The 111,355-nt window shown below is 69.9% G+C and carries 121 protein-coding genes, 2 tRNA genes and 1 pseudogene (1 of these 124 cut by a window edge); 50 read left to right on the forward strand and 74 right to left on the reverse strand.

Going from position 1 to position 111,355, the window contains the following annotated elements; genetic code table 11:
- From glmU to HC028_RS03240, 5 genes are all read right to left on the reverse strand, one after another.
- A protein-coding gene (glmU, locus tag HC028_RS03220) for a bifunctional UDP-N-acetylglucosamine diphosphorylase/glucosamine-1-phosphate N-acetyltransferase GlmU (protein WP_308442007.1) crosses the window boundary here: on the reverse strand, positions 1-10 show its beginning. Its footprint begins 1,523 nt before the window's first position; the window shows 10 of its 1,533 coding nt (coding positions 1-10); it begins with the start codon at positions 8-10; its stop codon lies off the left edge, out of view.
- Positions 11-207: 197 nt separating this feature from the next.
- Positions 208-279, reverse strand: a tRNA-Gln gene (locus HC028_RS03225).
- Between the two features lie 106 nt (positions 280-385).
- The gene (locus HC028_RS03230; protein WP_168072565.1) at positions 386-1,324 is read right to left on the reverse strand and encodes a WxcM-like domain-containing protein; all 939 of its coding nucleotides are present in this window, start codon (positions 1,322-1,324) and stop codon (positions 386-388) included.
- Between the two features lie 2 nt (positions 1,325-1,326).
- Positions 1,327-2,283 carry a glycosyltransferase family 2 protein gene (locus HC028_RS03235; RefSeq protein WP_168072567.1) on the reverse strand — a complete coding sequence of 319 codons (957 nt, stop codon included), beginning with the start codon at positions 2,281-2,283 and terminating at the stop codon, positions 1,327-1,329.
- A 1-nt stretch (position 2,284) separates the two neighbouring features.
- On the reverse strand, positions 2,285-3,373 hold the full coding sequence (locus HC028_RS03240; RefSeq protein ID WP_203981149.1) for a DegT/DnrJ/EryC1/StrS family aminotransferase: 1,089 nt from the start codon (positions 3,371-3,373) through the stop codon (positions 2,285-2,287).
- A gap of 391 nt (positions 3,374-3,764) precedes the next feature.
- On the opposite strand from HC028_RS03240, the gene HC028_RS03245 reads away from it, so the two are divergent.
- Entirely contained in the window at positions 3,765-4,253 is a 489-nt protein-coding gene (locus tag HC028_RS03245) for a GtrA family protein (RefSeq protein ID WP_168072572.1), read from the forward strand.
- 10 nt (positions 4,254-4,263) lie between these two features.
- On the opposite strand, the gene HC028_RS03250 is transcribed toward HC028_RS03245, so the two are convergent.
- On the reverse strand, positions 4,264-5,586 hold the full coding sequence (locus tag HC028_RS03250) for a hypothetical protein (protein WP_168072575.1): 1,323 nt from the start codon (positions 5,584-5,586) through the stop codon (positions 4,264-4,266).
- A gap of 165 nt (positions 5,587-5,751) precedes the next feature.
- On the opposite strand from HC028_RS03250, the gene HC028_RS03255 reads away from it, so the two are divergent.
- Positions 5,752-6,555: a hypothetical protein gene (locus HC028_RS03255; RefSeq protein ID WP_168072577.1), complete on the forward strand. Its 804-nt coding sequence runs from the start codon at positions 5,752-5,754 to the stop codon at positions 6,553-6,555.
- Here HC028_RS03255 and HC028_RS03260 read toward each other — a convergent pair.
- The gene (locus HC028_RS03260) at positions 6,552-7,067 is read right to left on the reverse strand and encodes a VOC family protein (protein ID WP_168072579.1); all 516 of its coding nucleotides are present in this window, start codon (positions 7,065-7,067) and stop codon (positions 6,552-6,554) included. The two genes, HC028_RS03255 and HC028_RS03260, sit on opposite strands and share 4 nt — an antisense overlap.
- 122 nt (positions 7,068-7,189) lie before the next feature.
- Between HC028_RS03260 and HC028_RS03265 the strand changes: the two genes are divergently transcribed.
- From HC028_RS03265 to HC028_RS03280, 4 genes are all read left to right on the forward strand, one after another.
- Complete coding sequence (locus HC028_RS03265) at positions 7,190-8,950, forward strand: serine hydrolase domain-containing protein (RefSeq protein WP_168072582.1); 1,761 nt, start codon at positions 7,190-7,192, stop codon at positions 8,948-8,950.
- 39 nt (positions 8,951-8,989) lie between these two features.
- A complete protein-coding gene (locus HC028_RS03270) occupies positions 8,990-9,586 on the forward strand; it encodes a hypothetical protein (protein WP_168072584.1) in 597 nt (198 codons plus the stop codon).
- A gap of 133 nt (positions 9,587-9,719) precedes the next feature.
- Positions 9,720-10,703 carry an acyl-CoA desaturase gene (locus HC028_RS03275; RefSeq protein ID WP_168072586.1) on the forward strand — a complete coding sequence of 328 codons (984 nt, stop codon included), beginning with the start codon at positions 9,720-9,722 and terminating at the stop codon, positions 10,701-10,703.
- A gap of 101 nt (positions 10,704-10,804) precedes the next feature.
- The gene (locus HC028_RS03280; protein ID WP_205861043.1) at positions 10,805-11,401 is read left to right on the forward strand and encodes a TetR/AcrR family transcriptional regulator; all 597 of its coding nucleotides are present in this window, start codon (positions 10,805-10,807) and stop codon (positions 11,399-11,401) included.
- Here HC028_RS03280 and HC028_RS03285 read toward each other — a convergent pair whose 3' ends face one another.
- The 5 genes from HC028_RS03285 to HC028_RS03305 all read right to left on the reverse strand — a co-directional run bounded on the left by HC028_RS03285 (position 11,402) and on the right by HC028_RS03305 (position 16,524).
- Positions 11,402-11,869: a DUF4383 domain-containing protein gene (locus HC028_RS03285; RefSeq protein WP_168072590.1), complete on the reverse strand. Its 468-nt coding sequence runs from the start codon at positions 11,867-11,869 to the stop codon at positions 11,402-11,404.
- Positions 11,870-11,898: 29 nt separating this feature from the next.
- Complete coding sequence (locus tag HC028_RS03290) at positions 11,899-13,707, reverse strand: ABC-F family ATP-binding cassette domain-containing protein (RefSeq protein WP_168072592.1); 1,809 nt, start codon at positions 13,705-13,707, stop codon at positions 11,899-11,901.
- Positions 13,707-14,660, reverse strand: coding sequence for a 4-(cytidine 5'-diphospho)-2-C-methyl-D-erythritol kinase (locus HC028_RS03295; protein WP_168072594.1), 954 nt, complete (start codon positions 14,658-14,660; stop codon positions 13,707-13,709). The genes HC028_RS03290 and HC028_RS03295 overlap by 1 nt, the downstream gene beginning before the upstream one ends.
- Before the next feature lie 10 nt (positions 14,661-14,670).
- A complete protein-coding gene (gene rsmA, locus HC028_RS03300) occupies positions 14,671-15,555 on the reverse strand; it encodes a 16S rRNA (adenine(1518)-N(6)/adenine(1519)-N(6))-dimethyltransferase RsmA (protein ID WP_168072596.1) in 885 nt (294 codons plus the stop codon).
- Between the two features lie 87 nt (positions 15,556-15,642).
- Complete coding sequence (locus tag HC028_RS03305; RefSeq protein WP_168072598.1) at positions 15,643-16,524, reverse strand: TatD family hydrolase; 882 nt, start codon at positions 16,522-16,524, stop codon at positions 15,643-15,645.
- Between the two features lie 111 nt (positions 16,525-16,635).
- Between HC028_RS03305 and HC028_RS03310 the strand changes: the two genes are divergently transcribed.
- Positions 16,636-17,907, forward strand: a complete 1,272-nt coding sequence (locus HC028_RS03310) for a hypothetical protein (protein ID WP_239075285.1) — start codon at positions 16,636-16,638, stop codon at positions 17,905-17,907.
- A 3-nt stretch (positions 17,908-17,910) separates the two neighbouring features.
- On the opposite strand, the gene metG is transcribed toward HC028_RS03310, so the two are convergent.
- Complete coding sequence (gene metG / locus HC028_RS03315) at positions 17,911-19,689, reverse strand: methionine--tRNA ligase (protein WP_168072600.1); 1,779 nt, start codon at positions 19,687-19,689, stop codon at positions 17,911-17,913.
- A 104-nt stretch (positions 19,690-19,793) separates the two neighbouring features.
- On the opposite strand from metG, the gene HC028_RS03320 reads away from it, so the two are divergent.
- Complete coding sequence (locus HC028_RS03320) at positions 19,794-21,272, forward strand: hypothetical protein (RefSeq protein ID WP_168072603.1); 1,479 nt, start codon at positions 19,794-19,796, stop codon at positions 21,270-21,272.
- 3 nt (positions 21,273-21,275) lie between these two features.
- Here the strand turns inward: HC028_RS03320 and rsmI are convergent, their stop codons facing one another.
- Complete coding sequence (gene rsmI / locus HC028_RS03325) at positions 21,276-22,109, reverse strand: 16S rRNA (cytidine(1402)-2'-O)-methyltransferase (RefSeq protein WP_373313822.1); 834 nt, start codon at positions 22,107-22,109, stop codon at positions 21,276-21,278.
- 101 nt (positions 22,110-22,210) lie between these two features.
- On the opposite strand from rsmI, the gene HC028_RS03330 reads away from it, so the two are divergent.
- A complete protein-coding gene (locus HC028_RS03330; RefSeq protein ID WP_168073348.1) occupies positions 22,211-23,800 on the forward strand; it encodes a dolichyl-phosphate-mannose--protein mannosyltransferase in 1,590 nt (529 codons plus the stop codon).
- Positions 23,801-23,836: 36 nt separating this feature from the next.
- On the opposite strand, the gene HC028_RS03335 is transcribed toward HC028_RS03330, so the two are convergent.
- Complete coding sequence (locus tag HC028_RS03335) at positions 23,837-24,259, reverse strand: organic hydroperoxide resistance protein (protein ID WP_168072607.1); 423 nt, start codon at positions 24,257-24,259, stop codon at positions 23,837-23,839.
- A complete protein-coding gene (locus HC028_RS03340; RefSeq protein ID WP_239075286.1) occupies positions 24,259-25,179 on the reverse strand; it encodes a quinone oxidoreductase family protein in 921 nt (306 codons plus the stop codon). Before HC028_RS03340 ends, HC028_RS03335 begins: the two co-directional genes overlap by 1 nt.
- Positions 25,180-25,270: 91 nt before the next feature.
- On the opposite strand from HC028_RS03340, the gene HC028_RS03345 reads away from it, so the two are divergent.
- Together HC028_RS03345 and HC028_RS03350 are read left to right on the forward strand one after the other, a co-directional pair.
- On the forward strand, positions 25,271-25,942 hold the full coding sequence (locus HC028_RS03345; protein ID WP_168072612.1) for a TetR/AcrR family transcriptional regulator C-terminal domain-containing protein: 672 nt from the start codon (positions 25,271-25,273) through the stop codon (positions 25,940-25,942).
- Positions 25,943-25,949: 7 nt separating this feature from the next.
- Positions 25,950-26,708 carry an SDR family NAD(P)-dependent oxidoreductase gene (locus HC028_RS03350; RefSeq protein WP_168072614.1) on the forward strand — a complete coding sequence of 253 codons (759 nt, stop codon included), beginning with the start codon at positions 25,950-25,952 and terminating at the stop codon, positions 26,706-26,708.
- A 13-nt stretch (positions 26,709-26,721) separates the two neighbouring features.
- Here HC028_RS03350 and HC028_RS03355 read toward each other — a convergent pair whose 3' ends face one another.
- Positions 26,722-27,069, reverse strand: coding sequence for an STAS domain-containing protein (locus tag HC028_RS03355; RefSeq protein ID WP_168072617.1), 348 nt, complete (start codon positions 27,067-27,069; stop codon positions 26,722-26,724).
- A gap of 153 nt (positions 27,070-27,222) precedes the next feature.
- Between HC028_RS03355 and HC028_RS03360 the strand changes: the two genes are divergently transcribed.
- Positions 27,223-27,885, forward strand: coding sequence for a GOLPH3/VPS74 family protein (locus tag HC028_RS03360; RefSeq protein WP_239075287.1), 663 nt, complete (start codon positions 27,223-27,225; stop codon positions 27,883-27,885).
- Positions 27,886-27,912: 27 nt separating this feature from the next.
- On the opposite strand, the gene HC028_RS03365 is transcribed toward HC028_RS03360, so the two are convergent.
- Positions 27,913-28,293: an STAS domain-containing protein gene (locus tag HC028_RS03365; RefSeq protein WP_168072622.1), complete on the reverse strand. Its 381-nt coding sequence runs from the start codon at positions 28,291-28,293 to the stop codon at positions 27,913-27,915.
- 218 nt (positions 28,294-28,511) lie between these two features.
- On the opposite strand from HC028_RS03365, the gene HC028_RS03370 reads away from it, so the two are divergent.
- Positions 28,512-28,856 (forward strand): STAS domain-containing protein, encoded by a 345-nt coding sequence (locus tag HC028_RS03370; RefSeq protein ID WP_168072624.1) that lies wholly within the window; start codon positions 28,512-28,514, stop codon positions 28,854-28,856.
- A gap of 13 nt (positions 28,857-28,869) precedes the next feature.
- On the opposite strand, the gene HC028_RS03375 is transcribed toward HC028_RS03370, so the two are convergent.
- Positions 28,870-29,310: a response regulator gene (locus tag HC028_RS03375; protein ID WP_168072626.1), complete on the reverse strand. Its 441-nt coding sequence runs from the start codon at positions 29,308-29,310 to the stop codon at positions 28,870-28,872.
- 195 nt (positions 29,311-29,505) lie between these two features.
- Between HC028_RS03375 and HC028_RS03380 the strand changes: the two genes are divergently transcribed.
- From HC028_RS03380 to HC028_RS03395, 4 genes are all read left to right on the forward strand, one after another.
- The gene (locus HC028_RS03380; RefSeq protein WP_168072628.1) at positions 29,506-29,835 is read left to right on the forward strand and encodes a hypothetical protein; all 330 of its coding nucleotides are present in this window, start codon (positions 29,506-29,508) and stop codon (positions 29,833-29,835) included.
- Between the two features lie 21 nt (positions 29,836-29,856).
- Positions 29,857-30,948 (forward strand): WXG100 family type VII secretion target, encoded by a 1,092-nt coding sequence (locus HC028_RS03385; protein WP_168072631.1) that lies wholly within the window; start codon positions 29,857-29,859, stop codon positions 30,946-30,948.
- A gap of 15 nt (positions 30,949-30,963) precedes the next feature.
- On the forward strand, positions 30,964-31,269 hold the full coding sequence (locus tag HC028_RS03390) for a hypothetical protein (protein WP_168072633.1): 306 nt from the start codon (positions 30,964-30,966) through the stop codon (positions 31,267-31,269).
- Between the two features lie 2,476 nt (positions 31,270-33,745).
- Positions 33,746-34,945, forward strand: a complete 1,200-nt coding sequence (locus tag HC028_RS03395; RefSeq protein ID WP_168072636.1) for a PIN-like domain-containing protein — start codon at positions 33,746-33,748, stop codon at positions 34,943-34,945.
- Between the two features lie 100 nt (positions 34,946-35,045).
- On the opposite strand, the gene HC028_RS03400 is transcribed toward HC028_RS03395, so the two are convergent.
- The 4 genes from HC028_RS03400 to HC028_RS03415 all read right to left on the reverse strand — a co-directional run bounded on the left by HC028_RS03400 (position 35,046) and on the right by HC028_RS03415 (position 37,955).
- Positions 35,046-35,597 (reverse strand): HAD family hydrolase, encoded by a 552-nt coding sequence (locus HC028_RS03400; RefSeq protein WP_239075288.1) that lies wholly within the window; start codon positions 35,595-35,597, stop codon positions 35,046-35,048.
- Positions 35,598-35,752: 155 nt separating this feature from the next.
- On the reverse strand, positions 35,753-36,598 hold the full coding sequence (locus tag HC028_RS03405; protein WP_168073350.1) for a winged helix-turn-helix domain-containing protein: 846 nt from the start codon (positions 36,596-36,598) through the stop codon (positions 35,753-35,755).
- A 304-nt stretch (positions 36,599-36,902) separates the two neighbouring features.
- A complete protein-coding gene (locus HC028_RS03410; protein WP_168072640.1) occupies positions 36,903-37,154 on the reverse strand; it encodes a hypothetical protein in 252 nt (83 codons plus the stop codon).
- Between the two features lie 273 nt (positions 37,155-37,427).
- Positions 37,428-37,955, reverse strand: a complete 528-nt coding sequence (locus tag HC028_RS03415; RefSeq protein ID WP_239075309.1) for a GNAT family N-acetyltransferase — start codon at positions 37,953-37,955, stop codon at positions 37,428-37,430.
- On the opposite strand from HC028_RS03415, the gene HC028_RS28340 reads away from it, so the two are divergent.
- From HC028_RS28340 to HC028_RS03430, 4 genes are all read left to right on the forward strand, one after another.
- The gene (locus HC028_RS28340; protein ID WP_239075315.1) at positions 37,863-38,063 is read left to right on the forward strand and encodes a hypothetical protein; all 201 of its coding nucleotides are present in this window, start codon (positions 37,863-37,865) and stop codon (positions 38,061-38,063) included. The genes HC028_RS03415 and HC028_RS28340 overlap by 93 nt on opposite strands.
- Positions 38,064-38,149: 86 nt before the next feature.
- Positions 38,150-38,491 carry a hypothetical protein gene (locus HC028_RS03420; protein WP_168072645.1) on the forward strand — a complete coding sequence of 114 codons (342 nt, stop codon included), beginning with the start codon at positions 38,150-38,152 and terminating at the stop codon, positions 38,489-38,491.
- Positions 38,492-38,652: 161 nt separating this feature from the next.
- Positions 38,653-38,973 (forward strand): GYD domain-containing protein, encoded by a 321-nt coding sequence (locus tag HC028_RS03425; protein WP_168072648.1) that lies wholly within the window; start codon positions 38,653-38,655, stop codon positions 38,971-38,973.
- A 304-nt stretch (positions 38,974-39,277) separates the two neighbouring features.
- Positions 39,278-39,415 (forward strand): hypothetical protein, encoded by a 138-nt coding sequence (locus tag HC028_RS03430; protein ID WP_168072650.1) that lies wholly within the window; start codon positions 39,278-39,280, stop codon positions 39,413-39,415.
- 806 nt (positions 39,416-40,221) lie between these two features.
- On the opposite strand, the gene HC028_RS03435 is transcribed toward HC028_RS03430, so the two are convergent.
- Entirely contained in the window at positions 40,222-41,166 is a 945-nt protein-coding gene (locus HC028_RS03435) for an NAD(P)/FAD-dependent oxidoreductase (protein ID WP_168072652.1), read from the reverse strand.
- Between the two features lie 107 nt (positions 41,167-41,273).
- On the opposite strand from HC028_RS03435, the pseudogene HC028_RS03440 reads away from it, so the two are divergent.
- Positions 41,274-41,441, forward strand: a pseudogene (locus HC028_RS03440) (site-specific integrase); the annotation flags it as partial.
- A gap of 77 nt (positions 41,442-41,518) precedes the next feature.
- On the opposite strand, the gene HC028_RS03445 reads toward HC028_RS03440, so the two are convergent.
- The 6 genes from HC028_RS03445 to HC028_RS03470 all read right to left on the reverse strand — a co-directional run bounded on the left by HC028_RS03445 (position 41,519) and on the right by HC028_RS03470 (position 47,734).
- Positions 41,519-41,592, reverse strand: a tRNA-Ala gene (locus tag HC028_RS03445).
- Positions 41,593-41,697: 105 nt separating this feature from the next.
- Positions 41,698-42,447, reverse strand: a complete 750-nt coding sequence (gene sepX, locus HC028_RS03450) for a divisome protein SepX/GlpR (RefSeq protein ID WP_205861006.1) — start codon at positions 42,445-42,447, stop codon at positions 41,698-41,700.
- Between the two features lie 167 nt (positions 42,448-42,614).
- A complete protein-coding gene (locus tag HC028_RS03455; RefSeq protein ID WP_168073352.1) occupies positions 42,615-43,241 on the reverse strand; it encodes a GNAT family N-acetyltransferase in 627 nt (208 codons plus the stop codon).
- Positions 43,241-44,542 (reverse strand): molybdopterin molybdotransferase MoeA, encoded by a 1,302-nt coding sequence (locus tag HC028_RS03460; protein ID WP_168072655.1) that lies wholly within the window; start codon positions 44,540-44,542, stop codon positions 43,241-43,243. Before HC028_RS03460 ends, HC028_RS03455 begins: the two co-directional genes overlap by 1 nt.
- A 63-nt stretch (positions 44,543-44,605) precedes the next feature.
- Complete coding sequence (locus HC028_RS03465; protein ID WP_168072657.1) at positions 44,606-45,592, reverse strand: UTP--glucose-1-phosphate uridylyltransferase; 987 nt, start codon at positions 45,590-45,592, stop codon at positions 44,606-44,608.
- A 9-nt stretch (positions 45,593-45,601) separates the two neighbouring features.
- Complete coding sequence (locus HC028_RS03470; RefSeq protein ID WP_168072670.1) at positions 45,602-47,734, reverse strand: GGDEF domain-containing protein; 2,133 nt, start codon at positions 47,732-47,734, stop codon at positions 45,602-45,604.
- A 191-nt stretch (positions 47,735-47,925) separates the two neighbouring features.
- Between HC028_RS03470 and HC028_RS03475 the strand changes: the two genes are divergently transcribed.
- Entirely contained in the window at positions 47,926-48,477 is a 552-nt protein-coding gene (locus HC028_RS03475) for a 5-formyltetrahydrofolate cyclo-ligase (protein ID WP_168072681.1), read from the forward strand.
- A gap of 50 nt (positions 48,478-48,527) precedes the next feature.
- A complete protein-coding gene (locus tag HC028_RS03480; protein WP_168072683.1) occupies positions 48,528-48,857 on the forward strand; it encodes an FmdB family zinc ribbon protein in 330 nt (109 codons plus the stop codon).
- An 8-nt stretch (positions 48,858-48,865) separates the two neighbouring features.
- Here HC028_RS03480 and HC028_RS03485 read toward each other — a convergent pair whose 3' ends face one another.
- The gene (locus HC028_RS03485) at positions 48,866-49,054 is read right to left on the reverse strand and encodes a hypothetical protein (RefSeq protein ID WP_168072322.1); all 189 of its coding nucleotides are present in this window, start codon (positions 49,052-49,054) and stop codon (positions 48,866-48,868) included.
- Between the two features lie 41 nt (positions 49,055-49,095).
- On the opposite strand from HC028_RS03485, the gene HC028_RS03490 reads away from it, so the two are divergent.
- The 3 genes from HC028_RS03490 to HC028_RS03500 all read left to right on the forward strand — a co-directional run bounded on the left by HC028_RS03490 (position 49,096) and on the right by HC028_RS03500 (position 50,773).
- Positions 49,096-49,398: a translation initiation factor 2 gene (locus HC028_RS03490; protein ID WP_168072685.1), complete on the forward strand. Its 303-nt coding sequence runs from the start codon at positions 49,096-49,098 to the stop codon at positions 49,396-49,398.
- A 106-nt stretch (positions 49,399-49,504) separates the two neighbouring features.
- Positions 49,505-49,930 carry a Fur family transcriptional regulator gene (locus HC028_RS03495; RefSeq protein ID WP_168072688.1) on the forward strand — a complete coding sequence of 142 codons (426 nt, stop codon included), beginning with the start codon at positions 49,505-49,507 and terminating at the stop codon, positions 49,928-49,930.
- A gap of 18 nt (positions 49,931-49,948) precedes the next feature.
- Positions 49,949-50,773, forward strand: coding sequence for an oxygenase MpaB family protein (locus HC028_RS03500; RefSeq protein WP_168072689.1), 825 nt, complete (start codon positions 49,949-49,951; stop codon positions 50,771-50,773).
- Positions 50,774-50,777: 4 nt separating this feature from the next.
- Here the strand turns inward: HC028_RS03500 and HC028_RS03505 are convergent, their stop codons facing one another.
- Positions 50,778-51,683: a RecB family exonuclease gene (locus tag HC028_RS03505; RefSeq protein ID WP_168072690.1), complete on the reverse strand. Its 906-nt coding sequence runs from the start codon at positions 51,681-51,683 to the stop codon at positions 50,778-50,780.
- Between the two features lie 88 nt (positions 51,684-51,771).
- Between HC028_RS03505 and HC028_RS03510 the strand changes: the two genes are divergently transcribed.
- Positions 51,772-52,029: a DUF6191 domain-containing protein gene (locus tag HC028_RS03510; protein WP_168072691.1), complete on the forward strand. Its 258-nt coding sequence runs from the start codon at positions 51,772-51,774 to the stop codon at positions 52,027-52,029.
- Here the strand turns inward: HC028_RS03510 and HC028_RS03515 are convergent.
- The 10 genes from HC028_RS03515 to HC028_RS03560 form a co-directional block, all read right to left on the reverse strand.
- Positions 52,017-52,628: a MarC family protein gene (locus tag HC028_RS03515; RefSeq protein ID WP_168072692.1), complete on the reverse strand. Its 612-nt coding sequence runs from the start codon at positions 52,626-52,628 to the stop codon at positions 52,017-52,019. The genes HC028_RS03510 and HC028_RS03515 overlap by 13 nt on opposite strands.
- Positions 52,625-53,473 (reverse strand): PHP domain-containing protein, encoded by an 849-nt coding sequence (locus HC028_RS03520; RefSeq protein WP_168072693.1) that lies wholly within the window; start codon positions 53,471-53,473, stop codon positions 52,625-52,627. Before HC028_RS03520 ends, HC028_RS03515 begins: the two co-directional genes overlap by 4 nt.
- Positions 53,474-53,508: 35 nt before the next feature.
- A complete protein-coding gene (locus tag HC028_RS03525; protein ID WP_168072695.1) occupies positions 53,509-54,678 on the reverse strand; it encodes a hypothetical protein in 1,170 nt (389 codons plus the stop codon).
- Entirely contained in the window at positions 54,675-55,232 is a 558-nt protein-coding gene (locus tag HC028_RS03530) for a SigE family RNA polymerase sigma factor (RefSeq protein ID WP_168072697.1), read from the reverse strand. Before HC028_RS03530 ends, HC028_RS03525 begins: the two co-directional genes overlap by 4 nt.
- A 91-nt stretch (positions 55,233-55,323) precedes the next feature.
- On the reverse strand, positions 55,324-56,127 hold the full coding sequence (locus HC028_RS03535; RefSeq protein ID WP_168072699.1) for a PH domain-containing protein: 804 nt from the start codon (positions 56,125-56,127) through the stop codon (positions 55,324-55,326).
- A gap of 2 nt (positions 56,128-56,129) precedes the next feature.
- A complete protein-coding gene (locus HC028_RS03540) occupies positions 56,130-56,288 on the reverse strand; it encodes a hypothetical protein (RefSeq protein ID WP_168072702.1) in 159 nt (52 codons plus the stop codon).
- Positions 56,289-56,412: 124 nt separating this feature from the next.
- Positions 56,413-57,084 carry a DUF6758 family protein gene (locus HC028_RS03545; RefSeq protein ID WP_308442008.1) on the reverse strand — a complete coding sequence of 224 codons (672 nt, stop codon included), beginning with the start codon at positions 57,082-57,084 and terminating at the stop codon, positions 56,413-56,415.
- 120 nt (positions 57,085-57,204) lie between these two features.
- The gene (locus HC028_RS03550) at positions 57,205-57,846 is read right to left on the reverse strand and encodes a TrmH family RNA methyltransferase (protein ID WP_168072706.1); all 642 of its coding nucleotides are present in this window, start codon (positions 57,844-57,846) and stop codon (positions 57,205-57,207) included.
- Positions 57,847-57,889: 43 nt separating this feature from the next.
- Positions 57,890-58,336 carry a hypothetical protein gene (locus HC028_RS03555; protein WP_168072708.1) on the reverse strand — a complete coding sequence of 149 codons (447 nt, stop codon included), beginning with the start codon at positions 58,334-58,336 and terminating at the stop codon, positions 57,890-57,892.
- 153 nt (positions 58,337-58,489) lie between these two features.
- The gene (locus HC028_RS03560; protein WP_168072710.1) at positions 58,490-58,990 is read right to left on the reverse strand and encodes a MaoC family dehydratase; all 501 of its coding nucleotides are present in this window, start codon (positions 58,988-58,990) and stop codon (positions 58,490-58,492) included.
- A 266-nt stretch (positions 58,991-59,256) separates the two neighbouring features.
- On the opposite strand from HC028_RS03560, the gene HC028_RS03565 reads away from it, so the two are divergent.
- Together HC028_RS03565 and HC028_RS03570 are read left to right on the forward strand one after the other, a co-directional pair.
- Complete coding sequence (locus tag HC028_RS03565) at positions 59,257-59,709, forward strand: hypothetical protein (RefSeq protein WP_168072712.1); 453 nt, start codon at positions 59,257-59,259, stop codon at positions 59,707-59,709.
- Positions 59,697-60,596 carry an MFS transporter permease gene (locus HC028_RS03570; protein WP_203981150.1) on the forward strand — a complete coding sequence of 300 codons (900 nt, stop codon included), beginning with the start codon at positions 59,697-59,699 and terminating at the stop codon, positions 60,594-60,596. Before HC028_RS03565 ends, HC028_RS03570 begins: the two co-directional genes overlap by 13 nt.
- On the opposite strand, the gene HC028_RS03575 is transcribed toward HC028_RS03570, so the two are convergent.
- Positions 60,525-60,938: a thiol-disulfide oxidoreductase DCC family protein gene (locus HC028_RS03575; RefSeq protein WP_168072714.1), complete on the reverse strand. Its 414-nt coding sequence runs from the start codon at positions 60,936-60,938 to the stop codon at positions 60,525-60,527. The two genes, HC028_RS03570 and HC028_RS03575, sit on opposite strands and share 72 nt — an antisense overlap.
- 137 nt (positions 60,939-61,075) lie before the next feature.
- Here HC028_RS03575 and trxA point away from each other — a divergent pair, with 137 nt between their 5' ends.
- The 3 genes from trxA (at position 61,076) to HC028_RS03590 (ending at position 63,051) form a co-directional block, all read left to right on the forward strand.
- Positions 61,076-61,438, forward strand: coding sequence for a thioredoxin (gene trxA, locus HC028_RS03580; RefSeq protein WP_168072716.1), 363 nt, complete (start codon positions 61,076-61,078; stop codon positions 61,436-61,438).
- A 67-nt stretch (positions 61,439-61,505) separates the two neighbouring features.
- On the forward strand, positions 61,506-62,567 hold the full coding sequence (locus tag HC028_RS03585) for an Rv2578c family radical SAM protein (RefSeq protein ID WP_203981151.1): 1,062 nt from the start codon (positions 61,506-61,508) through the stop codon (positions 62,565-62,567).
- Positions 62,568-62,634: 67 nt separating this feature from the next.
- A complete protein-coding gene (locus tag HC028_RS03590; protein ID WP_168072718.1) occupies positions 62,635-63,051 on the forward strand; it encodes a CoA-binding protein in 417 nt (138 codons plus the stop codon).
- 4 nt (positions 63,052-63,055) lie between these two features.
- Here the strand turns inward: HC028_RS03590 and HC028_RS03595 are convergent, their stop codons facing one another.
- Both HC028_RS03595 and HC028_RS03600 read right to left on the reverse strand, forming a co-directional pair.
- A complete protein-coding gene (locus HC028_RS03595; RefSeq protein WP_168072721.1) occupies positions 63,056-64,258 on the reverse strand; it encodes an acyl-CoA dehydrogenase family protein in 1,203 nt (400 codons plus the stop codon).
- Positions 64,259-64,396: 138 nt separating this feature from the next.
- Entirely contained in the window at positions 64,397-65,314 is a 918-nt protein-coding gene (locus HC028_RS03600; RefSeq protein WP_168072723.1) for an SDR family NAD(P)-dependent oxidoreductase, read from the reverse strand.
- Between the two features lie 180 nt (positions 65,315-65,494).
- On the opposite strand from HC028_RS03600, the gene HC028_RS03605 reads away from it, so the two are divergent.
- Positions 65,495-66,049 (forward strand): DUF4190 domain-containing protein, encoded by a 555-nt coding sequence (locus tag HC028_RS03605; protein ID WP_168072725.1) that lies wholly within the window; start codon positions 65,495-65,497, stop codon positions 66,047-66,049.
- A 64-nt stretch (positions 66,050-66,113) separates the two neighbouring features.
- On the opposite strand, the gene HC028_RS03610 is transcribed toward HC028_RS03605, so the two are convergent.
- Positions 66,114-67,073 (reverse strand): HpcH/HpaI aldolase/citrate lyase family protein, encoded by a 960-nt coding sequence (locus tag HC028_RS03610; protein WP_168072727.1) that lies wholly within the window; start codon positions 67,071-67,073, stop codon positions 66,114-66,116.
- Positions 67,074-67,124: 51 nt separating this feature from the next.
- On the opposite strand from HC028_RS03610, the gene HC028_RS03615 reads away from it, so the two are divergent.
- A complete protein-coding gene (locus HC028_RS03615; RefSeq protein ID WP_373313825.1) occupies positions 67,125-67,961 on the forward strand; it encodes an SDR family NAD(P)-dependent oxidoreductase in 837 nt (278 codons plus the stop codon).
- Positions 67,962-67,978: 17 nt separating this feature from the next.
- On the opposite strand, the gene HC028_RS03620 is transcribed toward HC028_RS03615, so the two are convergent.
- Together HC028_RS03620 and HC028_RS03625 are read right to left on the reverse strand one after the other, a co-directional pair.
- On the reverse strand, positions 67,979-68,482 hold the full coding sequence (locus tag HC028_RS03620) for a hypothetical protein (protein WP_168072738.1): 504 nt from the start codon (positions 68,480-68,482) through the stop codon (positions 67,979-67,981).
- A gap of 7 nt (positions 68,483-68,489) precedes the next feature.
- Entirely contained in the window at positions 68,490-69,197 is a 708-nt protein-coding gene (locus HC028_RS03625) for an HAD family hydrolase (RefSeq protein WP_168072740.1), read from the reverse strand.
- 76 nt (positions 69,198-69,273) lie between these two features.
- On the opposite strand from HC028_RS03625, the gene HC028_RS03630 reads away from it, so the two are divergent.
- On the forward strand, positions 69,274-70,197 hold the full coding sequence (locus tag HC028_RS03630) for a DMT family transporter (RefSeq protein ID WP_168072742.1): 924 nt from the start codon (positions 69,274-69,276) through the stop codon (positions 70,195-70,197).
- Here the strand turns inward: HC028_RS03630 and HC028_RS03635 are convergent.
- Positions 70,136-71,008 carry a PhzF family phenazine biosynthesis protein gene (locus tag HC028_RS03635; RefSeq protein ID WP_168072744.1) on the reverse strand — a complete coding sequence of 291 codons (873 nt, stop codon included), beginning with the start codon at positions 71,006-71,008 and terminating at the stop codon, positions 70,136-70,138. The genes HC028_RS03630 and HC028_RS03635 overlap by 62 nt on opposite strands.
- 84 nt (positions 71,009-71,092) lie before the next feature.
- Between HC028_RS03635 and HC028_RS03640 the strand changes: the two genes are divergently transcribed.
- The 3 genes from HC028_RS03640 (at position 71,093) to HC028_RS03650 (ending at position 74,375) form a co-directional block, all read left to right on the forward strand.
- Positions 71,093-72,427 carry a magnesium transporter MgtE N-terminal domain-containing protein gene (locus HC028_RS03640; RefSeq protein ID WP_168072747.1) on the forward strand — a complete coding sequence of 445 codons (1,335 nt, stop codon included), beginning with the start codon at positions 71,093-71,095 and terminating at the stop codon, positions 72,425-72,427.
- Positions 72,420-73,076 (forward strand): DUF1003 domain-containing protein, encoded by a 657-nt coding sequence (locus tag HC028_RS03645; RefSeq protein ID WP_168072749.1) that lies wholly within the window; start codon positions 72,420-72,422, stop codon positions 73,074-73,076. Before HC028_RS03640 ends, HC028_RS03645 begins: the two co-directional genes overlap by 8 nt.
- 153 nt (positions 73,077-73,229) lie before the next feature.
- On the forward strand, positions 73,230-74,375 hold the full coding sequence (locus tag HC028_RS03650) for an Mrp/NBP35 family ATP-binding protein (protein ID WP_168072751.1): 1,146 nt from the start codon (positions 73,230-73,232) through the stop codon (positions 74,373-74,375).
- A 74-nt stretch (positions 74,376-74,449) separates the two neighbouring features.
- On the opposite strand, the gene tatB is transcribed toward HC028_RS03650, so the two are convergent.
- On the reverse strand, positions 74,450-74,866 hold the full coding sequence (gene tatB, locus HC028_RS03655) for a Sec-independent protein translocase protein TatB (protein WP_168072753.1): 417 nt from the start codon (positions 74,864-74,866) through the stop codon (positions 74,450-74,452).
- Between the two features lie 70 nt (positions 74,867-74,936).
- Complete coding sequence (locus HC028_RS03660) at positions 74,937-76,271, reverse strand: trypsin-like peptidase domain-containing protein (protein WP_373313826.1); 1,335 nt, start codon at positions 76,269-76,271, stop codon at positions 74,937-74,939.
- A 187-nt stretch (positions 76,272-76,458) separates the two neighbouring features.
- Between HC028_RS03660 and HC028_RS03665 the strand changes: the two genes are divergently transcribed.
- A complete protein-coding gene (locus tag HC028_RS03665; protein ID WP_168072758.1) occupies positions 76,459-77,049 on the forward strand; it encodes an O-methyltransferase in 591 nt (196 codons plus the stop codon).
- A gap of 90 nt (positions 77,050-77,139) precedes the next feature.
- Here HC028_RS03665 and HC028_RS03670 read toward each other — a convergent pair whose 3' ends face one another.
- Together HC028_RS03670 and HC028_RS03675 are read right to left on the reverse strand one after the other, a co-directional pair.
- Positions 77,140-78,720 carry a leucyl aminopeptidase gene (locus HC028_RS03670; protein ID WP_239075290.1) on the reverse strand — a complete coding sequence of 527 codons (1,581 nt, stop codon included), beginning with the start codon at positions 78,718-78,720 and terminating at the stop codon, positions 77,140-77,142.
- Positions 78,721-78,829: 109 nt separating this feature from the next.
- A complete protein-coding gene (locus HC028_RS03675) occupies positions 78,830-78,997 on the reverse strand; it encodes a DUF3117 domain-containing protein (RefSeq protein WP_167924232.1) in 168 nt (55 codons plus the stop codon).
- Between the two features lie 222 nt (positions 78,998-79,219).
- Here HC028_RS03675 and HC028_RS03680 point away from each other — a divergent pair, with 222 nt between their 5' ends.
- Both HC028_RS03680 and HC028_RS03685 read left to right on the forward strand, forming a co-directional pair.
- Complete coding sequence (locus HC028_RS03680; RefSeq protein ID WP_168072763.1) at positions 79,220-80,038, forward strand: PaaX family transcriptional regulator; 819 nt, start codon at positions 79,220-79,222, stop codon at positions 80,036-80,038.
- Between the two features lie 26 nt (positions 80,039-80,064).
- Positions 80,065-80,856: an enoyl-CoA hydratase-related protein gene (locus HC028_RS03685; RefSeq protein WP_168072765.1), complete on the forward strand. Its 792-nt coding sequence runs from the start codon at positions 80,065-80,067 to the stop codon at positions 80,854-80,856.
- Here the strand turns inward: HC028_RS03685 and HC028_RS03690 are convergent.
- The 5 genes from HC028_RS03690 to ndhC form a co-directional block, all read right to left on the reverse strand.
- Complete coding sequence (locus HC028_RS03690) at positions 80,853-81,449, reverse strand: hypothetical protein (RefSeq protein ID WP_168072768.1); 597 nt, start codon at positions 81,447-81,449, stop codon at positions 80,853-80,855. The two genes, HC028_RS03685 and HC028_RS03690, sit on opposite strands and share 4 nt — an antisense overlap.
- A 19-nt stretch (positions 81,450-81,468) precedes the next feature.
- Positions 81,469-82,050, reverse strand: a complete 582-nt coding sequence (locus HC028_RS03695; protein ID WP_168073356.1) for a DNA-3-methyladenine glycosylase I — start codon at positions 82,048-82,050, stop codon at positions 81,469-81,471.
- A 41-nt stretch (positions 82,051-82,091) separates the two neighbouring features.
- Positions 82,092-82,655, reverse strand: a complete 564-nt coding sequence (locus tag HC028_RS03700; protein ID WP_168073358.1) for an SRPBCC family protein — start codon at positions 82,653-82,655, stop codon at positions 82,092-82,094.
- A gap of 13 nt (positions 82,656-82,668) precedes the next feature.
- Positions 82,669-83,169 carry a DivIVA domain-containing protein gene (locus HC028_RS03705; protein WP_168072770.1) on the reverse strand — a complete coding sequence of 167 codons (501 nt, stop codon included), beginning with the start codon at positions 83,167-83,169 and terminating at the stop codon, positions 82,669-82,671.
- 69 nt (positions 83,170-83,238) lie between these two features.
- Positions 83,239-83,616: an NADH-quinone oxidoreductase subunit A gene (ndhC, locus tag HC028_RS03710; protein ID WP_168072772.1), complete on the reverse strand. Its 378-nt coding sequence runs from the start codon at positions 83,614-83,616 to the stop codon at positions 83,239-83,241.
- Between the two features lie 320 nt (positions 83,617-83,936).
- Here ndhC and HC028_RS03715 point away from each other — a divergent pair, with 320 nt between their 5' ends.
- Both HC028_RS03715 and HC028_RS03720 read left to right on the forward strand, forming a co-directional pair.
- Positions 83,937-85,781 carry a 2-oxoacid:acceptor oxidoreductase subunit alpha gene (locus tag HC028_RS03715; protein ID WP_168072774.1) on the forward strand — a complete coding sequence of 615 codons (1,845 nt, stop codon included), beginning with the start codon at positions 83,937-83,939 and terminating at the stop codon, positions 85,779-85,781.
- A complete protein-coding gene (locus HC028_RS03720; RefSeq protein WP_168072776.1) occupies positions 85,774-86,835 on the forward strand; it encodes a 2-oxoacid:ferredoxin oxidoreductase subunit beta in 1,062 nt (353 codons plus the stop codon). The genes HC028_RS03715 and HC028_RS03720 overlap by 8 nt, the downstream gene beginning before the upstream one ends.
- A gap of 59 nt (positions 86,836-86,894) precedes the next feature.
- On the opposite strand, the gene HC028_RS03725 is transcribed toward HC028_RS03720, so the two are convergent.
- Together HC028_RS03725 and HC028_RS03730 are read right to left on the reverse strand one after the other, a co-directional pair.
- Positions 86,895-89,555, reverse strand: a complete 2,661-nt coding sequence (locus tag HC028_RS03725) for an adenylate/guanylate cyclase domain-containing protein (RefSeq protein WP_168072778.1) — start codon at positions 89,553-89,555, stop codon at positions 86,895-86,897.
- Between the two features lie 190 nt (positions 89,556-89,745).
- A complete protein-coding gene (locus HC028_RS03730; RefSeq protein ID WP_168072780.1) occupies positions 89,746-89,946 on the reverse strand; it encodes an FmdB family zinc ribbon protein in 201 nt (66 codons plus the stop codon).
- A gap of 91 nt (positions 89,947-90,037) precedes the next feature.
- Here HC028_RS03730 and HC028_RS28345 point away from each other — a divergent pair, with 91 nt between their 5' ends.
- Both HC028_RS28345 and HC028_RS03740 read left to right on the forward strand, forming a co-directional pair.
- A complete protein-coding gene (locus HC028_RS28345) occupies positions 90,038-91,093 on the forward strand; it encodes a lytic transglycosylase domain-containing protein (RefSeq protein WP_168072782.1) in 1,056 nt (351 codons plus the stop codon).
- Between the two features lie 70 nt (positions 91,094-91,163).
- Entirely contained in the window at positions 91,164-92,171 is a 1,008-nt protein-coding gene (locus HC028_RS03740; protein WP_239075291.1) for a GNAT family N-acetyltransferase, read from the forward strand.
- Positions 92,172-92,177: 6 nt separating this feature from the next.
- On the opposite strand, the gene HC028_RS03745 is transcribed toward HC028_RS03740, so the two are convergent.
- The 9 genes from HC028_RS03745 to HC028_RS03785 form a co-directional block, all read right to left on the reverse strand.
- The gene (locus HC028_RS03745; protein ID WP_168072784.1) at positions 92,178-93,149 is read right to left on the reverse strand and encodes a TIGR03557 family F420-dependent LLM class oxidoreductase; all 972 of its coding nucleotides are present in this window, start codon (positions 93,147-93,149) and stop codon (positions 92,178-92,180) included.
- Between the two features lie 55 nt (positions 93,150-93,204).
- Positions 93,205-94,185: a porphobilinogen synthase gene (gene hemB / locus HC028_RS03750; protein WP_168072787.1), complete on the reverse strand. Its 981-nt coding sequence runs from the start codon at positions 94,183-94,185 to the stop codon at positions 93,205-93,207.
- A gap of 71 nt (positions 94,186-94,256) precedes the next feature.
- Positions 94,257-95,834 carry a bifunctional uroporphyrinogen-III C-methyltransferase/uroporphyrinogen-III synthase gene (locus HC028_RS03755; RefSeq protein ID WP_168072789.1) on the reverse strand — a complete coding sequence of 526 codons (1,578 nt, stop codon included), beginning with the start codon at positions 95,832-95,834 and terminating at the stop codon, positions 94,257-94,259.
- The gene (gene hemC, locus HC028_RS03760; RefSeq protein ID WP_168072791.1) at positions 95,831-96,805 is read right to left on the reverse strand and encodes a hydroxymethylbilane synthase; all 975 of its coding nucleotides are present in this window, start codon (positions 96,803-96,805) and stop codon (positions 95,831-95,833) included. The genes HC028_RS03755 and hemC overlap by 4 nt, the downstream gene beginning before the upstream one ends.
- The gene (locus tag HC028_RS03765) at positions 96,802-98,217 is read right to left on the reverse strand and encodes a glutamyl-tRNA reductase (RefSeq protein WP_168072793.1); all 1,416 of its coding nucleotides are present in this window, start codon (positions 98,215-98,217) and stop codon (positions 96,802-96,804) included. Before HC028_RS03765 ends, hemC begins: the two co-directional genes overlap by 4 nt.
- Positions 98,214-98,969, reverse strand: coding sequence for a redox-sensing transcriptional repressor Rex (locus tag HC028_RS03770; protein WP_168072795.1), 756 nt, complete (start codon positions 98,967-98,969; stop codon positions 98,214-98,216). Before HC028_RS03770 ends, HC028_RS03765 begins: the two co-directional genes overlap by 4 nt.
- Before the next feature lie 234 nt (positions 98,970-99,203).
- Positions 99,204-99,863, reverse strand: coding sequence for an HAD family hydrolase (locus tag HC028_RS03775; RefSeq protein WP_168072798.1), 660 nt, complete (start codon positions 99,861-99,863; stop codon positions 99,204-99,206).
- Positions 99,864-99,891: 28 nt separating this feature from the next.
- Positions 99,892-100,131 (reverse strand): glutaredoxin family protein, encoded by a 240-nt coding sequence (locus tag HC028_RS03780; RefSeq protein ID WP_168072800.1) that lies wholly within the window; start codon positions 100,129-100,131, stop codon positions 99,892-99,894.
- Positions 100,124-101,719 (reverse strand): AMP-binding protein, encoded by a 1,596-nt coding sequence (locus HC028_RS03785; protein ID WP_239075292.1) that lies wholly within the window; start codon positions 101,717-101,719, stop codon positions 100,124-100,126. Before HC028_RS03785 ends, HC028_RS03780 begins: the two co-directional genes overlap by 8 nt.
- Positions 101,720-102,241: 522 nt before the next feature.
- On the opposite strand from HC028_RS03785, the gene HC028_RS03790 reads away from it, so the two are divergent.
- The 4 genes from HC028_RS03790 (at position 102,242) to HC028_RS03805 (ending at position 106,595) form a co-directional block, all read left to right on the forward strand.
- Entirely contained in the window at positions 102,242-103,087 is an 846-nt protein-coding gene (locus HC028_RS03790; RefSeq protein WP_240939839.1) for an ECF subfamily RNA polymerase sigma factor, BldN family, read from the forward strand.
- 177 nt (positions 103,088-103,264) lie between these two features.
- On the forward strand, positions 103,265-104,377 hold the full coding sequence (locus HC028_RS28350) for a DUF5667 domain-containing protein (protein ID WP_338091264.1): 1,113 nt from the start codon (positions 103,265-103,267) through the stop codon (positions 104,375-104,377).
- A gap of 164 nt (positions 104,378-104,541) precedes the next feature.
- Complete coding sequence (locus HC028_RS03800) at positions 104,542-105,474, forward strand: HAD family hydrolase (protein WP_239075295.1); 933 nt, start codon at positions 104,542-104,544, stop codon at positions 105,472-105,474.
- Complete coding sequence (locus HC028_RS03805) at positions 105,471-106,595, forward strand: hypothetical protein (RefSeq protein ID WP_168072804.1); 1,125 nt, start codon at positions 105,471-105,473, stop codon at positions 106,593-106,595. Before HC028_RS03800 ends, HC028_RS03805 begins: the two co-directional genes overlap by 4 nt.
- 7 nt (positions 106,596-106,602) lie before the next feature.
- On the opposite strand, the gene HC028_RS03810 is transcribed toward HC028_RS03805, so the two are convergent.
- The 5 genes from HC028_RS03810 to HC028_RS03830 all read right to left on the reverse strand — a co-directional run bounded on the left by HC028_RS03810 (position 106,603) and on the right by HC028_RS03830 (position 111,244).
- Complete coding sequence (locus HC028_RS03810; protein WP_168072806.1) at positions 106,603-107,493, reverse strand: lysophospholipid acyltransferase family protein; 891 nt, start codon at positions 107,491-107,493, stop codon at positions 106,603-106,605.
- Positions 107,490-108,581, reverse strand: coding sequence for an NAD-dependent epimerase/dehydratase family protein (locus HC028_RS03815; RefSeq protein ID WP_239075296.1), 1,092 nt, complete (start codon positions 108,579-108,581; stop codon positions 107,490-107,492). The genes HC028_RS03810 and HC028_RS03815 overlap by 4 nt, the downstream gene beginning before the upstream one ends.
- Positions 108,582-108,690: 109 nt before the next feature.
- Complete coding sequence (locus HC028_RS03820) at positions 108,691-108,792, reverse strand: 30S ribosomal protein bS22 (protein WP_007465623.1); 102 nt, start codon at positions 108,790-108,792, stop codon at positions 108,691-108,693.
- A 133-nt stretch (positions 108,793-108,925) separates the two neighbouring features.
- A complete protein-coding gene (locus HC028_RS03825) occupies positions 108,926-110,260 on the reverse strand; it encodes a hypothetical protein (protein ID WP_168072808.1) in 1,335 nt (444 codons plus the stop codon).
- A 63-nt stretch (positions 110,261-110,323) separates the two neighbouring features.
- Positions 110,324-111,244: a proline dehydrogenase family protein gene (locus HC028_RS03830; RefSeq protein WP_168072811.1), complete on the reverse strand. Its 921-nt coding sequence runs from the start codon at positions 111,242-111,244 to the stop codon at positions 110,324-110,326.
- Positions 111,245-111,355: the final 111 nt, after the last annotated feature.

Consider the following 111,355-nt stretch of genomic DNA (forward strand, 5'->3'; position numbering starts at 1 on the left):
CGACGCCCACGAGCTGCTCCCTCGGCGGAGATCGGAGTCGGACATCTCATCGTAGTCAGCTGCACTGAGCCGGCCCTCGCCGCAGACCGGTCGGGGTAACGTGCCCCACCCCGTTGTACCGATCGGATGACGGCGGGTTTACCTGGCGTACGGGAGGCGGCTGCCCGACGGGAAGTGTCGGATCCACTAAACGGACTTAAAGGAAAGCTCGGCCGCCAGGGTTCGAACCTGGACAATCACATCCAAAGTGTGAGGTGCTGCCAATTACACTACGGCCGATCGTCGTACAGCAGCCTAACGAACATCGGGTTCTGAGGCGAAGCCATGGCCCACCGCCACGGCCGTGCACGACAGATCTGACCGCTCCCAGCGCCCGGTGATCCAGCTAATGGACCAGCGCGGTGAACTCGGCGTAGTCGCGGATGTAGTCGTCGGCGTCGTAGTAGTGCGACGCGAAGACCAGCAGTACGGCGTCGGCGGAGTACCGGTACTGCGTACCCCACGTCATCGGCGGCAGGTAGAGCCCCGTCTCCGGGCTGTCCAGCAGGAACTCCTGCCTCGACACCCCGTCGTCGGCGACGACGCTGCACCTCCCCTTGACGCACACCAGGAACTGGTGGCACTCCTTGTGCGCGTGCTGCCCGCGGACCTTCTCGTTGGGCACGCCGAGGACCACGAAGTACCGGTGGACGGGGAACGGGATGTCCCGCTCGAACTCGCCCACGGACAGGTCGCCGCGCAGATCCCGGACGAAGCCGAGCTTGTGCAGCGTGACGCCCTTGACTTTGGTACGGGTGACCCGCTCGCCCTCGGCGAGTTCGGTGACCGGCACGCCGGCGTCGAGCGGCGGCACCGGGCCGGAGTCGACGTAGCCGGTTAGCCGCGCCGGATTGCCGACGACGATCGCGTACGGCGGAACGGACCGGGTGACGACCGCCCCGGCGCCGACCATCGCGGACCGTCCGATGGTGATACCCGGCAGGATCGTCGCGTTGGCGCCGATCGACGCACCGGCTTCGACCCGGGTCCGCAGGAACTCTTCCGGGTACTGCCTGCTCCGCGGCATGCGGTCGTTGGTGAAGGTGACGTTCGGACCGACGAACACGTCGTCCTCGAGCGTCACGCCGTCCCAGAGCTGCACGCCGCACTTGACCGTGACCCGGTCACCGACCGTGACATCGTTCTCGATGAACACCCCGTCGCAGATGTTGCAGTCAGCGCCGACGCGGGCACCGGGCAGCACGTGGGCGAAGGCCCAGATGCGCGTGCCATCGCCGATGTCGGTGCTCTCACACAAGCCGTTGGGGTGCACGAAGAAGGACATGGTCAGGGCTTTCCGTGAGAAAGGACGTCTTGCGCGGGGAAGGACAGCTCACGCATCACAATGGCGAGCGGGCGGCGCTTGGTGTTCTCGTATGCACGCCAGGCGTAGGAGCCGACCACGCCGAGGCCGAGAGCGTTGATCCCGCCGAAGAACAGCACCACGAGGATCGTCGCGGCGTAACCGGGCACGTCGAACAGCCCGGCGAGCCGGGCGAGCAGAACCACCAAGCCGAGGATCACCGACACGGCCAGCCCGATCACGCCGAAGGTCATCAGTACCCGGACCGGCAGATCGGTGAAGGCGAAGATGCTGTCCATGAAGTAGGTGACCTTCTTCTTCAAGGTCCACCCGGAGGAGCCGTGCTCGCGGGGCCGGCGGGTGTAGGCCACCTGCTTGCGCCGGAACCCCAGCCAGAACAGCAGCGCGACCAGCGAGGTGTTGGCCTCCTCGCACGTCAATAGGGTGTCGCGGAAGGCCGCGTTGCAGCCGAAGATGTCGACGCCGCCGCGGGGCATGTCGGAGACGACGAACTTGCGGTACACGCCCCAGAACAGATTGGCGGACAGCCGGCTGGCGAGCGGGTCGGCCCGACCCTCGCGGGTGCCGACGACGACGTCGTACTCCCCCGCCTCGAGGGTGTGGAAGAACTCCAGCGCCAGCTCCGGCGGCTCCTGCAGGTCCGCGGCCATGACCGCGAAGTACCGCCCGGTCGCGTGCTGCAGACCTGCCCGGATGGCGGCGAACGAGCCGAAGTTGCGCGACAGCAGGATCAGCCGGGCGGCGAAGCGCTGCTGCGGCAGCAGGGAGGCGAGCAGCTCCGCCGACTTGTCGGGGCTGCCGTCGACCACGAACACGGCCTCCAGCTGCCCGCCGAGCTCGGTGTTCATGTTGTCGACGGTGGCCAGCAGGTCGTGGATCGAGTCCTCGTTGCGGTAGACCGGGACGATTAATGAATACATCTCAGGCACCCCAGCGGTTGACCGCCGCCGCGACGTGCTCGGCGTCGGCGTCCGACATCTCCGGGTAGCAGGGAAGCGTGAGCACCTCGGCGCACAGCTGCTCGGTCGTGGGCAGTGACACACCCGCGTACCGGTCGCCGGCGGCTGGCTGGCGATGGTCCGGGTACGGGTAGTGCACCTCGCACGGCACGCCCTCGGCGCGCAGGTGGGCGGCCAGGTCGTCACGATCGGTGGTACGCACCACGTACAGGTGCGCGACGTAGCTCGTCCCGTCGACGGCCGGCAGCGCCACCTTCGGGTGCGTGATCGCTTCCGCGTAGAAGGAGGCCAGGGCGATCCGCCGGGCGTTCCAGGCGTCCACATGCGGCAGCTTGACCGACAACACGGCGGCCTGGACCTCGTCCAGCCGGCTGTTGCGGGCCGGGGCCAACGTCATGTGGTACTTGCGGTCCCAGCCGTACTGCCGCAGTCGGCCGACTCGCTCCGCGATCGCCGCGTCGCCCGTGACAACGGCACCGGCGTCGCCGAGCGCGCCGAGGTTCTTCGTCGGGTAGAAGCTGAACGCGGCGACATGGCCGAAGGAGCCGGCCCGCCGGTTGTCGCGGGACGCGCCATGGGCCTGCGCACAGTCCTCGACCACCTTGACCCCGTGCCGGTCGGCGACCGCCATCAGCTCGGCCATGTCGGCGAGGCGCCCGTAGAGGTGGGTGACGATCACCGCGCGGATGTCGGCGCCGGCGAGCACCCGGTCGAGGGCGCTCGCGTCGATCAGCTGGGTATCGAGGTCGACGTCGACGTAGACACCGACCGCCCCGAGAGCGTTGACGGCGCTGGTGCCGTATCCACCGGCGTTGGCCACCAGCGCGACCCGGTCACCCCGGCCGACGCCGACACCGGCGAGCGCCAGTTCCAGCGCGTCGGTCCCGTTGGCCACGCCGATCGCGAACGGCACGCCGCAGTACGCCGCGAACGCCTCCTCGAAGGCCTTGACCTCACGGCCGAGGATGTACCAGCCGCTGTTGAGTACGCGCATCACTGCGTCTGAGAGCTCGTCCGCGAGGCTTGCGTTGTGCGCCACGAGGTCGTTCATCGCACGCAGGGGCATCGTGTCTGGCCTTTCGGTGGGGCAACTCGTGGAGGGCGTTCAAGCCGGGGTGTGGCGCGTCACCGCGACCGAGCCGGGGTTCGCCGGTAACGCATGGCCACCGGCTGTTGCACCCGTAGCGGTCACAAAGCAGCCTGCCCCTCTTCACCAACGACGCAGTGCGCATAGCGTCGTTGTCACCCAGACACTTTTCGTCCCAGAATTCGGCGCACGCATGGCGACCCAGGGCGCAGAGATGAACCTCCGGTGCGCACTTTGGGATAGTTTGTTCCCCGGTACGCGCCACTGTCAGCGAGCGCCGGAAGCTCGCCGAACGGCGATGTGACGATAAGATCACCGCTCGCATCACCACATGTCACGCGAAGGAGCCGTCGACTTGACCCGGACACGCAAGTTGGCGGCGGCACCGGAAAAGCCGGCGACCTTGAGCGTGGTACGGCGTCTGCTGCGTGACGAGCGCGTGCGGTACCTGATGACCGGCGGTATCGCGGCTGCGGTGTTCTACAGCATCTTCCTCGCCCTATGGCTGACGGTGGGTAACCGGGTGCCCTATGTGGCGCTGGTGCTGATCGCCAACTCGATGTGCGCGCTCATCACGTTCCGCATGTATCGCGACGGCGTGTTCCGGGCCGACACCGCGCTCATCCCCGGCTTCCTTCGGTTCTACGTGCTCGGGCTGACCAGCCTGGTCGGATCGGCGACGATCGTGCCGCTACTGGTGGAGGTCGCGAGGGTGCCGATCGCGGTCGCGCCGATCGTCTACATCGCGATGCAGCCCCTGATCTTCTACCCGATCAACAAGTTCTGGGTGTTCCGGTCAGGTAAGCGCCGGACCGGCGACGACGGCGGAACACCGACCGCGTGACAGGCACCGCCTACCGGACGGTTGCGCACTGTGCGGCCCCAGCCGGTCCTGGCGGCAGGGCGTCGGCGACGCCCCAGGCGGCGAACGCCAGGCCCAGCACCACGACCGCCGCGGCAGCCACCAGCAGCCGCGTCGACCGCAGCCGGGTCGCCGGCAGTCCGACGGTCACGGCGCAGCCGACGATGCCGAGCAGTACCAGTGGCAGGGCGAACCGGGTCTCGGTCGCCGATGTCATCAGCGACAGGCAGACCGCGAGCCCCGACCCGGCCAGCAGCAGACCCTCCCGCCGGCGCGCGGCCAAGACCAGGCCGAACGCCCCGATCACAGTGATCAGCACAATGGGCAACGCCAGGTCGTAGCGCTCCACAGCGGCTGCCGTGCTGTACGGCGTCGAGGAAGACCAGGCCAGCGCCGCGCCCACCTTCTTCAACATGAACGCCACCGACTCGGGAAGGTTCGTCAGCAGCGCCTTCGCCAATTGTCCCGTTGAGGTCACCGGATGACCCGCCACCGCATGGGCCATCGACGGGTCACAGTAGAACTGCTGCGGCGGCCCACTGGTATCGATGATCGTGTCGTAGCGGACGACGTACGAGGCGTAACTTGCCTGCAAGCTCATCAGCCCAGGCGTACCGGCCGGCATCAGCGACGGGGCCGCGCCGCGGGCGACATTGAAGACAACTTGTGGCAGCGAGCCGAGCACCGCACCGACCAGGAACAGCACCGCCCGCGAACGGTGCAGCACCACGACCCCGACGACGACTGCCCCGACCGGGATCAGGTACGCGGGACGCAGGTTGACCGTGACACCGGCTGCGACACCGGCAAGGACGAGTACCCCCCAGCGGGACCGGACGAGCGCCAGCCGCAGCACGGTCAGGAACAGCACGACGGCGGGGAGGTCCATCAGCGGGTACGGCGCGAAGCGGCCGAGTACCAGCCAGGACAGCCCGGCACAGAGCCAGGTGACCAACGGCCCCTGCGTCCTTGGCCCGCCGACCGTCCGGGCGATGCCAGGCAGGAGCACCACGCCGGCGACGGCGACGAGCAGCGCGTTCTCGACGAGCACAGCGGGCCCGCCGGCGCCCGCGAACAGCCGTTCGACGAGGGCTGCCGGCGCGTAGACGAACGGGGTGAGGAACCCGCGCAGCTCCAGCCAGCCCCGGTCGTACGTGGAGTCACCGGTGAACAGCGCGACCGAACCGCTCCAGTAGACGGCGGCGTCGTAGCGGAACGCGCTGGGCCACTGCTGCACAGCGCTGAGCAGGAACAGTGCCACGCCCGCCGACACGGTGAGCCATGGACGCGACCGGGTCGACCCAGACTCCGACATGTCGGAGTCGGACCCGCCGGTGGTTACGGAGGTGGCAGTAACGGACACGCCGCACAGGCTACTGGCCCGAATAAATATCCAAAACCGTTGCCACACCACGATCATTGTTTCTCCGGTGGCCAGCCGCCGATCGACGCACCAGCGTCTATGGGGCATTATCGGGCCGTGCGAGCTCTCCGCCTGGTGGTAGCAACCCTGTTAGTCACAGCCGGCATCGCTGTCGGCGCCCCGGCCGCGTACGCCGACAACGAGGCGAGGCTGGGCGTCAGCCCCGGCCACGGCGGCCCCGACGCCGAATTCACCGTGACGGCCCGCTGGCAGGCCGACGGGCACGGCCGGAACCGCCAGTGCCGGCCAGACCAGATCACCTTCCAGTGGGACAACTCGACGCTCGGCAGCGCCGCGGCCGTCCCCGCCGGTGACGCCTGCGTCGCGACCCTGCGCGCCACTCCACCCGCCGGCACCTACCAGGGCGTCAGTACCCACTTCATCAGCGCCAGCGGCGTACGGGGAGCCCGCGTCGCGTACCGGGTCGTCGCGGGCGCGGTCGCGACGCCCGCCAACCCGGAGCCGTCATCGGGCCCCACGGCGGAACCGACGCCGGAGAGCACGGAGACGGCGACGGCCGAGGCGCAGGCGGACAGCCCGACTGCTGCTGCGGCCGTACCCGGAAACTCCACGGCCCCGGCGGCCGCCCGGAACGCCGACAGCGGCCTGACCGGCCTGATCATCGGCCTCGGCGCGCTGCTGTTCCTCGCCGGCGCGGCCGCGCTGGGTGCGATGGTGTGGCGGTCCCGCCGCGGGAAGTCCGAGGCCGCCTCCGAGGCCGAGATGGTCTGGAGCCCTGAACCAGCCGTAGCCGCAACCCAGCCGCTGCTCACCCCCACGCAAGCGATACCGATCCCGCGCCAGGCCGGCAACCAGGAAGAACCGCAGACGGTTCAGCTGCCTCCGGTACCGGGCAACTAGAGCAGCGGCTCGCCTTCGAAGAGGCCCAGCTCCTCGCAGTACAGCTCGATGCCGATCCCGTTCGGGTCGCGGACGTAGAGGCTGTTCTCCACGCCCCGGTCCGGCCCGAGGTACGAAAGCCCCACCCGGTCGAAGGTCGCCTTCGCCGCGGCGAACCGCTCCGCGTCCACCGAGATGGCGATGTGCTGGACGCCACCGATGGTCTCGGTGAACGGCGGGTGGTCGTGTCCGGGAAAGTCGAAGAAGCCCAACAGGTTGCGGTTACCGATGTCGAAGAAGAAGTGGCTGGAACCGGCGTAGTCCCGGTTCTCCAGCAGTTCGACGAGCGGGAACCCGAGAACATCCTGGTAGAACCGGATCGTCTCCTCCACGTCGCGGCAGATGAGCGCCACGTGGTGCACGCCGCGGGCGGTGGTGGCCGGCCGGGTGGCGGACGGCTGAAGGTACTTGTCGCGAAGCGACGCCTGGCGTTCGCGGATCGCCTCCAGCGCACGGCCTTCTGGTTGTGGCATCCCGGCGGCTCCTCTCGATGTGACTACACAACTTCTACCCGACTCAGGACGTCGCGAAAACAGCCGTTCAGCTCGCCAAAAGGGGCGCCGAGGTAGGTTCTCCTTCGAGCGCGGAGGTACCAATGGCTGTTGATCCACCCACTGATGTCCAGATCGCGGCGGCGGCCGCTGTCGCGGAGTCCTTCCAGCACGCCGGCGGGCAGCCCGGCATCGCGTACGGGATCGTCGCGAACGGCGAGCTGGTTCACTCGGGCGGCATCGGTGAGCGGCGGCTCGGCGGCCCCGAGCCGGACGCTGACACGGTGTTCCGGATCGCGTCGATGACCAAGAGCTTCACCGCTTCGGCGGTGTTGCTGCTCCGCGACCGGGGCACGCTGCGCCTCGACGACACCGTGGAGTCGTACGTTCCGGAACTCGACGGCCTGAAAGGTCCAACGGCCGACTCCCCCACCCTGACCATCCGGCACCTGTTGACGATGGCGGGCGGGTTCCCCACCGACGACCCGTGGGGCGACCGGCAGCAGGGGTTGTCGCTGCCCGCGTTCTCGGACCTGCTGCGGGGCGGTTTGAGCTTCGCGTGGGCGCCGGGCACCCGGTTCGAGTACTCGAATCTCGGTTACGCCATCCTCGGCCGGGTGATCGCGGCGGCCGCGGGCTCGGAGTACCTGGACTTCATGACGAACGAGCTGATCAAGCCGGTCGGGCTGGAGCGCACCGTGTTCGACCCGGCCGGACTGCCCGAGACGGAGGTGGCCCGCGGCTACCGCAAGGTCGATGAGCGGTGGTCGGAGGTGCCGTTCGATCCGTACGGAGCGTTCGCGCCGATGGGTGGGCTGTTCAGCACGGTCCGGGACCTCGCGCGATGGGTCGCCGGCATGCTGGACGCGTTCCCGGCGCGCGACGACAGCGACGACGCGCACCCGCTGCGCCGGGCCAGCCGGCGGGAGCTTCAGCAGCCCCATCACGGCTTCTCGAGGCTGGCCGACGCGTCCGCCTTCGACGAGCTGTCGAAGCTGACGTGGCGCAGTTACGGGTACGGCCTGATGGTGGACGAAGACGCCCGGCACGGCCGCTTCGTCGGGCACAGCGGCGGCTACCCGGGCTTCGGCAGCCACATGCGCTGGCACCCGCAGAGCGGGATCGGCGTCGTCGCGCTGGGCAACAGCACGTACGCGGCGGCGCGCACCCTGGCCGCCGACATGCTGGACGCCCTGCTCGAGGGGCGTGCGGTAAGGCCATCCGGCCCGGCGCCGCACGGCCGGCCGGCGTCGGCCGCCACCCTGGAGGCGAAAGCGGACATCGAGCGCCTGCTGACGCGGTGGGACGACGACGTCGCTGCCCGCTGGTTCGCGGTGAACGTCGATCTCGACGAGCCGATCGCCCGGCGCCGGGCCGAGATCGAGCGCATCCGGGAGCAGCTCGGGGACCTGCGTCCGGCAGACGGGCCGGAGCCGGAGCACGACTCGCCTGCGCACTGTGCCTGGTGGCTACGCGGCCCGAACGGGAGGCTGCGGGTGGAGATCCGGCTGACGCCGGAGACGCCGCCGCGCGTCCAGACGCTCAACCTCACCGTGGCGATGCGGCCGAACGAGGGGCTGCGGGCGATCGTGGACAAGATCCTCGCGGCGCTCAACGATCCGTCGCCGGCGTTTCCGCCGTCGGTCGCGACCGCGCCATCGGCCGACCGCCACCGGCTCGACCGGATGATGCGGCTCGCCGGGGCGTGGGCCGGCACGTGCCGGCACGCGGAAGTCTGGGGCGGCGACGGCGAGACGGCCACCACGATCAGGATCACCGGCGAGTCCGGAGACCTCATGCTGACCCTGCAGACAGATCAGGAGAACGTCCTGGTCCAGAAGGTCGCCGTGGAGGTCGCGATCTAGCGGAGTTTTCATCGCCCGGCGCGGGGAAGTCAGCGCGCTGTGTCCGCCGAGGAAGAGCAGCCGGTAGCCGAGTTCGAGCTGGACCCGGAGCTTGTCGACGCCTTCGTCGAGGGAAAGCTGGACGCTGACGGAGAGGCGAAGCTCGCCGACCAGGTTGCCCGCCTCCTGCCGCTGCACTGGACGGTGCCTCCGGAGATCACCGGAGCGATGCAGCGGATCATCGACCGCCTCGGCGGCGACCGGGAACTGCTCGCCTGGCTGGAACGCCATCCCGGCCGTCCGCGCCTCGTCGCGCGGCTGTACGTCCTGATCGGGCTGCTCGACCAGATCAGCGACGAGGAATCGGTCGTCGACGCGCTGCGCGAGTTACGGGACAAGGTGCCGTACCCGCCGGGCCTCGAGGGGTACCTCCTGCCCGACACGACGCCCGAGACGCTCGCCGACCTGTCCGCGAAGATCGAGGGGCTGCTCGCCGACGACCGTACCGATCAAGCCTTCCGGTTGGCGGTCGCCGCGGTGGCGATGCTTCAGGAGATCGCTCCCCGCGCGGCGCGCGCGGACTCGGAACTCAGCGCGCTGGGGGACGTACTGGAACAGATCCGGCGGGACCTCATCGCCGCCGCAGCCGGCAAGTAGAAATAAACATCGATCGATCAAATCGTGCCCAGGTCAGTGATTTAAAGTCCGCCCCACTGCATTTCTACGCCACCGTAGGTTACGGTGACGTAAGCGTAGGACGCGATCGTTCCCCAACCCTCTGTGAGGTGCTATGTCCGCCCCTGTCCTCGACAAGATTCCCGAGCTGAACCCGAATCCAGCGGAACCCAAGCCACTGACCGAGGGCAAGCAGGGCCCGGGCATCCTCATCGCGCTCTGGGCGTTCGTGGTCCTGCCGTTCGCCGCTGTCGTCGCCGCGGTGCCGGTCGCCTGGGGATGGGGGCTTTCCTGGCTGGACGTGGCGATGGCCGTCACGCTGTACGTGATCACGGGCATGGGCATCGGCACCGGCTTCCACCGGTACCTCACGCACGGCTCATTCAAGGCCAACCGCCCGCTGCGCATCGCGCTGACCATCGCCGGCTCACTCGCGATCGAGGGCAACCCGACGCAGTGGGTGGCCGACCACCGCCGCCACCACGCGTTCTCCGACCGCGAGGGCGACCCGCACTCGCCATGGCGCTACGGCGAGAGCTTCTGGGGCCTGACCAAGGGCCTCCTGTACGCGCACATCGGCTGGATGTTCCACCGCGAGCTGTCCAACCGGGCCCGCTTCGCCCCGGACCTGCTCGCCGACAAAGACATCCGCCGCATCGACCGGGCGTTCCCCGCGGTGGTGGCGATCTCGATACTGCTGCCGGGTGTGATCGGCGGCCTGGTTACCTGGTCCTGGCAGGGCGCGCTGTCCGGGATCTTCTGGGCCGGTCTGGTCCGCATCGCCGTCCTGCACCACGTCACCTGGTCGATCAACTCGATCTGCCACGTGTACGGCGAGCGCCCGTTCGAGACCCGCGACGGCGACAAGGCCAGCAACTTCTGGCCGCTGGCGATCCTGTCGTTCGGTGAGAGCTGGCACAACCTGCACCACGCCGACCCCACCTGCGCCCGGCACGGTGTCGACAAGGGCCAGATCGACATGAACGCCCGCCTGATCTGGATTTTCGAGAAGCTGGGCTGGGCGACGAACGTCCGCTGGCCCAAGCGGGACCGGCTGGACGCCAAACGCCTGGACCGCGCTGGCACGATGAACTCGTGACCGAAAAACCAAACAGCGACCAGTCACCCACCGCCGCGCGGCCCCGGACGCCGCGCGGCGGTGACGCATCGGCCGTGGCGAAGACCCCGTCGCGGGTACGGATGTCGTCGGCGCAACGCCGCGAGCAGCTCATCGCGATCGGCAGGCAACTGTTCGCCGAACGGGGTTTCGACGCCGCCTCCATCGAAGAGGTGGCGTCGCGGGCGAAGGTCTCCAAACCCGTCGTGTACGAGCACTTCGGGGGCAAAGAGGGCCTGTACGCGGTCGTCGTCGACCGGGAGGTCCGCGCGCTCCTGGATCGCGTGACCACCGCCCTGACCGCCGGCCACCCGCGTGAACTGCTCGAGCAGGCAGCTCTCGCGCTACTGGACTACATCGACGCCGAGACCGACGGGTTCCAGGTGCTGGTGCGGGAAGCCCCCGTCATGTCCGGCAGCGGCAACTTCATGAGCGTGCTCAACGACGTGGCCCACCAGGTCGAGCACATCCTGGGCGCCGAGTTCAAGAGCCGGGGGTACGACCCGAAGCTGGCCGAGCTGTACTCCCAGGCCCTCGTCGGCATGGTGGCCCTGACCGGGCGCTGGTGGCTCGAGGTGCGCAAGCCGCGCAAGGAGACCGTGGCCGCGCACCTCGTGAACCTCGCCTGGAACGGCCTGTCCCACCTAGAGGCCAAGCCGTCCCTGATCACGCGTCGCTAGTCAGTGGTGCGCCGGCTGACCGGTGCGGAACGTGGCCCCGGCGGACTCGCCCTCGGTGGGGCCGACCTTGCCGTAGAGACCCGCGGCGAGGAACAGCATGCCGAAGATGAACGAGACGTTCACGTTGACCATCGAGAACGCGAGGAAGTTCGCCTCGGTCCGCAGCAGCGTCAGCATCGTGATGCCGGCCAGCAGGAAGACGACGCCCGCGGCCAGGTTGACGAGGACGAACAGGTTGCGTCCGATCACCGCGCCGGCGAGCAGCGCCGCACCAGCGACGACCGACAGCACCGCGAACGCCGGGTTGGTCCGCATGCCGAGCACCCACGCACCGTGACTGCCGAAGAAGTCGAAGTCACTGCTGCGGAAGAAGCCGATGAGACCGAAGATCAGGATGTACAGCCCCACGAGCCCGGACAGCGCACGGTAGAGCGGCCGGAGCGGATGGTTGATCGGGATATGCGCCATGGGGTGCATTCTTCCCCATGGGCGAGAATCTATGCCTCGGGTACCCGCTCCGCCAACTCGAGCCACGCCTCCTCCGTCGCCGAGCGCTCGGCCTGCGCCGCCCGCAGGTCCGCATCGAGGGCGGCGACCTTCTCGTAGTCGGTGGCGTGGGTGGCCAACTGCTCGTGCAGGTCCGCCTCCCGCTGCTCCAGCTTGTTCATGAGGCGCTCGAGCCGGGCCAGCTCCTTCTTGGCCGCCCGCAGCTCCCCGGCGCTCATCGTCGGACCGGCCTCGGCGGTCTTGTCCGGCCTGGGCTGCGGTGCCGCCTTGGCGGCGCGCTCAGCGCCGGGCGTCTCCAGCGTCGCCAGGTACTCGTCGATCCCGCCCGGCAGGTCGCGAACCTTGCCGTCGCCGTACATCGCGACCACGGTGTCGCAGACCCGCTCGACGAGGTACCGGTCGTGGCTGGCCACGATGACCGTGCCGGGCCACGTGTCGAGCAGGTCCTCCAGCGCGGTCAGCGTGTCGATGTCGAGGTCGTTGGTCGGCTCGTCCATCAGCAGCACGTTCGGCTCCGCCGCGAGCAGGCGCAGCAGTTGCAGTCGGCGCTTCTCACCACCGGACAGGTCCGCCACCGGGGTCCACAGCCGGGCGCCGGAGAACCCGAACACCTCGGCGAGCTGGGCGGCCGACAGCTCCCGATCGCCGAGCATGACGCGCCGGGCGACCTCCTCAACGGCCTCCAGGACCCGCAGGTGCAGCGGCAGTTCGCGCAGCTCCTGCGACAGGAACGCCGGTCGCACGGTCTGGCCTTTTCGCACCTGGCCGGAGTCGGGGGCGAGGGCGCCGGTCAGCACCCGCAGCAGGGTCGACTTACCGGCTCCGTTGGCCCCGACCAGGCCGATGCGCTCGCCGGGCCCGATGTTCCAGGTGACGTCGTCCAGCAGCGACTTGCTACCGAGGTTCACGGACACGTCGTCGAGCTCGTACACCTGCTTGCCCAGCCGGGTGGTGGCCAGGCGCTGCAGGGAGACCCGGTCGCGTACCGGTGGCACGTCGGCGATCAGCGCGTTGGCGGCGTCGATGCGGAACTGCGGCTTGCTGGTACGCGCCGGCGGGCCCCGGCGCAGCCAGGCGATCTCCTTGCGGAGCAGGTTCTGCCGCTTCGCCTCGACCGCGGCTTCGACCCGGGCGCGCTCGGCCCGGGCGAGGGTCCAGGCCGCGTACCCGCCCTCGTACGCGCGGACGGTGCCCTCCCCGACCTCCCAGGTCGTGGTGGCGACCGCGTCGAGGAACCAGCGGTCGTGGGTGACGACGACGAGCGCACCGCGCCGGCGCAGCAGGTGTTCGGCGAGCCAGTTGATCCCGGCGATGTCGAGGTGGTTGGTCGGCTCGTCGAGGATGAGCAGGTCGGATTCGCGGATGAGCAGCGCCGCCAGGGCGACCCGGCGCCGCTCACCACCCGACATCGACTCGACCGGCGCGTCCAGGCCCAGGTTGGGCAGGCCGAGGCCGGCGAGCACCGTGCGCACGCCGGCGTCGCCGGCCCACTCGTGCTCGGCCGCGAAGCCCTCGGGCAGCCAGGCGGTGCCGAGGACGACGTCGCGTACGGTCGCGCCGGGTGGCAGGTCGAGCGTCTGGGGCAGCGCGACGACCCGCAGGTCACGGCGGTGGGTCGCCCGCCCCGAATCGGGTTCGATGGCCTTGGTGAGCAGCTTGAGCAGGGTCGACTTGCCGGCCCCGTTGAGCCCGACGACACCGACCCGGTCGTTGTCCTCCAGGCCGAGGGAGACCTCGTCGAGCAGCTGACCGGCCGCGTAGCCCTTGCTGACGCGGTCGAGATTGACGATGTTGGCCACTACACCACCCGTGCCCCTGCGACGGGGCCGTAAGCCGGCTGGGCGGACCGGCAGGCGCCCCGGTCGACCAGCTCCTTGGCAAGAGATTCGGCGTGCCGCGCGTCGGCGGCGAGGAACACGCAGGTCGGCCCCGAGCCGGAGACGATGCCCGCGAGGGCCCCGGCGGCGTGGCCGGCGTCGAGCGTGTGGCGCAACTCGGGGCGCAGCGACAGCGCGGCGGGCTGCAGGTCGTTGCCGAGCGCGGCGGCGAGCACCGCCGGGTCGTGCTGCCGGAGCGCGGCGAGCAGCCGCTCGGGCGAGCCGGCCGACGGGGGCGCCGCACCGTAGTCACGAAGGTGGTCGAGCTCGCGGTAGACGGTCGGGGTGGACAGGCCGCCGTTGGCGACCGCCACGACCCAGTGCCAGCTGTGCCCGCTGGCCAGGACCGGGCTGACCCGCTCGCCCCGCCCGGTGCCCAGCGCGGTGCCGCCGAGGACCAGGAACGGCACGTCCGAGCCGATGCTGGCCGCCAGCTTCGCCAGCTCGTCGCGGCCCAGGTTGGTGCCCCACAGCGCGTCGCAGGCCACGAGCGCGGCGGCGGCGTCGGCGCTGCCGCCGGCCAGCCCGGCCGCGATCGGGATCTGCTTGCGCAGGTGCAGCCGGGCGAGCGGCTGCCGCTGGGTGTAACGGGCCAGCGCGCGAGCCGCGCGCAGCACCAGGTTGTCGTCGTCGAGCGGCAGCTCGCCGGCCCCCTCCCCCTCCATGGTCAGAGTGAGGCGGTCGCCGCGGCGCGCGGACAACTCGTCGTAGAGCGAGATGGCGTGGTAGACGGTGACCAGCTCATGGAAGCCGTCCCCGCGGACCGGACCGACGTGCAGGTGGAGGTTGATCTTCGCGGGCACACGGACCCGCACCGGCCCCGCTGAGCCCAGCCGGGGCCGCTCGTACTCCTCCTCGTCGAGCGGTTCAGTCACGCCGCAAACCTTACCCGCGCTCCCGGCGACGGCCGGTCCCGCTGCCGGGAGCGGCCCCACCGGCCGCGGCCGCGATGGCGACGAACTGCTCCATCGGCAGGGACTCACCCCGGGCACCGGGGTCGACACCGGCGGCGCGCAGCAGCCCTTCGGCGGCGTCCGGGCTGCCGGCCCACCCGGCGAGCGCGCCGCGCAGGGTCTTGCGCCGCTGGGCGAAGGCCGCGTCGACGACGGCGAAGACCGCGCCACGGTCCACGCCGGCCGGCGGGTCGCGGCGGGTGAACGCGACAAGACCGGAGTCGACATTGGGGACCGGCCAGAAGACCGCCGGTGGCACGCGGCCGGCCTGCTTGGACTGGGCGTACCAGGCGAGCTTCACGCTCGGTATCCCGTAGATCTTGGACCCTGGGCCGGCGGTGAGCCGGTCCGCGACCTCTTTCTGCACCATGACCAGGCCGTGCCGCAGGCTGGGCAGGGTGGCGAGCAGCTGCAGCACGACCGGCACGGCAACGTTGTAGGGCAGGTTCGCCACGAGCGCGGTCGGGGCTGAGCCGAAGTCCTCCGGCCGTACCTTCAGGGCGTCCCGGTTGATCACGTGGAGCCGGTCGGCGTGCTCCGGATCGTGCTGGGCGACCGTATCCGGCAGTGCGGCGGCGAGCGTGGCATCGATCTCCACCGCGTGCACCGCCGCCACTTCCGGCAGCAGGGCGAGCGTGAGCGAGCCGAGGCCCGGACCGACCTCGACCACAACGTCGGCCGGGTCGAGTTCGGCGGCGCGGACGATGCGCCGGACGGTGTTGGGATCGTGCACGAAGTTCTGCCCGAGCGTCTTGGTCGGGCGTACGCCCAGCCGTGTCGCCAGCTCACGTACCTCTGCGGGTCCTAACAACGTCACCCCGACAGCTTGCCACTCTCATGATCGGCGAAGAATTTCCGTCCCCGCCCGACACGGAAAATCCTTCGCGGATCACGGAAGAGGGCGTCACCAGGGGCCGAAGACCCGGTCGCCGGTCGCCGAGATCGCCGCACACAACTCCGCCAGGTCGACGTTCTTGACCTCGGCGAGGGCGCGCACGGTCAGCGGGATCAGGTACGAGGCGTTGGGCCGCCCCCGGTACGGCGTGGGCGTCAGGTAGGGCGCGTCGGTCTCCACGAGCAACTGGTCCGGCGGCGTCACCACAGCCGCCTCGCGCAGCGCGCCGGCGCTGCCGAACGTCACCGTGCCGGCGAAGCTCAACACGTACCCGCGCCGGACGCACTCCCGGGCGAACTCCGCGTCGCCGGAGAAGCAGTGCAGCACCACGGTGTCGGGTGCGCCTTCGTCGTCGAGTACGCGAAGGACGTCGGTGTGGGCCTCACGGTCGTGGATGACCAGGGGCTTGCCGTACCGCTTGGCGAAGCCGATGTGGGCCCGGAAGCTCGCCTCCTGCGCGGCCCGGCCCTCCTCCCCGGTCCGGAAGGTGTCCAGGCCGGTCTCACCGATGCCGCGTACCCGCGGCTCGGCGGCGAGCGCCTCGATCTCGCGCAGCGCCGCGTCCAGGTCGGGCAGGCGGGGGGCGTCGTTGGGGTGCAGCGCCACCGTCGCCACGACGGCTGGGTGCTTGCGGGCCACCTCGACACCCCACCGCGAGGAGTCGACGTCCACCCCGACCTGCACCAGGCGGTCCACCCCGACCTGGCGGGCGAGCGCGATCGCGGCCTCGACGCTGTCCGGGCCGTCGGTACCGCCCTCGTTGAGGGTGATGTCGAGGTGGGTGTGGCTGTCGATGACCGGCGTCGGCAACGGCTCCGGCGGCGGCGGGAACTCACCGGCCCGGCGGGCCGCTCGGGCCTTGCGGCTTTCGGCAGGGGTCTCGTTGCTCACCGCGCCAGCATCACATATGCCAGATTCATACTTTCGCACTAGGGATGAATAACCAGTTCAGCCGATTGGGTGTTTACGTGCAGTTCACGGCGCTGACTTAGGGTTCAGCCCGTGGCGCTGATCGGACGAGCGGATGACCGACCGACGTCGGCGCATGCGCCCCTGCGGGTGCTGCACGACGGCCGGTGGTTCCCGGCCGACGAGATGTCCAAGGGCGCGGCCTACGAGCTGTTCGCCGACGAGCCCCTCCCCGGATTCCTCCCCAATCCCCGCCCCGGCGCCCGGCACAAGTTTCGGCGTTTTGTCCACGCCACCGACGTCCTAGCCGCCACCGGACTCGGCTCCCGCGCCGCCGCGGTCATCGCCACCGGCGAGCAGCCACTGGCCGAACTGCCGGATCAGCCCTTACGCATGCCGGTCAGCCGCAGCCTGGACTGGGCCGGCCTGCACCGGCTCAGCCAGCAGCCGGCCACCGCCGATTCGGTCGTGGCCGCGATCCGGCGCAGCGCCACGATCCGGCGGGGAACTCGGATGATCAAGGTGCTGTCGGCCCGCCAACTCGTCGGCCACCTGCGCGGCTGGCTGCCCAGCGGCTTCTGCTACCGCGAGTACGACGTGGCCCACCTCCGCACGCCCGCGGAGCTGGGCGTGCTGCGCGGCGACGGCGCAGACCCCGGCGACGTGGTGTTCGCGCTGCGCTGGCGCGCCGTCGACCCGCTCGACTACGCGGTGCCGTCGGTCGACACCTACCCGGGGTTCGTGAACATCCCGCCGGGCGACCGCATGGGGCCGCCCATCATCGGCAGCGGGTTCGCGCCCGCCGACCGCCACCTCGTCCCGGAGTTCGTCACCGCCGATCTCGCCGACCTGCCGCTGACCGCCAACGCGTCGCTGCTGGCCTACACGACCGACGGCACCGAGGTCACGCTGTACACGTACCTGGCCGAGCAGCACACCTGGGCGCGCATGTGGGGCCCGCAGTGGCGCCACCTCCTGTCGAGCGTGCCCGAGGGGTTCCCCGGCGACCAGGAGTACTTTCCGGTGCCGGCCGCGCCGACCCGGTTCGTGGGCCGCTACCGGGGTGAGACCTACGACGCGATCGCCGACCCGCCGGGCGAGTTCCGGCTCGCGGCGAAGATCCGCGCCGCGCGCTACCCGGTGGAGTCGATCGCGCGGCGCACTGTATACGCCCGCTGGCGCGGGGTGCCGTGCACGATCGTGCGCAGCGAGGCCGGATGGCTGCGGGTACGCCCCTGCCGCCCCGACGCCGAGGCGATCGACCAGCTCGCCGCCCAGTGCGTCGAGCGGGGCGTGTACGAGACCTGGGCGCCGGCGACCGAGGTCACCGACGCCCGCGAGGTCGACATCGAATACCGCTTGTGAGGCTCAGGACGTGAGCCGCGCCAGCTCCTCCTCGATGATCGAGGGGTCGAGCTTGCGGAACACCGGCGTCGGCGCCGCGAGGGGCCGCCCGGTCGGCAACTCCACCGGCTCCCACCGGGCCCCGACCGTGTAGTCGCCGGTCAGGATCGGGTAGGTGTTCCCGTCGTCGAGGTCCTCGACTTCGACGATGGACGGCATCGGCGCGTGCACGCCCGTACCGCCGAGCAGCTCGTGGATCCGCTGCGCGGCGTGCGGCAGGAACGGCGTCAGCATCGTGTTGAGGTGACTGATCGCCTGCAGTGTCACGTACAGGATCGTGCCCATCCGCTCCTTGTCTTCCTTGAGCTTCCAGGGCGCGGACTCCGACATGTACTTGTTGACCTCGGCGACCAGGCGCATCGCCTCGCCGATCGCCGCCTTCTGGCGGTGCTTGGAGACCAGCGCGCCGACGGACTCGAAACCGGCGCGGACGGTCGCGAGCAGCGCCTCGTCGGCCTCGGTCAGCGGGCCGGGCGTCGGGATCTCCCCGAAGTTCTTGGCCGCCATGGAGATCGACCGGTTGACCAGGTTGCCCCAGCCGGCGACGAGCTCGTCGTTGTTGCGCCGCAGGAACTCGGCCCAGGTGAAGTCGGTGTCGTTCGACTCCGGGCCGGCGACGGCGATGAAGTACCGCAGCGCGTCGGCGTCGTAGCGCGCCAGGAAGTCGCGCACGTAGATCACGACCCGGCGCGAGGAGGAGAACTTGCGGCCCTCCATCGTCAGGTACTCGCTGGAGACGACCTCGGTCGGCAGCTCCAGGCGGCCGAACGTGCCGGGCTTGCCGTCCCGAGAACCCTCGCCGTTGTAGCCGAGCAGGATCGCCGGCCAGATCACCGAGTGGAAGACGATGTTGTCCTTGCCCATGAAGTAGTACTGGCGGGCCTCCGGGTCCTGCCACCACTGGCGCCAGGCGTCGGGCTTGCCCGACCGGCGGGCCCACTCGATCGACGCCGACAGGTAGCCGATCACCGCGTCGAACCACACGTAGATCCGCTTGTCGTTCCGGTCCCGCCAGCCTTCGAGCGGCACCGGCACGCCCCACTCCAGGTCGCGGGTGATCGCGCGCGGGTGCAGGTCCTCGACCAGGTTCTTGGAGAAGCGCAGCACGTTGGGGCGCCACCCCTCGCGGCTGTCCAGCCACTTGTTCAGCGCGTCGGCGAGCGCGGGCAGGTCGAGGAAGAAGTGCTCGGTCTCCACGAACTCCGGCGTCTCGCCGTTGATCTTGCTGCGCGGGTCGACGAGCTGCTCGGGGTCGAGCTGGTTGCCGCAGTTGTCGCACTGGTCACCGCGGGCGCTGTCGTACCCGCAGATCGGGCACGTGCCCTCGATGTAGCGGTCGGGCAGCGTCCGACCGGTCGACGGCGAAATCGCCCCAAGCGTCGTCTTCGCCACGATGTACCCGTTCCGGTACAGCGTCTCGAACATCTCCTGCACGACCGCGTAGTGGTTGCGGGTCGTGGTGCGGGTGAACAGGTCGTAGGACAGGCCCAGCCCGTGCAGGTCCTCCACGATCACCCGGTTGTACCGGTCGACCAGCTCGCGCGGGGTCACTCCCTCGGCGTCCGCCTGGACCTGGATCGGCGTGCCGTGCTCGTCGGTGCCCGACACCATGAGCACGTCGTGCCCGGCCATTCGCATGTACCGGCTGAAAACGTCGGAGGGGACCCCGAAGCCGGAGACGTGGCCGATGTGGCGCGGGCCATTGGCGTAGGGCCAGGCGACCGCCGCAAGAACGTGACTCATGGCGTTCAAGCCTAGTGACTGTTGCCCCGCTCGCGTGAACCGGCACATTTCCCACGCCGACACGCGGCCCGAGTTGCACCGAGACGGCCGCTTGACGGTGTGCAATGACGATTGTGACCGATCCCGCGACACCCCCGCTGCCCGAGTCGACCGCGCCCAACGGCGGCCGCCCCTGGCCCGCGCCCAGCCCCAACAGTGGCTGGTGGCGCGGTGAGGGCGATGCCGCAGCCGAGCGCCCGGCGACCCTGGATGACGATACCCAGGTCATCCGCACCGACCAGTTCCGCCAGCAGCCGACCTCCGGGGGCGCTCCCCCGGGGCCCGGCGAGGGTGGACGCCGGCGAACGCCGGAGGCGCGCTCGGCGGGCGAAGGCACGGACGCCGGCCCCGCGCCCGGCAGGACCGGCCGGCACGCGGCGCAGCCCATGAAGCCGACCATCACGTACTCGCAGCCGGCCGCCACCCAGCCCGCAGTCTCTCCGCCGGCCGAGCCGGAGCGGACCGCGGAGACCCTGCCGAGGCGGGCCCTGGACGCGCGGTCGGTGGGGCCGCACACCTTCGAGTTCACGGCGCCGATCCGCGCCACGGGCAACCCCACCATCGAACCGCCGACCGCGGAACTGCGCGGGCCGCTACGCCCCACGGGCAACCCCACCATCGAACCGCCGACCGCGGAACTGCGCGGGCCGGTACGCGCCACCCGTACCCCCGCCCCCGAAGAACCGCCCACGGCCGAACTGCCCGGGCCGGTCCGGCCGGCAGTCGATACCGCACCGGCAGCCGCCGCTGAGAAGCCTGCGACTGCCGCTACGCCCACCATGCCCCCCGCCGCGGTGCCCGCTGCCGCCCCTGCCGCCGTCCCAGCGCAGCCGGAGGGCTCGGCTGTCCGGCCACAGGGCGGCTTCCCGCTGTGGCCCGAGGGCGACGGCCCCACCGTGCCCATCATGAAGCCCGAGTCCACACCGGCGGACGAGAAGGCCGCAGCGAACCCGGAAGCGGGTACCGCCTGGCAGGCGGCCGAGATCGAGATGATGCGGGGCGGCCGGAGGACGACGGCCAAGCGCCCGACACAGGCGCCGAAGCGGGTCCGGAAGAGGGCCCGGCCGCCTGCGCTGGGCCTGACCGCGCTGGTGCTGCTGGCGCTGCTGGCCGGGTTCTTCGGCTGGGTCAGCGCCGACCCGTTCTGGCTCGCGGTCGGCCACGCTCAGCGCGGCACGGCGACCGTGACGCAGTGCGTCGGCGACGGCCTCCAGGCCCGCTGCGTCGGCACGTTCGCGGGGTCGAGCTTCTCCCGGGACCGGGTCGCGGTCAGCGCGCTGCCCCGGGCGGAGCAGCGCCCCGGCGCGAAGGTCACGGCACAGATGGTCTCGGCCAAGGGTCGCATCGCGTACGCGGGCCGCCCGACCTCGCTGCACCTGCGGTGGATCGTCGGCATCGTCCTGGTCGTGCTGTGCGGGCTGGGTATCGCCTGGGCGACCGGCGCCGGTCGTCTGGAGAGCCGGCGGGCCAGGATGACCGCGTTCGCGCTGAGCCTGGGTGGCCCGCTCCTGATCACCTTCGGGACGATCGCCGTCGCCTGGTAACCGTCACGGTGCCGCGTGGACGGCGTTGTAGACCTGGCGCTTCGGTACTCCACGCTCGGCGGCCACGGCGACGATGGCGTCCCGCCGGGACGTGCCCGTCGCCTCGAGCGCGGCCACCGCATCGACCAGGTCGGCTGTGGTGGGCGGCTCGGCGGGCACGGCCGGCGCTCCGGCGACGACGAGCGTGATCTCGCCGCGCGGTGGGTCCTCGACGACCGAGGTCGCGAGCTCCCCGAGCGGGGCGCGGCGGATCTCCTCGTACGTCTTGGTCAGCTCCCGGCACAGGGCCGCCGGGCGATCCGGGCCGAACGCCGCGGCGAGGTCGGCCAGGGTGTCCTCGACCCGGTGCGGAGACTCGAAGAAGACCAGGGTGCGGGGCTCGCGGGCGACCTCGGCGAAGTACGTCCGCCGCTCGCCCGGCTTGCGGGGTGGGAAACCCTCGAAGCAGAACCGGTCGGAGGGTAGGCCGGAAAGCGCCAGGGCGGTGGTCACGGCGCTCGGTCCGGGGGCGGAGGTGACCGGCACCCCGGCGTCCAGCGCCGCGCGTACCAGCCGGAACCCGGGGTCGGACACGCTCGGCATGCCGCCGTCCGTGATCAGCGCCACCGTCGCCCCGCCGGTGAGGGCGTCGACCAGTTCCGGGGTCCGGCGCTGCTCGTTGCCTTCGAAGTAGGACACGATCCGACCGGCCACGGTGACGTCCAGTTCACGCGCCAACCGGGTCAGCCGGCGGGTGTCCTCGGCGGCGACGACATCGGCCGTGGCCAGTACGTCGCGCAGCCGGGTGGAGGCGTCACCGACGTTGCCGAGCGGTGCGCCGAGCAAGATCAGTGCCACTCGGCGTCTCCTTCGTCGCTGTCCGGTGCGCATATGTCGCAAGTGCAGCCTACGATCGCCGGGTGAGCCCGGGCATAGCGACCGACGATGGATCGACCGCGATGACGATGGAGACGTCCACGGCGGATGCGGTGGGACCCGACAACGGCGCCGGCTCCCCGGTGCCGGAGGCGGTGCGGCGTCGCCTGCTGCCCCGCGTCGCCCGCGACCCGAGATCGTGGCTGGCCACAGCCCTGATCGTGGTCATCGCGGGGGCGCTGCGGCTGATCGGGCTCGCCCACCCGCGCGGCAAGATCTTCGACGAGACGTACTACGCGACCGAGGGCCAGGAGCTGTTCGACCACGGGGTCGAGTGGCGGCCGGAGAGCGACACCGGCGACTTCGTCGTGCACCCACCGCTCGGAAAGTGGATCATCGGGGCCGGCGAGTGGCTCTTCGGGCGCGCCGGCCACGGCGGCTGGCTCACCAACGGGGAGTTCGGCTGGCGGATCGCCGCGGCGGTGTTCGGCACGCTGTCGGTGCTGATCCTGATCCGGACCGCGCGGCGGCTGTTCGGCTCCACCGTGCTCGGCTGCGCCGCCGGTCTGCTGCTGGCCCTCGACGGCATGCACTTCGTGCTGTCCCGATCGGCGCTGCTCGACATCTTCCTGATGACCTTCATCCTGGCCGCGTTCGCGTGCCTGGTGATGGACCGGGACCAGCGGCGGGCCAGGTGGCTCACCGCGATGGAGGCCGGCCTCGACCCGACCGCGCCGGGACGGGCCGGCCGCCCGCGCCTCGGGGTGCCCTGGTGGCGACTGGGCGCGGCTCTGATGCTCGGCTGCGCCGCCGCGGTCAAGTGGAGCGCGCTGTGGCACATCCTGATCTTCATCGCGCTGATCGTCGCCTGGGAGGTCGGCGTCCGGCGGACCGTCGGCGCCCGGCACCCGTGGCGCGACACGCTCCTCGACGAACTCGGCTGGGTGCTGGCGGTCGTCGGGATCATCGGGGCGGTCTATCTCGCCTCGTGGACCGGCTGGTTCCTCAGTGACGACGGCTGGGCCCGCCACCACCTAGCCCGGGATCTGCACCAGCGCGAGTTGCCGGTGATCGGGGCGCTGCAGAACCTGTACCACTACCACGTCCAGGCGTTGAACTTCCACAGCGGCCTGCACGAGACCCACCGGTACCAGTCGGAGCCGTGGCAGTGGCTGTTGCTGGGCCGTCCGGTGGCGTTCTACTACAGCCAGGACGGCCCGTGCGGGGCCGCGACCTGCTCGGCGGAGGTGCTGCTGCTCGGCACGCCGGTGCTGTGGTGGTCGTTCCTGCCGGCCCTGGTCGGGCTCGTCTGGTTCGGCACGAGCCGGCGCGACTGGCGGGCCCTGGTGATCGGGCTCAGCGCGGTCGCCGGCATCGTGCCGTGGTTCTGGTACGAGATCAAAGACCGCACCATGTTCGTGTTCTACGCCCTGCCGTCGGTGCCGTTCCTGGTCCTCGCGGTCGTGTACGTGCTCGGCGCCATCATCGGGCCGGCGCCTGCGGCGCGCGGCGGGCCGGTGCCCGACCGGCGACTGTTCGGCACCATCTTCGCGGCGCTGTACGTGGCGCTCGTGGCGCTGTGCTTCGCGTACTTCTACCCGATCTACACCGGGAAGATCATCACGTACGCGGAGTGGAGCGCCCGCATGTGGCTCGGCGGCCGCTGGATCTGACCGCCGAGCCATCCAACCCGTGGCCCACGCGACACATCAGCCCACCTGGTGGGTCACCACGATGTTGCCGCGGGTCGCGTTGGAGTACGGGCAGATCGTGTCGGCCTTGGCGATCAGCTCATGGGCGGCCTCCAGCGCGACGCCCGGTAGCTCCACGGCCAGATCGACGCGCAGGCTGTACCCGACGGAGCCGGTGAGCTTGCCGATACCGACCCGGGCGGTGACCGACGAGCCGGTGACGTCCTGGCGGGCCTGCCGCGCCACCAGCAGCAGGGCGTTGTGGAAACACGCGGCGAACCCGGCGGCGAACAACTGCTCCGGGTTGGTCGCGCCGCCCGCGCCGCCCAGCTCCACGGGCGTGGCCACACGCAGGTTGAGGTTGCCGTCATCGCTGATGACCCGGCCGTCACGACCGCCGTTGGCGATCGCGCCCGCCGTGTACAGCACGGATTCGAGCATCAGGTCTCCCTCGTAGGCCGCAGGACGAGTTTGCCGGTGGTCCTGCGGGCGAGCAGGTCGGAGTGCGCGCGGCGGGCGTCCGCCAGGGGGTACTCGCCGCCGACGATCGGGCGTACCCGCCCGGCGGTGACCAGCTCGAACAGTTCGGTCAGCGCGGGGGCGAACATGCCGGGCACGGCGAGCGCCGGGCTCAGCCAGAACCCGACGACCGACAGGTTGCGCTTCATCAGGCGGCCGGGCTCGACCGGCTGCGCGACCTGCCGGGAAGCGGCGCCGAACGTGACGAGCCGGCCGAACTGGCCGAGGGCCTCGAACGCCGCGTCGAACACCGGGCCGCTCACCGCGTCGAGGATCACGTCGACCCGCTTGCCGCCGTTGGCTTCGATGACGCGCTCGGCGTACCCGTCGGCGTCGCCGGAGACGGCGACGTCCGCCCCGAGGTCCAGTGCGAGCTTCTGCTTGTCAGGCGTTGACGCGGTCGCGATCACACGGCCGGCGCCGAACGCCTTCGCCAGCTGGACGGCCAGGGACCCGACGCCACCCGCGGCCGCGTTGACCACGACGCTCTCGCCCGGAACCAGGCGGGCGCTGGTACGCAGCAGGTGCCACGCGGACAGGCCCTGGACCAGGAGGGCGAGCGCCTCCCCGTCCCCGACCGAGGCCGGCACCTCGACGGCGAGCGCCGCGGGCAGGAGCGCCTTCTCCGCGTACCCTCCGCCGTTACTCAAGCCCATCACCCGGCGGCCGTCGGCCGCGCGCCCGATCACCTCGGAGCCCGGCACGAACGGCAGCGTGGGGCTGCTCAGGTAGGACCCGTCGGCGAGGTGGGTGTCGGCGTAGTTGACACCGGCGGCTGCCACCTCGACCAGGATCTGGTCCGGGGCGGGCTGCGGGTCAGGCAGCTCGACGGGGGTGAGCACTTCCGGCCCACCATATCGGGAGATTTGAATGGCTCGCATGCGGGTCACATTAACGTACTTAGTACGTTGGGACGTCTGTGAGGATGACCACGTGATTCAACGCAAAGCCCGCGCGCCCCGGCACACCCTCGACCGGGCCACGATCGCCGCCGCCGCGCTGGAGTTGATGGATACCGACGGCATCCGGTCCCTGACGATCCGCTCCCTCGCCGCCCGGCTCAGCGTGGCGCCGATGGCGCTGTACAACCACGTACGCACCAAGGAGGAGATCCTCGACGCGGCGCGCGAGCACGGCCTGGCCAGACTGTCGGTCAGCGCCGGGACCGAGGGCCCGTGGTGGGACCGCATCCGGGAGATCAATCTGGCTTTCCACCACGCCCTGCGGGAGCACCCCAGCCTGGTCGGGCTCCTGGTCGCCCGCCCGCTCGGCGGGAACGCGCCGATCGACGCGGCCGAGGCGCAACTTCGCGTACTCGTCGAAGCCGGCTTCGCCCCCGACGACGCCGCGCGGGCCCACCTGACCCTGCTGCACTACGCGATCGGTTCGGCGGCGTGGACGTCACCGCGCGTGGAGCCGCAGGCCGTCGGTCGCGAACTGCTCGAACGCCTGCCCGCCGAGCGGTACCCGACCTTCGCCGCCCTCGCCGCGCCGCTGGCCGAGGCGAGCTACGACCCGAAGCAGTACGCGTATGGCCTGGATCTCCTGCTCGCCGGCCTGCGCGCGGCTACCACCCCTTCCACCCACCCCGATCTTCGGAAATGATCTCCGAATGAGCTACCTCGAGGACCTCTTCTCCCTTCAGGGGCGGGTGGCCGTGGTGACCGGCGGAAACTCCGGCATCGGGCGGACGATCGCGGAAGCGCTCGCCCTCGCCGGCGCCGGAGTGGTCCTGCTCGCTCGCGACGAGGCCCGGCTACGCGATGCTGCCCGGGCCCTCCCCCGCGCCGCCTACGTGGCGGTCGACCTCGGCGACCACACAGCCCTGGCCGCCGCCGCGAACGAGGCGGCAGAACTGTTGGGCGAGCCGGACATCCTCGTCAACTGCGCCGCGATCAACCCCCGGCCACCGTTGGCCGAGCTCACGCTGGAGGACTGGGACCGCATCTTCGCGGTGAACCTCGACGCGCCGTTCCTACTCGGCCAGCGGTTCGGCCCGCGCATGGCCGAGCGCGGCTGGGGACGCATCATCAACATCGCCTCACAGCAGGCGGTTCGGGCGTACGGCAACAGCGGCGGGTACGGCGCCGCCAAGGCCGGCCTCGCCGGACTCACCCGCTCGCAGGCCGAGGCGTGGTCGCGGTACGGCGTGTGCTGCAACGCGATCGCGCCGGGCATCGTCGATACGCCAATGACCGAAGCCATCTTCGCCGACCCGGCGCGCGCCAGCGCGGCCGCGGGCCGGACGATGACCGGCCGCAACGGCGTAACCACCGACTTCGCCGGGCTCGCGGTCTTCCTCGCCAGCCAAGCATGCGAATACGTCACCGGCCAGACCATCTTCGTCGACGGCGGATTCTCGGTGACCTGAATCTACTGTGGACCTAACCCGGCGCCTCCATCGCCTGCTCGGCCGTGTCGTAGAGCGGCAGCATGCGCGTGAGGTGGGTGGCGTCGAGGACCTGCCGAACGATCGGCTGTACGCCGGCGAGCCGTAACCAGCCCCCGTTACGGGTGGCCATCAGGTGAGTCTGAGCCATCATGTTGAGCCCACTCGAGTCGCACAGATCGACCTCGGTGAGATCCAAGATGATGCGGGGCTTCTCCTCGGCGGCGAGCGCCACCAGCGTCTCCTTCAACGCCTCATGGGTATCGAAGTAGATACTGCCGCTCGCGGCGACCACCGTCTGGTCCGCTATCCGGCGGACCGCGACATCGACCCTGTCCGTCACAGCATGGCCCGCTTCCCGATGGCCCGAATCCCTTGGGCGCGTGACCACTCCACCCCCAGCAGCCTAGTCTTCCACGGCCGTTCCGCAGGGCCAGAGCAATTGCCGCTACCGATCTTCACGACTTCAGTTGCCGCTCGGATCTACCCTTGGGCCGTGAAGATCAACCTCGCCGAGGAACTGCTCCTGCTGGCGTACGACGACGCCGGCTCCCTCAAGATCAGCGGACAGTCGCTGGACTACGGCCTGGCGGGAGCGCTCCTCATGGAGCTGACGCTGGCCGGCCGGGTCGACGTGGCGGACAAGCGGGTTGCCGTGATCGACTCGCGGCCGACCGGGGACCCGGTGATCGACGGGGCCCTCGCCCGCATCGGTACGGAGCGGCGCAAGCCACAGGACTGGGTCACCCGCCTCAGTAAGGGCCTGCGCGACCAATACCTGCACCGCATGGTCGACGCCGGCGTACTCCGGCGCGATCAGCACAAGGTCCTGTGGATCTTCCCTCGTACCCACTACCCGGCAGCCACCGGCGCACAGGCGGCACCGGAAACCGAGACGCGGCAACGACTGTTAGCGGCAGTGAATGGCGGCGGCCCGGTTGATCCCCGGACCGCCGCCCTGTGTTCTCTGGTCAGAGCCGTACGGCTGGAGGCTGTGGCCTTCCCCGGCCTGCCGAAAAGGCAGGTACGCGAACGCCTCCGGGCCATCTCCGACGCCAGCTGGCCGGCTGACGCCGTCCGCAAGGCCATCGAAGCGGTGGAGGCAGCCGTGATCGCCGGCGCGATCGCAGCGAGCGCCGCCGCAGTCACGGCCAGCTGAGCCGCAGCCGATTGGGCGCCGGCGCCGTCAGTCGACGCCGACGACGGCGCTCGTATCGATGCGGGCCTCCGGAAGTCCGAGCATGACGTCGACGCCCAGCACGCGGAGGATGCGCGCAGCGAAGGCGCTGACAGCGATCAACCGGAACCGGACGCCTACCTGTGCGCTGATGCGCTGGGCGACCACGAGCGTCCCGACGCCGGTGGAGTCGATGAAGTCCAACTCGCGAAGATCGACACCGATGGCGTGCACGTCTCCGCGATTGAGCATTGCAGTGATGGCCGTCCGGAACTGGTCGGCAGTTGCCAGATCGAGTTCGCCGCCTACCAGCACTACCACCTGGTTGTGCCCGGCCGGCTCGACGGTGATCCGCAGTTTTGACTGCCCTTCGGGGACTGCTATGTCCATAGTTCGGTCATCCTAGTCATACGAACGGCCATGTCGAGATGTCCAGATGACCGATCAAGGGCCGATTCGGGGCGCGACCAGCCAGTACTCACCCCTGCATGCAGTCTCAGCAGTTGGCCGTTAGGGTTACCCACTGCGAGCCGTTCGTCCGGCCCTCAACTGGGGCGTACGGTGGATGCCGCCAACACGTAACGCATAGAGAGAGATCGACAAGCAAGATGCCACCCGCATTGATCTACACCCGTCGGGCTCCTGACGGAAGCGTGCTCGTCGAGGTCCGCGGCGAGGTCGATCTCGAAACCTCCACCCGACTGCGCAACATCCTCATCGACACCGCCGCCCACCTGATGCCGACGAAGATCATGGTTGATCTGCTCCACGTGACGTTCATCGACTCGACCGGCATCGGCGCCCTGGCCGCCGGCCACAACGCCGCCCAGCAGCGACGTCTGGGGTTCGGCGTCCGCAACGCCAACGGCTTCGTCGCCGCCCAGCTACGCCAGACCGGCCTGCACGACACGCTCGTCGCCGACCAGGACCGGGGCCCCGGGCCTACGCGGTAGCCCCGCGCTCCCCTTACCGCTCCTGGCCAGTGACCGCGGTACTGTCATCGGCCGGCTGGGTCCGCTGGGACGGCAACCAGACGTGATAACGCCGACCGTCGGCGAGCACGCTCTCGACCTGGCCGACCAGATCCTGCGGCGCGACGGGCTTGCGCAGCAGGCGCGCGACCTTCGGCAGCTCGGCAGCGTCCATCTCGGCCCAACCGCCGGTCACCAAGATGATCGGGATCTCCGCGAGCTCCGGGTCAGCCTTGACCGCGGACGCCAACTCCAGGCCGGTCATGCCCGGCATCACCACATCGGCGAGCAGCAGATCCGGCCGGTGCTCCCGCACGCAGGTCAACCCTGCGCTGCCATCCGGGCACTGGACGACGTCGTGGCCGGCACGCGCAAGGATCCGCGAGTACGACTCGAGGAGGTCTGGGTCGTCTTCAGCGATCACCACGCGCGCCATACATGCTCCTCTGTCGATGGACTGGACCCGAGGATGGTACTTGAGGGGTGTGCCGCTCCTGATCGGTCGCCCGGGCCTGGGCGACGTGCTCATGCCCCGTCGCGGCCGGATCAGTCCCGACGCCGTGACGCGGGACTACTTTATTGAGGCTTACGGATAGGCTGCAGCCGCCAGCGTGATCACCGAGGAGCGAGTGTGTCGTACCGCCGTACCTTCATGGCGGATGTGCGCCGTCAGTTGGCAGCAGAGACGGAGAGCCACGCCATCTGGCGGATCCGCCTCTACGCCGCCTGCCTGTCCATCCTTTTCGGGATGGTAGGCCTCTCCGGGTTCCTGTCTATGGCGCTCGGCAACGTCTCCTGGGCCGCAGCGCCCGGCTGCCTGGTGATGCTGGCCGGTGGCGTGCTCGCAATCGGCGTCCTGCCCAACAGGAACATCGCGTCGTCGCGGCGACTGGGCTTGTTGGCGGCGGGCTGCACAGTCGTCGGGTTCGTGGAGTTCTTCCTCGTCACCCAATTGTCCTGACCTGGTCTCGGGGAGGCATCGGTGACGTTCGCTGTACAGCCGGCCTGGCTCGGCGGCTACGCCGGCCAGGTGAGCAGGGGCGCCGACGACGCCGCTCGCGTGCGGGACTATCTCGATCAGTACAAGGGATCCGGCGGTTTCGACGGGGCCCTCATCGAGCTGGTACGCAACGCGTACACCGGCTCGATGAGTGCGGCGATCACAATGGCGGACAAGGTAGCCCGCATCCTGCATGCCAGCGAGGAGGGGCTTTCCGAGGCGGCGAGCTACTACCGGAACACCGACGCGGCCGCCGCCGCGCGAGCGGACGCCACCGTGCCGGGCCGGTGCGCGACCATACCGACCGCCCTGGAAGAAGAGTGGACAGCCAACGCGTGCGCTCCGTCCTTCCTCGACTCGCGAGAACCGTCCGCGCGCCTGAAGCCGGTCGACGACGTGGAGTTCACACACCCGCTGGCCTTCCTGGACGACATCAGCGTGTCCAACTCGGCGCTGAAGGGCTTCGACTTCGTCTTCGGCTTCAACCCGCTGGAGAAGATCGCCGAGTTCCTCCTCGGTGACTGGAAGGCCGTCGCCAATGCGGGTGTGGCGATCGGCCGGGCGGCCGACGCACTGCACGACCTGGGGTACAACGTGCAAGGGGGCGCCATCGCGTTGCGAGGCGGCTGGCAAGGCGCCGCCGCTGATGCCGGCTATGCACACTTCACCGGCCTCGCGAGCGGCATCAACGCTCTGATCGGCCCGATGCGGGAGATCTCGAAGCAGTTCGAGTCCATCGCCCACGGCGTCTACAGCTTCTCGGAAGCGGCGACAGGCTGGGTCAAAGGCATGATCGATTCAGCCGTCGTCGCAGGCATCGCTGCCGCAGCCGGCACCGTCACCGCCGAGACCGGAGTCGGCGCGGTCATCGGATACGGGGTCGCCGCCTACGAGGTGGCCCGGATCCTCGACCTCTGGTACAAGGGCACGTCCGCGATGAACGCCCTCTACGGTGTGGTGCAGGGCGCCGTCGGCTTCATCGAGGTGAACCTGTCCCAGCTGTACGGGGCAGATCTACCCGAGCCGTCCGGCTACCCCGCCTACCGCCACCCCGTGGTCGCGGCGGCAAGCTGAAGCAGGAGGTCCGCCATGCACGACAGCGTGTACGAGCTGGTCGGCGACGATCCCCGCCTGGCCAAGCTGCTGCGCGCCAGCCTCAGCAAGCTCGCAGACGGCCCCGAGGGACCGCTTCGGGAGATGGCCGAAGGAGTCCTGAGCGGCCACGTCGACCTGCGTCAGGCCGCCATGTCGGACGCGTACGGCGACGAACTGGGAGCGGCGTTCGGGCGGTTCTGGTCGCACTACGAGCAGCTCGACCAGCGGGAGCGGGACGAACTCGTACGGCAGGCGGGGCAGCAGCTCGACGAGCTACTCGACGGACCGCGCCCTAGCTGATTCCGCCGAAACGTGGCCGCGCTGCGGGATGCCGTCGACACGCGGCGACGCTCGCCGAAACCGCAAGGTTATGGCTAGGTGGGCCAGAAGTCTTGTGGCCAGCGCTTCCGCTGGCCCCGAGCACTTGTGGTGGAGCTGAGGGGATTTGAACCCCATACACCCACGGTGACGATCGATCGGCAACCATCAGGTCAACTTGCACTGCTACCAGGCACGTCCTTGCCAACCTCTGACAACGCCTGTTGCCATTGTTCACTCTCCGTTGTACCGGATGTATACCCAATGATCTTGTTCTCAACGGGCACCCATGTCAGCCGAAGGAGTCATCCCGTCACCTTCACCGGACCATGCTGACCCCGCCGCTCAGGGTCAACTACGCCCCATCGATCGACGCTGAGCAGCCGCAACTGCGGGACTCGAACCCGCAACAACATCCAAACGTCGGTGGAGATCGGCCAACGGGACGTGCGTTGCGGTTGACCTGCGAAGACTTCCGGCGTTGACAGCTGCTGTCGCTGTTGGCGGCTGTCAGTTGTGCCGGATCTGTTCCCAGTGATCCTGGCTCCGTCAGGCACCGCGCCGGCCAAGGAGCCAGCTACCACCGTGACTGCATGCTTGTCCAACTATCCCGGAGCCTGCTGTCCGGCGAGGGCGACTATGGTGCCGACTGCCGGACCCTAGGATCGGAGCATTAACGATGCTCAACTTGTAGCCGGCACACGGGAGATGAAGCCAGTGAGCGGAGAAAGATACCATTTGCAATTTAGAGAAATAGAAATCGTCGAGCTTCTCCAGGCCATCATTAGCAACCAGCAGCCGGAAGTCACGATTTTTTTCCGAACCGGTAATTCGGACTGCCGAGCATCGCCGACTTCGCCCGGACCTAATCACCATAAGCGGGGAAACTGCAGAAATAATCGAAGTAAAGCGCGAGGCGCCACAGACCCTTGAACGACTTGAGGCCATCCGACAGCAACTACTGGACTACCGAGAAAGCGCCAAAATTGCATACAAAGGCAAATCCGTACACGTAACTCTAGCAATTCCAGACTATATAACACCAGATAAGCGCGAGCACCTAAGTGCGTACGGGATCGCCGTCTGGGATCGCGACTTCATCTGGCAGCAGGCCCGCAAGGCTGGACTCGAAGATTGGGCCAGAAGGCTTCTACCAGGACCTCCCGAAGGCGCCACTTCCGAGATTCCTGAGCCACCAAGGACGTCCATCCTGGAACGGATCAAATCTCTCCCGCCCGGAAGGGAGAACTGGTCCCTGTACCAAAAATTGTGCAGGCAAGCCTTTGAGCAATTGTTTTGTCCCCCATTAGACGCCCCATTAGAGGAAAGCGTCAACGAATCGAAGGTCAACCGACGCGATTTCGTAATCCCTAACTACGTCAGCGAGGGATTCTGGCAATTTCTTCGGGTGCACTATCGAGCCGACTACATCGTGGTCGACGCCAAGAACCTTGCAGGAGGCGTCAATAAGTGCCATGTACTACAGATATGTAACTACATGACACATCATGGCACAGGGTTGTTCGGAATCATAGTCACACGCAAGGGCAGTGACCGATCGGCCGATCAGACTCGAAGAGAGCAGTGGATCCTACACAACAAGATGCTGCTCGTCCTTAGCGATGAGGATATGACACAAATGTTCAACAATAAGGCTAAGGGGCAGGATCCGGCCACCGTAATTCGACAGAAGGTGGAAGACTTCCGGCTAGCAATCTGACTCCAAGTTGCCAGCGGATATCAGGCCAATCTTGACTATAGGACATGGGCACGACATAACCAGGATGCGCGCGTCGCTAGATCGAGGACAGAGTCCTGGCGTGCCTAAGCCATCCCGTCTGCTGTCGACCCACCCACCGGGGAGCGGGCCGGGGCTGGGGCGCCAAGGTGGAGCGCCCTGCCGGACGTACGACCTTGGCGCCCCGGTCCCGGTCTGCTCGGCTCTGCCTGGGTCGTCGGCGGGCGGGATGGCTTCTCCCCCATCCCGGAGCCGGAGGCCCCCGCCGGAAGCGTCTTCGCTTCTGATGAGTCCGGCCGTAGGCCGGTCCTCCTTGTCCTTGCCCCGTGCTGCCGATCGAGGCGGCCCGGGGCTTCTTGCTGTCTGGCGTCGCGCCGTCGGCGGGCTCGGCGGCCAGACCCCCTACGAACGCCTCAAACAGAAGACCACGACCCAGGCGTAAACGAGCACCGTCACTCGCACAGCGTGTCAGCCGGGACTCGGCACGTGTGAGCCGGAACACGCTGACCGAAGAGCCGAACATATTGGCTAGCTAGCCGCCTGGTCACTAGAAGATGATGACTAGATGCTCCAGCAGATGCTGAGGGCAAAGTGGGGGTCGGTCTACCATCCCAGACTTTGGAGGGCTAAGGGTCAATGCCAGGCCTGAGTGACCGGTTCGGTAGCTATCTCGCCCCTGACGCTGACACTCTCAGATCAGCTATGACTAAAGGGCTGATCGTGCTCGACACCAACGTCCTCCTGAGTGCGTACCGGTTTGCTCCTCAAGCACGCGAGGAGTTATTGACCGTACTTAGCCGACTTCAAGAACGCCTGTGGATCCCCGATCAAGTCGCATATGAGTTCCATAAGACCCGGTTTGGAGTGATTGCAGAACATCGAGCAGCATACGACAACGTGCTCGAAACTCTCGGCGGCCATCGTGAAGTCTACGAGAGAGACCTGGAGAATAAAATTCGCGAGCTAGCTAATCGGGCAGCGCTTTCGGATCACGAACGTGATCAGCTTATAGGGCTAGTTCGTAACAGCATGGAGCCCGTGCGTCGCAAGATCGAAACGCTTCGGAAACGGCATGGCTTAGGCGACGCGATATCGGATGACCCTATTCTGTCGCTACTACAATCGATCTTTTCCGACAAGGTCGGTGCAGCCTTCGAATCTGCCGAGGAAGAGGCTGCCGCTCGCGCAGCAGCAGACGCACGTATCAATGCGCAACGTCCCCCGGGTTTCAAGGATGCATCAAAGGAGGATCCTCACGGCGACTACCTAGTCTGGAGCCAAACCTTAAAGGAGGCCCAGCGAAGGAAAACTGAATTTCTCGTTTTCGTAACAGGGGACACTAAAGACGACTGGTACTTGCGAGTTAAAGGCAAAACCATCATGGCACGCCCAGAACTTGCCGAAGAGGTCCGTGAGGTGGTGGGCGCTCGTCTCATAGTGATGCAGACGAAAACGTTCCTGCGCCATGCGGGCGAACACCTTGAGACCAAGGTAAGCCCAGAGACCATACGGCAGGCCGAGAAGCTTCCGAACGTCGAGCGTGTAAGGGCAGCTAAAAGAGCTGCAGCACGACAGGCAGTGATGCAGGCAACTCAGGCAGAGCAGATGGCTCGTGATGAAGCGGACCGTGGCTTACACCTGCTTAGAAGAACAGAGAAAGAGCTGCATGAGGCAGATGGTTATGCACATGAGATCGCACGACGAGTGGCTCTAGCCAAGGAAAATCTCACTGAATCAGAAAATGATGAGTTACTTCGTCTATTTGAAGATGAATTGAAGGCCGCCAGCATGCGCAGAGAGGAACTCGAAAAGGATTACCAGATACTCAAGGCGCGTGCTTCAGAGCTACGACTACGGGCCGATCATGCTGCCATGGCGCGCGTTCACGAAACGGCGGTGGCAGACTATCTTGAAGGTTGAGACGTAACCGGGGCGCCCTGCACGGCGATCGCTTCCCCTTGGAATCTCCGACCTCTTGCCCAATGTCCGATCTGACAACAAGCTGGCAACGACCTAGTTCCTACATCGCAGACATAGGAGCAATAGTTCGGGCCAACTCGGCCATGCTCTCGACCACGGCATCAGCACCTGCAGCCGCGAGACGGCCCCGCTTCCCAGGCTTATTGGCGTAACCAACGCAGCGAATACTCGCCGAATGCGCCGCAGCTATGTCGGTAGCCGAGTCCCCCACGAGCGTGGTGCTCCAATGTGGAGCGTCCATCCTCATCATCGCCCGCACGACCAGGTGACTGTTGGGCTTCAGGAGCCGCGGGTCCATGCCCTTGTAGCGCCCAACGACCGTTACGAAGTTAGATGCGAGACCATGCCGTTCGAGGTAGGCCATGACGGCTTCGACTGAGTTGTTGCTGACGACACCAAGTGACAGGCCCTTCTCACGTGCGGCTTGAAGCACGTCCAGCAGGTGCGGCGTGCCCTCCGCCGTGCCAGCCGCATCGATTTCCGCCTGCCGAAGCACCTCATCGGCCTGTTGCATGAGCGCCACATTTCCAAGCAGAGGCGTGACGCCCAGGAGCTGGAGCGGATCATCTTGCTCTAGGAGGTGTTCTGGCACCGAGTCATCGTGATCGCGGATTAGTTCTCGGATTTCGGATGCGATCAGAGACGCTGGACGGCCGGCGAAGATGCTACAGATAGGGCCATCGAAGTCCAGGAGCAAGTTCTTGGTGTGCCTCATTACGGAGCCAAGGCCAGCATGGCTGATTACATTCATGCCGGATACTCTCGGGCGATCGTTGACCAAACGCTGTCGAACCAGAACCGAGCCTGCTCGACGTACTGAGTTGACTCGGCGGCGTCGTCGTCACTGACGGCAAAGTGAAAGAGCGGGACGTCCTTGCCAAGGACGTCGTGCATAGGCAACTTCTCGCCCTTGACAGTGACGTCGTGGGTGACGATCGGGTAGAAGCCGAAGAAGGCTTCTTCGTTGTTGAGAAGGTAGAGCTTAAAGAGAGTGGCGGCCCGGTGCGCCCGCACTTCGGCCGTTGCGCTGGCCATTAGGCCGAGGTCTTTCAACTCGCGCACCGACTCCACGATCGCCTCAGTGTGGCGCCGCGCGATCCGCTCAGCGCGCTCCCTCAGCATCGCGTCGTCACCCCCCGTGTCCGCCCTCGTCGGGACGGCGGCAGGCCCGCTCATGTCCGGCAGGAGAATCCGGATCGATAGCGACTCCGGTGCACGTTGACCGGCTCGGATCTTGTCGAGCGGCTCTTGCAAGAGCCCATGAAGTGTTTCTCCAGAGAACCCCGCGAAGTCGATCGCAACGTGCTGCCGATCGAAGGCCGCTTCGACGTGGGGCCGGAGGCCGACCGGCCGCTCAGTGCGGGCCCGGACGAAGGCCCCGCTCCCCTGCCTCGTGACGATGAGTCTTTCGGAGGTAAGAACCCGCAGCGCGGACTTGATCGTCTCGCGGGCCACGCCATACCGCCGGGCGAGCTCGTGCTGCGACGGCAGCCGCACACCTGGTTCAAGCTTCCGAGTCAAGATCGCCGCACGCAGGTGGTTAGCGATCTGCTGCGACGCCGGCCGTGGGTCGTCCGGATCCAGGCCCGGCATTTTGATGTCCGGTGGGATCACCTGCTCAGGATACGTCCTGGCTAGCCAAGCTAGAAGAATCTTGAACCGCTCGTCTTGAGATGACTAGCCAAGCTGGCTACCTTCCATTCAGGGCCGTATGACTAGCCAAGTTGGTCACGCTGGCGATCGCCCCCGGCGGGCGGGCCCTAGTTGATGGGAGTCAGTCATGGGTCGTTTGCTGCTGGACACCGCGCGGGCGTCTTACGAGGTGTCGGTCAACCTGGGCGCAAGTGGACTGGCCCTCCCTAGCAGGTACACCACCTCTCATCAGGTACACCACCTCTCATCCGGGAGCTGAGATGGCAGTGCTGCTCACGGCCGCATGCTCAGCGCTGGCGGCGGGCTTCGCCGCCGGCCTGTTTGCCTTCAAGGTCAAGACACGGTGGTGTAGAGCCTGCGGAGTCACGCTCACCTGCCCGGCCTGCGGCAGGTCTGCGGGCATCAGGATGGACGGTGGCCGGTAATGGGTGACGTCTACCTGAGCGCGGCGGCCGTCGAGCGCGTCTTCGCGGCCCAGGTACTCCTCGACCGCCACCTCCGCTCCGATGCAGGCGGTCGGTGCACAACCTGCGGGGAGCTGGAGCCGTGTTCAAGTCGCCTCGGCGCTCAACGCGTCTTCGCGCAGTACGGGTACCTTCCCCGTCGCCGCCCGGGCCACGCAGCAGCGACCCCCGCGCCGGAAACCCGCTTCAACTGGCTGAGCGACTGACGCCAGTGCAGACGATCAAGGCCACTGCCGTACCCAATCAAAGAAGGCCGCTCCCGACGCGGACTCTGCAAAGCCTCGGAGGGAGAGAGCAAGGCTCATCTAGCGCCGCAACGATACAGCGGAGGACGCTTCCCACTCGGCTGCGAGGACGGAGTAGAGCAGCGAGTCACGCCAGGATCCATTGGTGAAGACGTGGTCCCGAATGCGTCCCTCGTACTGCATGCCAAGCCGCTTGACGACCGCGATCGACGCCTCGTTGTCGGGACCGATCGCGGCGGAGATTCGGTGCAGGCCGAGTTGGCGGAAGCCGAAGTCGACCAGGGCACGAGCGGCGTCGGTGGCGTAGCCGTGGCCCCACTGGTCGTGCCGGATGGCGTACCCGAGCTTCGCCGCCTGTACGCCGTCCAGCCCCAGACGCGCGAACCCGATCAACTCGTCACCGGGCAGGGTCACGACAAGGTAGTACTCGGTCCGCGGGACGGCCTGAGCCCGCTCGACAACTCCGTCGATCATCGCTTGAGTAGCGGCTTGGTCATGGACGTCAAACGAGAGCCATCGGGTCACGTCCTCGTCACCGACGATCGCGAACGCGGCATCCACATCGTCCCGCCGGAATTCCCGAAGCACGACGACGCGGCCGGTGAGGGTGACCGGGTACATGGGCAGATCTTCCCCTACCGAGACAAGGCGCCTACCGGCGTACGGGTGAAATCCTCGATGAACCCGGGCGAGTGATGCGGCCAATCCCTCCCGGGCCGCGGCGATCAGGCCCGCCGGAATGCACCTTCAGATCGCACGCCTTCTCGACCTTGGGAGTAGCAATGGACCTAGAGCATCCAGGCTGGTGTGCGTCTCGACGCTGCCGCGCAGCCATCGGCGGCACGCACAAAAGCGACGCCGTCGAGATTATCCACGGCACAAGCCGGGCGAGCGCCTGGCTCCAGCAGCAACCCGCCGACGAAGCGTTCCTCGCGCTGGTTACCACCTACCACGGCATCAGCGCCCCGGTCGCATTCCTGCCACTGGCCAAGGCTCGCGCCCTACTGGGCCAGGCCGGTGGACTGATCACGCAAGCCGGTGACGACGAGGCCGATCCCGCCGTCGCCGGCCAGCTACATGATCGGTTCGTGGGCGGGTCGCCACCACTCCCCGATGGATCGTGATCGCCCGGGCAACGCGGCCCCGGCGTTTAGGAGTGGCGGCGGATTCGCTGCCACCCGTTCCCGCCATCGGGATCACCCCAAATGGGGGTGCCGCGGCAGGTTCGGACGTGGCGCCGGGCACGGCTCCCGTAACTACGCTTGATTGGAAGGAGGTGATCTCCATGCCAAGATTCCTCATCCAGGGGAGGTTCACGCTCGACGGACTCCGCGGACTGCTCAAGGACGGGGGCAGCGGGCGCGTCGAGGCGGTCCGGCGGATGGCCGAAAGTGTCGGCGGGCGCCTGGAGTCGTACGACTTCGCGTTCGGCGAGCCCGACACGTACGTGATCTGCGAACTGCCCGACACCAAGACCGCCGCCGCCGTCGCTCTCGCGATCGGCGCATCCGGTGGAGTCACCACCAAGACCGTGGCCTTGCTGACCCCAGCAGAGGTCGACCAGGCGGTCAAGCAGCGCGTCGACTACCGCGCACCCGGCGCCTGATCCGACGACGGTCAGCCGCTGACCCAGCCGATCAAAGAAGGCCGCCCCCGACGGGAGCGGCCTTCTCACTGCGGTGGAGCTGAGGGGATTTAAACCCCATACACCCACCGTGATGATAGATCGGCACTGATCAGGCGGATGTACCGGCCTTCGCTCCATATGGTGTGCGACGAATGCTCGATCAAACACAAGCACTTGGGACAGTTGGTGGTACGCCGTGGGTGGTTTACAAACATCGTTTTTGGCAAGTCACGCCAGCTTGATCGCTCATGCCACCCGGTTTGTTCGAGGGAAAGGAGTGAGCGTGGGCAACGTGACCCGCAAAGGCGCCTCAAGCCAGCCCCAAGCCATTCGCTATCTGACCGAGGTTCGCCGCCTAGTGATGGCGCTGGCTGCTCTGGTGACTGCGGTCGGGAGCGTCATCGCCCTGTTCGTGAGGTAGGTTGCCTGGCGTAGATGGCAGAAGATGCACAGACGACGGCCCCAGGGTATTCCTGGGGCCGTCGTCTTGGAGCAATGCTCGAAACCTGTGGATAAGCGCCGGAGGGCGTACCCTCCCAGCGAGTCGAGTCTAAGTCAGGGAATCGAGTAGAGCCCGCGCGCCAACGCGAAACGGCGGCCGGTGGCGCTGCTGTTCACCGACGAGCAGGGCCGACCAATCCACGATCAACGGTGGTGTGACACCTGGACTGTCGGTTGGGCCTCCAGTTGCCAGTCGGGCATCAGACCTCCGGCTGGAGGTGATCGGTGACCCAGTCACGAAGGCAGGGCGCTTCGTCGCGGCTCATCCAGTCGGTTCGTGTTGGTGGGGGCAACGGCCCTCTTGACCCGGTGCTTAGCCTGAAGGCATGGCGGGATACCTCACGGCCGTGGTGCTGAGCGTTCTCGTCATGACCTTCACAATTAGGGCACTCCGTAGCCGGAGGCGCGAATCTGCGCTGGAATCTGGAAAGCAGGCGGCCCGCGAGCTTCGCCGTGAGTCGATGCGTCGAGGCAAACCCAGCCAATCATTGGACTCGCCCATTTACCACTCTGCGGCGGAAGGGCCCATCACGGCGGGCGATATCTGACAGCGGAGAACTGGGAACTGTTCGCATCGTGGATCTGCCCCAGGTCGTGACCCTCCGCTGTAAGGCTCTTCTGACGTGGCCCACTGTGTCCGCCGAGGTTCCTCACGTCCAGGCCGATCGCCCCGTCGGTCCGGGCTCGCCTGCGGTCATCCAACTCGGCTGATTTCAGCTGTAGATGTCAGGGATACGTCCGCACCGCAGTATCGATGTCCTGGTCTAAGAGGGCCGCGTGGATGGCAATGGCTACGGTGCTGGCGTGGCCGGCGGCGCCGATCGCCAGTAGTGCCGGGTTCGCCGTGGTGCCGGCTGCCCACACGCCCGGGACGCTCGTCTGCCCGACCGCGTCGATCCCTACACCGCCGGCGTTTGGACCGTCTGAAATCAAGCGGCAGCCGAGCCGCGCAGCGAGGTCGCTTTGTTGGTGCTGGCGGGTGACGACGAAGACCGCCCGGCGGACGATCGCCTCACCGTCGGCCAGTACGAGGTCAAGTCCCTCGGCATGCTGCTTGACACTACGGACCCGTTCGGTGCGCACCCCCACCCCGGCGGCGGCCAGGCGTGCCAGGTCTTCGCCGCCGAGCTCGTCGCCGTCGGTGAACAGCAGGACGTCGTTGCTCCACCGGCTCAACAGCAACGCGCGCTGGACTCCCCGCGCCGGGAGTCCTCGTATTGCGAGCTGGGCAAGCGGTTGGTCTCGGACCTCCCAGCCGTGGCAGTGCGGACAGGCCACCACCTGGTCACCCCACCACTGCGAGATCCCCGGCACCTGCGGGAGTTCATCGGTCAGCCCAGTCGCGAGCACGATCGATCGAGCCGACCATTGGCCCCCTTGACGGGTCGAAACCTTAAACCGCGGCACACCGTCCGCCACCGGCTGGATGCTTTCCACCCGGTCGGATACCAGGGTGACGTCGTAGGGCGCCAGCATGGAGCGTGCCGATGCCAGTAGCTCCGCGGGGGTCGGCGCAAGCTGGCCGAGGAAGTTGTGAACGTGACGCGCTGGCCGGTTGCGTGGCTGGCCGTCATCGACGAGCACGACCCGGCGCCGGGCCCGCCCGAGCGTCAGAGCGGCCTGCAACCCGGCCATGCTTCCACCCACGATCACGACGTCGCTGTCAGACATGCTTCCGATCATGCACGCCCATGCCATTATGTAGGATGCTTGTCCTACATAATGGGAAACATATGCATTGACCAGCACCTGCAGTGGCGATCCCCAAAGCCCGGGCGCGGACCTGCGCGAGCCTCCTGGCTGATCTCGACGTGCATCCTCGGGTCGCGATGCAGATCCTTCGGCACGCGGACTTCAAGGTCACGATGGAGAGCTACACCCAGGTTTCGTCCAAGCAGACCCGCGACGCTCTCAAGCGGCTCGGCGAGAGCCTGGACGGATCATGACTGCTGCTGTACTCCGCTGCCGTACGGACGCGAAATGGGCCGTCTCCGAATCTTGGAGACGACCCATTTCCTGCGGGTGGAGCTGAGGGGATTTGAACCCCTGACCCCCTCGATGCGAACGAGGTGCGCTACCAGTCTGCGCCACAGCCCCTTGCTGATCAGCTACCTCTTAGTAGCGGACCGGCGACCAGGTTAGCAGGTGCGGAGGACAAACCGCGAATCGGCTCGCCGCGACGCGCCAGCGACGAAAACCCGATCACCAGTCCTGCCCCACGGCCCGGGCCTCGTACGCACGCCCGCGTACCGCCGACTGCGCAGCGAGCCGGACCGCCTGCCGGCGGGTCTCCTCGCGCTCCTGCAGCTGCCGGCGCAGCGCCTCCCGGCGCGCCGCAGCCCGCCGGGCCTGCTCGCGGCGGATGGCGGCCTGCCGGGCGGCGACCCAGGCCGCGTAGCGCGCCTCTTCCCGGCGTCGCCGCTGCTCCACGATCGCCCGCTGGCGCAAGTGAACCATGTACGCGACCAGGAGCGTCCCGGTGACGGCGGTACTGATCCAGAAGCCGGGACCGACGACGATCACGCCGACCAGCTCGACCAGGTTGAGCAGGAGCAGCGCGGCGAACACCCGCCGGCGGCGGTAGACCGCGGGGGTGTGGCGCAGGCGCATGGGCGCCCGCTTCGGCGTACGGCGAACTGAGCCCGACTCTTCCGAATCATCGGGGCCCGAAGGCGAGACCGAATCGGGGACCACAGCGAGGGCAGGCTCGCCCACGGGGACCCCACCGCTCATCCGGGCCACGATGAAGCGCGGCGGGTTCACCGGCCGCTTTCCGGGCACGGTGCGGCGACGGCGGTGCGTCTGGCCTCCGATGCGGGCCAGTACGCGCGCCGTTGACAGCGCCCGCTCCGCCACCAGCCGCTCGGTGGCGTCGTACCGGCGAACGAGAGCCGGAGCGAGCGCCAGCAGGCCTGCGGCGGCGAGGACGGCGAGGAGCACCGAGGTCGGCACCCTCACCCCTCCCGTCACACCTGTATGGCAAAAGAAGAGTTACCAGACGGCAACTCCAATGCACGAGGTTACGTCGTGAGGTCGATTATTTTTCGACGCCACGCTGCGTATTAGCGTTACGAACTTTTTGTGCCTGATGGGCTGTCAGCGGAAAGCCGAAAGGGTGATCACGCAGTGGCGCGCAAGCGATGCCAACGCGCCAACAGACCGCCATCTGCGCAAACGTCCTCCGCGGTTAACGCGTATCCGATATGGTCGCGCCACTCGCCGTCGATGTGCAGGTACCTCTCGTGGTACGCCTCCTGGCGGAAGCCCAACTTCTCCACCACCCGCCGGCTCGGCTGGTTTTCCGGGCGAATGTTGACTTCAATGCGGTGAAGGCCGCCGGCGGCGAACGCGTGATCGACGGCGAGCGCCAGCGCGGTCGGGATGACGCCGCTGCCGGCGACCCGTGAGTCCACCCAGTAGCCGGCGTACCCGGAGCAGAACGCCCGCCGCACGATGTTGCCGAGCGTCAACTGCCCGACGAGGCGCTCCCCCGCGTCCGAGACCAGGCACACCGCGAACGGCATGGCCGAGCCCTGCCGGGCCGCGCGCCGCAGGTCACTGTAGACCGACCGGAACGCGGCGGGCGAGTTCAGTTCGTACCAGGAGCCGTACGGCGTGGGCTCCCAGCGCGCCAGCCACGCCTCGTTGGCGCGCCGCACCTCCGACCAGGCCCGGGCGTCGCCGCGACGGTACGGTCGCAGCAGGACCGCTCCGTCGCTGAGCACCGCGGGCCAGCCGGGCTGCATCACCGGCGTCGGTCCAGCAGCAATACGTCTACTGTGGAGCCCGCTGGCGCCGTCGTCACCTTTTCGCCAAGCACCATCAGGCCGTTGGCCTCCGCCAGCCCGGACAGCGTGTACGGGCCACCGGCGAGCGGCGCCACCGTGTACCCGCCACCGCGCCGTTCGGCGACGTACGCCGGGCGAAACTCGCGCAGTCCCGACGGCGACTTGATCGTCTCCAGCAGGTGCGCGCGGACGCTGGGCCGGAAGATCGGGTCGGCACCGGCGAGAACTTGGATCACCGGCCGAGCGAGCACCTCGAAACCGATCATCGCTGCGCCGGTGTCGCCGGGCAGGCAGATGATGGGTACGCCCTCGGCCCCGGCCATCGACGAGAAGGCGCCGTAACCCAGCGACGTACAGGGATAGACCGAGACGCCGGTGAAATGTACCGGTGGCCGCAGCCCCTCCCGCCTGGACAGTACGCGCCGCACCATGTCACCCGGTCCGGTGCCCGTTCCCCCGGTGGTGACGATGAGGTCCGCCCGAAGAGTCTGGTCCTCGAGCAGACCGCGCAGGCCTTCCGGGTCGTCGTCGCAGATGCCCACCCGGTACGCGTGGGCGCCCGCCTCGGCAGCCGCCGCCGTCAGCGCGTGCGAGTTGGCGTCGACGAGCTGTCCAGGTTGGCTGGCGCGCCCCACATCGACCAGTTCATCGCCGGTCGACACGATCACCACTCGGGGGCTGGGGCGCACGATCACGTGGCCGATACCGCAGCTGGCCAGGAGCGCGACGATGGCCGGGCTGACGTAGGTCCCCGCACGGACCAGCAGCGAGCCGGGCTGGATCTCGTCGCCCGCCCGGCGCAGACCGTACCCACGCTTCGGCGGCGCCCCGTACACCTCGACCGCCGCCATGCCCTGGTCGGTGAGGTACGCCGGGACGATCACGTCGGCCGCCGCGGGCAGCATGGCACCGGCCCCGATGGAGAAGCAGGTGCCGGGGGTCAGGCGTACGGGCCGCCAGCTGGCGGCGCCGAGGTCACCGATGACGTTGAGGCGCACCGGCCGGCCCGCCGAGGCGTCCGCGATGTCTTCGAACCGCGCGGCGTACCCGTCGATAGCCGCGTGGTCGAACGCCGGCAACGGACCGGGCGCGTGCACGTCCTCGGCGAGGACGTTGCCGTGCGCCTGGGTCAGGTCGAGATCGAGCGCCGGCAGGGGCCGAAGCCCTCGCAGCACACCGGACAGGTACTCGGCGAGCGGGGTCAGCTCGGCGCCAGCCGGTTGGACAGCCGCGTCGAACTCCGCTGGAACTGTCGTCATACCGCTCGCCTCCTTTCCAATCTCGAACTCTCCCGCCCGTCATATCCCGAATATCTCAGGCGACTATGGCCTAGCGGATCCTTCTGAATCACCAATAGCTTCCACAAACCTGCGTAGCCACGCCGTGAAATCCGGCCCGATATCGCGCCGTTGCGATGCGAGCTGAACAACGGCCTGGAGGTATCCGAGTGGCTGGCCGGTGTCGTAACGGGTACCCCGGTAGATGACACCATGAACCGGCGTTCCCTCGGCCAACAGCAGCGCCATGGCATCGGTGAGTTGGATTTCCCCACCGCTGCCGGGCTTGACCCGTTTGATGGCACTGAAAATCGTGGGCGGTAGCACGTAGCGCCCGAGTACGGCGAGATTGCTCGGCGCCTCTTCGGGCGTCGGCTTCTCCACCAGGCCGGTGACCCGGACGACCTCCTGCCCGACGTCGGGGAGGCCGGATTCGGCCGGCTCCACCGACGCGATGCCGTACCGGCGCACCTCGTCCGGTTCGACCTCGAGGAAGGCGAGCACGATCCCGCCCGTACGCGCCTGCAGTTCGAGCATCGCCGGCAGCAGCGGCTCAGACTCGTCGACGAACTCGTCGCCAAGGAGCACCGCGAACGGCTCGCCCGCGACGTGGGACTCGCCGACGCCGACCGCGTGGCCCAGCCCGAGCGGCTCGTGCTGCCGGCAGGTGTAGATGTCGGCCAGCTCGCTGGGGCGCTTGACCGCGGCGAGCCGCTCGTCGTCACCCTTCTCCCTGAGCCTGGCCTCGAGGTCGGGCCGGCTGTCGAAGTGGTCCACCATCGAGGTCTTGCCGCGGCCTGTGATGAGCAGGATGTCGGTGATCCCGGCGTTGGCTGCCTCCTCGACGATGTACTGGAGGACAGGCCGGTCCACGACAGGCAGCAACTCCTTCGGCACTGCCTTCGTCGCTGGCAAGAACCGGGTGGCGAGGCCGGCTGCCGGGATGACAGCCTTGACGGCACGGTGCTGCTCAGAAGTGGACTGTGAGGGCCCGCCAGGGGCTTCCGTGGTTGTGCGCACGCTGTCGACCATGTCGGGAGACTAACCGTCATGGCTCCGCCGTGGAGGCTCAGGCACCTCGGGAGCACCGACAGCCGAGACGGCCGCAGCGTCCGGAGCGCTCCCGCCGCGCGCCCACGCGCCCCGAAACGTGTCCCGTCCGCCGGACTTCGCCTGGTAGAGAGCGTCGTCGGCCGCCTCCAGGACGGCCGCCCCACTCGCACCATGGTCGGGGTAGACGGCGATGCCGATCGACGCCGTGATCGGAATCCGCACGGGCTGCACTGACCGCTCCAGCCGGACAAGCATCGGAGTACGCCGGATCGCCGCGCCGAGCCGCTCGGCCACCACCGCGCCGCCGGCGGCGTCGGTCTCCGGCAGGAGTATCACGAACTCCTCGCCGCCCTGGCGGAAGGCGAGGTCAACCTCACGGATCTCGACCCGGATCCGGCGGGCGAACTCGGCGAGCACGGCGTCGCCGGCCGCGTGCCCGTACGTGTCATTGACGTCCTTGAAGTGGTCGAGGTCCAGCGCGAGCACGGTGAGCTGGTGGCCGAAGCGGCTGGCCCGCTCGACCTCCCGGCGCAGACTGTCCTTCAGGTACCGGTAGTTGGACAGGCCGGTCAACGGGTCGGTCAGCGACAGCCGCTGAGCCTCCCGGTGCACCCGGACGTTGTCCAGCGCGACGGCGGCCTGCCCGGCGAACGTGCGCAAGGTCACCACGTCGGCGTCGTCGAACTCGTCGAACCCGTGCCGGTCGTACAGCGCCAGCACACCTCGGGCCGGGCCGGGCGACTCGAAGTTCTGGGCGGACTCGGCGGCGGCGGTACTCAAGCCCCCGGTGGGCCCGGCGATGGCGTCCGGCCCGTACGCGGTGAACGGCACCACCACGTAGGCGCGGCAGCGCGGCTCGTTCGCGGCCAGCTGAGGACCGTCGCGATCGGTGCGCCCCCGGCGCGCCTCGCCGCTCGCGGCGACGGCGCCCAGCAGGCCCTCTCCCATCCGTAGCCGAAGGTCTCCGACCACGATCGGCTCGCCGCCCGGCCCGCGCCCGTCGAGGCCCTCGCCGCACTGGCCGACGAGTACGCCGGAGGCCTGGTCGGTCAGGAGCAGCACCCCGGCCTTCGCCCCGGTCGCCGACAGCGCGCTCTCCAAGATCACCTCGAGGATGCGGTTGACGTCGTGGGTACTCGAGAGGGTGTCCCCCACGAGCCCGAGGTGCCGGCGAAGCTGATCGCGGCTGACGGTGAGCGCCTGGAGGTAGTCCTGCATCTCGCGCGCCATCCGGTTGAACGTCGTGCCCAGCCGCCCGACCTCGTCACCGGTGCGCACGGGCACCCTGATACCGAGATCGCCGCTGGCCAGCCGGTCGACGGCGCGGGACAGCTCGGTGAGCGGGCGGACCGTGGAGCGGGCGAGCCACCAGGCCGCGGCGACCGACAGCAGCCCGGCCAGCACGACGACGGCGACGAGAACGGCGTACAGGGCGCGTGGCTCTTCGCGGCTGACGGACAGCGCGAGGGGCAACGGTTGCCCCGGGCCCCGGTCGAGCCGGCGCACCAGCTTGCCGCCGTCGGTCTCCCCCGCCGTCCCGGGGCGCAGCCCTTCGGCGACCCGGGTGACCTGGCGCTTGTCGGCGTCGCGCTCGGTACTCCAACCGCCGCCGCCGAGCACGGTCACCGCCGCGCCGGCCGCCGCGGCCAGCCCGCGTACCAGGGTGGGATCGACCGGTTCGACGGCGTACGTGTACCCGAGCCGGCGGCCATCGGCGTCGATCACCTCGACGCGCGCGGCGACGGCGGTGACCGTGGCGGCGCCGCGCGCCTCGGAGCAGTCCGCCCACGGCTTCTGCGGCAGCGCGCCCGCGCCGTACTGGACGGTTCCGGCGGGGTCGACGAGCTGGACGCCAGCGGCGAGTTTCCGGTCGACCACCTGCTGCGCAGCTGCGGCGTCGCGGTTGCCGCCGAGCACCGCCGCCGTCTCGGCCGCGGCGCGCAGGCGCTGGCAGAGCGCGTTCATGCCGGTACGCACGCCCGCGGCGGCGAGATCCAGGCGCTCGGTGGCTCTACTGTCGTTCACCGCGCTGACGGTCATCGCCACGAAACCGACTCCGAGCAGCACGGGGCCGAGGACGACCGCGAGGAACGCGACAGCCAGCCGCGTGCGCAGCGTCACTCGTCCTCCCGATGTCCAAGGGGGGTGCGGTAGATCACGGCCGTGTGATGCTGTCTTAACGTACGGCCTTCCACCGACTGCCGCCGAGGTCCCTTGTGTCCGATTTTTCTGGTCTGGGCAGCTTAGCCCGAAAAGATAATGTTGCCGTAGAAGCCGCGCCGGGGCGATCCAAGCCCGAAATCCGGTCCGCGATGCTGGCCGCGCGCCGGTCACAGACCCCGGAGGTACGCGCGGAGGCCGACGCCGCGATCCGAAGGGTCCTCGCGGACGTGGTGGCCACGGTCCGGCCCGGCACCGTCTGTGCGTACCTGCCCATGGGGGGCGAGCCGGGCGGGGCACAACTGCCCGATCTGCCGGGCGTGGGCCGGATTCTCCTCCCGGTACTGCGCCCCGACCTGGACCTCGACTGGGCCACCTACCCCGCTCCCCTCGTCCCTGGGCGGTACGGGCTCGCCGAGCCCGAGGGCCCGCGCCTCGGCGTCGACGCGATCACCGAGGCCGACCTGATCATCGCTCCGGGGCTCGCCGTGTCGACCGACGGCGTACGGCTCGGTCGCGGCGGCGGCTCGTACGACCGCGCGCTCGCCCGGGTGGCCCCGTCGGCCGTCGTGGTCGTACCGCTCTACGAGGGAGAACTCGTCGACCGGCTCCCGGCCGAGCCGCACGACCGGCCGGTGGACGCGGTGGTCACCCCGACCGGGGTGCGTCTGGTTGCTCACACTGGACGAAACCACCCTGCATGACGCACGATTGGCACTCGAAGATGCCGAGTGCCAAAACCACGGAGGCTGCCGTGCCGACTTACCAGTACGCGTGCACCGCGTGCGGTCATCAGCTCGAGGCGGTGCAGTCGTTCAACGACGAGCCGCTGACCGAGTGCCCGGAGTGTCAGGGCAAGCTACGCAAGCTGTTCTCGGCTGTGGGCATCGTGTTCAAGGGCTCGGGCTTCTACCGCACCGATTCCCGCTCGGGTTCGAACTCGACATCGACCAGCTCATCCTCGAGCACCTCCAACGGCGGCGCGGCGACCAAGGCGAGCTCCGACACGAAGTCGACCGACACGAAGTCGACCGACAGCGGCAAGTCCGACAAGGCGCCCGCCACGAGCAGCACCGCCAGCTAGTCGGCTCGTCAGCCCCAGTGCGGCGGACGGTCTGCCAGGAGGCGATCGTCGTTACCGGCGCGGCGCTCGCCCCAACCCGCGTCGGTGTCATCGCCGGTCTGGTCGGGCAGGACCACGAGGTCGTCGGTGAAGGCCACCTCTCGCCGATCGTCGGCCGAGCTGGGCGCGAGGTGCAGGTCGTCGCTTCGTCGTGGCACAAAACGAAGCGTAGCCGCATCCCCTTGGTAGCGTCGGGCGCGTGACCAGCCCCACTCCGGACGACCAGTGGCGGCGGCCCGCCGACGCGGTGCCGCCCCCTCCGCCACCGGTACGGGAACCCGCGCCCTACGCGGGTCCACCATCGGCCACTCCCCCGCCGGCCGGCTGGCGGCCGCCCCTCGTCGTGCAGGTGCCACCGCCGCGGGAGCTTCCGCCCCAGGACCTGCCGCGCCTGGACGAGGCCGAGCAGCGGGCCCGCACCCTCACGTACGGCATCGCCATGGTCGCCGGGGCCGTCATGATCGTCGTCATGCTGGTGCTGTGCGGCCGCGCGCTGTTCTGACCGCTGTCGCCCGCGACCCGCCGTCGCCCGCGACCCGCCGTCGCCCGCGACCCGCTGTCGCCCGCCACACCTTGAGCAGGCCCTTACTGCGTGCTCTTATTGGTGCATGCCTGCCGAAGAGCTGCTGCGATCCCACGGCCTGCGGGTCACTCGGCAGCGCCTGGCTGTCCTCGATGTGCTCGAGACCGACCGCGGTCATCTGGACGTCGAGCAGATCACGGCCAAGGTACGCGCCCGGCTGGACTCGGTCTCGGTGCAGGCCGTCTACGACGTGCTCGACGCCCTGTGCCGCACCGGCCTGATCCGGCGCATCGAGCCGGCCGGCGGACCAGCCCGCTTCGAACGCCGGGCCGGGGACAACCACCATCACATCGTGTGCCGGGGCTGCGGCGAGATCGCCGACGTCGACTGCGTGGTGGGCACCGCACCCTGCCTGGAGCCCGCGCGCGGGCACGGGTACGAACTCGACGAGGCCGAAGTGACGTTCTGGGGCCTCTGCCCCCAGTGCCAGGCCCGCCGCGCCGCCGACTGAGCGTGGCAGGCTGTCTGGGTGGACCGCGATGACGATCTGGGACTGTTCGGCCCCGACTCCGTGACCTGGCGGGTGCACTCCGAGCCGATCCTCGCCCTAGGCGGGATGCGGGCGCTCTACCTGCAGACGCTGCATCCCCGCGCGATGGCCGGCGTCGCGCAGAACTCCGGCTACCGCACCGACCCGTGGGGCCGCCTGGAGCGCACCGCGATCTACATCGCCACCGTGGCGTACGGCACGACCGCACAGGCTCACCAGGCCGGCGAGCGGCTCCGCCGACTGCACGCGCGGATGTGGGCGACCGACCCGGACACCGGCGAGCGGTTCCGCATCGACGAACCGGACCTGCTGCGGTGGGTACACGTGACCGAGGTCGACTCGTTTCTGACCACTGCGCGGCGGGCCGGCCTGGACCTGACCAACTCCGAAGCCGACCGGTACCTCGACGAGCAGCGACGCGCGGCCGAACTGGTCGGCCTCTCCGCCGACGAGGTACCCGGCTCGGTCGCGGAGGTACGCGACTACTACCGCATGGTGCGCCCCCGCCTGCGGATGACCAGGGAAGCCGCGGAGAGCCTGCTGTTCCTGACCGTCCCGCCGATGCCGCGGGGCCTCGGGTTCACCCCGGCCCGCGCCGCCTGGCTCGGGGTGTCGGCGCTCGCCGTGAGCCTGCTGCCGCGCTGGGCGCGCAAGCTGTACGGCCTGCCGGGGCTGCCGACCACCGATCTGACCGCGTCCGTGTCGACCCGCGCGTTACGGCTCTCGCTGCGCGCGCTGCCGCGGAACCTGCGCGAGGGCCCGATCTACAAGTCGGCCATGGCCCGGGCGGCGCGGGTCGCCTGAGGCCCTACTGCTCCGACTCGGCCTGCGAGAAGCGCTCGATCGCCGCCCACGGCTCGCGCTCGGGCGCGCTGGCGCCCGCCGGGCAGGCCCGGCGGAAGTCGCACCAGGAGCAGAGGGCCCCCGGCATGGGCGGGAACGCCTCGTCGGGGTCGGCGCCGGCCGCCACCGCCGCCTCGGCGTCGATCGCGTCCTGCGCGGTCTGCTCGGCCCGGCGCAAATGCCTGGCCAGGGACTCCTCGGTGTGCTCGGCTGCCGCGACGGTGCCGGTGGGCAGGTGGTGCAGTTCCACCTTCCGGCAGCGACGGCGGAACAGCCGCTCCGCGGCGTACGCGTACAGCGCCAACGCTCGGGAGCCGCGCGCGTCGTCGGTGGTCAGATCGCTCCGGCCGGTCTTGTAGTCGACGATCACCAACTCGTCGCCGACCTGGTCGATGCGGTCGACCCGCCCCGACAGCGCCAGCAGGTCGGTTTTCGCGGCGACGGTCCGCTCGACGCCGACCGGGTCGACGTGCGGGTCGAGGCCCGCGACGTAGGCCTCCAGCCAGCCCAGGGCGCGCTGGAACGCCTGCTGCTCCTGCGCCTCGTCGCGGTAGCCCTCCCTGACCCACGTGGCGCGCAGCAGCTTCGGCAGGACCGCCGGGGCGCGCTCGGCGCCGGGAAGGGCGTACCAGTTCTTCAGGGCGTTGTGCACGCTGGAACCGAGCGAGTTGTGCGCCCACGGCGGCCCCTTGCGGGGCGAGGGCCGGTCGACGTAGGCGTACCGGTACCGCCGGGGGCAGTCCTCGTAGGTGCCGAGACGGCTCGGCGTGCAACTGAACAGCCGCTTGGGTGCGGCGAAAAGTCCTAGTTGCCCGTCTTGGTCAGCGGGCGGGGCGGGTTTGGCGGAGCGGGTCAGCCGTTCGGCAGGCACGTGACGATCCTGCCACCCGGGTGCGACACTTGTCCGGCGCGCTCCCGCGGCGCGCCGCGATTACGCAGGTGGAGGCACTGGAGGTCCGATGGGATTCATGCGATGGCTGCGCGGAGGTGACGAGGACACCGCCGCCACGGGCATGGTCTCCGCGGGCCTAGCCGAGATCGACGGACTGTTCCGGCCGTCGAAGCACAAGCAGACCGAGCACGTCGAGGAGCAGAAGCGCCGCCGGGTCGACGTCGCAGCCGCCGGCGGCATCGACCTCGACCGTGGCGTGGCCGTGATCCGGCCGAAGCGGGCCGAGACCCCGGCGGCCCCGGCCGCGGAGGATCAGCCCGCGTAGTCCCGGACGAACGCGGCCACCGCGTCCGCGACCAACTGCACCGCGATCGCCGCGAGCAGCAGACCGGCGATGCGGGTGAGCACCTCGATGCCGCTGGGGCGCAGCAACCGGACGACCAGTCCGGAAAACCGCAGCGCCAGCCACACCAGCAGCAGCACCACCACGAGCCCCAGCACGATGGCGGCGAAGTCGCCGGGCGTTCGGCTGCGCTGCACGAACAGCATCGTGGCGACGATGGCGCCGGGGCCGGCCAGCAGCGGCGTTCCCAGCGGCACGAGCGCGATGTTCGACGTGGTCTGCTGCGACTCCGGGTCGTCGGCCTTGCCGGTCAGCAGCTCCAACGCGACCAGCAGGAGCAGCAGGCCACCGGCGCCCTGCATGGCCGGCAGCCCGATGCCGAGATAGGTCAGGATCTGATGCCCGGCGATCCCGAAGAACGCGATGACGCCGCCGGCCAGTGCGACCGCCTGCCAGGCGGCCCGGGTACGCTCACGCGCCGGCAGCCTGCCGGTCAGCGCAAGGAAGATCGGCACCATGCCGGGCGGATCCATGATCACGAAGAGCGTCACCAGGGTTTCGCCGAGCAGCTTCGCGTTCATCGGACGGGAGCGTAGCCTTTCGCGGCCGCAACGATCCGCTCGTACACCTCGGGCGCGGTGGTGAACGCCCCGAGCGACACCGTCTTGTTGGTGCCGTGGAAGTCACTGGATCCAGTCACGGCGAGACCGAGATCAGAGGCGAGCGCCCGGACGTGCGCCCGCTCCTCCGGCGTGTGGTCTTCGTGGTCGGCCTCCAAGCCGAACAGACCGGCTCTGGCCATGTCCGCGATGAGCTCATCGGGTACGACCGGGCCGCGCCGGGCCGCCTTCGGGTGCGCCAAAACGGTCACCCCGCCCGCGTCGCGTACCAGTCGCAGGGCGGCGAAGACGTCGAGATCATGTTTCGGCAGGCGGTACTTCTCGCCGAGCAGGTGCGGGGCGAACGCTTCGGAGACGGTCGCCGCCAGCCCCCGCCGGATGAGCGCCTGCGCCAGGTGCGGGCGCCCGACGGTTCCGCCACCCGCGTGATGGAGGATCTCGTCCCACGTCACGTCGATCCCGTCGGCGCGAAGCAGGTCGACGATCCGCCGCGCACGGTGCTCCCGGTGCTCACGCACCCGGGCGAGCTCCGCGGACAGCTCCGGGTCCGCCGGGTTGAACAGGTACGCGAGCAGGTGGAGCGCGATCGATCCGTTCGGCGTGTACCAGCGGCACGACAGCTCAGCCCCGGGTACCAGCGTCAGCCCCGGCGGCAGCGCTCCCATCGCCCGCTCCCAGCCACCCGTGGTGTCGTGGTCGGTGATCGCGACCACGTCCAGTCCTGCGGCGGCCGCCGCGCCCATCAGCTCCGCCGGGCTCAGCGTGCCGTCGCTCGCCGTCGAGTGAGCGTGCAGGTCAATTCGCATTAAGGCCGACGGTACGGTATCGGCCCGTCAGGCGATCATCCGGCCACCAGCGCGACGGCGAGCCAATGCTCCGATGTGGACGGTCCGGGCACTTCCCGAGTACGAGCGGGGTCCGCGGCGTCGACGTACCGGATCCCGCCCTCGGTGGCGACGGCGAACGTCTGGTCGTCGACCCAGACCGGCTCCGCCGGCCAGACCCCCTCGGTCGCAGCGATCTTGGCGACCTGCTTGCCGGTAGCCGTCTCCGCGATCGCGACCGCGCCGGCGGACTGGCCGAGGATCCGGCGCCCGTCCGGAGACAGGCCATGGCGAGCCGCCGCGAAGTACGGCTGGTCGCAGACCTTGCTGCGGGCGCGGAGCCCGGCGGCGGGATCGAGCACGGCAGCGCAGGTGATGCCGTCGCGCGCGCCCTTGACCGCCCCGATCAGCGACCGCCCGTCCGGCGTAGCGGCGTAGACGCCGACCACCTCGTGGTTCCAGGTCGGGACGTACGACCCGTTGGCCGGGTCCCACACGTCGAAGCCGTCGTAGTCGATCCCCTGCCGGTTTCCGATCACCACGTACTGACCGGCCCGGCCCACCAGTTCGGCGCCGGTACGCCCCTGGCTCCCGTCCTTCCCGGGCAGTTGGATCGTGGTCTTGGTGGGCACCGTGCCGGCGACGATCCCGGCCACGGTGAGGCTGCTGCCCTTCTGGTACGTGAGGACCCGCCCCCCGGCGGAGAACACGTACGTGGCCGGCAGCGAGTCGATCAGCGGCGTCGCCGCCCCGTCGGCTCGGACCTCCCACAACGTGCGCGTGCCCTTGTCGCCGCGTACCACCAGCCAGCCCGCCGGCACCCGGACGGCGTCGTAAACGTCGCCCTTTCCGGGAAGCGCGATCGGCGCGCGGCCCGCCGGTCGAAGCTCGTTGCCGACCACGAGGTCGAGTTTCGGCACCTCGACCGGGGCGGGCGAGGTCGGACCGGCGGCGACATTGCTGCCCCGCTGATCGGGCCGGCCGTCGGGGCGCCCAACCTTGGCCAAGGTGGTCCCGCCGACCACCAGCGCGATGACCACGGCGAAGGCGGCGCCGGCAGTGCGGCGCTGGCGGCGGCGCACGGCGCGGCCGCGCTCGATCGCGGCGCCCGCGACGTCGTGCACTGCCGGCACTTCGGCCACCCGCGTGGCGAAGGCAGCGCGCAGTTCATCCTCAAGCGTCGTCACCGGACCGCCCCTTTCACTCGCTCCGCGCTACCGTCCGCGACCAGAGCCGGCTCGATACCTTGCTCGCCCAGGCGTTTGCGCAGGGCCGCGAGGGCCCGGGAGCACTGACTCTTGACAGTGCCCACCGATACGCCGAGCAGCGCGGCAGTGTCCACTTCGGAAAGATCTTCGTAGAAGCGCAGTACCAGCACGGCCCGCTGGCGGGCCGGCAGTTCCTTGACGTGGGCCCAGAGCGCGTCGCGCTCCAGGCGCGCGTCCAACCCGTCGGGGATCGGCCGCTCCGGGAGCACTTCCGTGGGCCGCTCACCGTGCCAGCGGCGGCGCCACCAACTCGTCGCGGTGTTGACCAGCACTCGACGGGCATAGGGTTCGACGGCCTCGATGCCGTCGAGCCGCCGCCACGCGAGGTACGTCTTTGTCAGCGCGACCTGTAGCAGGTCTTCAGCGGCGCCCCAGTCCCCGGCCAACAGGTAAGCGGTCCGCAGGAGCGCTGTGGAACGCGCCGCGACAAAGTCGCGGAACTCCCGTTCCTGGTCGCCGGCCGATGAGACCACGCCCGACTCCTTCCTCCGATGCACCGACCAGGACGCGCTGGGGTACGAGAAAGGTTGTCAGGAGAAAGGGCGAATCTCGCGGCCAAAACGCTCACGTGCCGTCGTCGTCGAACTCGCTCTCGGTCACGCGGCCCAACCGGGCCTCCACGGCCTCCGGCTCGTACATCTCCTCGACGATGCGCAGGTAGAGCTCGTTGGGGTTGGGCAGGTTCTCGACCTTGCGCAACGCCTGGTCCTGTCCGGCGGACTCCAACTCGAACGTGCCGTACTTGAGGATCCGGCCGAGCGGCGACTGCACGTACTTCATGTCGGTGACCCGCAGCAGCGGCATCATCGCGACCTTGCGGGTGACGATCCCGCTGACCACCATCACCCGCTTGTTGGTGAGGATGAATCGGTCGAACCACCAGTCGCAGACCCGCCAGCCGAGAACGAACAGGACCGCGAGCCAGACCAGGATGACGATGCTGACGCCAGTGGGCACGTTGTGCCTGGCCATGTATCCGGTGGCGTACCCCATGATCAGGGTCGCCACCACGCCGATGACGATCTCCCTGCCGAGTTCAATCCAGTGGCGCCGCCACTCGCCGCGGAACTTCTCGGTGGGGAACAGGTAACGCTGGACAACCGAACTGGGCTCGTCTTCGAGCGGCAGGACGCGCCGGGTGGACAGCAGAGAGGGCGCCACCGGCTCGCCCCGCAGGCCGGCCAGCTCCTCCTCGGTCAGCAGAAGCGGCTCGTCAACAACGTCGTAGACGCCACCCGCCACACCGCTGTACCCGCCGGGCCGCGCCGCCGCTGGGTCATCCGCCGCCGGCCGGGAAAACTGTTCAGTGTCCTGGTCTTGCCAGCGACGGGATCGCTCGTCACCGTCGGGCGGCTCCGGCGTCGTCATCGCTAGCTGACGAGCCTCGTGAAGAAATCGCCGAAGCCAGTTCCTATGTCGACAATGCCGCTACCGATGGACTTCACGACCTCGGCAGCCGACGCAGGTCGGTACGCCACAAAGAAGATGAGGAACGCGATTGAAGCCCAGGTGAGGACCTTCTTGACCATCTCGGCCTTCCCTCTCCCCACGGCCTCGGTGTCACGCCGCGGCCAACTCACAGTATCAGCGATATGCCTAAGGGTGGATGTTCACTCATCTGTGCGGACAGGACTCGATCCTAATGGGATCAGGCTACGCGGAGCCATGGAGATAGGGGGATGGTGCGCCGAAAACAAGCTCACTGGGCACCGCCTCGACCAGATCGCACAGCGACAGGTCCTCGGCGACGAGATAGCCCGCCGACGCCGGCCAGGCGATCGCGTACAGCCACATTCCTTTGGCCTCGCCGACGTATGCCGACCGGTCGTCAGCTGACTTCACCGACCACAGCGGAGTGGGCCGACCCGCGGCTCGCACCTTCGCGTGTGCCGGCGCCCCATCGTGCGCACCTTCCAGGAACGGTCCCGGGTCCGGACCGGGAATGCCGGCGAGCCGCGCGCCCAGCCCGACCCCCGGCTCCTCGGCCACCAGCACGATGTCCGCCGGCCCCCGGTCGATCGGCGCCGGGCCGCTACAGGCCAGCACGGTGGCCCGCACTCCGGAGCGACAGTCGCCGGCCAAGCCGACGCCGGTCACCATCCAGCCAGGTGGCAGGGGCCACAGCACCCAGAGCGGAGTGGTCGCCTCCCCGGCGTGACTGGCGCGCACCTTGGCCACGGCCGCCTCGACGATCTGGGCGTTGATGCGCTCGGCGATGTACAGGGGAAGCACCGGCCCGTCGATGTCGCAACGCCAGTCGCTGTTCATCAGGTCAGGCGGTCGTACCCGACCTCCACACTTGGGACAGCTCACGGCGACGCCCATAGCCACTACGGTGCGTCGTTGGCACCAGGCAGTCAAGCGGCGGAGCGAAGCTGGCTCGGGTGATTCGCCCGAATTGGCGATTACGGACGAGACGCGCCGCCGCCCCGGGCTCACGCGTGGTCACGACGACGGCGGCGGCACGGCATGGGCGCGTACCCACGCGTGCATGGCGATTCCGCTGGCCACACCTGCGTTGATCGAGCGCGTCGAGCCGTACTGCGCGATGGAGTACACGTGGTCGCAGGCCTGCCGAGCCGCATCGGACAGGCCCGGCCCCTCCTGACCGAAGAGCAGGACACACCGGTACGGCAGGACCACCGACTCCAGCGGAGACGCCCCGGGCAGGTTGTCGATGCCGACCACCGGCAACTTCGCACCATGCGCCCAGACGAGCAGATCCGTGATCGACTCGTGGTACCGCACGTGCTGGTAGCGGTCGGTGACCATCGCACCGCGCCGGTTCCAGCGGCGCCGCCCGACGATATGCACGCCGGCTGCCATGAACGCGTTGGCGTTACGTACGACCGTGCCGATGTTCAGGTCGTGCTGCCAGTTCTCGATCGCGACGTGGAAGTCGTGCCGGCGGGAGTCGAGGTCGGCCACGATCGCGTCGAGGCGCCAGTACCGGTACCGGTCGACGACGTTGCGCCGGTCACCGGCCGCGAGCAACTCCGGGTCGTACCTTGGGTCCTCCGGCCACGGACCGGCCCACGGGCCAACCCCTACCCCGACCTCCGGTTCGACCTGGACATCCTCGCTCATGACACGCAAAGGTACTTGCTCGCGTGAGCTGGCCGCGGCGGCCTCAGACAGTCAACGCGAGCGACAGGTCGACGAGGAAGCGCCGCTCGGCCGCCGTCATCCGCCCCTCGACCCGCGCCACTGAGCAGACCGTGACGGCGATGTCCGTCAGCCAGTCGCGGTAGGCGGCCGCGTCGGCGGCACTGGCCCGCCGTTCGAGGGTACGGGCGGCCACCCGGCAGTCGGCCAGCACGCTCGCAACGCCCGACCTGGGGTCGGCGAACTCCCCAGGGTCGGTGTCGCCGGCTTGCTCGGCGTAGATCGCCGCCACGACGTCGCGTAGCAGGCGGCTGGGTGAGGCCCGCCCGGCGGCGATCGCCTCGATTCCGGCGAGGCTTTCGGCGACGGTGTGCCTCACGCTGTCCCGCTCGATCACCGTTGCGGCGATCAACACGCGGCCGGGGAGCCGGACGATGAGATCCCACTCCGCCTGCGGGAACGACAAGGCCATGGTTGAGCGGCTCGCTGGATGGTGCGGCATGACGACCCTCCCGCGCTCAGCATAAGCGCGCCGATAACCATGATCGTCGCCAAGCCACCGGCCCGGACGGGTCGCCGGCCAGCCGGCCAGCCGGTCAGCCGGTCAGCCGGTCAGCCGCGACGATCACGCAGAGGGCTTGGGCTCCGGAAAGCTCGGCTGCTCGGGGCCGGCGAACTCCTTCTTCGGCACCATCACCCGGCGCCGGAACACACAGACCAGGGTTCCGTCCTGCTTGTAGCCCCGGGTCTCCACGCTCACCACGCCCCGGTCGGGCTTGGACTCCGACTCCCTCTTGTCGAGCACGGTCGTCTCGCCGTAGATGGTGTCGCCGTGGAACGTGGGGGCGACGTGGCGCAGGGACTCGACCTCGAGGTTGGCGATCGCCTTCCCGGACACGTCGGGCACGGACATTCCGAGCAGGATCGAGTAGATGTAGTTGCCGACCACCACGTTGCGCTTGAAGTGCGTCGACGTCTCGGCGTAGTGAGCGTCTATGTGCAGCGGGTGGTGGTTCATCGTCAACAGACAGAACAGATGGTCGTCGTACTCGGTGACCGTCTTGCCGGGCCAGTGCCGGTAGACCGCGCCGACCTCGAACTCCTCGTAGTACCGACCAAACTGCATCTCGACCCCTTCCATCGACTGGCCTGAGATTACCCAGTGGTAACCGCCGCGAATATGGAGACGTCTGCCACAGAACGCAATGAACGGCGGGGCCCTCCCCGGCGCCCGCCGTCCACGCTCTGTGATCGAGAATCATGCCGAAAACAGCAACGCTGCGTATAGAGACGGGGATCACAGTTACCAAACTGTGAACTTTTCGCTGGGCCTTTACCGAGAATCTCCGACACAGTCGATTACAAATAGTGAACGTGAGGCCACGACAGCGAGTGACCACCGGGGTCTATGCGGATCAACTTGGACCGCCTGGACGCCGGCTGCGCGTCGTCGCCACCCTCACCGGCGGCGCCCTGCTGCTCGCCGGCACCATCGCCGGTACCGATGACGATTTTCCCTTCGGGCCGTTCCGGGTCTACGCGTCGGCCAACAAGCTCGACGCGCCGGTGGCGGATACCCGGATCGAGGGCGTCGACACGGCCGGACAACGCCTAACCCTGACCGAAGCCGAGACCGGCATCCGCCGGGCGGAGATCGAGGGGCAGTCGGACCGCTTCACCGCGGCGCCGGCCCGGCTGTCCACCGTGGCCACCGCGTACGAGCGGCGCAACCCCGACGCCGCACCGCTGACCGCGATCGTCGTCGTGGTTCGCTGGCACGAGGTACGCGACGGCCGCCCGACCGGGCAGTACCACGACGAGACACGGGCGGTATGGCAGCGGTGACGGCATGGCTCTTCGAACCGGTACCGCGCGCCCGCGTCGCGCGCTTTCGCACCCTCGTCTACCTGTTCGTCGCCGCCGACCTCGTCGTCTTCACCCCCTGGGTACGCCACCACGGCCAGGTACCCGCCGACTTCTACCGCCCGCTGCTACTGGGGCGACTGCTGCACCTGCCCACCCCCACCCCGCTCCTGGTGGACACGGTGTTCTGGCTGCTCCTCGTCGCCGCGTGCGCGGCGGCGACCGGGCGGGCGCCCCGCGCGCTGGGCTGGACCGTCTTCGTCCTGTACAGCGAATGGATGGTCGTGGCGATGAGCTACGGCAAGGTCGACCACGACCGGTTCGCGCTGCTGGTGGCCCTCGCCGCGCTGCCGACCGCCGGCCCGGCCCGCCACCGGGACACCACGCTCACCCAACGCGGCGGCTGGGCACTGCGCGTGACGCAGCTCGCCGCTGTCGCCGTGTACTTCCTGTCCGCCTGGGCCAAGCTCCGCTTCGGAGGCCTGGACTGGCTCACCGGCGCCACGCTGAACTGGGCGCTGCTGCGCCGCGGCACCGCCCTGGGGCAACTGCTCACCGAAGCGCCCGGGCTCCTCGTCGCCGCACAGTTCGGCATCCTGACGTTCGAGCTGCTCAGTCCGCTCGTGTTCGTCGTACCGCGCCGATGGCGTTACCTGCCGGTCGGCTTCTTCTACGCGTTCCACCTAAGCGTGTTCGCCACGGTCACGATTTCGTTCATCCCGCAGCAGATCGCGCTGGCGAGCTTCCTGCCGCTCGAACGCCTCGCGCTCCCCCGGCGCAGCGACCCGCGACCACCCTTAGCTGGCGGAGGAGTCGCCGACAGCGTCGGGGCGGCGAGGCAGGGCACACGCGGCGGTGCCGCCCGGTAGCTGATGCCGGTTACGCGCCACCCACCGGTATACGGGCCAGGCCAGCGCGAGCGCCGGACGGGCGCCGAGGACCGCGCCGGCGGGGCGCCACACCAGGTGGCCGCTCGGCCCGCCCGCGTGCCGCAGCAGCCGCGCGATGGCCGCCGGCCCAGCGGCGACGTCGCCGTCCGTGCCGACCCACTGCACCGCGTCGGCACACTCGTCCGCCGAGAGTCCGAGCGACGCAAGATCGAGCCGCTGCCACGCCTCGACCCGCGCCGTCGTGTGAATACGGCGTTCGATGAAGCGGACGCATGCCGAACAGAACGCGCAGTCACCGTCGTAGACGAAGGTCGGCCCCATGAATCAATTGTGCGATGGTTTAGCCGGACGGCTACGGGTACGCCTGACGTGACGATGCCCACCCCGAGGAATGGCACCGACCCTGTCGGTCGTTGTCGATGATGTAGCCGCAGGAGACGCAGATCGGAGACGAGACAATGGCGACCGTAGCGCTGACCGCTGAGAACTTCTCGGAGACCGTGTCGGGCGAAGGAATCGTGCTCGTCGACTTCTGGGCCAGCTGGTGCGGGCCGTGCCGCGCATTCGCGCCCGTGTACGAGCGCGCCTCGGAAAACCACCCCGACATCACCTTCGCGAAGGTCGACACCGAGGCCGAGCAGTTGCTCGCGAGCGAGTTCGAGATCCGCTCGATCCCCACGGTGATGGCGATCCGCGACGGAATCATGGTGTTCTCGCAGCCAGGTGCCCTGCCCGAGGCCGCGCTGGAGTCTCTCATCAGCCAGATCCGCGCCCTCGACATGGACGAGGTCCGCCGTCAGGTCGCCGCGAACGCGTCCTGACCCATCCATAGCCGTACTCCCGGCGCGCCCACTGGACGTTACCTCGAACTAATGTTCGAATAGGTGGGTGCGCTGGGAGAACCTCTCGATAAACGACCGCTCCACCGAGGAGCCGGCACTGCCGATCCCGATGGCCGGCGCGGTCGCGCGCACGTTCGATACGCCCGAGTTCCGCGGCATGACGTTCTACGAGGTGCGCGCGAAGTCCATCATCAATCGGGTGCCGGGCGCCTCGCGGGTGCCGTTCGAATGGACGGTCAATCCGTACAGAGGGTGCAGCCATGCATGTCGCTACTGCTTCGCCCGTAACACGCATAAATACCTTGATCTGGACGCCGGGCGGGACTTCGACACCCGCGTCGTCGTCAAGGTGAACGCCGGCGAACTCCTGCGCAAGGAGTTGGCCTCCCCCCGCTGGCGCGGTGAGCAGATCGCGATGGGCACCAACGTCGACTGCTACCAGCGGGCCGAGGGGCGCTACCGGCTGATGCCCGAGATCATCGCCGCCCTGCGCGACTTCGCCAACCCGTTCTCGATCCTCACCAAGGGCACCCTGATCCTGCGCGACCTCGACCTGCTCAAGCAGGCCGCCGAGGTCACCGGCGTGGGCGTGTCCATGTCGATCGGCTTCGTCGACGAGGCGCTGTGGCGCTCGGTCGAGCCGGGCACTCCGAGCCCACGCCGCCGGCTGGACGCCATCCGGCAGCTCTCCGACGCCGGCTTCGCCGTCGGCGTACTGATGGCACCGATCCTGCCGGGGATCACCGACACCCCCGAATCCATCGACGAGACGGTCCGGGCCATCGCGTCCGCCGGAGCCGCCAGCCTGGTGCCGCTTGGACTGCACCTGCGCCCGGGCGCGCGGGAGTGGTACCTGGCGTGGCTCGCACGCGAGCGGCCCGACCTGCTGCCGCGCTACCGCGAGCTGTACGGCGACGGCTCATACCTGGGCGCGGGTTACCAGCGGGAGTTGACCGCCCGGGTGCGGCTCGCGGCCCGCCGGTACGGGCTGCACGCCGGGGGCATGAACACGGCCCGGCAGGTGCTGACCAGCCCCCAGGAGGCGCGGGTTCTCGGCTCGCCCCGAAACGGCGGCCGGCAGCAGCCCGAGCAGTTGACTCTGCTGTAGTGATCCGCCTCGCTTCGTCCAAAATGGAGCAAGGGCGGACGCTGGTAAAACGCGCTAGTCTTCGGTCGTGAGGACCCCACAGCAGATTCTCGAGCAGTCGATCACCATCGCGGTGGTCGGCGCCTCTCGCGATCCGCGCAAGCCTTCGCACACCGTGCCCGCGCAGATGCTTCGTCACGGTTGGCGCGTCATCCCGGTCAACCCGAACATCGACGAACTCTGGGAGCAGCGCACGTACCCGCTGCTGGCGGAGATCCCGGAGCCGGTGGACCTCGTCAACGTCTTCCGGCCGAGCGAGGACGCGGTCGAGGTGGTCCGGCAGGCCGTGGAGATCGGCGCCCGGGCGGTCTGGCTGCAGCTGGGCATCGTCTCGCCGGAGGCGCGCGAGATCGCGGCGGAAGCCGGTATCGACTACGTCGAGGACCAGTGCATCGCGGTGGTCCGGGCGCAGGCCGGCCTCACCCGGAACCTGGAGCGGCAGTAGCCGGTCAGCGCTGCTTGTACTCCTTGAGCAGGCCGCGCGAGATGATCGTCTTTTGGATCTCGGAGGTGCCCTCGCCGATGAGCAGGAACGGCGCCTCGCGCATCAGGCGCTCGATCTCGTACTCCTTCGAGTAGCCGTAGCCGCCGTGGATGCGGAACGCCTCCTGGACCACCTCGGCGCAGTACTCGCTGGCCAGCAGCTTCGCCATGCCGGCCTCGACGTCGTTGCGCTTGCCCGCGTCCTTCAGCCGCGCGGCGTTGACCATGAGTGCGTGCGCCGCCTCGATCTTGGTGCCCATCTCGGCGAGCTTGAACGCGATGGCCTGGTGACCGGTGAGCGGCTTGCCGAACGTCTGCCGCTGCTGGGCGTACGCCACGGCCAGTTCGAAGGCGCGGATCGAGATGCCGCAGGCGCGGGCGGCGACGTTGACCCGGCCGACCTCGATGCCGTCCATCATCTGGTAGAAGCCGCGCCCGAGGCCGGCGTCCACCCCGCCGAGGACCGCTGACGACGGCACCGTGTGGCCCTCGAGCACCATCTCGGTGGTCTCGACGCCCTTGTACCCCATCTTTTCGATCTTGCCTGGGATGGTGAGGCCGGGTGCCGTCTCGCCGAAGCCGGGCTCCTTCTCCAGCAGGAACGTCGTCATGTTGCCGTACACGGTGTCGGCGCCGAGGTCGGTCTTGACCAGGGTCGCGACGACCGACGAGTAGCCGCCGTTGGTCAGCCACATCTTCTGGCCGTCGATGGTGAACTGGTCACCGTTGCGCACGGCCTTCGTCCGGATCGCCGACACGTCCGAGCCGCAGCCCGGCTCCGACATCGAGAAGGCGCCCCGCACGCGGCCTTCCGCCATCTTCGGCAGGAAGTACTGCTTCTGCTCCGGGGAGCCGTGCTGCGAGATGAGGTACGCGACGATGAAGTGGGTGTTGACGATGCCGGAGATCGACATCCAGCCGCGCGACAGCTCCTCGACGACCAGGGCGTACGTCAGCAGGGACTCCCCCAGCCCGCCGTACTCCTCGTCGATGGTGATGCCGAACAGGCCCATCTCGCGCATCCCGTCGACGATGTCGGCCGGGTACTCGTCGGCATGCTCCAGATGCTGGGCGTGCGGGATGATCTCTTTGTCCACGAACTCCCGAACGGTCTCGAGGATCGACTGCTGGACATCGGTCAGACCGGGCGTCTGGGCGAGGCGTGCCATGGTGACCCTCCAGGGCGCGATGGGGTGAACGCAGATTAAGTTACTGGCGAGTTGGGTTCCCAGGGCAGAGGATGTGAAAACCCTCACCCGACAAGCTCACCCTGTGCGATAACGCACCTGCGCGAGGATGGGCGGGCCTCAGCGGTACTCGGCCTGCTGCACGCTGTTGCCACCGTCGACGACCAGCATCTGCCCCGTGATGTACGACGCGGAGGGCGAGCACAGGAACGCGATGGTGGCCGCCACCTCGTCGGGGGTGCCGGGCCGCCCCATCGGAGTGCCGTACCCCTGCTTGAGCTCGACGAGCGTCGACGCTCCGGTGTGGATGATCCCCGGCGCGACCGCGTTGACGGTGATGCCGTCGGCGACAAGCTCCATGGCCAGCGCCCGGGTCAGGCCGACCACGCCCGCCTTGGCGGCCGCGTATCCCGCCTCGGCGGGCAGCGCGTTCACCGGCCCGGCGGTGGCGGCGAGGTTGACGATGCGCCCCCAGCCGTGCTCGGCCATCCCGCCGACGAACGCGCGGCTGACCAGGAACGCCGTGCTGAGGTTCCGGTCGATCTCGGCGCGCCACTCGTCGAAGGTCAACTGGGCCACCGGCCGCAGCACCTCCGGGCTCGCCTTGCTCGCCAGGCCGGCGTTGTTGACGACGACGTCGACGCTGCCCAACTGGTCGCCGATCGCGTCGGCGAGCGCGCCGACCTCGGCCTCCACGGTCAGGTCGGCCACGAAGCCGGTCACGCCCAGTTCGCTGGCCCGCTCGTGGATGCGGCGGGTCGTGGACACGATCGCCACGGTCGCGCCGAGCGCGCGCAGCCGCCGGGCGGTGGCGTAGCCGATCCCGTCGGGGCTGCCAGCGCCGGTCACGAGTGCGATCTTGCCGTCGAGCCGGTCGCCGGCAAGGGGGGAGGGCTGCTCGGCAACGATCGGCTCGTCGTCGGGTTGCTCGCCGCTGGGGACCGCCCGAAGGGTACGTCGGGCCTGCCCTGGTCGGCTCATGTCGCGCCGACCACTCTTCGCGCCGGCCGCGGCGCCGCGTCGCGAATCAGATGCCATGCAAGTGATCCTGCCCGTTCCACGGGTGGCGGGCAACGACAACGCGCATGTTCGTCCGGCGATTTGGGCCGTTCTGTGGACTCCCGACCCAGGAACTGGCCGTTACCCTGGCGAGGCCCTGCGTCGATGGACTGCGGGCCGCGGACACGTACCGCGTCTTTGAGCGTATGGAGCACCCAGATGACGAACCCGCCGCAGCAGCCAGGAAACTGGCCGGACCCGACGGCCTGGCAGCCACCCGAGCAGCAGCAGCCTCCGCAAGCCGCTGCCGACCCGTACGGTGCCGCGCCCGTCTCCCCCGACTACGCGGCACCGACCGGTTACGCCCCGCCGACCGGTTACGCCCCGCCGACCGGTTACGCCCCGCCGACGGGTTACGCGGCACCGGGCGGTTACGCCCCGCCGACGGGTTACGCGGCGCCGGGCGGCTACGCCGGCCACCCCGGTTACGGCTACGGCGCGCCGATGCCGGTCGCCGCCCCCAACAACAACCTGGCCATCGCGTCGCTCGTACTGTCGCTGGTCGGCCTGGGATGCGGCATCACCGCACCGGTGGGCGCCATCCTCGGCCACGTCGCCCGCCGCCAGATCCGCGAGCGGGGCGAAGGCGGCGCGAGCATGGCCCTGGCCGGCATCATCGTCGGCTGGGTCGTGACCGCGCTCATGCTGGCCTACGTTGTTTTCATGATCTTCATCGTCGTGCTCGCCGCCAACGACCCGACCTTCGGGAACTGATCGGAACGAGCAAGCGACGAGCGCCCGCCGGAAGAATCCGGCGGGCGCTCGTCGTTTACGCGTGTCAGCCCTGCTCAGGCGGGGTGAACGTGGCGGTACGCGACATGCCTGCGGCCCGGCCCTTGCCGGCGATCACGAGCGCCATCTTGCGGGACGCCTCGTCGATCATCTCGTCGCCGAGCATCACCGCGCCGAGCTTGCCGCCCTTCTCCGACGTGTAGTACTCGTACGCGTCGAGGATCATCTCGGCGTGGTCGTAGTCGGCTTGGGCCGGCGAGTACACCTCGTTGGCGGCGTCGATCTGGCCGGGGTGCAGCACCCACTTGCCGTCGAAGCCGAGCGCCGCACTGCGCTGCGCGACCTCGGTGAACGCGTCGACGTCGCGGATCTGCAGGAACGGGCCGTCGATCGCCTGAAGGTCGTGCATGCGGGCGGCCATCAGGATGCGCATCAGGATGTAGTGGTACGGGTCAGCCGGGTACTCCGGGATCAACTGGCCCACCACCAGGGACTTCATGTTGATTGAGGCCATGAAGTCGGCCGGGCCGAAGATGATGGTCTCCACCCGCGGCGAGGCGGCGGCGATCTCATCCACGTTGACCAGGCCGGCGGCGTTCTCGATCTGCGCCTCGATGCCGATACCGCCGACCGGCAGCCCGATCGTCTTCTCGATCTGGGTGAGCAGAAGATCCAGCCACTGCACCTGGGCCGCGTTCTGCACCTTCGGCAGCATGATCGCGTCGAGGTTGGCGCCCGCGCCCTCGACGACCTCGATCACGTCCCGGTAGGTCCACGGCGTGGTGAGGTCGTTGACGCGTACGACGCGGACCTTGTTGCCCCAGCCGCCATCGTTGAGGGCGGCGACAATGTTCTTTCGCGCGTCCGGCTTGGCCAGCGGGGCGACCGCGTCCTCCAGGTCGAGGAAGACCTGGTCCGCCGGGAGGCCCTGCGCCTTGCCCAGCATCTTGATGCTGGAACCGGGTACGGCGAGGCAGGACCGACGAGGTCGTCCGAGAGCACCCATCGAGGCTCCTTAAGGATCGGTAAGTTGGTTACCCAACGGTAATCGTGCGGCGTGATCGGGGAGAACACAGCTGTGGAAGATCTCACGGTCGTTGTGACGGGAGCGAGTTCCGGCGTGGGCCTGGCAGCCGCGCAGGAGTTCGCGCGGCGTGGCGCGCGGGTCGTCGTCGTGGGGCGCGATCCGGGCCGCCTGGCCGCGGCAGTGGATCAGGTACGGGCTCTTGGCGGCCCGGCTCCCGACAGTTTCCGGGCTGACTTCACCCGGCTGGAAGAGGTCCGGGAACTGGCTTCCCACCTGCTCGACCGCTATCCGAGAATCGACGTGCTGGCCAACAACGCGGGCGGCATCGTCAGCTCGTACGCCACCACGCCTGACGGCTTCGAAACCACCATCCAGGCTAACCACCTGGCACCGTTCCTGCTGACCAACCTGCTTCGAGAGCGGCTACGCGGCGGCCGGGTCGTGAACACGGCGTCCGACGCCCACCGCACCGGCCTGGTGGATCCGGACGACCTGACCGGCCGCGCCGACCACTACAGCCGGTGGGAGGCGTACGGCGCGAGCAAGGGCGCCAACATCCTCTTCGCGGCCGAGGCGGGCCGGCGCTGGCCGGACATCCTGTCCACCTCGTACCACCCAGGGGTCGTGCGCAGCCGCTTCGGCGCGGACAGCCCCGTGATGGCGGCGTTCTACAAGTTCGCCCCGTTCCTCACCACGCCCGAGGCCGGGGCCGACACGCTCGTCTGGCTCGCCACGGCGCCCGAGCACGAGATCACGCAGGGTGGGTACTACGCGAAGCGTCGACTGCGCCGGCCGGCCGCCAAGCTGGCGGACCCGAACCTGGCCGCGCGCCTGTGGGAGGCGAGCGCCAAAGCGGTCGGCCGCTAGCGCGGAGGCCTTTGGATCTAGCGCGGGCGCTTGCGGACGCGGTGCAGCCGGAACGGGCGCCGGGCCGGCCGAGCCGCCGGCGTCGGCGGTGGCGGCGCCGCCAGCGACGCGTCGGGCAGCGTCGGGCCGGCCTCGGGCGGCTCCCCCACCGGCTCCAGCCGGCTGACCACGCACCCGGCCGCCCACCGCGTCACGATCTCCTCGGTCGTACCGCGGGCGTTGAGCCGCTTCGCGGCCACCTGGGGCGTGATCGTGTCCCACTCGTCGGTGCCGAACGTGAGCCGCGAAGCGGCCGCCCGCCACGTCACGATCCGCCCGCCATGGTCACCGCGCGCCGTCACGCAGGCCGTCGTCGCCTCGGCCAGCCCCGGCGCAGCCTGCTCCCCCGGCCCGCTCACCACGTACAGCGCGCCGTCGATCCACACGCACCACACCGGGTACGCGGGGCCGATGTCCGGCACGGTCAGCCACACCACGGCGGCCTTCTTCATCGCCTCGTCGACGAGCGGAACACGCTCCATCCCTGCATTATGCGGCGTCGGCGTGATCCACCATCGCGAGAACCTCCGTCAGCGACCCGACCACCGGCCCGCTCCACGCACCGTCACCACGGAAGATCAGATGGCCGGCGAGGTCCGGCGCGGCCAGCCGCACCGCCGCCATCCCGACCTCGCGGGCACCCGACAGCTCCCGGCTGCCACCGTCGCCGACGTACAGGCACTCGTCCGGGTCCATCCGCAGTTGGCGGCAGGCCTCCAGGTACATGGCGGGGTGCGGCTTGCAGTGCCCCACCTGCACGGAGTACACGCAGCCCGCCAGGAACGGCGCAATCCCGAGCCGGGGCAGGAAGGCCGGCAGCTCGTACCAGCAGTCGCTCACCACGACGACCGGAATGCCGCGCCGGCGCAGTTCCGAGAGGACGGGCACCGCCTCCGGGCGTAGCACGGTGTCCGCGTGTACGGCGTCGACGCGCGTCGCCACCGCATCGACCAGCTCGGCGAGGGTCGGCCGGCCCCCGGCGGCGTACGCCACCCGCCGCAGCCCGTGGATCGGGTCGCCGTACTGGCCGGCCGCGCGCAGGTAGAAGGTCCGATCCAGCTCGGCGACGAACGCGTCCGGGTCGCAGCCGAGCCGGCTGGCGATGACGGCGTGGCGCGGGCCCCGGCGGACAGCGGTCGTGAGCGTGCCGAAGAAGTCGAACAGCACCGCGCGCGGCGGGACGGGAGCGGCGAGCATGGGCGGCCTTACCAACGGGGAATCAACCGAGAGAGCCTAACCGGCCGCGCGACGCAGCGTGGCAACATGATCAGCCATGCGTACGCTCGGGGCTCCCACGACGGCGGCCCTCACCATCGCGCTGCTCGCCGTGTCGTCGTCCGCCCCGCTGATCGCGTACGCGGCAGCCCCGGCCCTCGCGATCGCGTTCTGGCGCAACGCGCTCGCCGTCGGCGTCCTGGCGCCGGTGGCGGTCACCCGGCGCAGCGCGGGGCTACGCGGGCTCGACCGGCGGACGGTCGCCCTGTGCGTGCTGGCCGGGGTCGCGCTCGCGGCCCACTTCGCCACGTTCGTACCCAGCGCCAAGCTGACCACGGCCGCCGCCGCGACCGCCATGGTCTGCACCCAGCCGGTGTGGGCGGCGCTCATCGCGGCCGCCCGGCGGGTACCGGTCGCCCCCGCCACCTGGATCGGGGTCGGGATCGCCGTCGCCGGCGCCGTCCTCGCGGCCGGCGCCGACCTGACCGTGTCCGGCCGGGCGGCCACCGGCGATCTGCTCGCCGTCGCCGGCGGGGTCGCGGGCGCGGTGTACACGACGCTCGGCGAGCGGGCCCGGGCACGTACCACCACGACCGCCTACACGACGGTCTGTTACGCCGCCTGCGCGGTCCTGCTCGGCGTGGTGTGCCTGGCTGGCGGCGTACCGCTGCACGGTTTCGACGGCCGCACCTGGCTCGCGATCGGCGCCCTGACCGCAGGTGCCCAACTGCTCGGCCACTCACTGATCAACTTCGCCCTGCACCGGGTGTCGGCGACCACGATCTCGGTACTCCTGCTGATGGAGGTACCGGGCGCGGCGCTGATCGCGTGGGCGTGGCTGGGCCAGGCGCCCGCCGCCCGCAGCCTGCCCGGGCTCGCCCTGCTGGTCGCCGGCGTCGCCGTGGTCGTCCTCGGCGCGGTCAGCCCACGAACGGCGGAACGGCGATCTCGCCGGTCGCGACCGGTACGACGTGTCCGCTGACCGTCGCCGAGACTGCTGCCCCGGCCGCGCCGGTCACCGTGCAGTCCATGGTGGATGGCCGGTGGATCTCCGCGCCCTGGTGCACCCGGTACGCCGAGGTGCCCTCGCCGGGCAGGAGCCCCGAAGCGACCAGCCAGACGCCGAGGCCCAGCGCGGCGGATCCGGTCGCGGGGTCCTCCGGTACGCCGACCCCGGGCCCGAACATCCGGGCGTGCGCGGTCGCGGTCTCGGCGTCCCAGGAGAAGACCTCCACGTCGTCGAAGCCGGCGGCGCGCAGCGCGGCCGCATCGCAGGTCGCCCGGGCCACCGCCGCGGGCACCACCGACAGGTAGGGGAACTCCAGCCCGCAGCCGGCGACCCGGGGCGCCGGGCCGGCGAAGTCGACCGGTTCGAGCCCGACGGCCCCGAGTAGCGGGCCCGGGTCCAGTTCGGGGCCGATGGTCGGAGTGCCCCCGGTCAGCGTCGCGAGCCCGGTGGGTTCGACCACGATCGGCAGCAGCCCGGCGCCGCACTCCTGCACCACGGTGCCGGCCGGAAACCGCCCGGCCCGCTGCAGCGTCACCGCGACCCCCACGCTCGGATGCCCGGCGAACGGAATCTCCCCACCCGGAGTGAAGATCCGTACCCGGTACGTCGCGTCCGCGGTCGTCGGCGGCAGTACGAAGATCGTCTCGGACAGGTTGAACTCCCGCGCGATGTCGTGCATCTGGGATGCCGCCAGCTCGTCCGCGCCGTAGACGACCGCGAGCGGGTTACCGGTGAACGGACGGTCGGTGAACACATCGACGACCTCGTACCGCAGCGTGCTCATGGGCCACAGCCTAGACACCGCTGCCGCCCCGCAAAGGGCACCGACTCGGCATGCGGACGATCGAACGAGACTAGTCTGCTGTACGTGACTACCGCGACCAGGGTTTACGTCGCTCGCCTTGCCGGTCTTTCCATGTTCGACCCGAACGGCGACACGGTCGGGCGGGTCCGCGACGCGGTCGTCCGGCCGCGTCCCGGTCAGCTACCGCCCCGGGTGGTGGGGCTGGTGGCCGAGATGCCGATGCGCCGGCGGATCTTCGTACCCATCGGCCGGGTGACCGCGATCGAGGCCGACGCGGTCATTCTCAACACCGGCATGCTCAACCTGCGGCGCTTCGAAAAACGCCCCGGTGAACTGCTGGTGATCGAGGACCTGCTGGACCGGCGGGTCAAGATCAACGACACCGATCGAGAGGGCACGGTCGTCGACGTCGCGATGGAGTCCGACCGCACCGGCGAGTGGACGCTGACACGGGTGGCGGTCCGCGAGCTGACCGGCCGGCTGACCCGCCGGGGCCACGTGCATCAACTGGAGTGGAACGAGGTCCGTGGCCTGATCGGCGCACCCGACACCCAGGGCACCGCCGGCCTGCTCGCTCTCCTGGAGAACATGCGCCCCGCCGACCTCGCCAACGCCCTCCAGGAGCTTTCGGACGCGCGGCGGGTCGAGGTCGCCACCGCGCTCGACGACGAGCGCCTCGCCGACGTGCTGGAGGAGCTACCCGAGCACGATCAGGTCGAGATCATCGCAGCGCTGGGGCGCGAACGGGCCGCGGACATCCTCGAGGAGATGGACCCTGACGACGCCGCCGACCTGCTCGCTGAGTTGCCCAAGCCCGACCAGGACGCCCTGCTCGACCTGATGGAGCCGGACGAGGCGTCCAAGGTGAGCCAGTTGCTCGACTACACGCCGGGCACGGCCGGCAGCCTCATGACCTCGGAGCCCATCATCCTGCCCCCGGACTCGACGATCGCGGAGGCGCTGGCCCGCATCCGCGAGCCCCAGTTGTCGCCGGCCGTGGCGGCTGCGGTGTTCGTGACGCGGCCGCCGAACGACACCCCCACCGGGCGATACCTGGGCGTGGTGCACTTCCAGCGGCTGCTGCGCGAGATGCCCTCGGCGCTGCTGGGCGGTGCCGTCGACAACGACATCGACCCGCTCGACCCGGCCACCCCGCTGTCGGAGATCACCCGGCGGATGGCGACCTACAACCTGGTCTGCATGCCCGTCGTCGACAGCAACAACCGGCTGGTGGGCGCGGTCACCGTCGACGACGTCCTCGACCACCTGCTGCCGCCGGACTGGCGCGACCGCGACCAGCTGGAGACAGCCCCGGGAGGATCCCCCGTGCCGCGGCCGTCGCACCTCACCGGCCGACCGGTCTCGGTACCCGCACGGGAGGACAACCGCCGTGGCTGAGGCTCGCCGCGCCGGCCGCCTCGACCAGCCCCGGGAGCCGGGCCGGATCACGCTGCCCCGGCCGGACAAGGAGGCGTTCGGGCGCTTCGCCGAAACGTTCGCCCGGTTCATGGGCACCGCCCGGTTCCTCTTCTACATGACGATCTTCCTGCTCATCTGGGTGGCGGTGAACCTGATCGGAATCTTCGGATTCCGTTGGGACCCGTACCCGTTCATCCTGCTCAACCTCTTCTTCAGCGCCCAGGCGTCGTACGCCGCGCCGCTCATCCTGCTCGCCCAGAACCGCCAGGCCGATCGGGACCGGGTCTCGCTCGACGAGGACCGCCGGCGGGCGCAGATGCAGAAGGCGGAGACCGAGTACCTGTCGCGGGAGATCGCCTCGTTGCGGATCGCCCTCGGCGAGGTGGCCACGCGCGACTTCATCCGCTCGGAGCTGACCCGGCTGGGCGAGGAGCTCGACGAGGCGGCGCACCGCCGGCACAAGCAGGAACGCAAGGATCAGCGCAAGGACATGAAGCGCGCGGCACGGCGGGCGGTCGAGGGAGCCGAGCACGAGTACGAACTCGATTACGACGAAGAGCCGGACTCGATCGGCCCGGCGATCGGCTCGGGCCCGGAGGTGCAGGCGCCGCGCGCCTCAAGGGGCTAGGCGCGCGGCGTTACCTGCACCGATGGTCGCACCGGCAGGCGCCACACGTCCAGTCCTGATCCAGGGACCGCCGGCTCCCCTGTCGGACCTGTGGTCGGCCCCACGCACCCCGACCTCGATGGGTATCAAGGGGCCGGACGTAGCATTGGCACCATGTCTGCCCCCGCCACCACCAGCGAGGCCGCGCTCCAGTCCGCCCTCGCGACCGTCAACGACCCCGAGATCCGCCGTCCGATCACCGACCTGGGCATGGTCAAGTCGGCGACGGTACGCCCTGACGGCGTCGCCGAGATCGCGATCCTGCTGACGGTCGCCGGCTGTCCGCTGCGGGACAAGCTGCGCAACGACATCACCGTCGCGGTGGCGCAGGTGCCCGGCGTCAGCGGCGTCGACATCGAGTTCGGCGTCATGACCGACGAACAGCGCCGCAATCTCCAGACCAGCCTGCGCGGCAATGGCGGCAGCGAGCCGATCATCCCGTTCGCGCAGCCCGGATCGCGTACCCGGGTGTACGCGATCGCCAGCGGCAAGGGCGGCGTCGGCAAGTCCAGCGTGACCGTGAACCTGGCCGCGTCCCTCGCCGCGAAGGGCCTGGCCGTCGGCGTCGTGGACGCCGACATCTACGGCCACTCCGTGCCCCGCATGCTCGGCGCCGAGGGCCGCCCCACGCAGGTCGAAGAAATGATCATGCCGCCGCAGGCGCACGGCGTGAAGGTCATCTCCATCGGCATGTTCACCGCCGGCAACGCCGCCGTGGTGTGGCGCGGCCCGATGCTGCACCGCGCGCTGCAGCAGTTCCTCGCCGACGTGTACTGGGGCGACCTGGACGTGCTGCTGCTCGACCTGCCGCCGGGCACCGGCGACGTGGCGATCTCGCTGGCCCAGCTGCTGCCGAGCGCGGAGATCCTGGTCGTCACCACGCCCCAGATGGCCGCCGCGGAGGTCGCTGAGCGCGCCGGCGCGATCTCGCTGCAGACCCACCAGCGGCTCGTCGGCGTGGTCGAGAACATGTCGTGGCTGGAACTCCCCTCCGGCGAGCGGATGGAGGTCTTCGGCGCGGGCGGCGGCCAGACGGTTGCCGACTCGCTGACCCGCCTGACCGGCGCCCAGGTGCCGCTGCTCGGCCAGATCCCGCTGGACACCCGCGTACGGGAGGCCGGCGACGCCGGTCGCCCGGTCGTCCTGGAGGCCCCCGAGGCGCCGGCGGCCAAGGCGCTCGCGGCCGTGGCGGACCGTCTCGCGGTACGCCGGGAGAGCCTGGTCGGCAAGCCCCTCAACCTGCGGCCGGCGGGGCGGTAAGCGCCTCCTCGCCGACCTAAGCGAACGGCGGCCCCTGGGAAGTCCCGGGGCCGCCGTTCTGCGCTGTCTGGGGCTCAGGTGGCCTCGTCGTAGGTGTGCCGCGTGAGCGCCGGCCGGGGCGCGGGCGCCGCCGGGGTGGGCTGGTGCACGTCCAGGGCGGTCGCGGTGCTGCTCAAGTCGCCCTTGACCTGGTCGGCCGTGCCGCGCAGGTCGTCGTAGAGGCCCTGCAGCGGCTTGCGGAGGGCGGCCTCATCATCCTCGCTGAGCACGTGCTTGCGCAGGAACGTCTTCGGGTTGAGGTCCTCGAGCTCGATGTCCGTGCCCAGCTCACGGCTGAGGTCGGTGGTCGCGTTGCGGGCCATCGAACGCAGCTGCCGGATCATGCGGACCCCGTCGCTGATCGCCTTGGGCAGCTTCTCCGGGCCGAAGATGAACAGGCCGACCAGGACGATCAGAATCAACTCCCAGCCGCCGATGTTGCTCAAGCCCATACTGCCCCTCCCTGCTTCACGCCCAGCGTACGCACCTTATGCGGCCTGCGGGGAGACGCCAACCAACCGTTTACTTCCCGTCCGCCGCCAGGACGACCTGCGCGCTGCGCTTGGCGCCGTCCCGGGTGTACTCGACGCTGACCCCGGTGCCGGGCGCGTACTTACGTACGAGAGCGATCAGGTCGCCGGGCTCCTCCACCTGGGCGCCGCCGATGCGGGTCAGCACGTCCCCCGGGTGCAGCCCCGCTGCCGCCGCCGGACCGCCGGCCGGGACCGTCTGGAGCCGTACGCCGCCGCCTGCGCCGCGGTAGGTGGTCTCCAGTTCCGCTCCGATGACCGTACGGCGTGCCTTGCCGGTGTCGACGATGTCCTGGGCGATGCGCTTGGCCTGGTTGATCGGGATCGCGAAGGCGAGCCCGACGTTGCCGGCCTGCTCCTGGTCGGCAGCGAGGGACTTGATCACAGCGTTGATGCCCACGACCCGACCGGCCCCGTCGACCAGCGGACCGCCGGAGTTGCCTTGGTTGACCGCCGCGTCGGTCTGGATCGCCGCGTAGTACCGCGTCGGGCCACCGGACTCGCCCGCCGCGATCGGCCGGTCGACGGCGCTGACAATGCCGTACGTCACCGTGTTGGCCAGCGCCAACGGCGACCCGATCGCCAGCACCGGATCGCCGACCTGGGCCGAGTCCGAGTCGCCGAACTGGATCGGGGTGAGGTTGGTGGCGTCCACCTTGAGCACCGCTATGTCCGATTCCGGATCACTGCCGACGACCTTGGCGGCCACCGTGTTGCCGTCGCTGAACGTGACCACGGTCGACCCTGCGGCGCCGGCCACGACGTGATCGTTGGTGATCGCGTACCCGTCGCTGGAGACGATGAAGCCCGAGCCGAGGCTGGTGCTACCACCACCCCGTACCTTCACGGTGATCACGCTGGGCAGCACCTTCTTGACGACCCCGGCCACGGAGTCGGGCCCGCGCTGCGTCAGCGGCGCGGGGTTTCCTCCCCCGAGCTGCGGGCCGCTGCCCAGCCCGCCCCGGCTGGCGAAGACGAACCCGAGCGTGCCGCCTAGCGCGCCGGCGAGCAGGGCGGTGATCACCGACACCAGGACCACGAGCCGCAGGCCGGGCCGTACGCCCTCGCCGGGGCGCACGGCCACCGGCTCAAGCGGGGGCGCGCCGGACACCGGCGGCGTGACCACGACGGCGGCGGGGGCTGCCGGATCACGCCACGGGTCGGACAGCGCATCGGACCACCAGGGCGAACCGGCGCCGTTCGCCGAGCCGACCTGGCCGCCCGTGGCCGGCGGAGGCGCCGGCACAGCGGACCCGGGCTCGGGGTGGGCCCACGAGCCGGGCGCTTCCACAGCGGGTCTCTGCCGCCGCGTGCCCCAGTCACTCACGATTCGCCACTCCATTCGTCCGTACGCCCACAAGGATTACACGCCCCGACATCCCCCACACCGGCCTACGGTTCCCTAGGCTCAATACCAGACTCCACATCGACCGGCCAGGAGGTGCGTCATCGCCGCGTCCACCAGGATTCCCCAGCAGAACGCTGCCCACGCCCACGACTTCGCCCAGGCGTACGTGGCCGAGGACAGAGTTCTGGCCGTGGCCCGCGCGGTGGCGGGCGAGGTCGGGTTGACGCCGGTTGGACCCGCCGCCGGCGCCGCACTGCGCTTCATCGCGGCGGCCAGCAACGCCAAAGCCGTGGTCGAGGTGGGCACCGGCACCGGGGTCAGCAGCGTGTGGCTGCTCCGCGGGATGCGCTCCGACGGCGTGCTGACCACCATCGACATCGAGGGCGAACACCAGCGGATCGCGCGCCGGATCTTCGCGGAGGCCGGGTTCGCCCCGTCGCGTACCCGCATCATCACCGGGCGCGCCCTCGACGTGCTCCCGCGGCTCGCCGACGGTGTCTACGACCTCGTCTTCGTCGACCACGACGCCAGCGAGTACGCCGCGGCCGTCAACGCGGCGGCCCGACTGCTGCGCCCCGGTGGCGTTCTCGTCCTCGGCGCGGCGCTCGCCGACGGCAAGGTGGCCGACCCCGCGGTGCGCGACCCGGAGACCGTCGCGCTGCGTGAGGTGGTCAAGGCGCTGCGGGAGGCGGACGAGTGGATTCCCGCGCTGCTGCCCACCGGCGACGGGCTCCTGTGCGCGGTCAAGCGCCCCTGACGACGGTCGGATCGTGTCGTACCCGTCCGCCACGCTGGGCTATCTGAGCCGGCTGGGTCTCGGCTGGGTAGCCGCCGACGCCAAGGCGGCTCAGGAAGCTTGCGTGGCGACCGTGCCGAGCCAGCGCACCAGCGTACGCACACCCCAGCCGGTGGCACCCTTGACCAGCTCCGCGTCGGGCGAGTCCGCCCAGGCGGGCGCCGACATGTCGACGTGCGCCCAGCGGTCCCGGAACTCCCCGGTGAACTCGCGCAGGTACATCGCGGCCATGACCGACCCGGCGCCGACCTCCGTGGCGTTGACCAGGTCTGCCACCTGACTGTCGAGCGCCTCGCGGTAGTCGTCGGGCATCGGCATCCGCCAGACCCGCTCGCCGGCGGCGTCCGCCGCGTCTGCGAGGGCCCCGGCAAGCGCCTCGTTGTCGCTGAAGAGCGCGGCGGTGCGCTTGCCGAGGGCGACGCTCTGCGCGCCGGTCAGCGTGGCGAGGTCGACCATGAGGTCCGGGTCGAGCCGGCGCACGGCGTACGCCATGGCATCCGCGAGCACCAGCCGCCCCTCGGCGTCGGTGTTGAGCACCTCGGTGGTCATCCCACCGTAGTGACGCACGACGTCGCCGGGGCGGTACGCGGTGCCGCTGACCATGTTCTCAGCCAGTGGTGCCAGCGCGGTCACCCGTACCGGCAGGCGCAGCGCCGCCGCCGCGATCGTCGCGGCGGCCACGGCGGCGGCGCCGCCCATGTCCTTGCGCATCAGCTTCATGCCCGCCCGGGGCTTGATGCAGATGCCTCCGGTGTCGAAGGTGATGCCCTTGCCGACCAGCACCACGTGCGTACGCGCAGCTGGCGGCTGCCAGGACAGTTCCACCAGCTTGGGCGGGCGCGTCGAGCCACAGCCGACCGCGAGGATCGCACCGAAGCCCTCGGCGGCCAGTTGCTCCTGATCACGGACGGCGACGGTGAGGCCGGGACGGTCCGCCGCCGCCTCCCGGATCCGTTCGGCCAGCCAGGCGGGCGACTTCTGATCGCTCGGCATGTTCGTCAGGTCCCGGGCCAGGATGGTCGCCTCGGCCACCGTACGGGCCTCGCTCAGGGCCGCCTCGTACCGCTCGGGCCGGTCGACCACGATCGTGGCGCTCGCCAGGCGCGGTGCCTTGTCCGGCGCCTCGGAACCCAGCCGGAAGCGGTAGGACGCGAGCCACAGGCCTTCGGCGAGGCCGCGGACCGCCTCCGGTTCCACCCCGGGCGGTACTCCGACCGTCACGGACGGCTGCATCCGGGCCGACCGGGCGATCGCCGCCCCAGCGGCGCGCCAACCGGCCTCATCGCCGGCGCCCACCCCGGCCAGCAGCAGCCGACGCGGGCTGGCCAATGGCCGGTTCAGGGTGTGCAGCACGCCGCGCTTCCCGGAGTGGTGGACGTCGGCGATGAAGGCGAGCGCCTCCTCGCGTACCGCGCTCTCGGCGGCGTACGCGGTGCGCAGCAACCCGCCCACGTCAACGCCGCCCACCGGCACTTCGGACCCGGCGATATCGGTGTCGGCGGTGTCGACCTCAGGCGGCTGCTGAACGTCAGGTAGCCGCTGCTCCGTCTCTGCGGTACCGGCCGGGGCCGCCACGGGCAGCGCCAGCGTTTCCGGTACCGCACCGTCGACCGCGAGCCGAATCTCGATCACGGTCGCCTCCTCACAATCCCGCCGGAACGTTCCACAGTCGCCCATCAGCAGCCCGCCGCACGGAACTCCTCAAACCGTGCGGCGGGCATCGGTGGCGGCGAAACCGCGGTCAGCCAGTGGCCGACTTCAGCGCCTCGCTCAGCGCGTTGGCCTCGTCAGGCGTCATCTCTACGACGAGCCGGCCACCACCCTCCAGTGGGACCCGCATGACGATGCCCCGGCCCTCCTTGGTGACCTCAAGCGGACCGTCGCCCGTCCGCGGCTTCATGGCCGCCATGTTGTCTCCCCTCACACTGTATGGTCTTTCAGATCCCGGGCACGTCAGCCGCACCCGTGAGCTGCGCAGACCCCGTTCGGGCGTCCGCTTGTGCGTGCGGACGTCCAGAAACGGCGCCGACCAATGATTTTCCCTGATGATGGCCCCAAGACCCAAACTGGGGCCGATTTGTTGTGACAGTCCCTGGTGGGCTCAACTCAGGACCTGTCACAATATGCGGCCATGCAAGCACGGTCGGCACTCTTCGACCTGTACGGCGACTACCTGCGTCCCCGCGGTGGCCGCGCACCCGTTGCTGCGCTCGTACGCCTGCTCGCCCCCCTCGGGATCGCCGCGCCGGCGGTACGCACCGCAGTGTCGCGAATGGTCCGACAGGGCTGGCTGCACCCGCTCCGGCTCTCCACCGGACCCGGCTACCTGTTGACCCCCAAGGCCGCCCGCCGGCTCGACGAGGCGGCGACCCGCATCTACCGCACCGGCGGCAACTCCTGGGACGGCCGGTTCGACCTGATCGTCATGGACCCACCCGCGCAGCGCGCCGACCGGGCCCGTCTCGCCTCGAACCTGTCCTTTCTGGGCTACGGGGCGATCGAACCCGCGACGTGGGTCGCCGCCCGACCCACCGACGAGGTCGAGACGCTGCTGGCAGAGTCGGGCATCCGGTTCGAGCGGTTCACCGCCAGCCACGCCGGCGGTGTCGACGGCGCTGCGGCCCTGGTGCGCCGGGCGTGGAACCTGGAGGAGATCGGCGCCGCGTACGAGGAGTTCGTGCGGACCCTGCAGCCCGTCGTCGCCCCGATCCACGCCGGCAGCGACGACCAGGAGGCGTACGCGGCCCGCTTCACGCTCGTACACGCGTGGCGCACGTTCCTGTTCCGCGACCCGCAGCTACCCCCTCAGCTCCTGCCCGAACAGTGGCCAGGCAGCGCCGCCGCCGACTTCTTCGACACCCATGCCGCACGGCTGCGCCCGGCCGCCGACCGGTTCGTGGACCGGTGCTTTGAGCTTGCCTCGTCCCGGCTCCCGGTGACAGCATCCTGACCACCAGCGACGAAAGAGGCTTCACCGTGTCCGATGTCCTGCTCGTCGAGCGCGCTGACGGAATCGCGACGCTCACTCTCAACCGCCCCGACTCCCTGAACTCGCTCGACGTCGGCCTGAAGGAGGCGCTGCGCGAAGCGCTCGGGGAGCTCGCCACCGACGACTCGTGCCGAGCGGTGCTGCTCACCGGCGCCGGCCGGGCCTTCTGCGTGGGTCAGGACCTGCGCCAGCACGTCGAGACGCTCGAGTCGGGCAACAGTGATCCCTTGTCGACCGTACGGGAGCACTACAACCCGGTCGCCACCCTGCTGGCGGAGATGCCCAAGCCGGTCGTCGCGGCCGTCCGTGGCATGGCAGCCGGGGCTGGCGCGTCGCTCGCGATGCTCGCCGACTTCCGCATCGGCGGCCCACGTACCGGCTTCCTGATGGCGTTCGCCAACGTCGGCCTGGCCGGCGACACGGGCGCGTCGTGGGTGCTGCCGCGGCTGGTCGGCCATGCCAAGGCCACCGAGCTGATGATGCTCGCCGAGCCGATCGGCGCGGCCGAGGCGCTGCGGCTCGGGCTGCTGACCAAACTGGTCGACGACGACGAGGAGATCCTGCCGGCGGCGCGGGCGCTGGCCGCCCGACTGGCCGGCGGGCCGACCGTCGCGTACGCCCAGATCAAGCGCCAGCTGCGCATCGGCGGGACCGGCGCCCTGGCGGAGGCCCTCGAAGCCGAGTACGAGGCACAGAAGATCAGCGGCGCCACCGCCGACCATCGCAACGCCACCTACGCGTTCGTCCGCAAGGAGCGGCCGACGTTCGAGGGGCGTTAATCCTCGTCGTCCTCCTCCGGGTCGAGGTTGGTCACCTCGCCCAGCACGTACGCCTGCATGGCCAGCTCGTCGCCGCGCGGTGACACGTACGCCGGCAGCTCGCGCGGGCCGAGTTGCTGCACGTGCGTCCAGAACGCCCGTACCGCCTCGGCCGGCGAGCTCGCCTCGATCGGCAGGTAGACCCCGACCAGCCACTCCCGCCGGGCAGCGGGCTCGGCGGCCACCTTGTCGACGAGCGCGGCGAACCGGTCGGGGGCGACCGGGAGGACACCGGCGCCGTGCCCGGCGTCGGCGCCGTCCACCAGGTCGTCGGCGGGCAGCGGCGCGTCGAAGAGGCGGTAGGTGTACTCGATGTCCAGGGCGGTCGCCGGCTGGCCGGCAGCGGGATCGTCGGGATCGTGGGCGTCGCCGCCGACGGCGACCACCCGGCCCAGCGCGAACACGACGGGCTCCGCCCCGACGGCCACGAGGGCCACCTCGTCGCCGACCGCCGGCAACGGGCCGTCCAGCCCCGTCAACTCCAGCGTCTCGTGCAGGAAAAGCCGTTCCGCCTCGTACCGCTCGACCGGTACCGCCACCGCCCAGTGCGCCATGCCTTCATCTCATCATGGGCTAGCGGGGCTGACCGCAGGCCACGTGGCAGTCGGCCAGATGGTCGTCGACCATGCCGGTGGCCTGCATCAACGCGTACGCGGTGGTGGGGCCGACGAACCGGAAGCCGCGCTTCTTGAGCTCCTTGGCCATCGCCGTGGACTCCGGTGTGATCGCAGGCACGTCGGCGAACGAGCGGGGCCGTTGCGCGCGTGGTGGCGGCGCGTACGACCACAGCAGCGTGGCCAGCCCCGCGGGCAGGTCGGCGGCGGCCCGGGCATTGTGCAGGGCGGCTTCGATCTTCGCCCGATTGCGGACGATGCCCGGGTCGGCCAGCAGCCGGGCGACGTCCGACTCGTCGAACCGGGCGACCTCGGTGATCACGAAGTCCTTGAACGCGGCCCGGAAGGCCGGGCGCTTGCGCAGGATGGTCAGCCAGGACAACCCGGACTGGAACGCCTCGAGGGTGAGTCGCTCGTACAGGCCGTCGTCGTCGCGTACGGGCCGGCCCCACTCGTCGTCGTGGTAGGCCATGTAGTCGAGCGCGCTGCCGGCCCAGGCGCAGCGGGCGCGGCCGTCAGGCCCGGTGACGAGGTCGGTCACGGCAGCGTCGGTCACGGCAGCGTCGGTCATGGCAGCGTCGGTCATGGCAGCTCGCCCGTCTCCACCAGCCGGGCGAACCGGCGCAGCGCCTGGATCAGGCTGACCTTGGAACCAGGCCACAGCACCGGCCAGGCGACCTTGCCCGCCGCGCCGGCTGGCAGGTGGAACCACTCGTGCCAGACCACCTGGGTGCGGTCGCCGTCCATCGGGGTGCACCGCATCACGCCGGGGCCGCGCAGCACCTTGCCGTAGTGGACGACGCGGATCTCGTACGGCCGATCCACCTTGACCACACGCATCTCGTCGCGCAGCACCGCCGGGCCAACCTGGGTCACCGCCTCGACCGAACTTCCCTCGCCACCGTCGCCGGCCACCAGGCGTACCCGCGTGAATGGGATCCAGTCGCTCTGCCGCTCCCAGTCCAGCAGCGCGGCGAAGACCCGTGCCGCGGGGGCGTTGACGATGACGGTCGCGGTCACCTCACCGGCGCCGGGCTGAACGGCGTCACCGAGCCCGGCTTGGGCTGCGGAAGCCGCCTCGTCGCCGGGCGGATCGAGTGGCGTGCGGTCGGCTGCCCGATCCCCCGCAGGCCGGGGCTCGGGGATGGTCACGACAACCTCATCTCCTGATCTCCTGGGGTCGGTGCGGCGCCTCCTCGGACCGGTGCGTCTCTTGCGCCGGGCGCTCCGGCAAAGTGTCCGGCTCGGCAGCGGCCACCGGCTCCGCCTCGGCGGGCGGTTGCCCACCTTCCGAAATCACGTGGGACGCCGCCTCGCGCGCGGCGCGCAGCTTGTCGGCGTCGGCGAGCCGCCCGTCGCGCAGCGCCTCCACCTCCGCCTCGAGCACGCCGATCAACTCCAGCTTGTACCCGGTGTCGTAGGCCACCCGGCGGAGCGCCGCGTCGACCTGGGCCATCCGGTATCCGCGCAGCGCTGTGTCGAACCGGGTGCGCGCCAGATCAGCCTCGACGAGCGGGCGGTCAGCTGGCAGCGGCACCGGCTGGCCCTGCGACTCCACCGGCGCGAGGCCCGGATCGGAGCCGGTGAGGAGCACCGCGACGCCGAAGCCGATCGCGCCGACGATGAGGGCACCGATCGTCAGGAGCAGGAGCTGACCCATGTCCTGATCGTGGCATGCGCGCCCGACCGAGGCGAGCCCGGTGCCCCGGAGCGCCGCGAAAGCCGCGGATCAGCTCCAGCGCAGAACCCGCTTGCGCCACGCGTACAGCAGGCCGAGCGCGAGCAGCCCGACGAAGATGCCCATCTCGACCAGGGTCGCCACCCCGAACCCGGGCCGGTCGAAGATGACGGCCCACGGGAAGAGAAAGACGCTCTCCACCGCGAAAAGGACATACAGGTACGCGTACACGTAGTACCTGATCTGCGCCTGCGCCCAGTCACCCCCGACGGGGTCCAGGCCACACTCGTAGGTCTCGAACTTGCCCGGCGTATCGACGGGGCGGCGCGGGCGCAGCACCCGGTTGGCCGCGAAAGCCGCCCCGAAGAACAGCGCTCCCCCGATGACGAGCAGGCCGAGCGTCGCGTACGAGCCGAGATAACCGGTCACGCTGGCAGCTTAATCCCAGGCGTCTGTCGCATGACCGATCGCCGGGCTGCGGGGACGCGGGACCCCGCCTCATAATGGATGCCTTTGGGGCGTTTGCCGGCCACCTAAACCGGCGAAGCGCGCGCTGCGTACTTCCGAGCAGAAGACATGTTTCTGATCAGTAACGTGTCTTCACCCACGTCTGAGAAGCCACACAAAGGTCCCCCTGCCCGCGCCGACGTAGGCTCGGGGTGTACAGAGTAGCGGGTCCGCCGGGCCCGTCGCCCAATGCTGCGCGACGGCCGCACCCCTTACCCGCCGTCACCGAGGAGGTCAGCCACGTGACCAAGCAGGTCCGTCAACTGGATCGAGTGGTCATTCGTTTTGCCGGAGACTCCGGCGACGGCATGCAGCTCACGGGCGACCGGTTCACCTCGGAGACCGCTCAGCTCGGCAACGACATTTCGACCCTACCGAACTTCCCCGCCGAGATCCGGGCCCCTGCCGGCACGCTGCCCGGCGTGTCCAGCTTCCAGGTGCACTTCGCCGATTACGACATTCTGACGCCCGGTGACACCCCGGACGTCCTCGTGGCGATGAACCCGGCAGCGCTGAAGGCCAACCTCGGCGACCTGCGCCCCGGTGCGGACATCATCGTCAACACCGACGAGTTCACCAAGCGGAACCTGGCCAAGGTCGGCTATACGGAAAACCCGCTGGAGGACGGCTCGCTTGAGGGGTACGTCCTGCACCCCGTCGGGCTGACCTCGATGACCGTCCGGGCGCTCGAAAGCTTCGAGATCTCCAAGAAGGACGCCGAGCGGGCCAAGAACATGTTCGCCCTCGGCCTGCTGTCGTGGATGTACTCGCGGCCCAGCGAGTCCACGCTCCGGTTCCTGGAGCGCAAGTTCGCCGCCCGACCGGAGGTCGCCGCCGCGAACATCGCCGCGTTCAAGGCCGGCTTCAACTTCGGCGAGACCACCGAGGACTTCGTCGTCCGGTACGAGGTCAACCCCGCGAAGATGCCCGCCGGCGAGTACCGCAACATCACCGGCAACACCGCGCTGGCGCTGGGCATCGTGGCGGCCGGCGTGCGCTCGAAGCTGCCGGTCTTCCTCGGCGCATACCCGATCACCCCGGCCAGCGACATCCTGCACGAGCTGTCCAAGCACAAGAAGTTCGGCGTGACGACCGTGCAGGCCGAGGACGAGATCGCCGCGGTCGGGGTGGCGCTGGGCGCCTCCTACGGCGGCGCGCTCGGCGTGACCAGCACGAGCGGCCCCGGCGTGGCGCTCAAGAGCGAGACGATCAGCCTGGCCGTCGCCCTGGAGCTGCCGCTGCTGGTCATCGACGTGCAGCGCGCCGGACCGTCGACGGGCATGCCCACCAAGACCGAGCAGGCCGACCTCACCATGGCCCTGTTCGGCCGGCACGGCGAGGCGCCGGTGGCGGTCATCGCGCCGCGCTCCCCCGCCGACTGCTTCGACGCCGCCCTGGACGCCGCCCGGATCGCGCTGACCTACCGGACCCCGGTGATCCTGCTGTCCGACGGTTACATCGCCAACGGCTCCGAGCCGTGGCGGCTGCCCGACGTCGCCACGCTGCCGGACCTGCAGGTGGAGTTCGCCTCCGCGCCCAACGGGCCCGACGGGCAGTTCCTGCCGTACCTGCGGGACGAGAAGACGCTCGCCCGTCCGTGGGCCGTGCCCGGCACGCCCGGTCTGGAGCACCGCATCGGTGGTCTGGAGAAGGCCGACAAGACCGGTGACATCTCCTACGACCCGGCCAACCACGACTTCATGGTCCGCACCCGCGCCGCTCGGATCGAGGGCATCGAGGTACCGGACCTCGAGGTCGACGACCCGGACAGCGACGCCCGTCTGCTGGTCCTCGGCTGGGGCTCGACCTACGGGCCGATCGGCGCCGCGTGCCGCGCCCTGCGCCAGCGCGGCCTTCCGGTCGCTCAGGCGCACCTGCGGCACCTCAACCCGATGCCGAAGAATCTCGGCGAGGTCCTGAAGCGCTACGACCGGGTGGTCATCCCCGAGATGAACCTCGGCCAGCTCGCCAGCGTCATCCGGTCCCGGTACCTGATCGACGCCATCCCCTACAACCAGGTCCGCGGCCTGCCGTTCACCGCCGCCGAGCTGGAAACCATGTTGGAAGAGGTCGTGAAGAATGCCTGAGGCTGGCCTTCCCGCTGGTGCCGCTGGCGCGACACCGCTCAAGCTCACCGCGAAGGACTTCAAGTCCGACCAGGAGGTGCGCTGGTGCCCCGGCTGCGGTGACTACGCGATTCTGGCCGCCATGCAGTCGTTCCTGCCGGAGCTGGGCATCCCGCGCGAGCGCATCGCGTTCGTGTCCGGCATCGGCTGCTCGTCGCGCTTCCCGTACTACCTCAACACGTACGGCATGCACTCGATCCACGGCCGCGCGCCGGCGATCGCGACCGGCCTGTCGGTGTCCCGTCCGGATCTGTCGGTATGGGTCGTCACCGGTGACGGCGACGCGCTGTCGATCGGCGGCAACCACCTCATCCACGCGCTGCGCCGCAACGTCAACCTGAAGATCCTGCTGTTCAACAACAAGATCTACGGGCTGACCAAGGGCCAGTACTCGCCGACCTCCGAACTCGGCAAGATCACGAAGTCGACCCCGGTCGGCTCGACGGACTCGCCGTTCAACCCGCTGTCGCTGGCGCTGGGCGCGGAGGCGACGTTCGTCGCGCGCACCATCGACTCCGACCGCAAGCACCTCCAGTCGGTGCTGCGCCAGGCCGCCGAGCACAAGGGCTCCGCGTTCGTGGAGATCTACCAGAACTGCAACATCTTCAACGATGGCGCGTTCGAGGTGCTCAAGGACCCGGAGACCCGCGACGAGTACGTCATCCGCCTCGAGCACGGCCAGCCGATCACGTTCGGCAAGGACGGCGAGTGGGCCGTGACCCACCCGCCGGGTGCGTTCGGACTGCAGGTGAAGCGAACCGCCGAGGTGGCGGCCGACGAGGTCGTCGTGCACGACGCGACGGTCGACGCGCCGGCGTACGCGTTCGCCCTGTCCCGGCTGCCCGACACCGACCTGCGCAACACCCCGATCGGCGTGTTCCGCGCGGTCGACAAGCCGGTGTACGACGACCTCGTCCGCACCCAGCTCGACACGGCCAAGGCGAAGGTCACCCGCGGCGCCGACGATGAGCTGGCCGCCCTGCTCGGCTCCGGCGACACCTGGACGATCCTGTAACCCTGTAACGCTCACCGAGATCGTCACAACGCGCCCTGTGTTGTGACGATCTCGGCGTATCAGGACGAGTGGCTGAACCGGTCGGAGCCGGCGACCAGGTCCGGGTGCTCCACAGTGAGCGCGACGGCCACGGCGTCGGTCAGGGTGAGCGTCGCGCCCTCGGCGTACGCCGCGTCGAACACCACGTCGCCGAGCACCGCGCGGGCCACGGCCTGCTGCTCGTGCCAGTACGCGCCGTCCGGCCCGACCGTCAGCCGCAGCCTCGCCCGTACCGTCTGCGCGGCGCCGAACAGCCGCGCCGCCGTGAGCGGGTCCTCCCCGGTCAGGCAGCGCACCGCGACGGCGTTGAGCGTCTCGCACGCGCTGGCGTGGAACCCGAACCCCATGCGGGAGCGCAGCGCCACCGTGAGGTGGTCGTGCGCCGCAACGACGTCCCCGCGCCGCAGCGCCACCAGGCCCAGGAGCATGTCGACGGTACGCCGGCCGCGCTCGGCCGGTCGGGACGCCTCCAGGGGACGGGCGTGGGCCAGCAGATCGGCGGCCTCGTCGAGCGCGCCGCGGCGCATGAGGATCCGGGCCAGCGTGTACACCGCACCCAGGGCGTCGCCCGGCACGCTCTCCCGGCGGGCCCAGCCGGTCACCTCGCGGCACGTCCGCTCGGCGTCGCCGGTACGCCCCACCCCGTAGAGCGCCCCGCCGCGGCCCGCGAGTACCCGTGCCAGCAGGCCGACGTCCCCGACCCGGCGCGCGGCGAGTTCCGACCGCTGGGAGAAGCGAAGCTGCTCGACGTACTCGCCGTCAGCGGCTGACAGCAGAGCGTGGATGCGGTAGGCGGCGGCCAGCTCGGCGTCGGTCAGCCGCTCCCCGGTGGCTCTGATCCGCTCGTACAGCCGGAACAGCCACAGCCGCGCCTCAGGCGCCCGCCCCCGCTCGCGCCACCATTGGTCGAGGGAGGTCGTCACCGCCAACCCTTCGCGGGCGAGGCCCCTCGTCACCGTCCACCGCAGCGCGCCGCGCACCTCGTCGACCAGTGGGTCGAGCGTGTACAGCGAGAGCGTGGCCGCGCGCCCGTTCGCGTCCGCGTGCGCACCACGGATCTGCCGCAGGCACCAGCCCACGTGCCGGTCGCGGACGACCTCCTCCTCGCCGTTGTCGCACAGCTCCCGCGCCGCGTACGCGCGGATCGGGTCGAGCATCCGGTAGGTCGCCGCGTCCGGCTGCTGCTCGACCTGGATCAACGACTTGTCGACCAGGGTCGCCAGCGCGTCGAGCGGGTCACCACCGCCCAGCCACTCGATGGCCGGCAACGTCACCGGGCCGGCGAACACCGACAGCCGGCGCAGCAACCGGGCCGCCGGGCGGTCAAGCGTCCGGTACGACCAGGCCAGGGTCGCCCGCAACGAGCGGTGCCGGTCCGGCGAGTAGCCGCCGGAGCCGGCGTCGAGGGTGCTCAGAACGTCGTCGATGCGGGCGGCCAACTGGCCGGCGGAGAGTACCCGCAAGCGGGCCGCCGCCAATTCCAGCGCCAGTGGCAGCCCGGCGACCGCCGTCGCGACCCGGTCGAGATACCCGAGTTCGTCGTCGGTCGCGAGCTGACCGCCCCGGCTCGCCGCAGCCCGGTCGAGCAGGAGCGACACGGCATCGCTCGGGCGACCGTCGGCGGCGGGGCCGATCGGCAACGGCAGGATCCGCCAGACAACCTCCCCGGGCAGGCCGAGCGGCTCGCGGCTGGTCGCGAGGATCCGGGCACCTGCCCCGCCACCGAGCAGCCGGGCGACCACGGCGGCGGCCACGGGCAGGTGCGCGTCACAGGTGTCGAGCACGAGGAGTATCCGGCGGTCGGCGGCCTGGTCGGCGATGGTCTGCGTGACCGGCCGCCCCGGCTCGGGCCGCAGCCCGAGGGTCTGCGCGACCGCCGACGCGACCGACTGCGCGTCGCCGGCCTCGGCGAGGTCGACGAACCACACCCCGTCCGGGTAGTCGCCGACGAGGCCGCGGGCGACTTCCACGGCGACGCGGGTCTTCCCGGACCCACCGGCACCGACCACGGTGACCAGACGCTGGACGCTCAGCACCTCGCGCAGCTGCTCCTGCTCGGCGACCCGCCCGACGAAGGAGCCCACCGGAGTCGGCAGGTTGTGCGGTGGGCCGCCGACCGTGCGCGGACGCGGGAAATCGCGGTCGAGGCCCGGCGCCACGAGTTGGTACAGCCGCTCCCGGCCGTCGAAGCCGCGCAGCCGGTACAGGCCGAGGTCGCGAAGCGCGGCGCCGGCGGGGAGGGCACCCGCCGCAGCGGCTGCGGTCGCCGCCGAGCACAGGACCTGGCCGCCGTGCGCGGCCGCCGCTACCCGGGCCGCGCGGTGCACCTCGGGGCTCGCGTACTCCCCCGCGACCGGGTGGGCGTAGCCGGTGTGCAGCCCCATCCGTACCATCGGCCGGGCGTGGTCCCCCGGCCATTCGTGTGCGGACAGCGCGCGTTGCGCCGCCGCGCACGCGGAAAGGGCGGCGGCCGCGTCGGCAAACGCGACGAAGAGCGAATCCCCCTCTGTGGACAGCTCCACACCGTCTCCTATGGACAATGTGTGCCGCAGCACCTGCCGGTGCTCCGTGAGCACCGAGCGGTAATCCACACCGAGCATCTGGGCCAACCGGGTCGAACCCTCGATGTCGGTGAACAGAAAGGTCACCTGCCCGTCCGGCAGGTGCATCCGTGCCGACACGCGTGAACCTCCGCCCTGCCAGTCGCCCTCATGCTGCCGGACCCCCACCGCGCGCACATCATAGGAACGGCTCAGCCCGGCCCACCCGGGTCGCAGCCCGGGACCGGCCGAGCAGACCACTTGACGCGGGCAACATCGGCTGAGACGGCGGCAGGTGCGCCGCACGGGCCAGGGCTGCGCCCGGCATCAATCAACAGCCGCAGGAGCCTCCGCAGCATCCGCCCGCGGCGGCCGGCTGACCGGCCCGGCCGGCAACGGACACAGTGGACAGTAGTTTGACAGTGTCGTCGTGACCGTCCGGGCATCGAGCCGGATCACCGGACTCACGCATCGGCCGGTTCATCTCGAAGGTGGAGCCGCAACTGCGGCAGCGGTACTCGTAACGGGGCATGTCATCAGGTTACTCAGCCGCCGGGTAGCGTTCAGGTATAACAGCATCGGAACATGGGCCCTACTCGATGACCTGGCGCAGGGGGAACCTGGTGGCTGATCCGGCGGCACAGTTGCGACCGGCGGTTCCCGCCACAGTACCCAGCAGCCCGGACATTAGCGACGGATCCGGTGCCACGCCGGCCGTCGAGCAGGGCGCCACGCCGGCGGCGATGACGGACGTGCTCATGCCGCCGGACTCTGCGACACCCCCCGCTCGCCCGAGCGGCTGGCGGGCGTTGCCGGTTCATGCCAGCCAGCGGCTGCGCCCCATCCTGCGCTCGGTCGCGGCCTGGCCTCGGCGCCCGTACGCCCGGGCCGTCCTACCCGGCCTGCTGATCTTCATCCTCGTCGCCGCGTCGATCCTGGCTGGTGCGTACGTCGTGCCCGCGCTGACGTCGAAGCCCCAGCGCACCTTCACCCTGCTCGATCCGCCAGCGGCAGGGGTGCCGGGCGTCCCGGGCGCCGGGCTGCCCGCCACGAACCCGAGCGCGGACGCCGGTGACACGACCGCCGCCCCGACCCGCGGCCCGGACGCGGCCACCAGACCCTCGAACCTCGCCGCCTGGGCCCGGCCCCTGTCGGCGAAGCTCGGCATTCCGCTGCCGGCGATGCAGGCGTACGGGTACGCCGAACTGGTCACCGCCGCCACGTCACCGAACTGCCAGCTGCGCTGGACCACGCTCGCGGGAATCGGCAAGGTCGAGTCGGCGCACGGCCAGCACCAGGCAATCCTCGCCGCCGACGGCGCAGTTCTACCGCCGATCATCGGCGCGCCGCTGGACGGCCAGGGTGACCGGATGAAGATCGCCGACACCGACGGCGGGAAGCTCGATCTCGACCGCACGTGGGACCACGCGGTCGGGCCGATGCAGTTCATCCCCTCCACCTGGGCCCGCTACGGCGCGGACGCCGACGGCAACGGTGTCGCCGACATCAACAACATCAACGACGCAGCCCTGGCGGCGGCCAACTACCTGTGCGCCGGCAACCGCAACCTGTCGGTCGCTGGCGACTGGTGGGCAGCGATCATGTCGTACAACGCAGTACAGGCGTACGTGCGGGACGTGTTCGACGCCGCGAACGATTACGGCGTGCGCAGCCGCTGATCCGGAGAGAAATAACTTAGTTATCGCTAAGGACTTCCGTCCCGGGCGGAACATCGGCAAGCTATGAGCCGTGCAGGTGCGCGAGTGGGATCCGGCTGCCGCTCCCGCCGAGGAGCTTTCCTCCCTGCTGCGCGCCAACAACCTGATGCTGGCCACCGACGTGCCTGAAGATCCACCGTGGCGGGCCGACTCCTTCCGGGAGTACCTCGCCGTCACCATGCCCGACGAGCGGCGCGTCTCCTGGATCGCCGTCGAAGGCGAAGACCTTCTCGGGTACGCGAGCATCCTGCTCGTCGGCGACATCGCTGTCCTCGAAATCATGGTGCGGCCCGACGCCCGCCGGGCCGGCCTAGGCACCAAGCTCTTGGCGACGGCCGCGAAACGTGCCGAGTCGGAGGCGTACGGCTCCATCGGGGTCGAGGTCGCGGGCGGCACGGCAGCTGCGGACTTCTTTGAGGCACAGGGCTTCCGGTGCGCTTTCGTCGAAATGCGCAACTTGCTCGATCTGTCTACCGTGGACTGGCCGCAGCTCGCCATCCTCGCCGAGGGAGTCGGCTCCGGGTACCGGATCGAATACCACCCCGGCGGGCCGCCCGAGCTCATGTTCGACGAGTACGCGCACGCCAAGGCGACCATGCGGCTGAACCCGTCGTACGACCTCGAACTGCGCCCCAGCTCCTACGACAGCGACCGGCTGCGGGCCAGCCTCGCGACCCTCCACGCCCGGGGCCTGAAACCGTACGTCGTGCTGGCCGTGCACGAGCCGTCCGGCACGGTGGCGGGCCTGACCGAGGTGGTCGTGCCCGCACAGCGGCCGACCCGGGCCGACCAGTACGACACGGTCGTGGTGCAGGCCCACCGGGGGTACGGGCTGGGCCGCGCCCTGAAGGCCCGCATGCTGACCGAGCTGCGGACAGCCGAGCCCCAGCTCGAGGACGTGCAGACCTGGAACGCGGTCGGTGGCGACGAGGCGATGGGCCGGATCAACGACGAGCTCGGGTTCAAGTCCAACCGGGAGTGGCGCGAGTACGAGGCCGACGTCGACGACGTGCTGCGCCGGCTGGGCCGGGGCGACTGATCGCGCTCAGGCGCCCACCTTCTCCCGCCGGCGTACCCGCGGCAGCACCTCCTTGGCGTACAGGTCGCACAGCTCGCGGTAGTGCGGGCCGATGTTCGACACGTACACCTCGTCGTAGTCGGCCTGCTCGAACTGCTCGATCATGGCCAGGTGCCGGTCAGGGCTCGGGCCGAGCGCGAACGTGTCCTTGAGCATCTCCGGCTTGACCAGCGTGCTCGCCTGCTCGAAGTGGCGCGGTGACGGCAGCACCTGGGCCAGTTCGCCGGGCAGCCCCTCGTTGCGCCACTTCTCGTGCGCGATCCGGAGCGCCTCCTCCTCGCTCTGCGCGTAGCAGGCCTTGAATCCGCCCTGGACCACCTTGCCGTCGCCGCCGTTCTGGCGGAAGCGGCGTACCTTCTCGGCGTCGGGCATCACGCAGATGAACCCGTCCCCGATCTGGGCAGCGAGATCGATCGCCTTCGGGCCGAACCCCGAAACGTAGATCTTCGGCGGCTGGTCGGGCAGGGTGTAGATCCTGGCCTGTTCGACCTGGTAGTGCTCGCCGAGGTGGTTGACGAACTTGCCGGTCCACAGTTCGCGGATCACGTCGACCGCCTCTTCGAGCATCGCCCGCCGCACGTCCGCCGACGGCCACGGGTCGCCGAAGATGTGCTCGTTGAGGGCCTCGCCGGTGCCGACTCCCAGGGTGAACCTGCCCCCGGTGAGGACCGCGCTGGTCGCCGCCGCCTGCGCGATGATCGCCGGGTGGAGGCGGATCGTCGGGGCGGTCACCGCCGTGGTGATCGGCAGGGAGCAGACCTGGCTGATCGCCCCGATCATCGACCAGACGAATGGGCTCTGGCCCTGCTCCTCCAGCCAGGGATGGAAGTGGTCCGAGATCCACAGAGCGTCGAAGCCGGCCTCCTCGGCCGCCTTCGCCTGCTCGATCAGCTCAGCGGGGGTGAACTCTTCGCACGACAGGAAGTATCCGATCCTCATGCCGGTCAAATACCCGGCCGGCGGATCAGTATCCCTGGCGGAGCGGCTTCGCCGCTCAGTAACCTCTGCGCAGCAACTGCGCGGCCTCGACCGCCCAGTAGGTGAGGATGATCTGCGCGCCGGCGCGCCGGATCGACGTGAGCTGCTCCAGGATGACCCGCTCGCGCTCGATCCAGCCGTTCGCGGCGGCCGCCTCGACCATCGCGTACTCCCCGGAGACCTGGTAGGCGGCGACCGGCACGTCGACGCTCTCGGCCACCGCGGACACCACGTCGAGGTACGGCAGGGCCGGCTTGACCATGACCATGTCGGCGCCCTCGGCGAGGTCGAGCGCGACCTCGCGCAGCGCCTCCTTGAGGTTGGCCGGGTCCTGCTGGTAGGCCTTGCGGTCGCCCTGCAGGGTCGACTCGACGGCCTCCCGGAACGGGCCGAAGAACGCCGAGGCGTACTTGGCGGCGTAGGCCAGCACGGCGGTGTCGGTGTGGCCGGCCTCGTCGAGCGCCTCGCGGATCACGCCGACCTGGCCGTCCATCATCCCGGACGGGCCCAGCACGTGCGCGCCGGCTTCGGCCTGCGCGAGCCCCATGTCGGCGTACCGCTGGAGCGTGGCGTCGTTGTCGACGGAGCCGTCCGGGCGCAGGACGCCGCAGTGCCCGTGCGAGGTGAACTCGTCCAGGCACAGGTCGCTCATCACCACGGTGGCGTCGCCGACCTCGCTGATCACGTCACGGATGGCGGCGTTGAGAATCCCGTTGGGGTCCGTGCCGGCCGAGCCGATCTCGTCGCGGGTGGTCGGGATGCCGAAGAGCATGATCCCGCCGATGCCGGCCTGTACCGCCTCGGCGGCGGCCTTGCGCAGCGAGTCGCGGGAGTGCTGGACCACGCCGGGCAGCGAGGTGATCGGCCGCGGCTCGGTCAGCCCCTCGTGCACGAACATCGGAAGCACCAGTTCGGCGGGGGCGGGCCGGGTCTCGGAGACGAGCCGGCGAATGGCGGGCGTACGGCGCAGGCGCCGGGGGCGCACTGAAGGGAACATGTGTTTCCTCCGATCTTGGACACTTAGACCGGTAATAGGCGGCCTAAGTGTCCAAGATCCATCGAGAGTCGTCAGCGATAGCGTAGCGCGGTCGGGCCCTGAACCTTGGACCCGCGGCGCTGCTTGGCCGGCATGGCCGCCAGCTTCTCGCGCAGCTCGACCGCGTACGCGGCGAGGGCCTCGACCAGGTCGGGAACGCTCGCGTGCGGCGGCTGCACGTCGACGCGCAGACCGAACTCGGTCGCCGTCTCGGCGGTCTTCGGCCCGATCACCGCGACGACCGTACGAGCGTGCGGCTTGCCGGCGATGCCGACCAGGTTGCGCACGGTCGAGGACGACGTGAACAGCACCGCGTCGAAGCCACCCGACTTGATGGCGTCGCGGATCTCGGCTGGCGGCGGGGCGGCCCGCACGGTCCGGTAGGCCGTGACGTCGTCGACCTCCCAGCCGAGCTCGGTCAGGCCGGCGGCCAGGGTCTCGGTGGCGATGTCGGCGCGCGGCAGCAGGATCCGACCGACCGGGTCGAGCACCTCGTCATGCGGCGAGAACTCGGCCAGCAGCCCCTCGGACGACTGCTCACCCGACGGGACCAGCTCCGGCTGCACACCGAACGCGCGTACCGCGTCGGCGGTCGCCTCACCGATGCAGGCGATCTTCACGCCGCCGAAGTGGCGGGCGTCCAGACCGTGCTCGGCGAACTTCTCCCACACCGCGCGGACGGCGTTGGTCGAGGTGAAGACGACCCAGGCGTACCGGCCGTCGACCAGACCCTTGATCGCCCGCTCCATCTGGGCCGGCGTACGTGGCGGCTCGACGGCGATCGTCGGCACCTCGCACGGGATCGCCCCGTACGCGCGCAGCCGCTCACTCATCGCCCCGGCCTGCTCCTTGGTACGCGGGACGAGCACCTTCCACCCGTACAGCGGGCGGTTCTCCCACCAGCCCAGCTTGTCCCGGTGGGCGACGCCCTCGCCGAGGCTGACCACGACCCGGCCGGCGAAGCCGATCACAGCGGTGACCATGCTCTCGACGGTCGACGACGTCGTGTACTGGGTCTCCCCCGTGCCCTCACCGGTCACGGAGACCGGCGTAGTGGCGTCGACTCCCGCGGCGAGCAGCCCGTCGCGGACCGTGGCGAGGTCCCCGGCGTCGACCGCGACCGCGGTGGAGCTGCCACGCGACAGCGCCGCGGCGAGCAGCTCGAAGTCGAGGCTGTGCACGTCGTCGACGTCGGCGACGGTGCGCACGCCGGGCAGCGGCACACCGGCGTAGGTGGCGACGCCTGCGGCTGTGCCGATGCCGGGCACGACCTCGAACGGGACGTTCGTACGCGCGACCGCCTGCACCTCCTTGACCACGGAGTCATGGCCGAGCGGGTCGCCGCCGACGAGGTGAACCGCCTTCAGCCCGGAGCGGGCCGCGGACAGCAGCACCTTGGCCACGTCGCCCGGCGCGCCCTCGGCCGGCGAGAACTGCGCGTCCGGCGCGGCGTCCGCCCGGATCGCGGCGAGCATCGCCTCAGGGACGTGTCGGTCATATACGACGTGATCGGCGGTCGTCACGGCGTCGTACGCGCGGCGCGTGAGCAGGCCGGGGTCACCCGGCCCAGCGCCCACGAATACGATGCGACCGGTGGTCTTACGGGTCATGCTGTACTCCCCAGTACAGAGTCAGCGCCTTGGGCGAGCAGGTCGGCTGCGAGCAGCCGGCCGACCTGATCGGCCTCAGCGAGCGTTCCGGTGCGCGACAGCCGGACGCCGAAACGACCATCCGGGCTGAACACGGCACCGCGCACGTAGATCTCGAGGCCGTTGTCGCCTTCGGCGACCTCGGCCAGGGCGGCGACCGGTGCGGAGCAGCCGGCCTCCAGTTCCGCGAGCATGGCTCGCTCGGCCGTCACCGCAGCACGGGTGTCCGTGTCGTTGAGGACGGCGAGCAGCTCGAGCAACTCGTCGTTGTCTTCCCGGCACTCAACGGCCAGCGCCCCTTGAGCCGGGGCGGGCAGCACGAGCATCGGGTCGAGAATTTCGGTTGCCTCGGCCGCCCGGCCGAGGCGGGACAGACCGGCACGCGCCAGGACGATACCGTCCAGCTCGCCCTGAGCGACTTTACGCAACCGAGTATCAACATTACCTCGAATTGGTACACATTCGAGATTTCTGCCGAGCGCGGCGATCTGGGCGATTCGCCGAGGCGAGCCGGTGCCGATCCGCGCGCCACCCGGAAGCTCGGTCAGCGTCCGCCCGTCTCGGGCGACGAGCACGTCACGGGGGTCCTCCCGCGGCGGCACGGCGGCGATGCGCAGGCCCTCGCCGAAGGTCCGGGGCGCGGTGGAGCCCCGCGGGCCGGGCCCCTCGTGCAGGGACGTCGGCAGATCCTTGTAGGAGTGGACCGCGAAATCGATCTCTTTGGCCATGAGTGCGTCCCGGAGAGCGCTGACGAACACGCCGACCCCCAGGTGGGCGATCGGGGCGCTCGACCGGTCACCGGCCGTGCTGATCTCCACCAACTCGACCTCGCGCCCGGTCTTGGACCGGACGGCGTCGGCGATCATGCCGGACTGGGCCATCGCGAGAGCGCTTGCCCGGGTGCCCAGCCTCAGCTTCCCATGGACCGTCATGACTCCTCCGACCTCGGAACATCGACGCCGCACGCGCCGACAGGGTCGATGGCCTGCGGAATCTCCAGGTCGAACAGTGCCCGCAACGCGACCGCGTATGCCTCGCCGCCGGGCTCGGCGGCGAGTTGACGCACCCGCACCGAGGGCAGGTGCAGCAACCGCTGCACGATCCGGTGCACCGTGTACGCCACGTCGTCGCGCTGCTCGTCGGTGAGGTCCGGGCGGCGCTGCCGTAGCCGACCCAGCTCCGCCGTGACGACCTCGTCGGCCCGGGCCCGCAGCGCGGCGACCGTCGGTGCGACGTCGGAGCTGCGCTGCCAGTTACGGAACGCCTCCACCTCGTCGGTCACGATCGCCTCGGCCGCCCGGACGTCGGTGTCGGCCGGCAGGCCGAGCTGCTCGCCCTCCGGCAGGACGACGTCCCCGGCGACGCCGATGACGTTGGCGGCCTCGCCCGCCCGCTCGTCGGCGGCGAGACCGATGCGCTCCATGTCGACCAGGATCACGCCGGGCAGGTCACCGACGCCGGGCGCGACGTCCCGGGGCACGGCGAGGTCGAGTACGAGCAGTGGCCGCGCCGTCGAGTCCGACCTCCGCGCGGCCAGCAGTTCGGGGGTGAGCACCGGCTCCGGCGAGGCGGTGGCACACACCACCAGATCGACCTTTGCCAGTGCCGAAGCGAGCTCGTCGAAGGGCACGGCCTCGGCGTCATAGTTGGCCGCGAGCCGCTGCGCCCGCGCCGCGCCGCGGTTGGCGACGTAGATGTGACGCGCGCCGGCCCGGCGCAGCGTGGCGAGAGCAAGCGCACCCATGGCGCCCGCGCCGATCACGAGCGCGTCCGCCGGCGCCTCCACCGGGAAGCCCTCGGTCTGCTCGCCGTACAGGCTGGACAGGCCCAACCGGAGCGCCGCGGTGACGACGCTCTGGCCCGCGCGGTCGATGTCGGTCTCGGCGTGCGCACGCTTACCCACCCGCAGCGCCTGCTGGGTCAGCTCGTGCAGCAGCCGGCCGGCGGTGCTGTGCTCGGTGGCCACCGCGTACGCGTCGCGCAACTGGCCGAGGATCTGCGCCTCGCCGACGACCATGGAGTCCAGCCCGGCGGCCACGCGGAAGGCGTGCCGGACCGCGTCGGAGTCGTAGTTGACGTAGAGGTGCGGGGCCAAGTCAGCGACGGAGCAGCCGGCTCGCTCGGCGAGCACGGCACCGATGTCGGAGAGACCGCCGTGGAACGCCGACACCGCCGCGTATACCTCCACCCGGTTACAGGTGGACAGCACGAGGGCCTCGCCGACGTACTCCTGGGCGAGTAAACGGGTCAGCAGTTGGGGGATCTGGTCGGCGGTCACTGCGAGCCGCTCCAGCAGGGGGACTCCAGCGGTGCGGTGCGAAACGCCGACAACGAGCAGGTTCACGTAGCGAGCGCCTCCCCATCGAGGGTTGGACGGATCTTCATGCTGCCGTCGCCGGTGGGCGACGGCAGGGTGGTCAGCGCCGATTTGCGATGCTCGTGGAACGACAGGATCTGAAGCTCGATCGCCAGATCGACCTTTCGCACGTCGACCCCGTCGGGCACGGACAACACGCACGGCGCGAAGTTAAGGATGCTGGTGACACCCGCCGCGACCAAACGATCGGCGACCGACTGGGCGGCGTGGGCGGGCGTGGCGATGACGGCGATCGAGATCGCCTCGGCGGCCACCACCTCGGGCAGCCGCGCGATGTCGTGCACCACCAGGCCGTTGATGCGCTCACCGATCCGCCCCGGGTCGGCGTCGAACAGCGCGGCGATACGGAATCCTCGACTGCTGAACCCAGCGTAACCGGCAAGCGCGTGACCAAGGTTACCCACACCGACGAGGGCGACGGCCCGTCGTTGGGTGAGGCCGAGGACATGCTCGATCTGCGCGATCAGCAGGGCGACGTCGTAGCCGACCCCGCGGGTGCCGTACGAGCCCAGGTGAGACAGGTCCTTGCGCAGTTTGGCGGAGTTCACACCGGCCGCGGCGGCCAAGCCCTCGCTGGACACCGTGTCGAAGCCGGTCTCCGCGAGGTTGTGCAGGGCACGGAGATACTCCGGTAGCCGGGCGACGGTGGCTTCGGGAAGGTCCGGGAAGACGGCCCCGTCGGATACACCGGCGGCTTGCCCGTTGCGCTGCTGGCTCATCTGACTCCGAGACGTCGAACGTACTGGGAACCCCTCGTGCGCAGCCCTTGAAGGGCTGTGCTATCAGGCTCGACGTCGTAACAGAGTAGGCGTTTGTGAACGCTTGCACAAACTCACGATCTTGAAGAAGCCCATGGTCAGCGCGACTGGGCGGAGAGACGCCCTCTTCCAGACCGTGCAGAAAGAGGGGCGCGCTCCGCCCAGAACAAGGGCGAAACCCGACTAAAGGTACAGCTACCTGAGCGCCTGAGCGCCGACCGCCGCGCGGGCCAGCGAGACCGCTTCCAGCAGGCTGGTGGCGACCGGCACACCGACCTCGGCGAGCCGATCCGGATGAGTGAAGCCACCGCCGTAGAGCACGCAGGCCGCGCCGACCGCCGCCGCCGCGTGCGCATCGTCAGCCGAGTCGCCGATCAGCACGGCGTCGGCGGCGGCCACCCCAAGGGCATCCAGGTGCCCGACCAGGTGCTCCGCCTTGTGACCGCCGGCGACGACGTCCGGACGGAGCCCGTCGATGCGCTCGAACACGGCGTGCAGCCCGCGCCGGGTCACCTCCGGCACAAGCTCCTCGTGGAACCACATGGACAACAGCGACTGGGTGCCCGGCCAGGCCTTCATCGCCGCCTCGGCGTCGGCCGCGAGCCCGCAGTCGAGCAGGCCCTCCCGGTAGAAGTCGTGGTAGACCCGATCGAGCTGGAGGAACTCCTCCGTCGACAGCGACCGGCCGAGCACGTGGCCGTAGTAGTCGGCGATCGGGCGGCGGAAGTCGCGCCGGTGATCGTCAGTGGTGATCTCCGGGCCGCCGATGGCCGTGAGTGAGACGTTCGTCGCAGCGACAACGAGGGTCAGATCATCGAGCAGGGTGCCGTTCCAGTCCCAGACAAGGTGAGCCACGCGGCAACCTTAGCGACCGGGACCGACGCTAGCGACCGAGATCTCGCAGCAGTCGATCTTCCTCGACCCGCCAGTACCCGTGCTCCTTGCCGTCGAGGAGCACCACCGGGATCCGGTCGCCGTACTCCCCTTCCAACTCCCGGTCGCCGCTGATGTCAACCTCGTGCCAGCTCTCGCCCGACGCCTCGGCGACCCGCGCCATCGCCCCCTTGGCGACGTCGCACAGGTGGCACCCCGGTCGGGTCAACAGCACGAGCCGGTCAGCCACCGAGCTCTCCCTTACGGACCTTGCCCGTCGCGGACTTGGGCAGCTCGGCAAGGAACTCCACCGCGGTCGGGCACTTGAACCGGGCGAGGTTGCGCTCGCAGTAGGCGATGATCTCCTCGGCCGTGACCGTAGCGCCGGGGCTGCGGACGACGTAGGCCTTCACGGTCTGCTGGGTGTACGGGTGCGGCACCCCCACCACGGCCGAATCGGCCACCGCCGGGTGGCTGCCCAGCACCAGTTCGACCTCGTGGGGGTACACGTTGAACCCGCTCACGATGATCACGTCACCGACCCGGTCCACCAGGAACAGGTCGCCGTCGGCGTCGGCGTACGCGATGTCGGCGGTCGACCACCAGCCATCGGCGTCCGGGCCGTCAGCCCCGTCCGGCCAGTACCCGGAGAAAAGATTCGGGCCGCGCGCGACGATCACGCCGGGATCCGTCCCGGGGCTCTCCGGCGAGTCGTACTCGACCTCGAAGTCCTCGTCGTCGATCCCCTCGTCGTCGACGGCGCCGACCACGTTGCCCTCCGCGTCGACGAGCTTGACTTCGACGTCGGGCAGCGGGCCCCCGATCGACCCCACCTTCGGGGACTTGTCCCCCAGCGTCGTGGTGAGCACCGGCGCGGTCTCGGTCAGCCCGTACCCCTCGTACACCGGCCGGCCGACGACCTCGGCGAACCGGCGCGCGGTCTCGACGTCCAGCGGCGCGGCGCCGGAGACGGCCACCCGGACGCCGGCGAACGCGGTCGCCAGCTGGTCGCCCATGAGCGACCAGGCGACGAACATCGGCGGTACACCGACGACCACCGTGACGCCGTGGCGGCGGATCCGCGCGAGCGTGTCCGCCGGGTCGAATCGCTCGACGAGGACGCCGCACGCGCCGTGGTAGGCGATGGCGCCCAGGCCGGTATTGAGCCCGTACGAGTGGAACAGCGGCAGCGTGAGCAGCACCACGTCGTCCGCGTTCATGGGCTGCGGTTCGATCGCGGCGAGCTGGGCGTGGTTCGCAATCAGCGCCCGGTGCGACAGCATCGCGCCCTTGGGCATCCCTGACGTGCCCGAGGTGAAGAGCAGAACGGCGATGTCCTCACCGCCGGCGGTCGGCTCCACCGGGTCCGGGGCGCCCGCGAGAAGCTCGGCGAAGGGGCGTGCGGCGATGCCACCGTCACCGGTCGATTCACCCAGGGTGTACGCGTACCGCAGCGTCGGCACGTCGACGCCGGCGAGGGCATCGAGAACGGCCGGCGTCCCGACGATCACCTCGGCACCGGTGTCGGTCAGCACGTACTGCAGTTCCCGCGCCGTGTAGCCGGGGTTGACCGGCACGACGACCAGGCCGGCGCGCAGCGCGCCGAAGTAGGCGGCGGCGAAATCCGGAACGTTGGGCAGCGCGATCGCCACCCGGGGCGCCACGGCCGCGTCGGGCTCGGCCCGGACGAGGTCGCGCAGCACGGTGGCCACGGCGTCGACCTGCCCGTCCAACTCCCCCCAGGTGAGCACCTGGTCGTGCCAGCGCAGCGCCGGGCGAGCGGCGCCCATCTCTGCGGCTCGACGGACGAGATCGGCCACGTTTCGTACGTCCTGCACGATGGATCACACTATCGCGTCCGGGCCGCTCGAATCACCGCGAGGGCGGCGTGCGCGGGTGCGGATAGGTATCGATGAGTAGCCGTTCGGCGGATATCCGCGTGCCGTAACGGCCATCGATGACCACCACACACGCGATCTTTCGGACCTTCACGCACAAACCGGGCCCGTTCGCGTCGCGCGACGCACACGGTGTGCGACGGAGGGCCTGTCAAATCGGGAAACCTCCCACCTGTAACCGAGTGCCCACGCGTTGGTGAATAAGCCCCCCCTTATAGTCACGAGCAGTTCACCCCTTTTGGGGGGATTAATACCCCTCACCCCCGAGGAGGCCGGAGTGCCCTACTTTGCGCTATATCAGCGCTTCTCGGGCGCGGATCGGGGCGCCGAGTGCGCCACGCCTACGCCACTTGTCCCAGGGCTGACCGCCACCGTCCGCGAGCTCGGGAAGTGCGCGTGAACGCGTACGAGTTGGGTTTCGGCCCTGAGGTCCTCGCGGCCCGCCTCGCCCTCGCCGAGAGCCTGCACCTGGCCGGCACGACGGCGGTCCGCAGCGACGGCGGCGTACCGCACACCCGTCAGCGCCCGCACTCCGGTGGCCTACCCGGGGCCCGCCACGCTCCGGAAGCGGATACCCGCGCGGGCGACGGCCGAGGGATGCCGGCCGGCCGCGTGTCGCCGGAGGGCCACCCGGAGGCCTCCGGGACCGGCTCCATCGCGATCGACACCGAGTCGGATCCGCACGCGGGCGGTGGTCCGAACAGCCCGCCGCCGGGCTACCCGGACCGGCCCGACTCCGACGATGCGGCAACAGCCGTCTGGCTGCTGGTCGAGCGGGCCCAGGCGGGCGATGCCGCGGCGTTCGGGCAGATCTACGACCGCTACTTCGACACGGTCTTCCGGTTCGTGTACTTCCGCGTCGGCAACCGGCAGCTCGCCGAGGACCTGACCGCCGACACGTTCCTCCGGGCACTCAAGCGCATCGGCAGCTTCACCTGGCAGGGCCGCGACCTCGGCGCCTGGCTGGTCACCATTGCCCGCAACCTGGTCGCCGACCACTTCAAGTCCGGTCGGTACCGGCTGGAGGTCACGACCGGCGAAGTACTCGACGCCGAGCGCGCCGACAGTGGCCCCGAGGGCAGCCCCGAGAGCGCCGTCGTCGACCACATCACCAACGTGGCGCTGCTGAAGGCGGTCAAGCAGCTCAACCCGGAGCAGCAGGAGTGCATCGTGCTGCGCTTCCTGCAGGGCTTCTCGGTCGCCGAGACCGCACAGACGATGGGTAAGAACGAAGGCGCGATCAAGGCCCTGCAGTACCGCGCGGTCCGCACCCTCGCTCGGTTGCTCCCCGACGGCTTCCAGCCGTGAGGCGCAGCCTCGCAAGATCTCGTCGCAAATAGTGCCGCAACTCACGTTTCGGACGGCCGTAACCGGAGTCTGTGCACCTCCGTTGGATGGAGTACGACCGGTGGCGGGGCGCCCGCTGGTCCCGGTGGCGACCCGTGCCATCCCGTCGCGCCACACACTCGCGACGAGCGAAGGCGGGTGTTCGCGGTGAACCTCTTCTTCTTCCGCCGCCAGCGCGCCGAGCGCTTCGCGCAGCTCCTGGACAACGCCTACGGTGGCGCCCGCCACCCCGACGCCTGTTTTACGGCCGACCAGGAACTGAACGACCTGATGGGCGTAGGCGACCGGCTGCGCCGGATCGACGTCGACGCGCAGGCAGACCCGGAGTTCCGTACCGACCTGCGCGCCATGCTGATGGCGACGATCGAACGCGACGGCATCGGAGCGAGCGCCGTCGAACCGGACGCCACTCGCCAGTTCGCCCGCCGACCGGCCGCTACCGCGTCGATGCTGGCCTGGCTTCCGCTACGCAGCCGGCGGGCCCGTGGCGCGGTAGTGGTCGGGCTGGCCGTCAGCGCCCTGGCCCTCGCCAGCATGTCCGCGCTGAGCGGCGACGCGAAGCCCGGCGACGCGCTGTACGGGGTGAAGCGGTCCGGCGAGCAGGCCCAGGTGGCGCTGTCCAGCTCCCAGCTCAGCCGCGGCCAGCTGTACCTCGACTTCGCGAGGACCCGACTGAACGAGGCCGCCGCAGGGCGCGGCGACGTCGTCGCGATCCTCGCCGATATGGACGGCGAGACCCGTCAGGGCGTACGGCTGATCACCGCGACGGCCGTCGAACGGCGCGATCCCGCGTCGCTGGACCCGATCGACGTGTTCGCCGCGGGTCAGCGGCACACGATCGCCGGCATGCTGGCCACCCTCACCGGCACGCCGCGCACCCGTACCGTCGCCTCGCTGCAGCTTCTCGACCAGATCACACAGCGGGTCGCCACCCTGCGCACGAGCCTGAACTGCGGTGACCTCTCCGGTTCCCCGGTCGACGAGCTGGGCCCGGTCCCCGGCGGCTGCGCGATCCAGAATCCATCGGCGAGCGGCGTCTACGGGGCCCCGACCGGAAGCTCTCCGGCCCGGAACGACGCCACGCAGGCGCCGGCGAGCGGATTGGGTGTCACCACGTCCGGGACGACCCCCCGCGGCATCACGGTGACGCGGCCCGCTGCGCAGACCCCCGCCACGAGCGCGCCGCAGCCGAGCCAGCCGGCCGACGACGGCCTCCTGGACCGGATCGCGCGCATGCTCGGCGTCGGCTGAGCAAACGGCGACGGTCGACACACCCGTTCGCGTATATCGGCGGGCGTGTCGACGCATGTCTGCCACGTGTAAGCCTGTTGTCCACCCACGACCCGCTACAGGACGGATACCCTCATTTAAGACGGCCCGAGGGAGCCGCCGGAATGTCGGACAGGGGGGCGAGAATGGCGAGCCGGATCCAGAGCCGCCGGAAGTCACGCGCCGGTGCTGCATCGACGAAGCTGGTCGACCCGCTTTCGGGTTGGGCGGCCGCAGAGGTCGAAGCGGCGCTCACGGTGCCGGCGGACCCGGGCGCGGCCGCATTCTTCGACGTCGACAACACCATGATGCAGGGCGCCTCGATCTACTACCTGGCGCGGGGCCTCGCTTCCCGCAAGTACTTCACCACCGGCGACCTGGTGCGCTTCGGGCTGCAGCAGCTCAAGTTCCGGCTGCTGGCCTCGGAGAACTCCGGCGATGTGTCCGCAGCCAGGGACGCCGCTCTGGCCTTCGTGGCCGACTGGCACGTCGACGACCTGGAGCGGTTGAGCGAGGAGATCTTCGACGAACTGATGGCCGAGCGGATCTGGGCCGGCACCCGGGCTCTGGCCCAGATGCACCTGGACGCCGGCCAGCGCGTCTGGCTGGTGACCGCCGCCCCCGTGGAGCTCGGCCGAGTCATCGCCAAGCGGCTGGGCCTGACCGGCGCGATCGGCACGGTCGCCGAGGTTCGTGACGGTCACTACACCGGACGGCTGGTGGGCGACCTGATGCACGGCCCGGCCAAGGCCGAGGCGATCCGGGGACTGGCCGACGTCGAGGGTCTCGACCTGACCCGCTGCTCGGCCTACAGCGACTCGGTCAACGACATCCCGATGCTGTCCGCCGTCGGCCACGCGGTCGCCGTCAATCCGGACACGGCGCTGCGTAACGAAGCCCGCCGGCGCGGATGGGAGATCCGTGACTTCCGCACCGGCCGCAAGGCCGCGAAGGTGGCCGTGCCAACCGCCGTGGGCACGGCGGCAGCCGCTGGCGCTCTGGTCGCCGGCGTCGCCTTGGCACGGCGACGCCGGGGCGCGCATGAAAGCCGCCTCCTGATCGGACGCAACGGGCGGTGACCGTAGGACGGGGGCGCCGCTTGCCGGCGTTCGGCAGCCTCGCCGTGGCGCTCGTCGCAGCCGGTGCCTTCCTCGCCGGCTCGCCGCCGCAACGGGCCACCCCCGCGTCCGCCGGCGCCACCCCGTCCCTACCCGACCTCGCGCAGGTCTGGCCGAACGCCCGCCCGTCCGACGCGCCGGGGCTACTGGCCGACGGCTCGGCGTACACGCCCCTGCTGTACTTCGATCCGCAGACCTCGATCGGCTCCGCGCCGACACCCGACAAGACGGCGGTACGCATCATGCTGCGTACCGGCGCCAGCCAGGTACGTGAGCTGCACCGGGCTGCCACGGGCGGCAATCCGCAGTTCGCCGGCTTCGTGGCCAGCGGCGACGACGTGGTCTGGGCAGAGTCGACAGCCGACGCCAGCGGGCATGCCGAGACCCGCCTGTGGAAGGCCAACTGGCGTACGGGCGGGCCGGCCGCATCGATCACCGCGGACACCGGCGACGCCATCTTCTTCAACTCCCAGTACGACCTCGTCATCGCCGACGGTCGGGTCCACTGGGCCGCCGCCGCGCGCAGCGCGGAGGTCGTCACCGAGGTCCGCTCCGTCCCACTGGGCGGCGGCAAGGTGGACGTCCGGAAGGTGCCCGGGGCGTACGCCCTGTCGGCATGGCCCTGGCTGGTCAGCGCCGGCAGCGGCCAGGCCGGGCCGGTCGAGTTGTACGACATGGTCGCTGACCGGAAAGTCCGGGTGCCGGCGGCATCGACCGAGCTGCTCGCCTGCACCCCGGCCTGGTGCCGGGTACTGGTTCTCAGCGGCACCGGCGGGCCGGCCCGCGTCGATCTGATGCGACCGGACGGGAACGGGCGTCGCCGGATAGCCGGATCACAGACCAGCGCGGCAACGGCCGACGTGGCGCTGCTCGACCGGTTCGAGGTCCTCTCGCAACCCGGCCCGGACGGCTCCCCCACCAGCAGTCAGCAGTTGATGGTCCACGACGCCGCGAAGAACCGGACGGTCATCGTGTCTCGGGGCGTCGGTACGATCTCCGCCCGCGGCGGCGTACTCGTCTGGTCCACCGGCGACAACGAGGCGCTCGGGTGGCATGCGCTGGACCTGCGCAGCCTGTCCTAAAGACCGGTCAGGCGGACCAGGGGTCAGGACGCAGCTCCAGCAGCCGGTACAGGCTCTGCTGGATTGTCTCGCGTACCTGATCGGCGAGGTTGAACACGACCATGGGATCGTCCCCGGAGTCCGCCAGGCCCTCGGTGGTGATCGGCTCGCCGAACTCGATCAGCCACTTGCTCGGCAGCGGCACCACGCCGAGCGGCCCGAGCCACGGGAAGAGCGGGGTGACCGGGAAGTAGGGCGTGCCCAGCAGCCGCGCCAACGGTCGGATGTTGCCGATGAGCGGATAGGTCTCCTCGGCGCCGACGATCGAGACCGGAATGATCGGCGTACCGGTGCGCAGCGCGGCCGAGACGAACCCGCCGCGCCCGAAGCGCTGCAGCTTGTACCGGTCGGCGAAGCGCTTGCCCACGCCCTTGAACCCCTCGGGGAACACTCCGACCAGCTCACCGGAGCGCAGCAGTCGCTCGGCGTCCGGGTTGCAGGCGAGGGTGCTGCCGGACTTGCGGGCGACCTCGGACAGCCCCGGCATGCGGAAGACGAAATCGGCGCCGAGCAGGCGCAGGAAGCGCTGGGCGGGGTGCTCGTCGTGTACGGCGACGGCCAGCATCGCCGCGTCGAGCGCGATCGTGCCGGAGTGGTTGGCGACGATCAGCGCCGCGCCCTCCTCCGGCAGGTGCTTGACGCCGTACGTCTCGACGCGGAACCAGGTCCGGTAGAGCGGGCGCAGCGCGGGGAGGAAGACGGACTCGGTGAGCTGCTTGTCGAAGCCGAACTCGTCGACGGAGTAGTCGCCGGTGAGGCGGTGGCGCAGCAGCGCGAGCAGACCGGCCACCCGCCGATCCCAGGCGTCGCCCTCGGACGTCGGGTCGGCGTCCGCCGCCTCGTACCGACCGTCGGTCATCGGTCCCCTTCCACGGTGCCCCGGATCCGCTGGATGCTCTCCAGGATCGACCGCTCGGCCGCGCGCACCCGGTGTGGGCCGAGCGGCCCGAATCCGGCCCCGCGGATGAAGTCGTCGAAGGCTGCCGCCGTGGAGCGCGGTTCGAAGCCGAACTCCTCGATCAGCCGGGTGGTGTCCACCACCCGACCGTGAACGAACAGGTCCAACTGGTCAAGGGAGAAGTCGAGCGCTCCCGAACTCTTTGCGAAACCGGCGACCGCGGAGAGGCCGGGCTCGACGACGGGGAACGTGACGCGGCCGGCCCGCCGGATCGCCTGGGACAGCGTGAGCACCCCCGCTCCGGCCACGTTGTACATGCCGGGGTGGCGCTCCACGATCGCCCGGTGCAGCACCTCGAGCCCGTCATCGACGTGGATGAACTGCAGTCGCGGATCGCGCCCGAGGACCGTGGGCACCACGGGCAGCGCGAAGTACCGGTTCAGCCGGGTACCGGCGTGCTCACCGATGAACGGCGCGAACCGCAGCACGGTCGCCACGACGTCCGGGCAACGGCGGCGGAAGCCGCGCACGTACCCCTCGATGTCGAGCACGTCACGGCCGAAGCCACCGCGCGGCGCCTCGCGCGGCTCGGTGTCCTCGGTGAAGACCGCCGGGTCGCGGAAGGAGGCGCCGTACGCCGCCGTTGACGACCGGACCACCAGTTTGCGCAGGTCGGGCGCCTGCTGGCACGCCGCGAGCAACTGCATCGTCCCGATGACGTTGAGTTCCTTGCTCGCTCCGCGCCCGCCCGACTGGTAGTCGACGGCGGTCGTGATCGCCAGGTGCACCACCGCCTGCACGCCTTCGTCGCCGAGCAGCCGGGCGATCTCCGGGTTACGGAGGTCGACCCGGTGCAGGTCGACGCCTTCGAGCAGGGGCGCGAGCTCGTCGGGCGGCGCGGTGAGGTCAACCCCGATGACGCGCTCGACCCGCGGGTCGGCGACGAGCCGGGCGGCGACCTGCGCGCCGAGGTGACGGGCCACGCCGGTGACCAGCACGATCCTGGGCGCGCTCCCACGACGCTTCGACACGTCGCTTCGCTCGCTCACGATTCCTCCGTGCTGCGTCCCCGCGTGAGGTGGGCAGATCGGTTAAGACATACCCACGGCGCGTGGGCACGTACCGATCAACGATACGCGCCGACGCACCGCCCGAAGGTCACTTGCCGAGACGGCGACGCTGGACCCTGGTCTTGCGCAGCAGCTTGCGGTGCTTCTTCTTGGCCATGCGCTTGCGGCGCTTCTTGACCACCGAGCCCATACGACTGTCCCCTTGTCACGTACTCGTGGGCGTCAGCCGTCGCCCTAAGCGGCGCTGACACACGGAAATAATGGCGCGTCCAGGGTAGCCGGCACATGACGAGTTCGAAAAATGGGCTCACGGTAGACGCCGTTCACCCCAGGTTCCGCCGCACGTACCCGGCGCAGTCGCCGGTGATCTCACCCCAGTCGACCCCGAACTCCCCGGCCGCGGCCGACTGCGGTGCCACCCCCTGGCGGACGACCTGATCGAAGAAGCGCAGCATCTTCTCCTCGCCGTAGCGCTCGGCCAGCCGCCGCACCGACAGGAACGCCACCCCGTACCGGCCGCTCGCGTCCTCGGCCGAGGCGCTCGCCGCCGGCTCCGTCAGCGCCGGCACCCCCGTGGGGTTACCGGCGCGCACGTACCGGCGCGACGCGCTCAGCAACTCGTACTCGCTCAGCGGCCGCCCGACCATCCGCACGTACTCGGCGACCCCCTCGACGAGCCACCACTGCGCCGAGTAGTCCCGATGCACGTCGACCAGCGTCACCACGTGCGCGAACTCGTGGCGCAGAGTGTCGACGACCTCGTCACCGGCGACCCGCTGGCCATTCAGCACGATCTCGGCGTGGCGCACGGTGATCGGCATGGCGTACCCGGCGACCCACTGCGCCTGGCGCACCCCGTACCAGCGGCCCCACTCCTCCGGCCCGGCGAGGTAGACGAGGTAACGGCCGGGCGGTGGCCCCCAACGGGCGTACCGGTCGGTGACCGCGGCCGCCTTCTCGGCGGCGGCGAGGAGCGCCGGCACCCGGTCTGCGTACCGGGGCGTGGCGGCGACCACCACTCGCGACCCGATCGCCACCCGGAGATCGCTGACCTCCCACGGCCGCGGGCCGAGATCGGACGCGTCGGAGGACCCCAGCTCGACCAGACGGGGTGGCCCGGGGGCGTCCGCCCAGCGGGTCGGGACCGGGATCACCACCGGCTCGCAGCCGGCGACGACGAAGCAGTACCCGATCCGCACGACCGCCCGCCAACCGCCCTCGACCGCCTCCGGCTCGCCGCCGAGCGTCTCGGTCCAGCCCGCGATGTTCATGCTGCGTAGGACGACGAAGCGCCGGCTCAGATCACCCCGGAGAGCACTGTTGCCCGGATCGACCGGAGCGAGGAAGCCCGCCTCGTCACCGCCCAGTAACGCCGCCGCCTGCGCGTCGAGCAGCGCCTGCAGCCGGGCGCGTACCAGGCCGGGACGGTCGATGCTCGACTGCGAGAACGCTATCGCCCCGCCATTGCGGGGACTCCCGGACGGCGAATTCATCGTCATAGCGGTCCGGTCGAGCGGCTGCCACCAGCCGCGGCCCACGGCCATCGCGGCCGGACCGCCGAGCAGGCCGAACAGCGCGGCCAGACCGAGTCCGAGCCGGACGAGCAGATCCCGCTTGGGTACCGGCACCACCCCGGGATCGAGCTCCTCCTCGGTCACGATTTGACGCTACGCGATGCCGCCTCCGGCCGCTTGAGTAACGCGGAAGCCGATGGGTGTCGATCAGCTACGCGACCGCAGGGCCCTCGCGAAGAACGCGACGTTGGCCGGCCGCTCGGCCAGCCGGCGCATCAGGTACCCGTACCACTGAGTGCCGTACGGCACGTAGACCCGCACGGTGTAGCCCTCCCTGGCCAGCCGAAGCTGCTCCTCCGGCCGCACCCCGTACAGCATCTGGAATTCGAATTCGTCGACGCCGCGGTCGAACCACTTCGACCGGTCCTCCGCGATCGTCACGATCCGCGGGTCGTGGCTTGCGATCATCGGGTACCCGTCGCCGGCCATCAGGATGTTCATGCAGCGTACGTACGACTTGTCGACGTCGAGGCGGGACTGGTAGGCCACCGACTCGGGTTCGGCGTACGCGCCCTTGCACAGCCGGATCCGCGATCCGGGCGTCGCCAGCTCACGGCAGTCCGCCTCGGTACGCCGGAGGTACGACTGGAGGGCGACGCCGACGGTCGGGAAGTCGGTGCGCAACCGCGCCAGCATCTCCAACGTGGAGTCTGTGGTGGTGTGGTCCTCCATGTCGAGGGTGACGGTGGTGCCCGCCTCGGACGCCTTGGCGCAGATCAGCCGGGCGTGCTCCTCGGCGAGTTTCTCGTCGAACGCCTGGCCGAGGGCGGACAGTTTCACGCTCACCTCGGCCGCCGGGGTCAGCTCGCTGGCCGCCAGCCCATCGAGCAGCCTGAGGTACTCGTCCCGGGCCGCCTCGGCGCCGGCCGGCGTGGTGGTGTCCTCGCCCAGGTAGTCGAGCGTCACCGCCAGCCCGTCCGCAACCAGCTCACGCGTCACCCGCAGGGCGTCGTCGGATCCCGTACCCGCGACGAACCGGCTCACGATGCTGCGGCTCAGCGGCACGCTCTGGACGAGCCGCTCCGCCCGGGATGACCCGGCAGCGGCAAGGATCACCGATCGGAACATGAGAGGAGCGTAGCCCCCCGCCCCGACCGGTCCGTGCTCGATGGCCACCGGCGGTTCGCGTCCTGGTACGGATGGATACGCCCGGTTTCGCCACCCGGCTGACCCCGCTGG

Source organism: Planosporangium flavigriseum, assembly GCF_011947225.1.
Taxonomy (GTDB): domain Bacteria; phylum Actinomycetota; class Actinomycetes; order Mycobacteriales; family Micromonosporaceae; genus Planosporangium; species Planosporangium flavigriseum.

Bases quoted from the DNA above. Each gene is read 5' to 3' on its own strand.
- HC028_RS03425 (WP_168072648.1), top strand. From the start codon at position 38,653: ATGCCAAGATTCCTCATCCAGGGGAGGTTCACGCTCGACGGACTCCGC.
- trxA (WP_168072716.1), top strand. From the start codon at position 61,076: ATGGCGACCGTAGCGCTGACCGCTGAGAACTTCTCGGAGACCGTGTCG.
- HC028_RS03460 (WP_168072655.1), bottom strand. From the start codon at position 44,542: ATGACGACAGTTCCAGCGGAGTTCGACGCGGCTGTCCAACCGGCTGGC.
- HC028_RS03630 (WP_168072742.1), top strand. From the start codon at position 69,274: ATGCGTACGCTCGGGGCTCCCACGACGGCGGCCCTCACCATCGCGCTG.
- HC028_RS28340 (WP_239075315.1), top strand. From the start codon at position 37,863: ATGGACGTCAAACGAGAGCCATCGGGTCACGTCCTCGTCACCGACGAT.
- HC028_RS03625 (WP_168072740.1), bottom strand. From the start codon at position 69,197: ATGCTCGCCGCTCCCGTCCCGCCGCGCGCGGTGCTGTTCGACTTCTTC.
- HC028_RS03635 (WP_168072744.1), bottom strand. From the start codon at position 71,008: ATGAGCACGCTGCGGTACGAGGTCGTCGATGTGTTCACCGACCGTCCG.
- HC028_RS03420 (WP_168072645.1), top strand. From the start codon at position 38,150: ATGGACCTAGAGCATCCAGGCTGGTGTGCGTCTCGACGCTGCCGCGCA.
- HC028_RS03745 (WP_168072784.1), bottom strand. From the start codon at position 93,149: ATGAGGATCGGATACTTCCTGTCGTGCGAAGAGTTCACCCCCGCTGAG.
- HC028_RS03275 (WP_168072586.1), top strand. From the start codon at position 9,720: ATGTCCGCCCCTGTCCTCGACAAGATTCCCGAGCTGAACCCGAATCCA.
- HC028_RS03595 (WP_168072721.1), bottom strand. From the start codon at position 64,258: ATGGCACGCCTCGCCCAGACGCCCGGTCTGACCGATGTCCAGCAGTCG.
- tatB (WP_168072753.1), bottom strand. From the start codon at position 74,866: ATGGGCTTGAGCAACATCGGCGGCTGGGAGTTGATTCTGATCGTCCTG.
- HC028_RS03265 (WP_168072582.1), top strand. From the start codon at position 7,190: ATGGCTGTTGATCCACCCACTGATGTCCAGATCGCGGCGGCGGCCGCT.
- HC028_RS03510 (WP_168072691.1), top strand. From the start codon at position 51,772: ATGGGATTCATGCGATGGCTGCGCGGAGGTGACGAGGACACCGCCGCC.
- HC028_RS03720 (WP_168072776.1), top strand. From the start codon at position 85,774: ATGCCTGAGGCTGGCCTTCCCGCTGGTGCCGCTGGCGCGACACCGCTC.
- HC028_RS03755 (WP_168072789.1), bottom strand. From the start codon at position 95,834: ATGACCCGTAAGACCACCGGTCGCATCGTATTCGTGGGCGCTGGGCCG.
- HC028_RS03600 (WP_168072723.1), bottom strand. From the start codon at position 65,314: ATGGCATCTGATTCGCGACGCGGCGCCGCGGCCGGCGCGAAGAGTGGT.
- HC028_RS03280 (WP_205861043.1), top strand. From the start codon at position 10,805: ATGTCGTCGGCGCAACGCCGCGAGCAGCTCATCGCGATCGGCAGGCAA.
- HC028_RS03475 (WP_168072681.1), top strand. From the start codon at position 47,926: ATGCTGGCCGCGCGCCGGTCACAGACCCCGGAGGTACGCGCGGAGGCC.
- metG (WP_168072600.1), bottom strand. From the start codon at position 19,689: ATGAGTCACGTTCTTGCGGCGGTCGCCTGGCCCTACGCCAATGGCCCG.
- HC028_RS03465 (WP_168072657.1), bottom strand. From the start codon at position 45,592: ATGGTCGACAGCGTGCGCACAACCACGGAAGCCCCTGGCGGGCCCTCA.
- HC028_RS03705 (WP_168072770.1), bottom strand. From the start codon at position 83,169: ATGGGTCAGCTCCTGCTCCTGACGATCGGTGCCCTCATCGTCGGCGCG.
- HC028_RS03370 (WP_168072624.1), top strand. From the start codon at position 28,512: ATGCCACCCGCATTGATCTACACCCGTCGGGCTCCTGACGGAAGCGTG.
- HC028_RS03690 (WP_168072768.1), bottom strand. From the start codon at position 81,449: ATGGCGCACTGGGCGGTGGCGGTACCGGTCGAGCGGTACGAGGCGGAA.
- HC028_RS03570 (WP_203981150.1), top strand. From the start codon at position 59,697: ATGGCAGCGGTGACGGCATGGCTCTTCGAACCGGTACCGCGCGCCCGC.
- HC028_RS03605 (WP_168072725.1), top strand. From the start codon at position 65,495: ATGACGAACCCGCCGCAGCAGCCAGGAAACTGGCCGGACCCGACGGCC.
- HC028_RS03285 (WP_168072590.1), bottom strand. From the start codon at position 11,869: ATGGCGCATATCCCGATCAACCATCCGCTCCGGCCGCTCTACCGTGCG.
- HC028_RS03730 (WP_168072780.1), bottom strand. From the start codon at position 89,946: ATGCCCCGTTACGAGTACCGCTGCCGCAGTTGCGGCTCCACCTTCGAG.
- HC028_RS03545 (WP_308442008.1), bottom strand. From the start codon at position 57,084: ATGGGCGTCGCCGTGAGCTGTCCCAAGTGTGGAGGTCGGGTACGACCG.
- HC028_RS03375 (WP_168072626.1), bottom strand. From the start codon at position 29,310: ATGGCGCGCGTGGTGATCGCTGAAGACGACCCAGACCTCCTCGAGTCG.
- HC028_RS03520 (WP_168072693.1), bottom strand. From the start codon at position 53,473: ATGCGAATTGACCTGCACGCTCACTCGACGGCGAGCGACGGCACGCTG.
- HC028_RS03455 (WP_168073352.1), bottom strand. From the start codon at position 43,241: ATGCAGCCCGGCTGGCCCGCGGTGCTCAGCGACGGAGCGGTCCTGCTG.
- HC028_RS03550 (WP_168072706.1), bottom strand. From the start codon at position 57,846: ATGAGCGAGGATGTCCAGGTCGAACCGGAGGTCGGGGTAGGGGTTGGC.
- HC028_RS03390 (WP_168072633.1), top strand. From the start codon at position 30,964: ATGCACGACAGCGTGTACGAGCTGGTCGGCGACGATCCCCGCCTGGCC.
- HC028_RS03435 (WP_168072652.1), bottom strand. From the start codon at position 41,166: ATGTCTGACAGCGACGTCGTGATCGTGGGTGGAAGCATGGCCGGGTTG.
- HC028_RS03535 (WP_168072699.1), bottom strand. From the start codon at position 56,127: ATGACGACGCCGGAGCCGCCCGACGGTGACGAGCGATCCCGTCGCTGG.
- HC028_RS03560 (WP_168072710.1), bottom strand. From the start codon at position 58,990: ATGCAGTTTGGTCGGTACTACGAGGAGTTCGAGGTCGGCGCGGTCTAC.
- HC028_RS03515 (WP_168072692.1), bottom strand. From the start codon at position 52,628: ATGAACGCGAAGCTGCTCGGCGAAACCCTGGTGACGCTCTTCGTGATC.
- HC028_RS03365 (WP_168072622.1), bottom strand. From the start codon at position 28,293: ATGGACATAGCAGTCCCCGAAGGGCAGTCAAAACTGCGGATCACCGTC.
- HC028_RS03495 (WP_168072688.1), top strand. From the start codon at position 49,505: ATGCCTGCCGAAGAGCTGCTGCGATCCCACGGCCTGCGGGTCACTCGG.
- HC028_RS03830 (WP_168072811.1), bottom strand. From the start codon at position 111,244: ATGTTCCGATCGGTGATCCTTGCCGCTGCCGGGTCATCCCGGGCGGAG.
- hemC (WP_168072791.1), bottom strand. From the start codon at position 96,805: ATGACGGTCCATGGGAAGCTGAGGCTGGGCACCCGGGCAAGCGCTCTC.
- HC028_RS03820 (WP_007465623.1), bottom strand. From the start codon at position 108,792: ATGGGCTCGGTGGTCAAGAAGCGCCGCAAGCGCATGGCCAAGAAGAAG.
- HC028_RS03350 (WP_168072614.1), top strand. From the start codon at position 25,950: ATGAGCTACCTCGAGGACCTCTTCTCCCTTCAGGGGCGGGTGGCCGTG.
- HC028_RS03330 (WP_168073348.1), top strand. From the start codon at position 22,211: ATGACGATGGAGACGTCCACGGCGGATGCGGTGGGACCCGACAACGGC.
- HC028_RS03320 (WP_168072603.1), top strand. From the start codon at position 19,794: ATGACGATTGTGACCGATCCCGCGACACCCCCGCTGCCCGAGTCGACC.
- HC028_RS03260 (WP_168072579.1), bottom strand. From the start codon at position 7,067: ATGCCACAACCAGAAGGCCGTGCGCTGGAGGCGATCCGCGAACGCCAG.
- HC028_RS03575 (WP_168072714.1), bottom strand. From the start codon at position 60,938: ATGGGGCCGACCTTCGTCTACGACGGTGACTGCGCGTTCTGTTCGGCA.
- HC028_RS03405 (WP_168073350.1), bottom strand. From the start codon at position 36,598: ATGCCGGGCCTGGATCCGGACGACCCACGGCCGGCGTCGCAGCAGATC.
- HC028_RS03540 (WP_168072702.1), bottom strand. From the start codon at position 56,288: ATGGTCAAGAAGGTCCTCACCTGGGCTTCAATCGCGTTCCTCATCTTC.
- HC028_RS03555 (WP_168072708.1), bottom strand. From the start codon at position 58,336: ATGGCCTTGTCGTTCCCGCAGGCGGAGTGGGATCTCATCGTCCGGCTC.
- HC028_RS03610 (WP_168072727.1), bottom strand. From the start codon at position 67,073: ATGGGTGCTCTCGGACGACCTCGTCGGTCCTGCCTCGCCGTACCCGGT.
- HC028_RS03810 (WP_168072806.1), bottom strand. From the start codon at position 107,493: ATGACCGACGGTCGGTACGAGGCGGCGGACGCCGACCCGACGTCCGAG.
- HC028_RS03335 (WP_168072607.1), bottom strand. From the start codon at position 24,259: ATGCTCGAATCCGTGCTGTACACGGCGGGCGCGATCGCCAACGGCGGT.
- HC028_RS03800 (WP_239075295.1), top strand. From the start codon at position 104,542: ATGGCGAGCCGGATCCAGAGCCGCCGGAAGTCACGCGCCGGTGCTGCA.
- HC028_RS03250 (WP_168072575.1), bottom strand. From the start codon at position 5,586: ATGTCGGAGTCTGGGTCGACCCGGTCGCGTCCATGGCTCACCGTGTCG.
- HC028_RS03240 (WP_203981149.1), bottom strand. From the start codon at position 3,373: ATGAACGACCTCGTGGCGCACAACGCAAGCCTCGCGGACGAGCTCTCA.
- HC028_RS03235 (WP_168072567.1), bottom strand. From the start codon at position 2,283: ATGTATTCATTAATCGTCCCGGTCTACCGCAACGAGGACTCGATCCAC.
- HC028_RS03680 (WP_168072763.1), top strand. From the start codon at position 79,220: ATGCAAGCACGGTCGGCACTCTTCGACCTGTACGGCGACTACCTGCGT.
- hemB (WP_168072787.1), bottom strand. From the start codon at position 94,185: ATGTTCCCTTCAGTGCGCCCCCGGCGCCTGCGCCGTACGCCCGCCATT.
- HC028_RS03650 (WP_168072751.1), top strand. From the start codon at position 73,230: ATGTCTGCCCCCGCCACCACCAGCGAGGCCGCGCTCCAGTCCGCCCTC.
- HC028_RS03620 (WP_168072738.1), bottom strand. From the start codon at position 68,482: ATGGAGCGTGTTCCGCTCGTCGACGAGGCGATGAAGAAGGCCGCCGTG.
- HC028_RS03230 (WP_168072565.1), bottom strand. From the start codon at position 1,324: ATGTCCTTCTTCGTGCACCCCAACGGCTTGTGTGAGAGCACCGACATC.
- HC028_RS03770 (WP_168072795.1), bottom strand. From the start codon at position 98,969: ATGAGCCAGCAGCGCAACGGGCAAGCCGCCGGTGTATCCGACGGGGCC.
- HC028_RS03675 (WP_167924232.1), bottom strand. From the start codon at position 78,997: ATGGCGGCCATGAAGCCGCGGACGGGCGACGGTCCGCTTGAGGTCACC.